Origin of the sequence: Candidatus Nitrospira nitrificans (assembly GCF_001458775.1) — a bacterium.
Taxonomy (GTDB): Bacteria; Nitrospirota; Nitrospiria; order Nitrospirales; family Nitrospiraceae; genus Nitrospira_D; species Nitrospira_D nitrificans.
In genome coordinates, this window is record NZ_CZPZ01000023.1 from 1 (window position 1) to 115,343 (window position 115,343).

Annotated in this window: 108 protein-coding genes, 1 tRNA gene, 3 pseudogenes and 1 riboswitch (1 of these 113 running past the window's edge); of the genes and pseudogenes, 85 read left to right on the forward strand and 27 right to left on the reverse strand. The window is 56.4% G+C overall.

Annotation, left to right across the window (positions count from 1 at the left end; translation table 11 throughout):
• Nucleotides 1-71 precede the first annotated feature (71 nt).
• From COMA2_RS12465 to COMA2_RS12480, 4 genes and pseudogenes are all read left to right on the forward strand, one after another.
• Nucleotides 72-1,028 (forward strand): annotated as a pseudogene (locus tag COMA2_RS12465) (IS5 family transposase).
• Nucleotides 1,029-1,197: 169 nt separating this feature from the next.
• Nucleotides 1,198-1,608, forward strand: a complete 411-nt coding sequence (locus tag COMA2_RS12470) for a response regulator (RefSeq protein WP_281176441.1) — start codon at nt 1,198-1,200, stop codon at nt 1,606-1,608.
• A gap of 311 nt (nt 1,609-1,919) precedes the next feature.
• Nucleotides 1,920-2,801, forward strand: a complete 882-nt coding sequence (locus tag COMA2_RS12475) for an SDR family oxidoreductase (protein WP_090898603.1) — start codon at nt 1,920-1,922, stop codon at nt 2,799-2,801.
• A 9-nt stretch (nt 2,802-2,810) separates the two neighbouring features.
• On the forward strand, nt 2,811-3,647 hold the full coding sequence (locus tag COMA2_RS12480; protein WP_245631005.1) for a DUF1295 domain-containing protein: 837 nt from the start codon (nt 2,811-2,813) through the stop codon (nt 3,645-3,647).
• A gap of 241 nt (nt 3,648-3,888) precedes the next feature.
• Here the strand turns inward: COMA2_RS12480 and COMA2_RS12485 are convergent, their stop codons facing one another.
• Nucleotides 3,889-4,110, reverse strand: coding sequence for an outer membrane protein assembly factor BamD (locus COMA2_RS12485; RefSeq protein WP_090898606.1), 222 nt, complete (start codon nt 4,108-4,110; stop codon nt 3,889-3,891).
• A 2-nt stretch (nt 4,111-4,112) separates the two neighbouring features.
• Entirely contained in the window at nt 4,113-4,475 is a 363-nt protein-coding gene (locus tag COMA2_RS21460) for a transcriptional regulator (protein WP_456236592.1), read from the reverse strand.
• A 227-nt stretch (nt 4,476-4,702) separates the two neighbouring features.
• Between COMA2_RS21460 and hpnR the strand changes: the two genes are divergently transcribed.
• A complete protein-coding gene (hpnR, locus tag COMA2_RS12495; protein ID WP_090898609.1) occupies nt 4,703-6,247 on the forward strand; it encodes a hopanoid C-3 methylase HpnR in 1,545 nt (514 codons plus the stop codon).
• A 187-nt stretch (nt 6,248-6,434) separates the two neighbouring features.
• On the opposite strand, the gene COMA2_RS12500 is transcribed toward hpnR, so the two are convergent.
• Nucleotides 6,435-8,567, reverse strand: a complete 2,133-nt coding sequence (locus COMA2_RS12500; protein ID WP_090898612.1) for a hypothetical protein — start codon at nt 8,565-8,567, stop codon at nt 6,435-6,437.
• Nucleotides 8,568-8,741: 174 nt separating this feature from the next.
• Here COMA2_RS12500 and traT (COMA2_RS12505) point away from each other — a divergent pair, with 174 nt between their 5' ends.
• The 15 genes and pseudogenes from traT (COMA2_RS12505) to msrA all read left to right on the forward strand — a co-directional run bounded on the left by traT (COMA2_RS12505) (nt 8,742) and on the right by msrA (nt 21,106).
• A complete protein-coding gene (traT, locus tag COMA2_RS12505; protein WP_217490731.1) occupies nt 8,742-9,440 on the forward strand; it encodes a complement resistance protein TraT in 699 nt (232 codons plus the stop codon).
• Entirely contained in the window at nt 9,440-10,195 is a 756-nt protein-coding gene (gene traT, locus COMA2_RS12510; RefSeq protein ID WP_090898618.1) for a complement resistance protein TraT, read from the forward strand. The genes traT (COMA2_RS12505) and traT (COMA2_RS12510) overlap by 1 nt, the downstream gene beginning before the upstream one ends.
• Nucleotides 10,196-11,349: 1,154 nt before the next feature.
• A pseudogene (locus tag COMA2_RS21125) lies at nt 11,350-11,502 on the forward strand (cupin domain-containing protein); the annotation flags it as partial.
• A 162-nt stretch (nt 11,503-11,664) separates the two neighbouring features.
• Complete coding sequence (locus COMA2_RS12525; protein ID WP_090898625.1) at nt 11,665-11,982, forward strand: nucleotidyltransferase family protein; 318 nt, start codon at nt 11,665-11,667, stop codon at nt 11,980-11,982.
• On the forward strand, nt 11,963-12,307 hold the full coding sequence (locus COMA2_RS12530; RefSeq protein WP_090898628.1) for a HepT-like ribonuclease domain-containing protein: 345 nt from the start codon (nt 11,963-11,965) through the stop codon (nt 12,305-12,307). Before COMA2_RS12525 ends, COMA2_RS12530 begins: the two co-directional genes overlap by 20 nt.
• A 103-nt stretch (nt 12,308-12,410) precedes the next feature.
• Entirely contained in the window at nt 12,411-12,587 is a 177-nt protein-coding gene (locus tag COMA2_RS12535) for a hypothetical protein (protein ID WP_175304579.1), read from the forward strand.
• 38 nt (nt 12,588-12,625) lie between these two features.
• On the forward strand, nt 12,626-12,904 hold the full coding sequence (locus tag COMA2_RS12540; protein ID WP_090899359.1) for a type II toxin-antitoxin system RelE/ParE family toxin: 279 nt from the start codon (nt 12,626-12,628) through the stop codon (nt 12,902-12,904).
• Nucleotides 12,904-13,197: a HigA family addiction module antitoxin gene (locus COMA2_RS12545; RefSeq protein ID WP_090898631.1), complete on the forward strand. Its 294-nt coding sequence runs from the start codon at nt 12,904-12,906 to the stop codon at nt 13,195-13,197. The genes COMA2_RS12540 and COMA2_RS12545 overlap by 1 nt, the downstream gene beginning before the upstream one ends.
• 190 nt (nt 13,198-13,387) lie before the next feature.
• Complete coding sequence (locus tag COMA2_RS12550) at nt 13,388-14,134, forward strand: hypothetical protein (protein WP_090898634.1); 747 nt, start codon at nt 13,388-13,390, stop codon at nt 14,132-14,134.
• 269 nt (nt 14,135-14,403) lie between these two features.
• Nucleotides 14,404-15,861, forward strand: a complete 1,458-nt coding sequence (locus COMA2_RS12555) for a TldD/PmbA family protein (RefSeq protein ID WP_090898637.1) — start codon at nt 14,404-14,406, stop codon at nt 15,859-15,861.
• Nucleotides 15,858-17,198 (forward strand): TldD/PmbA family protein, encoded by a 1,341-nt coding sequence (locus COMA2_RS12560; RefSeq protein WP_090898640.1) that lies wholly within the window; start codon nt 15,858-15,860, stop codon nt 17,196-17,198. Before COMA2_RS12555 ends, COMA2_RS12560 begins: the two co-directional genes overlap by 4 nt.
• A 127-nt stretch (nt 17,199-17,325) precedes the next feature.
• On the forward strand, nt 17,326-17,994 hold the full coding sequence (locus COMA2_RS12565) for a hypothetical protein (protein WP_090898644.1): 669 nt from the start codon (nt 17,326-17,328) through the stop codon (nt 17,992-17,994).
• Between the two features lie 327 nt (nt 17,995-18,321).
• The gene (locus COMA2_RS12570) at nt 18,322-19,782 is read left to right on the forward strand and encodes a tetratricopeptide repeat protein (protein ID WP_217490732.1); all 1,461 of its coding nucleotides are present in this window, start codon (nt 18,322-18,324) and stop codon (nt 19,780-19,782) included.
• Between the two features lie 29 nt (nt 19,783-19,811).
• Nucleotides 19,812-20,354, forward strand: coding sequence for an SLOG cluster 4 domain-containing protein (locus COMA2_RS12575; RefSeq protein WP_217490733.1), 543 nt, complete (start codon nt 19,812-19,814; stop codon nt 20,352-20,354).
• A gap of 131 nt (nt 20,355-20,485) precedes the next feature.
• Nucleotides 20,486-21,106: a peptide-methionine (S)-S-oxide reductase MsrA gene (gene msrA / locus COMA2_RS12580; RefSeq protein ID WP_090898650.1), complete on the forward strand. Its 621-nt coding sequence runs from the start codon at nt 20,486-20,488 to the stop codon at nt 21,104-21,106.
• Between the two features lie 85 nt (nt 21,107-21,191).
• On the opposite strand, the gene COMA2_RS20480 is transcribed toward msrA, so the two are convergent.
• Nucleotides 21,192-21,518 (reverse strand): helix-turn-helix domain-containing protein, encoded by a 327-nt coding sequence (locus tag COMA2_RS20480; protein ID WP_281176442.1) that lies wholly within the window; start codon nt 21,516-21,518, stop codon nt 21,192-21,194.
• A 42-nt stretch (nt 21,519-21,560) separates the two neighbouring features.
• On the reverse strand, nt 21,561-22,208 hold the full coding sequence (locus COMA2_RS20485; RefSeq protein ID WP_217490735.1) for a GlxA family transcriptional regulator: 648 nt from the start codon (nt 22,206-22,208) through the stop codon (nt 21,561-21,563).
• 53 nt (nt 22,209-22,261) lie between these two features.
• Between COMA2_RS20485 and COMA2_RS12590 the strand changes: the two genes are divergently transcribed.
• The 3 genes from COMA2_RS12590 to COMA2_RS12600 all read left to right on the forward strand — a co-directional run bounded on the left by COMA2_RS12590 (nt 22,262) and on the right by COMA2_RS12600 (nt 24,609).
• Nucleotides 22,262-22,675 carry a DUF6010 family protein gene (locus COMA2_RS12590; RefSeq protein ID WP_217490736.1) on the forward strand — a complete coding sequence of 138 codons (414 nt, stop codon included), beginning with the start codon at nt 22,262-22,264 and terminating at the stop codon, nt 22,673-22,675.
• Between the two features lie 263 nt (nt 22,676-22,938).
• On the forward strand, nt 22,939-24,096 hold the full coding sequence (locus COMA2_RS12595; protein WP_090898656.1) for a pyridoxal phosphate-dependent aminotransferase: 1,158 nt from the start codon (nt 22,939-22,941) through the stop codon (nt 24,094-24,096).
• 63 nt (nt 24,097-24,159) lie between these two features.
• The gene (locus COMA2_RS12600) at nt 24,160-24,609 is read left to right on the forward strand and encodes a hypothetical protein (RefSeq protein WP_090898659.1); all 450 of its coding nucleotides are present in this window, start codon (nt 24,160-24,162) and stop codon (nt 24,607-24,609) included.
• 18 nt (nt 24,610-24,627) lie between these two features.
• Here the strand turns inward: COMA2_RS12600 and COMA2_RS12605 are convergent, their stop codons facing one another.
• Nucleotides 24,628-25,434, reverse strand: a complete 807-nt coding sequence (locus COMA2_RS12605) for an inositol monophosphatase family protein (RefSeq protein WP_090898661.1) — start codon at nt 25,432-25,434, stop codon at nt 24,628-24,630.
• 47 nt (nt 25,435-25,481) lie between these two features.
• Here COMA2_RS12605 and corA point away from each other — a divergent pair, with 47 nt between their 5' ends.
• Complete coding sequence (corA, locus tag COMA2_RS12610; RefSeq protein ID WP_175304581.1) at nt 25,482-26,582, forward strand: magnesium/cobalt transporter CorA; 1,101 nt, start codon at nt 25,482-25,484, stop codon at nt 26,580-26,582.
• Nucleotides 26,583-26,701: 119 nt separating this feature from the next.
• Here corA and COMA2_RS12615 read toward each other — a convergent pair whose 3' ends face one another.
• The 3 genes from COMA2_RS12615 to leuC are packed head-to-tail and all read right to left on the reverse strand — an operon-like array spanning nt 26,702 to nt 29,092.
• Complete coding sequence (locus tag COMA2_RS12615) at nt 26,702-27,043, reverse strand: hypothetical protein (RefSeq protein WP_217490737.1); 342 nt, start codon at nt 27,041-27,043, stop codon at nt 26,702-26,704.
• A 14-nt stretch (nt 27,044-27,057) separates the two neighbouring features.
• Nucleotides 27,058-27,681, reverse strand: coding sequence for a 3-isopropylmalate dehydratase small subunit (leuD, locus tag COMA2_RS12620; RefSeq protein WP_090898666.1), 624 nt, complete (start codon nt 27,679-27,681; stop codon nt 27,058-27,060).
• A 7-nt stretch (nt 27,682-27,688) separates the two neighbouring features.
• Nucleotides 27,689-29,092, reverse strand: coding sequence for a 3-isopropylmalate dehydratase large subunit (gene leuC / locus COMA2_RS12625; protein WP_090898668.1), 1,404 nt, complete (start codon nt 29,090-29,092; stop codon nt 27,689-27,691).
• Between the two features lie 90 nt (nt 29,093-29,182).
• Between leuC and COMA2_RS12630 the strand changes: the two genes are divergently transcribed.
• A complete protein-coding gene (locus tag COMA2_RS12630) occupies nt 29,183-29,674 on the forward strand; it encodes an MEKHLA domain-containing protein (protein WP_217490738.1) in 492 nt (163 codons plus the stop codon).
• Nucleotides 29,675-29,787: 113 nt separating this feature from the next.
• Here the strand turns inward: COMA2_RS12630 and COMA2_RS12635 are convergent, their stop codons facing one another.
• A complete protein-coding gene (locus COMA2_RS12635; protein WP_090898673.1) occupies nt 29,788-30,402 on the reverse strand; it encodes a CBS domain-containing protein in 615 nt (204 codons plus the stop codon).
• A gap of 389 nt (nt 30,403-30,791) precedes the next feature.
• Between COMA2_RS12635 and COMA2_RS12640 the strand changes: the two genes are divergently transcribed.
• Entirely contained in the window at nt 30,792-31,268 is a 477-nt protein-coding gene (locus tag COMA2_RS12640; protein WP_090898676.1) for a cupredoxin domain-containing protein, read from the forward strand.
• Between the two features lie 151 nt (nt 31,269-31,419).
• Here the strand turns inward: COMA2_RS12640 and COMA2_RS12645 are convergent, their stop codons facing one another.
• Nucleotides 31,420-31,767, reverse strand: a complete 348-nt coding sequence (locus COMA2_RS12645) for a YfhL family 4Fe-4S dicluster ferredoxin (protein WP_090898680.1) — start codon at nt 31,765-31,767, stop codon at nt 31,420-31,422.
• Between the two features lie 242 nt (nt 31,768-32,009).
• Here COMA2_RS12645 and COMA2_RS12650 point away from each other — a divergent pair, with 242 nt between their 5' ends.
• From COMA2_RS12650 to COMA2_RS12720, 15 genes are all read left to right on the forward strand, one after another.
• Nucleotides 32,010-32,510 carry a DUF192 domain-containing protein gene (locus COMA2_RS12650; RefSeq protein WP_090898682.1) on the forward strand — a complete coding sequence of 167 codons (501 nt, stop codon included), beginning with the start codon at nt 32,010-32,012 and terminating at the stop codon, nt 32,508-32,510.
• 24 nt (nt 32,511-32,534) lie between these two features.
• Nucleotides 32,535-32,855 carry a Rieske (2Fe-2S) protein gene (locus COMA2_RS12655; RefSeq protein ID WP_217490739.1) on the forward strand — a complete coding sequence of 107 codons (321 nt, stop codon included), beginning with the start codon at nt 32,535-32,537 and terminating at the stop codon, nt 32,853-32,855.
• A 54-nt stretch (nt 32,856-32,909) separates the two neighbouring features.
• Nucleotides 32,910-33,248: a protease inhibitor I42 family protein gene (locus COMA2_RS12660; protein ID WP_175304582.1), complete on the forward strand. Its 339-nt coding sequence runs from the start codon at nt 32,910-32,912 to the stop codon at nt 33,246-33,248.
• A 3-nt stretch (nt 33,249-33,251) separates the two neighbouring features.
• Complete coding sequence (dat, locus tag COMA2_RS12665) at nt 33,252-34,091, forward strand: D-amino-acid transaminase (protein WP_090898688.1); 840 nt, start codon at nt 33,252-33,254, stop codon at nt 34,089-34,091.
• A gap of 79 nt (nt 34,092-34,170) precedes the next feature.
• The gene (locus tag COMA2_RS12670) at nt 34,171-34,677 is read left to right on the forward strand and encodes a ribosome maturation factor RimP (protein WP_175304583.1); all 507 of its coding nucleotides are present in this window, start codon (nt 34,171-34,173) and stop codon (nt 34,675-34,677) included.
• A gap of 56 nt (nt 34,678-34,733) precedes the next feature.
• On the forward strand, nt 34,734-35,885 hold the full coding sequence (gene nusA, locus COMA2_RS12675; RefSeq protein ID WP_090898694.1) for a transcription termination factor NusA: 1,152 nt from the start codon (nt 34,734-34,736) through the stop codon (nt 35,883-35,885).
• Nucleotides 35,886-35,908: 23 nt separating this feature from the next.
• Nucleotides 35,909-38,470, forward strand: a complete 2,562-nt coding sequence (infB, locus tag COMA2_RS12680; protein ID WP_090898697.1) for a translation initiation factor IF-2 — start codon at nt 35,909-35,911, stop codon at nt 38,468-38,470.
• A gap of 106 nt (nt 38,471-38,576) precedes the next feature.
• Entirely contained in the window at nt 38,577-38,858 is a 282-nt protein-coding gene (locus COMA2_RS12685; protein WP_090898701.1) for a DUF503 domain-containing protein, read from the forward strand.
• 42 nt (nt 38,859-38,900) lie between these two features.
• Nucleotides 38,901-39,317 carry a 30S ribosome-binding factor RbfA gene (rbfA, locus tag COMA2_RS12690; RefSeq protein WP_090898704.1) on the forward strand — a complete coding sequence of 139 codons (417 nt, stop codon included), beginning with the start codon at nt 38,901-38,903 and terminating at the stop codon, nt 39,315-39,317.
• 4 nt (nt 39,318-39,321) lie between these two features.
• Complete coding sequence (gene truB / locus COMA2_RS12695) at nt 39,322-40,272, forward strand: tRNA pseudouridine(55) synthase TruB (protein ID WP_175304584.1); 951 nt, start codon at nt 39,322-39,324, stop codon at nt 40,270-40,272.
• Nucleotides 40,273-40,288: 16 nt separating this feature from the next.
• Entirely contained in the window at nt 40,289-40,558 is a 270-nt protein-coding gene (gene rpsO / locus COMA2_RS12700; RefSeq protein ID WP_090898710.1) for a 30S ribosomal protein S15, read from the forward strand.
• A gap of 396 nt (nt 40,559-40,954) precedes the next feature.
• Nucleotides 40,955-43,072 carry a polyribonucleotide nucleotidyltransferase gene (gene pnp, locus COMA2_RS12705; RefSeq protein WP_090898715.1) on the forward strand — a complete coding sequence of 706 codons (2,118 nt, stop codon included), beginning with the start codon at nt 40,955-40,957 and terminating at the stop codon, nt 43,070-43,072.
• 3 nt (nt 43,073-43,075) lie between these two features.
• The gene (locus COMA2_RS12710; protein WP_090898718.1) at nt 43,076-44,353 is read left to right on the forward strand and encodes a M16 family metallopeptidase; all 1,278 of its coding nucleotides are present in this window, start codon (nt 43,076-43,078) and stop codon (nt 44,351-44,353) included.
• 292 nt (nt 44,354-44,645) lie between these two features.
• The gene (locus COMA2_RS12715; RefSeq protein ID WP_090898721.1) at nt 44,646-45,158 is read left to right on the forward strand and encodes a hypothetical protein; all 513 of its coding nucleotides are present in this window, start codon (nt 44,646-44,648) and stop codon (nt 45,156-45,158) included.
• A 43-nt stretch (nt 45,159-45,201) separates the two neighbouring features.
• A complete protein-coding gene (locus COMA2_RS12720; protein WP_139077331.1) occupies nt 45,202-45,864 on the forward strand; it encodes a hypothetical protein in 663 nt (220 codons plus the stop codon).
• 79 nt (nt 45,865-45,943) lie between these two features.
• On the opposite strand, the gene mutS is transcribed toward COMA2_RS12720, so the two are convergent.
• From mutS to COMA2_RS12745, 5 genes are read right to left on the reverse strand one after another with little or no spacing between them, the layout of a single operon-like run.
• On the reverse strand, nt 45,944-48,598 hold the full coding sequence (gene mutS / locus COMA2_RS12725) for a DNA mismatch repair protein MutS (RefSeq protein WP_090898727.1): 2,655 nt from the start codon (nt 48,596-48,598) through the stop codon (nt 45,944-45,946).
• Nucleotides 48,591-48,935 (reverse strand): lipopolysaccharide assembly protein LapA domain-containing protein, encoded by a 345-nt coding sequence (locus COMA2_RS12730; RefSeq protein WP_090898730.1) that lies wholly within the window; start codon nt 48,933-48,935, stop codon nt 48,591-48,593. The genes mutS and COMA2_RS12730 overlap by 8 nt, the downstream gene beginning before the upstream one ends.
• Nucleotides 48,932-49,477, reverse strand: coding sequence for a tRNA (adenosine(37)-N6)-threonylcarbamoyltransferase complex ATPase subunit type 1 TsaE (tsaE, locus tag COMA2_RS12735; protein ID WP_090898733.1), 546 nt, complete (start codon nt 49,475-49,477; stop codon nt 48,932-48,934). Before tsaE ends, COMA2_RS12730 begins: the two co-directional genes overlap by 4 nt.
• An 11-nt stretch (nt 49,478-49,488) precedes the next feature.
• On the reverse strand, nt 49,489-51,087 hold the full coding sequence (locus COMA2_RS12740) for an NAD(P)H-hydrate dehydratase (protein WP_090898736.1): 1,599 nt from the start codon (nt 51,085-51,087) through the stop codon (nt 49,489-49,491).
• Nucleotides 51,088-51,139: 52 nt separating this feature from the next.
• Nucleotides 51,140-51,853 carry a pyridoxine 5'-phosphate synthase gene (locus COMA2_RS12745; RefSeq protein ID WP_090898739.1) on the reverse strand — a complete coding sequence of 238 codons (714 nt, stop codon included), beginning with the start codon at nt 51,851-51,853 and terminating at the stop codon, nt 51,140-51,142.
• 296 nt (nt 51,854-52,149) lie between these two features.
• On the opposite strand from COMA2_RS12745, the gene alaC reads away from it, so the two are divergent.
• From alaC to COMA2_RS12805, 13 genes and pseudogenes are all read left to right on the forward strand, one after another.
• Entirely contained in the window at nt 52,150-53,346 is a 1,197-nt protein-coding gene (alaC, locus tag COMA2_RS12750; RefSeq protein WP_090898742.1) for an alanine transaminase, read from the forward strand.
• The gene (locus tag COMA2_RS12755; RefSeq protein ID WP_090898744.1) at nt 53,343-54,656 is read left to right on the forward strand and encodes a homoserine dehydrogenase; all 1,314 of its coding nucleotides are present in this window, start codon (nt 53,343-53,345) and stop codon (nt 54,654-54,656) included. The genes alaC and COMA2_RS12755 overlap by 4 nt, the downstream gene beginning before the upstream one ends.
• Before the next feature lie 3 nt (nt 54,657-54,659).
• Nucleotides 54,660-55,718: a threonine synthase gene (gene thrC, locus COMA2_RS12760; protein ID WP_090898747.1), complete on the forward strand. Its 1,059-nt coding sequence runs from the start codon at nt 54,660-54,662 to the stop codon at nt 55,716-55,718.
• Between the two features lie 16 nt (nt 55,719-55,734).
• Nucleotides 55,735-56,943, forward strand: coding sequence for a 2,3-bisphosphoglycerate-independent phosphoglycerate mutase (gene apgM, locus COMA2_RS12765; protein ID WP_090898750.1), 1,209 nt, complete (start codon nt 55,735-55,737; stop codon nt 56,941-56,943).
• Between the two features lie 5 nt (nt 56,944-56,948).
• Nucleotides 56,949-58,172 (forward strand): aspartate kinase, encoded by a 1,224-nt coding sequence (locus COMA2_RS12770; RefSeq protein WP_090898752.1) that lies wholly within the window; start codon nt 56,949-56,951, stop codon nt 58,170-58,172.
• Between the two features lie 200 nt (nt 58,173-58,372).
• The gene (locus COMA2_RS21335; protein ID WP_217490740.1) at nt 58,373-58,555 is read left to right on the forward strand and encodes a type I restriction-modification system subunit M N-terminal domain-containing protein; all 183 of its coding nucleotides are present in this window, start codon (nt 58,373-58,375) and stop codon (nt 58,553-58,555) included.
• Nucleotides 58,552-60,516: an HsdM family class I SAM-dependent methyltransferase gene (locus COMA2_RS12775; RefSeq protein WP_217490741.1), complete on the forward strand. Its 1,965-nt coding sequence runs from the start codon at nt 58,552-58,554 to the stop codon at nt 60,514-60,516. Before COMA2_RS21335 ends, COMA2_RS12775 begins: the two co-directional genes overlap by 4 nt.
• Complete coding sequence (locus COMA2_RS12780) at nt 60,513-61,964, forward strand: restriction endonuclease subunit S (protein ID WP_090898755.1); 1,452 nt, start codon at nt 60,513-60,515, stop codon at nt 61,962-61,964. The genes COMA2_RS12775 and COMA2_RS12780 overlap by 4 nt, the downstream gene beginning before the upstream one ends.
• Nucleotides 61,961-63,457, forward strand: coding sequence for an ATP-binding protein (locus COMA2_RS12785; protein WP_090898758.1), 1,497 nt, complete (start codon nt 61,961-61,963; stop codon nt 63,455-63,457). Before COMA2_RS12780 ends, COMA2_RS12785 begins: the two co-directional genes overlap by 4 nt.
• A gap of 199 nt (nt 63,458-63,656) precedes the next feature.
• Nucleotides 63,657-66,680, forward strand: coding sequence for a type I restriction endonuclease subunit R (locus COMA2_RS12790; RefSeq protein WP_090898762.1), 3,024 nt, complete (start codon nt 63,657-63,659; stop codon nt 66,678-66,680).
• Nucleotides 66,681-66,715: 35 nt separating this feature from the next.
• Entirely contained in the window at nt 66,716-67,540 is an 825-nt protein-coding gene (locus COMA2_RS12795; RefSeq protein WP_217490742.1) for an ATP-binding protein, read from the forward strand.
• Nucleotides 67,537-70,593 (forward strand): annotated as a pseudogene (locus COMA2_RS21130) (type I restriction endonuclease subunit R). Before COMA2_RS12795 ends, COMA2_RS21130 begins: the two are co-directional and overlap by 4 nt.
• Nucleotides 70,590-71,321 (forward strand): M48 family metallopeptidase, encoded by a 732-nt coding sequence (locus COMA2_RS12805; RefSeq protein WP_090898767.1) that lies wholly within the window; start codon nt 70,590-70,592, stop codon nt 71,319-71,321. Before COMA2_RS21130 ends, COMA2_RS12805 begins: the two are co-directional and overlap by 4 nt.
• A 132-nt stretch (nt 71,322-71,453) precedes the next feature.
• Here the strand turns inward: COMA2_RS12805 and COMA2_RS12810 are convergent, their stop codons facing one another.
• Entirely contained in the window at nt 71,454-71,894 is a 441-nt protein-coding gene (locus COMA2_RS12810; protein WP_175304585.1) for a DUF3015 family protein, read from the reverse strand.
• Between the two features lie 235 nt (nt 71,895-72,129).
• Between COMA2_RS12810 and cimA the strand changes: the two genes are divergently transcribed.
• From cimA to rlmB, 8 genes are all read left to right on the forward strand, one after another.
• Nucleotides 72,130-73,692, forward strand: coding sequence for a citramalate synthase (cimA, locus tag COMA2_RS12815; protein ID WP_175304617.1), 1,563 nt, complete (start codon nt 72,130-72,132; stop codon nt 73,690-73,692).
• 154 nt (nt 73,693-73,846) lie between these two features.
• Entirely contained in the window at nt 73,847-74,122 is a 276-nt protein-coding gene (locus tag COMA2_RS12820) for an integration host factor subunit alpha (protein ID WP_090898775.1), read from the forward strand.
• A gap of 202 nt (nt 74,123-74,324) precedes the next feature.
• Nucleotides 74,325-74,675: a MerR family transcriptional regulator gene (locus COMA2_RS12825; RefSeq protein ID WP_090898777.1), complete on the forward strand. Its 351-nt coding sequence runs from the start codon at nt 74,325-74,327 to the stop codon at nt 74,673-74,675.
• Nucleotides 74,676-74,749: 74 nt separating this feature from the next.
• Nucleotides 74,750-74,826, forward strand: a tRNA-Pro gene (locus COMA2_RS12830).
• 120 nt (nt 74,827-74,946) lie between these two features.
• Nucleotides 74,947-75,759, forward strand: a complete 813-nt coding sequence (gene surE / locus COMA2_RS12835; protein ID WP_090898780.1) for a 5'/3'-nucleotidase SurE — start codon at nt 74,947-74,949, stop codon at nt 75,757-75,759.
• Between the two features lie 8 nt (nt 75,760-75,767).
• Nucleotides 75,768-76,394, forward strand: coding sequence for a DedA family protein (locus COMA2_RS12840; protein WP_407919015.1), 627 nt, complete (start codon nt 75,768-75,770; stop codon nt 76,392-76,394).
• Nucleotides 76,395-76,405: 11 nt separating this feature from the next.
• Nucleotides 76,406-77,884, forward strand: coding sequence for a cysteine--tRNA ligase (gene cysS, locus COMA2_RS12845; protein ID WP_090898783.1), 1,479 nt, complete (start codon nt 76,406-76,408; stop codon nt 77,882-77,884).
• Nucleotides 77,859-78,647, forward strand: a complete 789-nt coding sequence (gene rlmB, locus COMA2_RS12850; RefSeq protein ID WP_245631010.1) for a 23S rRNA (guanosine(2251)-2'-O)-methyltransferase RlmB — start codon at nt 77,859-77,861, stop codon at nt 78,645-78,647. Before cysS ends, rlmB begins: the two co-directional genes overlap by 26 nt.
• On the opposite strand, the gene COMA2_RS12855 is transcribed toward rlmB, so the two are convergent.
• Nucleotides 78,634-78,912, reverse strand: coding sequence for a response regulator transcription factor (locus COMA2_RS12855; protein WP_090898786.1), 279 nt, complete (start codon nt 78,910-78,912; stop codon nt 78,634-78,636). The genes rlmB and COMA2_RS12855 overlap by 14 nt on opposite strands.
• A 169-nt stretch (nt 78,913-79,081) precedes the next feature.
• Between COMA2_RS12855 and COMA2_RS12860 the strand changes: the two genes are divergently transcribed.
• The 6 genes from COMA2_RS12860 (at nt 79,082) to COMA2_RS12885 (ending at nt 85,219) form a co-directional block, all read left to right on the forward strand.
• The gene (locus COMA2_RS12860; RefSeq protein ID WP_090898789.1) at nt 79,082-79,867 is read left to right on the forward strand and encodes a prepilin peptidase; all 786 of its coding nucleotides are present in this window, start codon (nt 79,082-79,084) and stop codon (nt 79,865-79,867) included.
• Between the two features lie 286 nt (nt 79,868-80,153).
• Nucleotides 80,154-80,585: a GspH/FimT family pseudopilin gene (locus tag COMA2_RS12865; RefSeq protein ID WP_090898793.1), complete on the forward strand. Its 432-nt coding sequence runs from the start codon at nt 80,154-80,156 to the stop codon at nt 80,583-80,585.
• A 5-nt stretch (nt 80,586-80,590) separates the two neighbouring features.
• Nucleotides 80,591-81,067, forward strand: coding sequence for a type IV pilus modification PilV family protein (locus COMA2_RS12870; RefSeq protein ID WP_175304587.1), 477 nt, complete (start codon nt 80,591-80,593; stop codon nt 81,065-81,067).
• A complete protein-coding gene (locus tag COMA2_RS12875; protein WP_090898799.1) occupies nt 81,064-81,822 on the forward strand; it encodes a PulJ/GspJ family protein in 759 nt (252 codons plus the stop codon). The genes COMA2_RS12870 and COMA2_RS12875 overlap by 4 nt, the downstream gene beginning before the upstream one ends.
• Nucleotides 81,823-81,832: 10 nt before the next feature.
• Complete coding sequence (locus COMA2_RS12880; protein WP_090898802.1) at nt 81,833-83,302, forward strand: hypothetical protein; 1,470 nt, start codon at nt 81,833-81,835, stop codon at nt 83,300-83,302.
• A gap of 90 nt (nt 83,303-83,392) precedes the next feature.
• A complete protein-coding gene (locus COMA2_RS12885) occupies nt 83,393-85,219 on the forward strand; it encodes a GspE/PulE family protein (protein WP_245631012.1) in 1,827 nt (608 codons plus the stop codon).
• A gap of 33 nt (nt 85,220-85,252) precedes the next feature.
• On the opposite strand, the gene COMA2_RS12890 is transcribed toward COMA2_RS12885, so the two are convergent.
• Nucleotides 85,253-85,573 carry a PilZ domain-containing protein gene (locus COMA2_RS12890; RefSeq protein WP_090898804.1) on the reverse strand — a complete coding sequence of 107 codons (321 nt, stop codon included), beginning with the start codon at nt 85,571-85,573 and terminating at the stop codon, nt 85,253-85,255.
• 148 nt (nt 85,574-85,721) lie between these two features.
• Between COMA2_RS12890 and COMA2_RS12895 the strand changes: the two genes are divergently transcribed.
• The 14 genes from COMA2_RS12895 to COMA2_RS12960 all read left to right on the forward strand — a co-directional run bounded on the left by COMA2_RS12895 (nt 85,722) and on the right by COMA2_RS12960 (nt 102,413).
• Complete coding sequence (locus COMA2_RS12895; RefSeq protein WP_090898807.1) at nt 85,722-86,408, forward strand: prepilin-type N-terminal cleavage/methylation domain-containing protein; 687 nt, start codon at nt 85,722-85,724, stop codon at nt 86,406-86,408.
• A gap of 12 nt (nt 86,409-86,420) precedes the next feature.
• Nucleotides 86,421-86,939, forward strand: a complete 519-nt coding sequence (pilV, locus tag COMA2_RS12900) for a type IV pilus modification protein PilV (RefSeq protein WP_090898810.1) — start codon at nt 86,421-86,423, stop codon at nt 86,937-86,939.
• Between the two features lie 18 nt (nt 86,940-86,957).
• A complete protein-coding gene (locus tag COMA2_RS12905; protein ID WP_090898813.1) occupies nt 86,958-88,094 on the forward strand; it encodes a PilW family protein in 1,137 nt (378 codons plus the stop codon).
• 20 nt (nt 88,095-88,114) lie between these two features.
• Nucleotides 88,115-88,756, forward strand: coding sequence for a hypothetical protein (locus COMA2_RS12910; RefSeq protein ID WP_090898816.1), 642 nt, complete (start codon nt 88,115-88,117; stop codon nt 88,754-88,756).
• Nucleotides 88,757-88,767: 11 nt separating this feature from the next.
• Entirely contained in the window at nt 88,768-89,130 is a 363-nt protein-coding gene (locus COMA2_RS12915; RefSeq protein ID WP_139077333.1) for a hypothetical protein, read from the forward strand.
• 47 nt (nt 89,131-89,177) lie between these two features.
• Nucleotides 89,178-93,404 carry a pilus assembly protein gene (locus COMA2_RS12920; RefSeq protein ID WP_090898821.1) on the forward strand — a complete coding sequence of 1,409 codons (4,227 nt, stop codon included), beginning with the start codon at nt 89,178-89,180 and terminating at the stop codon, nt 93,402-93,404.
• A 415-nt stretch (nt 93,405-93,819) separates the two neighbouring features.
• Nucleotides 93,820-94,449, forward strand: a complete 630-nt coding sequence (locus tag COMA2_RS12925; protein WP_245631022.1) for an Ig domain-containing protein — start codon at nt 93,820-93,822, stop codon at nt 94,447-94,449.
• Between the two features lie 96 nt (nt 94,450-94,545).
• Nucleotides 94,546-95,613, forward strand: coding sequence for a PhoH family protein (locus COMA2_RS12930; protein ID WP_090898827.1), 1,068 nt, complete (start codon nt 94,546-94,548; stop codon nt 95,611-95,613).
• Entirely contained in the window at nt 95,613-96,107 is a 495-nt protein-coding gene (gene ybeY / locus COMA2_RS12935; protein WP_090898830.1) for an rRNA maturation RNase YbeY, read from the forward strand. The genes COMA2_RS12930 and ybeY overlap by 1 nt, the downstream gene beginning before the upstream one ends.
• Before the next feature lie 2 nt (nt 96,108-96,109).
• Nucleotides 96,110-97,045: a signal recognition particle-docking protein FtsY gene (gene ftsY, locus COMA2_RS12940; protein WP_217490746.1), complete on the forward strand. Its 936-nt coding sequence runs from the start codon at nt 96,110-96,112 to the stop codon at nt 97,043-97,045.
• A gap of 85 nt (nt 97,046-97,130) precedes the next feature.
• Nucleotides 97,131-97,916: a response regulator gene (locus COMA2_RS12945; RefSeq protein WP_090898836.1), complete on the forward strand. Its 786-nt coding sequence runs from the start codon at nt 97,131-97,133 to the stop codon at nt 97,914-97,916.
• Nucleotides 97,917-97,927: 11 nt separating this feature from the next.
• Nucleotides 97,928-100,138 (forward strand): M1 family metallopeptidase, encoded by a 2,211-nt coding sequence (locus COMA2_RS12950; RefSeq protein ID WP_090898839.1) that lies wholly within the window; start codon nt 97,928-97,930, stop codon nt 100,136-100,138.
• Nucleotides 100,125-101,249: a TolB family protein gene (locus COMA2_RS12955; RefSeq protein WP_090898842.1), complete on the forward strand. Its 1,125-nt coding sequence runs from the start codon at nt 100,125-100,127 to the stop codon at nt 101,247-101,249. The genes COMA2_RS12950 and COMA2_RS12955 overlap by 14 nt, the downstream gene beginning before the upstream one ends.
• Before the next feature lie 75 nt (nt 101,250-101,324).
• The gene (locus tag COMA2_RS12960) at nt 101,325-102,413 is read left to right on the forward strand and encodes a phosphatase PAP2 family protein (protein ID WP_090898845.1); all 1,089 of its coding nucleotides are present in this window, start codon (nt 101,325-101,327) and stop codon (nt 102,411-102,413) included.
• A 117-nt stretch (nt 102,414-102,530) separates the two neighbouring features.
• On the opposite strand, the gene COMA2_RS12965 is transcribed toward COMA2_RS12960, so the two are convergent.
• The 6 genes from COMA2_RS12965 to COMA2_RS12990 form a co-directional block, all read right to left on the reverse strand.
• Nucleotides 102,531-104,444, reverse strand: coding sequence for an ATP-binding response regulator (locus COMA2_RS12965; RefSeq protein ID WP_090898848.1), 1,914 nt, complete (start codon nt 104,442-104,444; stop codon nt 102,531-102,533).
• Nucleotides 104,441-106,252, reverse strand: coding sequence for a PAS domain S-box protein (locus tag COMA2_RS20920; RefSeq protein WP_090898851.1), 1,812 nt, complete (start codon nt 106,250-106,252; stop codon nt 104,441-104,443). Before COMA2_RS20920 ends, COMA2_RS12965 begins: the two co-directional genes overlap by 4 nt.
• 191 nt (nt 106,253-106,443) lie before the next feature.
• Nucleotides 106,444-108,114, reverse strand: a complete 1,671-nt coding sequence (locus tag COMA2_RS12975; RefSeq protein WP_175304588.1) for an ArnT family glycosyltransferase — start codon at nt 108,112-108,114, stop codon at nt 106,444-106,446.
• Between the two features lie 146 nt (nt 108,115-108,260).
• Entirely contained in the window at nt 108,261-108,551 is a 291-nt protein-coding gene (locus COMA2_RS12980) for a lipid-A-disaccharide synthase N-terminal domain-containing protein (RefSeq protein WP_090898858.1), read from the reverse strand.
• Between the two features lie 74 nt (nt 108,552-108,625).
• Complete coding sequence (locus COMA2_RS12985) at nt 108,626-109,372, reverse strand: glycosyltransferase family 2 protein (RefSeq protein WP_090898861.1); 747 nt, start codon at nt 109,370-109,372, stop codon at nt 108,626-108,628.
• 108 nt (nt 109,373-109,480) lie between these two features.
• Complete coding sequence (locus tag COMA2_RS12990; RefSeq protein WP_090898865.1) at nt 109,481-110,053, reverse strand: hypothetical protein; 573 nt, start codon at nt 110,051-110,053, stop codon at nt 109,481-109,483.
• A 140-nt stretch (nt 110,054-110,193) separates the two neighbouring features.
• Between COMA2_RS12990 and COMA2_RS12995 the strand changes: the two genes are divergently transcribed.
• Both COMA2_RS12995 and COMA2_RS13000 read left to right on the forward strand, forming a co-directional pair.
• Nucleotides 110,194-111,633, forward strand: coding sequence for a class I SAM-dependent methyltransferase (locus COMA2_RS12995; RefSeq protein WP_090899380.1), 1,440 nt, complete (start codon nt 110,194-110,196; stop codon nt 111,631-111,633).
• Between the two features lie 298 nt (nt 111,634-111,931).
• Nucleotides 111,932-112,132, forward strand: a complete 201-nt coding sequence (locus COMA2_RS13000) for a hypothetical protein (RefSeq protein ID WP_090898868.1) — start codon at nt 111,932-111,934, stop codon at nt 112,130-112,132.
• Nucleotides 112,133-112,270: 138 nt separating this feature from the next.
• Here the strand turns inward: COMA2_RS13000 and COMA2_RS13005 are convergent, their stop codons facing one another.
• Nucleotides 112,271-113,299, reverse strand: coding sequence for a hypothetical protein (locus COMA2_RS13005; RefSeq protein WP_139077337.1), 1,029 nt, complete (start codon nt 113,297-113,299; stop codon nt 112,271-112,273).
• Nucleotides 113,300-113,580: 281 nt separating this feature from the next.
• Nucleotides 113,581-113,895 (reverse strand): HPF/RaiA family ribosome-associated protein, encoded by a 315-nt coding sequence (locus COMA2_RS13010; RefSeq protein ID WP_090898874.1) that lies wholly within the window; start codon nt 113,893-113,895, stop codon nt 113,581-113,583.
• 161 nt (nt 113,896-114,056) lie between these two features.
• Nucleotides 114,057-114,161: riboswitch (guanidine-I (ykkC/yxkD leader) on the forward strand.
• A gap of 136 nt (nt 114,162-114,297) precedes the next feature.
• Here COMA2_RS13010 and COMA2_RS13015 point away from each other — a divergent pair.
• Nucleotides 114,298-115,343: the 5' portion of an APC family permease gene (locus COMA2_RS13015; protein ID WP_217490747.1), read on the forward strand. The gene runs 430 nt beyond the window's last position; 1,046 of the gene's 1,476 nt are visible here — the first part of the coding sequence; the start codon lies at nt 114,298-114,300; the stop codon falls past the right edge of the window.

Here is a 115,343-nt window from a genome sequence, read left to right on the forward strand (position 1 = left end):
AGGGAAGGTCTGATTTATTCTTCCCGCGGGATGTGCTAAAGGACACGCAGTCCTGATGAGGAGGCGCATCTATGCAGCAATCGACGTTTGCCGAGGTCACGTTTGAGCAATATCGCAAGCCCACCCGCCGTGAGCAGTTCCTCGACGAGATGAATCGCGTGGTGCCATGGGCGGAATTAGTGGCCGTGATCGAGCCGGTTTATCCCAAGGCCGATGGGCCGGGGCGTCCACCGGTCGGGATCGAACGCATGCTGCGCCTCCATTGCCTGCAACAGTGGTTTAACCTGTCGGACCCAGCTGTGGAAGAAGCGCTGTATGACTCACGGGCCATGCGACAGTTCGTCGGGATTGATCTGGGCCGTGAGCCCGTACCCGATGAGACGACGATCTGCAAGTTTCGCCACCTCCTGGAAGCCCACCAGTTGGGTGAGCAGCTCTTTGCACAGATCGGTGCGTATCTGACGAAGCAAGGGCTCCAGGTGAGCCGCGGCACCATCGTCGATGCGACCATCATCAGTGCGCCCAGTTCGACGAAGAACCGGACAAAGGAGCGGGATCCCGAGATGCATCAGACCAAGAAGGGCAATCAGTGGTATTTCGGTATGAAGGCCCATATCGGCGTGGACAGCCAGACGAAACTGATTCATTCGGTCGCGGCGACCGCTGCCAATGTGCATGACAGTCAGATGTTACCGGAGTTGCTGCATGGCCAGGAGACTCGGGTGTGGGGCGATGCCGCCTACAGTGGGCAACGCGAGGTGATCCGGCAGCATGCGCCTAAGGCCAAGAGTTTCATCCAGGCGAAAGCATACCGCTATCGACCGCTGAGTGAGGAGGAGCGGGCCAGGAACCGGACGAAATAGAAAGTGCGGGCCAAAGTGGAGCATACGTTCTTGGTGATCAAGCGCATCTTCGGCTGGGCCAAAGTCCGCTATCGCGGGTTGGCGAAGAATACCCATTGGCTGCATATCAGCTGCGGGTTGGCGAATCTGTACGTAGCGCGACGGCGGCTCATGGCGGGGACGTAGAAGACGTGTGTCCGGAGGCGGACAGCGGGCCATCGGACGGTGGGTGCGCCCGATAAAAAGGCTTCCGAGCCAGCGGATGCCCACCGAATTCACCCTGGTGATCACCCCAGAAACAGATTGCCGAGTGGAAACGTGAATTAATCAGATCTTCCCTAGGCCGATTGTCCTCGTGGTTGAGGACAACCCGGTGAATCAAAAGGTCGCGGCCAATATGATTGAAAAACTCGGATATCGTGTCAACGTGGCGGCCAACGGACGAGAAGCGGTCGAGTCGCTCGCGCGGATTCCGTATGCCCTGGTGTTCATGGATTGCCAGATGCCGGAAATGGATGGGTTTGAAGCGACAAAAATGATCAGGAATCAGGAGGCGAGCCTCCAGCAGGCCGGTGGGGAGCTGCCGCACCTGCCGATCATTGCGATGACCGCCAATGCGATGAAGGAAGATCGCGATCGATGTCTAGAGGTCGGGATGGATGGCTTTCTCAGCAAGCCGGTGGCGAGCAAATCTCTCGAAGCGGTCCTGAGCTACTGGCTGCCCCTCGATCAAGTTCCCACCAAGACAGAAACAAAAGCCGCGTAATCGAGGGAATAGCGGTGACGGTCCCTCTCCCGTTCTCGACCTATATGCCCGTCTCCATGCGAATCTGCGATGGTGGGCTCGTTCCTCGGATCTTCGATGTTTGCACGAATACGCCTCAGGCCCTTTAGGCTCCGCGCGCCGTCTCCCATCTTCCAAACTAACAGCCTGAAGTCGTACAATTCGCTGTCTTCAATTAAGTTGATGCGCATTGATGGCGCATCGTAATAGACAGGCACCGCTGAATAGCGGCCGGGGGCTCTGAGTGGCTTGCCGGATGCGGTTGCTCCGCGCGCTTTCCCCATTGACGCACTATGAAGCCACGTGTCATCGTCACCGGGGCGGCAGGGCTGATCGGGCAGTACTTCGTGAAGTCCGCTGCTCGATGGGTGCCGGGATGGGAGGTCTGTGGCCTCAGCCGCACCGACCTTGATCTCACGGATCATGCCGCCGCCGAACAGGTTTGGCGGCGTCTCAAGCCGAACGCGGTGATCCACTGCGCGGCGTTGAGTCGAACGGCAGAGTGCGAGCGCAATCCTCAGATAGCCCGTCGTATCAATGTGGACACCACGGCTTATCTGGCTCGACTCTCCCGGGACATTCCCTTTATTTTCTTGTCGAGCGGGGAAGTCTTCGACGGCAAGGCCGGTTGGTATCAAGAGACCGATGAACCCACTCCGATCAATATCTACGGCAAGACCAAGCTTGAAGCGGAACAGCGCGTGTTGGAGAATCCGGCTCACACGGCCGTCCGGATCGTCCTCACGGCGGGCGCCTCACAGCGCGGCGATCGAAGTTTCGTTGAAGAGATGTGTCGATCGGTGAGGGGTGGCAAGCAAGTGACACTCTATCGTGATGAATTCCGCTGCCCATTGCCGGCCGGGGTCATTGCCCGCTCGGTATGGGAGTTACTCGATCAAGAGGCTCCCGGTCTCTACCATCTGGGTGGACGAGAACGGCTGTCACGCTGGGAGATCGGACAGGCGCTGCTCCGTTGGTATCCGGAGCTTCAAGGCCATCTGGTAGAAGGATCCGCCGGAGAACATGCCGGTGCCCCCAGGCCCGCGGATCTTTCATTGAGCTGTGAGAAGATCCAGGCGCGCTTGTCGTTTCCCATTCCGGGGTTTCGCAGTTGGTTGAAGGATCGGAAGCACCAAGGCGTCGACATATGGGACTATGAACGCAGTCTGTTATAAAGGGTAGGGATGATGGAACCAGAAGACGGAATACTTGTATCGGATCCGTTGCAGCTTGTGGTGGTCACCTATGTCGTCATGGCGGTCGTCATGGGTTTCCTGTGGGCGGTGCAGCGAAAGACAAAAAATGCCGCGATCGCCGACGTCGCGTGGTGCGCGGGGCTGATCGCCTCGGTGTTCTCCTATATGACTCAGGCTCCCGCCGGGGTCGAGCGCATCCTCCTCACAGCGATGCTGGTCTTGCTCTATGCCGGCCGGCTGGGACTCCATATCTATTTCCAACGGGTGGATGGACAATCAGAGGACGCTCGCTATCGCCGCCTACGGAAAAAATGGGGTGATGCGGAGTCGGTGAATATGTTCGTGTATTTTCAATGGAAGGCGCTGTCCGTGGCGGCTTTTTCCCTTCCGTTTCTCGTGGTGCTCTGGAATCCACGGATTCCGTCTTCAGTGGTCGAGATGGTCGGATTGTTGATCTGGAGCGTCGCCGTGGCCGGTGAAGCCAAGGCAGACCGGCAACTTGCTCAGTTCCGCGCCGATCCGATGAATGAGGGACGCGTCCTCCGGGAGGGCCTGTGGCGGTACTCCCGCCACCCGAACTACTTCTTCGATTGGCTGCACTGGTGCTCTTACGTCGTGATGACCTTGGGCGCATCGGGCTGGGTGTTCACCTGGATTGGTCCGATCGGGATGGGCTGGTTGCTGTACAAGGTGACTGGTATTCCGCGGGCGGAAGAGCAAGCCCTTGTAAGCCGTGGAGAAGAGTATCGAGCCTATCAGGCGACGACCAATGCGTTTTTCCCATGGCATCCTCGACAAGGGCCGGAGACGTCCGTTCAGTCATGACGCCGTCAGACTGACCGTTGCCTGACAGGCTGCGGAAAAACTCATTCTGTCCTCTGTCGCCGCCATGGATATTGAAGTTTGAGGCGACGTTGAACAGCCAGGCAGGATACGCAAAAAATCTGCTGCTCTCACCAGCCCGACCCCGGCGCGCCCGCTTCGCGCCTGCGTCGACGCTCGGCGCGGCGAAGCCGAGGCGCCAAGACGCGCCTCTCCCCAGGCAGGACCGCTGAGCCTCATCGCATTATTTTCTGCTGTCGAGATCGGCAAGCCGCGCCCGAGCGATTTCAGCCACTTTGGTAGATGGATAGAGATTCACCAGCTCCTGGTAGAGCTGCTTGGCATGGGGGACATTCCCCTGGTTTTCTTCGAAAGCGGCCGTTTCAAACAGCTCGTTCGCCTTCTGATCGGAACAGCCGAGCAGCAGGAAACAGAGGGCACAGAGCACCAGTCGTGCGGATATCATGGTCATCCTTTCCAGGCGTCTCTCCGCCGTGACACCTTCGTGTTCGCGTGAGTCGATCCTGATCTGAGACAATCGATTCCGTAGCGTGGGGCGGAGATCCCTTCGCTTCGGCATTGTGGACAGCGGCTTGGTCGTGTCAATCTCGTGCGGTCGCGGAACATAAATCCACAATCCATACAGCCGGACGGTTCAAGAACAAACTGACGTGCGCGGTCCCGAGACACCGTTTTTACCACATGAACCAAGTGCTCCTCCACCTGTCGTTCCGGAATCCCGAGTATGCGAGCCAGTTGCTCCGCGGTCGTCCGAGTATCCGTTAAGAGATCGGTGAGGCGCTGACGCAGGGTCTGTTCGAGCGGTAACATGTTCGTATGGTAAGGACTGGGGCACGGAAAATCCAGATGGCCGGAGCAGGCCTTCCGTGAATCATCTTAAGTCTTGCGCACTTAACGGTTGCGCCGATGCCTCCATTCTGTCAAAATCCGTCCCCGCATCCATTACCGCATCACGATCATTCATTGGCCGGGCCTCTCCTTCGTCTTAGGACAATCGGTATCCGGCCAGTGTGTTATAGACCAGGAGGTTTGGGACAATGAAGTTCCTCGCAGTCCATCCAGGTCCGCTCATGTATACCAAGATCTATTTGCGTCTGGAGCCGCTCGGTCTGGAGATGGTGGCCCAGGCAGTCCGCCAAGCCGGGCATGAGGTTCGTCTCATCGACCTGCAGGCTGACACGTGGAAGGATTACCTCGCGCTCATCACCGCTTGGAAACCAGACGCGGTGGCATTCGGCTGCAACTATTTGGCGAACGTGCCGGAGATCGTTGACTTGGCCAAACTCACGAAGAAAGAGTTGCCGGATTGCTTCGTCTTCGTCGGGGGCCATAGCGCCTCATTTGTAGCCAAGGACTTTTTAGAGCACGGCAACGGCGCCATCGATTGCGTCCTCAAGGGCGAAGGGGAGGTGGCGGCTCCAAAGCTGCTCATGGCGGTCGAGGAGGATCGCAAGGCGATCACCAAAGTCCCAGGGGTGGTGACGCTTGACGGCGAAGGACCGCCGCCGCAATTCATCGAGAATCTGGACGACGTGCGTCCTGCCCGCGATCTCCTCCGTAACCGGCACAAGTACTTCATCGGAGTGCTGGATCCTTGCGCGTCGGTCGAGTTTGCGCGGGGCTGTCCCTGGGATTGTTCCTTCTGCAGCGCCTGGACCTTTTATGGGCGCAGCTATCGAATGGTCAGTCCGGAGAAAGCCGTCGAGGAGTTGGAGCAGGTTCAAGAGCCAGGCATCTTTCTGGTCGACGATGTCGCTTTCATCCAGGGCAAGCAGGGCATGGAGATCGGCGAAGCGGTGGCGCGTCGGGGGATCAAGAAACAGTATTATATGGAGACGCGCGGCGATGTCTTGCTGCGTAACAAGGAAGTGTTCCAATTTTGGAAGACGCTCGGACTGCAGTACATGTTCTTGGGCGTGGAGGCCATCGACGCGGAAGGCCTCAAGATGCATCGCAAACGCATCTCGTTGGGCCGAAACTTCGAGGCGCTCGAATTCGCTCGGTCCCTCGGGATCACCGTCGCCATCAATCTCATCGCCGATCCTGATTGGGACCGGCATCGATTTGAGGTCATCCGGCAGTGGTGCCTGGAGATTCCCGAGATCGTGAATATCAGCGTCAATACTCCGTATCCAGGCACCGAAAGCTGGCTCACGGAATCTCGTAAACTTCACACGCGAGACTACCGCCTCTTCGATATTCAGCATGCCGTGATGCCGACCAAGATGCCGCTGCATGAGTTTTACGCGGAACTGGTCAAGACTCAACAAGTCTTAAACAAGAAGCATCTGGGCTGGGCTGCGCTCAAGGGCACGGCCAAAATTGCGGCGGGACACTTGATGCGGGGACAGACCAACTTCATCAAGATGTTGTGGAAGTTCAACAGCGTCTACAATCCCGAGCTACAAATGGCGGATCACCGCCGTTCGGTGACGTATGAGATGACGATGCCGCCGGAGAAGAAAGACAAGATCGATCCAAAACAGTTGTTTATCTTGCCTCCGAAAGGCCGCCATAGTCGGGCGATCGACGATGCAACCGAGACGTTCGTCGATGAGACACGCATGGGCACGGTAGTCTGACACCCGTAGACGGAGCAGCGCGGGCGGATGGTGAACGGGTACCTTGAGACTGTAGGGTGTCAAGTCCACTCGGTCTGGTGCGAATACGAGATTGTCATCTCCAGTGAGGGCGCTCGATTACCCGCCCCCATCCGCTTTGGTCTCCGTCCGACGCCCAGAACCAGTGCTGGGCAATCCGCGATGAGTTTCATTGCGGCGGGGATCTACCTGACGTTGGCTCATCCGCCAGTCGCAAGGTCAACGTCGTCTCTTCCCGGCAGGTGCTCAGTCCTATCCCGCAGTTGACCGTCATGGTCTTTTTGGCAATCACGTCGGAGTCGCGTACTGGTGTCCAACCTCCGATCTCGTAGCCTTGCCGACCCGGAGTCCATTTGAATGTTCTGAAACGGGTGAGGTTGAAGGCTGAACTCCATCCCCCGCCTTCTGTCACGCCGTGGGCCTCACCGCCTTGGACACCTTGTGAGGCAAACAGCTCCTTTAATTTTTCAGGCGTATGGCCGCTCGAACAGTGGGTCTCCGCCACTTCGCCTGATCGCCCCGGAAGAATGGTCAAGTTCACGGCAAACGGCTCAGGGTCCAGTTTGATCGAGCCTCCGTTCACATGAAAGGTGGTCGTGCCGGTGCCCTGAATGCGGATTTCGCACTGAGCCGGCTGAGTCACTGTGCGAGTGGTGTACTGCATCACGCCCTCCCCCACCCAGCCACGATCCTCTGTCTGTTGGAGCGGGACGGTTGCCTGAACGTGGGCATCGAATCCATTTGAACTCATTTGCATGCCGTATTGCGGATTCACAAGATTCAACGGGCTTTGAACGATGTGCGACTTGAATTCCAGGACATAAGCAGCGGGGGTCAACTCCCATTCGCCGTCTTTCGTTTCAGCGGCGCCCGCGCGGGAGACCGCGCTCACTCGGAATCCACTGTGCTGAACCTTGGTCGCAGGCGCCTGGTAGCTGAAGGTCGCCGGCCTGTTGAGCTGGAACAAGTCCTCCCTCGGCGACACACGGCCGTTGCCTTCCCTGGGCCGTTCTTTTGCATCTTTGAACTTTGCGGGAACGGGCGCCTGTTCTTTTTTCGTCCGCAGCTCGGTCTTGACGGGCGTCGACGCGTTCGGCTCGAACTTCTTGGTCTTCGTGGGGGGATTGAAGACGATCTCCACGCAGGTGTTGGGCTTGTTCCATTCGATTTCAGCAGCCAGGTAGTTTTGACCTCCCCAAAGCATGACCGCCGCGATAGCATCGCTCACGAAACTGTTTTCTTGTGGAGCGGCACCGTCACTATCCCACCCGGCCGCTGAGACTGTAACATCGGTGGGGAACCCGGACCACAATTCCTCACGACTCGGAACGAATCGAAATTGACTACGCTGTCTTCTCAGTGAAGCCGGCACATCCGTGCCATTCCGCTCGGCGACCGTAGAAAGATCCCCTTCGATATATTGCACCTTGGCATCGTCACCCACCTGTCCCTTCAGCGTGGCTGACGCATGGAGGCCGATGTGAATCATTCGCGTGACGCCTGCCTCCACGACTGTTTGATCAAGCACCACGGCAAACTCGAAATCTCCTGGGACCACTCCATCGGGTGTCGGACACTTGAGCACCTTGCCGCCGAGGATGGTGACGATGCTTCTTCTATTCCCCGCCGTCTCCGGCCAGATCGATCGAGCCGTGGTTTTCCATCCAACCCAGCCCGGAGGCGCCTGTTGTCTCGATTCGCTCCTTGTCGGGGAGACTGCCGGCGCCTGCGCGAGTTGAAACGATCCCCGAGCCGGTCCCGTGGCCAACAGGAGGCGAGATGGGTGCATGGGCTCGCCGAGGCGGCTCTGGCGCACGGGCGTGGGCGCGGGACAATCGGCGACAGTCGGGCCGAGTTGTGCCTTGAAGCTCTCGAACAGCTGCTGATCCAAGGATTCCGCGCTCGACTCGGCTTGTGTACCGAGTGATTGCTTGAGCGACGGTCCTTCTTTCCCGGCAAACAGCTGTGCGCTGCCGAGGCCCTGGACAATTTTCGCCAAAGCTTCACAGGGGCTTTGGACGCTTTTGAATAATTGCAGCGACTCCGGGCTAACCGGCGCCTTCTTCCATTCGCCCTTTTCATTTGGTCCCGGTTCCAGCGGAGGGAACTGTATCGGCGGGAAGGTCTGTCCTGCCGGCTTCGCAACCGGCGCGGTTGGGGCGCTCGGGAGCGCAGGTGGTGTGGAATAGACTTTTTTCGGATCGTACTCAGGCGGGTTCGCCGAAGGCAGGTGTTTGTCTCCACCGCCACAACTGAGGGTCAACAGCGCGGCACTGAGAAGGACAATTGCGCGAGCTGACATTCGGAGTCTTCCTCGCAGAGACGGCCAATGGCGGGAATAACCGCCATGCTAGCCCAGGCGACTGGGTTCTTCAAGCAGGCCGAAGGGAAAACCTTCTATTTACTGACATGCAGGGTCGTTGCTATTGAAACCGACTCTTGCGTACAATCCGATCGGTTTTGTCGTGAGGTGTCGATGCGATATCTGGCACTGTCCCTTCTCTTCCTATTGCCGCTCACCGCGCACGCCGGCAACATCAAAGACACGGATCTCATTACCAGCAACAACTTCTTTCTCCCGCCGAGCACCCAGAAAACCATCTTCATTCAAGCTCGGAACTCATCCGATAACCAAGAAGTTTCGCTTCACGATTTGGGCGCCAGGCTGAGCGCCAAGGGGTATCAGATCGTGAATGATCCGGACGGCGCGCAATATGTCCTGCTGGCCAACATCGTCTATTGCAACATTACCAAGCCGGACATGCCGGTTGAAGCGATGGTGGCAAGCGGCTATGGATCCGCGTTCAACTCGGCGATCGGCGCCATGCAAGGCCTGACCAGCATGGCGAGCATGGCTGGACCCTACGGGGCGATGGGCGGCGCGGCGGCATCCATGGGGTTGAGCGCGATTCAAGGCATCGGCGATCTGTTTAGCTCGTCCCAGTCGGCTCCCACAATGCCGGACGACGTGAACTATGCCTGCGTCGCGGATGTCCAGATCACCGAGCAGAGGACCGGACGGCTGCCAAGCGGGATGAAGACAGGCACCGCGGAGGAGCCCGGTGTGTACCAGACCAGGTTGGCCGCCGATGTCCATCAAAAGAAATTGGATGAGGCTGAAGCGACGCCGTTGCTCCAACAGAAACTGAGCGCCGCCGTCGCTGGAAATTTTTGATGGCACACGTATCTGCTCGCTTCACGCTTCACGCTTCACATTTCACGAGGCCGCTCGCTCTATTTCTATTACTAGGCGGCCTCTTGAGCGGCTGTTCCAACGTCATCCGTTCCGGCCTCATGAACAGCAACACGATCTTCCTCGACCCCAATACCAACCGGAATGTTTATACGCAACTCAGGAACGCGTCTGAAAATCAACACGTCACGTTGAACGATGTCAATGCGAAGCTGAGCGCCAAGGGATATCAGCTGGTTCAAGATCCGGAGCAAGCCAACTACTGGATACAGGTCAAGGTGATCTATTGCCACAAGGCGGCCGATGGAGTGGCGCCGGAAGCCGTGGCCAAAGCCGGCCCTGGCGCGGGGATCAGCAGCGGCGGAACCGTGATGGCCTCGGCCGCTGATCCGATGAGCGGTGGGATGGCGGGAATGGCCGGCATGCCGGACATGAGCGCCATGATGCGGCAGGCCATGGCCATGAGCGGCGGGCGAGGGGGAATGGCCGGCTTTTCTGGCATGCAGCCACCGCCCAAGGAAGACGGCGTGACCTACCTGTGCGTGGCGGATGTTCAAATCACCGACAGGAAGATCGGCAAATCGATCGGTCGGCCGATCGGCGGTCAGTCGTCGGGCAATGAAAAGGTGCAACTGATGCGCATGGTCGGCCACGTGCGGCAAAAAAGTTTAGACATCCCCGAAGCCACGCCCATCGTGCAAGAGAAGATCGCCACCGGGATTGCAGGGCTGTTCTAGCTCCGTTCCGGATAAAGACCCGATAGATGATTTCGCAGCTACAAATCATTGATCGGCAATGGTTATGGCCTATTGTTCCTGAACCGTAATGGAGTGTTTTACAGACAGCAATGAGCAGATCCGGCTCTTATGCTAATCGGCCTAAACATAGTTGTGCGTCATAAATGACAAGCGTCGTTGTGTGGCCGAACTATGAAGTGCCAGGACACCCAGCTGTGTGGGTCACTAGCGATTCGCGTATCAGTCGCGCCGAGGGCGAGCCCCTGATTGAAGACGGCGCAAAACTTTTTGGATTGCCAGTTGTATGCCGCGGAGTCGGTGAGGACAAGTTCTTTTCGGATATCTACTTTGCACATTCCTTCGGGTACTGCTTCGCGGGCAGCACCTTAATGGGACAGAACGCCTATCTGGCGATCGCCCCGCTACTGACGACGCTAATATCTACCGAGCGGTACATTCCGTCGATGGACGATGTGGCGACCTTTGTCTTCAAATTCCTATGTAGAACGTTCGATGCATTCAAAGTTCGCGTCGCAGCCGGAGCACTCTTTGAAGCTTCTCTATTCGGCTGGTGTCACGTGAGACGATCTCTGCAGATTTGGCACTTTCATCCAAACGATTCGAGCGGCACCTGGGAGATGACCCGAAGCAATGTAAGGCAGCTACAAAGATCGCGTCGTGCCCTTGCTTTGCGATGCTATGGCCGAGGACAACGGCTTACAAAGGGCACCGCGCCGTGTTGTCCAGCAGCTAATCGCCGACAGTTCCTTTCCCTCGATAGGCGGCGACGAGCAGCTAGCAATAGCAAATGAGTATGGATTTCAAGCCTATACCCTTCTTCGGCCTGTCGAGCGTGGCAAACCGCAGGCATATCTCAGTTACTTGGGAATCGAGCTAACCGATGAAAACGCTTTAGTTGGACGAGCGAGGGTCGGCGGCCTCGGTATGACATGACGCACAACAACGCGCTCCACGGATGGTCCTCTGCCGGCTGGCCCGCGAAGCGCGGATCAACCAACGGCTGCATCGGCTCACGGGTGCGCAAACGTCGTTTGCTCCGCGGACGCCGCTGATCCGAGGGGTCATTGAGCGGCACAGTACACAATCTCCATGTTTGCAGGAGGCAGCGAGATCATGAGCGGTCAACCTTTGTTTTGAGACCCGATCAGCGTGAGCCCGCATTGAATGTGGCCGGAACGCAGGTGACGGTGTTGGCGTCGAACGCGGCAACGCAGAGCTCCGGGATCACCTTGCAGCAGGGGGAGGAAGGAGCAGGCCCACCGCCGCATAGTCACGACTGGGGGGAGATCGGGTTTAGTTCTTGACCTCGCACTTCCTCCGGCCAAGCGAGCAGGAGAGTGTGCAAGTTTAAGAACTGCCCCACCAGCTTCGCTACTCCACGCCCCGGTCAACGCAGTCGTCAGCCTTTCCGCCTCGCATCAGTCTGATATTTCGTATATATTCTCCATATGAGCACAAGTGCTATCACCCGTGACGAGGCGATCCGACGACTTCACACCGTTGAGTCCAAGATTCGGGGCCTTGGTGTACGTCGGCTGGCGCTCTTCGGGTCCGTGCTTCGTAACGAGGCTCGACCCGACAGTGATGTTGATGTGCTTGTCGAGTTCGCTCCGAATGAGAAGACCTTCGATCGCTTCATGGCGCTGGCGGATCTGCTTGAAGACACATTGCAGCAACGGGTTGAAGTGATCACCACGGAGTCACTCTCACCGTTTATCGGGCCACACATCTTGGCCGAGGCAACGGATGTCCTTCGAGCCGCATGACTATCTGCGGCATATTCTCGCGGAAGTCGAGTACCTCCTCGATCAGAGTCGGACGCTCACCTATGAGCGATTTGTAGCCGATCAGACGCTGCGCCGTGCGTTCGTACGCAGCTTGGAAATTATCGGCGAAGCCGTGAAGAACCTGCCTGCTGAGTTCCGGGTATCGCATCCCGAGGTTGCGTGGCGTCCGATGGCTCAGATGCGCGATCGCCTGATCCATAGTTACTTTGGAGTGGATTATCAGCTGGTATGGGATGTGGTGTCCGAGAAACTTCCGGAACTGAAACGTAGCATCCAGCGGATTATTGATTCGCAACAAGCTTAGCCATCAGGTTGAAAGAAAAGTGGAATGGCGAGCCGCTCACTCGAACCGTTGCCCGGCAATGCACACAATCTCCACATTCACATTTGTAGGAGGCACCGAGATCATGAACGCTCAACCCTTAATCTTGAGCCCGGATCAGCATGAGCCCGCCTTGAATGTGGTCGGAATACAGGTGACGGTGTTGGCGTCGAACGCGGCGACGCAAAGCTACGGGATCACCCTGCAGCAGGGCGAAGAGGGAACAGACCCTCCGCCGCATCGCCAGGATTGGAACCATTAGACCTTGTTGCGTGCTGCGCAACATGCTATATCTGGCTTGTGATTCAATCATTCCGACACAAGGGGCTGAGGAAGTTCTTTGAGTCGGGGAGTGCGGCGGGTATCCAACCGCACCACTCCAAGCGCCTGCGCATGCTGTTAGCAGCCTTGGACACGGCGCTGTCCATCGAGGACATGAACGTTCCAGGATTCCGACTACATCCCTTGAAGGGATCGGAGCGCGGTCGATGGTCTGTGTGGATAAATGGAAACTGCCGTTTAACCTTCACGTTCAAAGACGGACATGCCTACGTCTTGGATTATGAGGACTACCACTAATGGCTATGCACAATCCTCCCCATCCCGGCGAGTTCATTATCCAGGTCTATCTGGAGCCGAACAATCTGAGCGGCCGCGAACTGGCTGGGAAGCTCGGTGTAGCTGCTTCCACGCTGAATCGCATTCTGACAGGTACGAGCCGTATCAGTCCTGAAATGGCGCTGCGCCTGTCCAAGGCGCTTGGCCGTTCTCCGGAGAGTTGGTTGGCCATGCAGTACAACCACGATCTCTGGCACGCCAAGCAGCATGTGAAACTTGGCAAGGTCGGGAAAGTCCGGCTGACAGCGGCCTAAGCGGCGCTTCGAGGCGGACGCAGTGAAACGTCGGCTCTGGGCACGCTTTTCCGCCGCTTGGCTGATCGCACTACAGGCGAGGTCATAGAACGCTGCGTCAAGTTCTGATTGCGGTCTAACAATTCATCCAAGCCGATGCCGCTTCATGGTGCCGCTAATCAAGCGTTAGCCATATGAGGAGCAGTCGCGAATGAGCACAAGCACCGGGAAGGTAATTGCAAAAGCGAGCGAGCTACTGGCAAGCGCGTCAAAAGGCATTCGCTATGCCCAATTGCATCAGGAAATCGAGGCTGCTTTCTCAGACATTCCGCCCAACACTATTCACGGAGCCTTGCACAAGTTCAGAACAGAACTTCCGTCCGAAATTTATCAGCCTGCAAAAGGGCTCTATCGTCATATCTCTTTCCGCGAGGAAGTCACAGCGACCGAAGTGCCGTTACCGCCAAAACCTGCCGCGCCTAAGATCAAAGAAGAAGCTTTCTATGAACCTTTCGCCGAGTGGCTCATAAACGAGTTAGAGGAATGCACAAGCGCTATTGCTGTTGGCGGAAACGTGTTCCGCGACAAATGGGGCACACCCGACGTCATCGGAATTCGAGAAGCAAAAAGAAGTGACATTATCAAGCCTCCCACCGAGATCGTGACCGCAGAGATCAAGATTGACCTCAACGGCCTTATTACGGCTTTTGGTCAATGCTGCTCTTACAAACTGTTCTCTCATCGTGCATACATCGTCGTTCCGCAGAACTCGTCCGAGGAAGACATTTCACGGCTAGACGCTCTCGCCCGCATATTCGGTATCGGGTTCATCCTGTTTGACGCTTCCAACCCCAAGGAACCCGGCTTCTCTATTCGGGTTCGTGCGTCGCGGCATGAACCTGATGTCTTCTACGTCAACAAATATCTCAAGCTCATTGAGGGTGACCTGTTCGGGTAGTGCCGCATATGGCTAACAAATGGTTCGACGGCAAGGCACATCATCACCATCTTTGTAGGAGGCAGCAACATCATGAGCGTTCAACCCTTTGTCTTGAGACCCGATCAGCATGAGCCGGCTTAGAATGTGGTGGGAACAGAGGTGAAAGTGTCGGCGTCAAAAGCGGCGATGCAAAGCTGATCTCGTTCGTTCGCTCCCCATACTTTCACCATTTGACTCCTCACCTGTTATACTGACCCATCCATTCATTCAATTCGAGAGTGATCGTCATGAGCTCTCCAACCTGGGATGAATTCACCGAGCTTGCGCTGAAACGCATTGCCGCATCCGGTGCCGAGTACGGCGATATCCGCATTCAGGACAGCAGCACGGAACACATTGAGGGCGAGGATCGCCGAATCGCCTCGATTCGAGATGCCAAGGACATCGGCTTCGGCGTGCGGGTGCTCTATCACGGAGCCTGGGGTTTTGCCGCGAGTTCGATTTTGTCGCTGGAAGAAGTACCGCGTGTCGCGGACCTGGCCGTCGAAATCGCCAGGGGGTCTGCATCAGTGGCCCTGGAAAAAGTGCGATTGGCGCCGGAACCGGTTCATCGTGACCGCGTCGTCACGCCGTATCGCGTCGATCCCTTCACCATATCGCTTGAGAAGAAAACCGACTTACTGCTGAATACGATGGAAACACTCCATCGACAATCCGGCATCGCACGGAGCAGCGCAAGCCTTTGGGCGCGCCGAGACCGCAAGTTGTTCGTCTCGACGGAAGGGTCGCGTGTGGAGTTCGATCTGTTGGCCGGGCAGGGCGAGTGTACGGCGACGGCGCTCTACAAAGGCCGGTTTGCGTCGCGCAGTTTCAATATGCCGCATCTCCGGAGAGGGTATGAATTGATCGAAGAGGCCGATCTTCTACGAGAAGCGACACGGGTTGCTGCCCAGGCGATTGAAAAGGTGAAGGCTCCGGCGGTCGATGCGGGTCAGTATGATCTGGTACTCGACCCCGAGCATCTGTCGTTGACGATCCATGAGTCCTGCGGCCATCCGAGCGAACTGGACCGTGCGCTTGGGTACGAAGCCAATTATGCGGGGACCAGCTTCTTGACGCCCGATAAACTGGGCAACTTTCGCTATGGCTCGCGGCATGTGAATTTGGTGGCCGATAACACCGAACCGGAAACATTGGCAGCGACCGGTTATGATGATGACGGGGTTCAGTGTCAGCGATGGGACGTCGTCCGAAACGGGGTGTTCGTCGGATATTGCACGAACCGTGAAGTCGCGTCGAAGATCGGCGAAGCTCGCTCACGGGGCGCCAATCGCGCTGATGGATGGAACCACGTCCCGATGGTGCGCATCGCGAATATCGGACTTGAGTCAGGCGCCGCGACCGTTGAGCAACTGATTGCCGACGTGAAGCATGGCATCTACATCGAAGGTCATGGGTCTTACAGCATCGATCAGCGTCGCTACAATTTCCAGTTCGGCGGGGATGCGTTCTGGTTGATTGAACAGGGTCGGCGCACCCATATGCTGCGGGATGTAATCTACCATGGAATCACGCCGGAATTTTGGAACAGCTGCGACGGAGTGGCTGACCGAACGGCTCGTCGCCGGTACGGGTTCATTACCTGTGGAAAAGGACAGCCGGGCCAGTCCGGCTGGATGACCCATGCCGCCTCACCTGCGAGGTTTCGCCGGATCCAGGTCATCCGAGGAGAAGGAAGCTCATGACCGTGCTGAGCGGGGCCTGGCCGAAGATGACCGGCAGCGAGGAGTTTCGTTTTCTGAGCGATCTGGTCCTGACCCGCTCGACCGCCGATCACACCGTCGTCCGCCTTCGCGATCACCATTCGGGGACGACCAGATTTGCCAATAATCAAGTCATTCAGAATGTTGATGCGAGACGAGGCTCACTGGCAGTGACGGTCGCCTTTGGGGGACAGCAGGGGACCGCCAGCACGACGGACTTTACCGCCGGCGCGATTCAGGATGCGCTGGCGCGCGCCGAACGGATCGCGCAGGTCTCGCCGGTTGATCCCGAGTATCTTCCGCCTCCCGATCCGTGCCGGTTCCCTGTTCGAGCGACGGCGAAACCGGAAACGCTGGCGGCAGGACCGGTCAAACGTCTGGAGTATGCGAATGAAGCGATCGGACACTGCCGGATGGAAAACCTCATGGCGGCGGGGGTCGTTTCATCATCCGGAACCGCAGTCGGGATTGCGGCGAGCAATGGGTTATTCGGCTATGAGTTACGAGGAGAGGCGAGGTTCAGCCTCACGGTCCAAACCGGCGATGCGACAGGCTGGAGCGCGGCGGCGCATCGATCGATCGATCATTTGAAAATTCAAGAGCGGACCTTGGCGGCCATTGCCAAAGCCAAGCGAGGCCGGGATGCATGCGAGATGCCGGCGGGGCAGTATCCCGTGATCCTTGAGCCGGCGGCCGTGGCGGGCTTGTGGAGCTGGCTGATCTGGTCTTTGGATGCCAAGTCATACGTGAAAGGGACAAGCCCCTTTGCCGACAAGTTGGGACAGGTGATTGTCGATGAACGACTGATGTTCCAGAACCTGCCAGATCATGCCGAGCTGTTTGGAGAGGGATTTACCGATGGAGGGTTGCCCAGTACCTCTTCTGTGTGGATCGACCACGGCACCCTCAAACAACTGGCGTACGACCGATTTACGGCGAAGGCCGAGGGCGTGGAGACCATCCCGACGCTGGAGGCCCCGGCCTTGTCGATCGACGGCCTTCCGGCACAGTCGATTCAAGAGCTCGTGAAGAACGCGGAGCGCGCGATTCTGGTGACCAACTTTTGGTATATCCGCCCCGTGAATCCTCGTGATCTGATGTTGACCGGGATGACGCGAGATGGAACGTTTCTGGTCGAGAAGGGGGAGATTGTCTCAGCCGTGAGAAATTTCCGGTTTCATGAAAGCCCGCTCCAAGCCTTTCGACACATTACGGCTTGCACCACGCCGATGGAGGCGGTGACCTCAGAGACGGGGAAGATGCTGGTGCCGGCCCTCGCCCTCCCGAATTTTCATTTCTCAAGCGTCACCCGGTTCTAGCTTTCTCATGAGGAGTCCAAACATATTGAAGCGCCCGCCGAAATAAAAGGGGTTGACTCTTCTCTTTGCGAGGAGTAGGTACATCCAAGGTATCCCAATAGGTCCGAATGAAGGGGGGATCTGCCAGATGGCCCCGCGATTCAACAAAGAACCCATCAACCTCATTCATCGAATTCCCTCACAGAAGCAGATCGATGAAGCTCGGCCGGTCGCCACGCCCTATGGTCAGATCCTGCTCAATGCCGGATCCCTATGTTGGCGCAAGGTGGTTGACCTCTTTGCCTACGTGACGCGCTATGAGGACGAGACCCATCCACGCATTCGTAAACCCCTTGCGCTCCCGGATCGAACGATGGAACACACCACGGTTCAAGGCCAGGGTTCCGTCCAGTCGAACGGAATGGAGAAGTCGATTCAGGAAGTAGAGAGTCCGGTGACCGCCAAGGTGACGATCCTCCCACAACCGTCTCCGGCGCCGACTGGACAGTCGGAAGAAGTCGCCGAACTCCGGGCCTGCATGATCGGGCAGCAGGACGAGATTGCCCGGCTGACATCGCACATTCAAGAACTCGCCTCCTTGGTGACCTCCCAGCAGGAGGTCCTCGTTCATCTCGGGAAAGAGCTGGAAGCCGGTACATTTTCCCCGGTGTCCACCAGCACGGCGGCCGCCGCTCTTAAGCGAAGTCGTATCGGCCGAAAGAAACCGACCGTCGGTGAGACGCCCAATTCACCTCAGGAACATGAGCATCCGTTTCCTCCTCAGGAAAATGGTGAAAGTCAGTCGATCCATCTGTAAGGTCGGCCCGGTTGGCCGTTGACGCTGGATACTGTTCGATCTCTTCGGACCTAGAAAAGAGCGAATCCTACTGATCCGACCACGGTCCCGTCACCCATACAGATCTACTCCTCTAGCCAGCCGCGGGTCACGTCTGCTACAAAGCCGTCAATGAACCTTGTTCGCGTCCTTTTGTGGGCTGTGCCGTGGCTTGGCCTATTGACAATTGATCTGAGCGCGGGTACCGAGCGTCCTAGCGCTGAGGTGCCCCTCTTTGAGAATCTCGGCACTCTCCACCACCCCATCACCACGAGTTCACACAGGGCTCAACAATACTTTGATCAAGGCTTGCGGCTCGTATACGCCTTCAATCATGAAGAGGCGATTCTGGCTTTCGAAGAAGCCGCGCGCCTCGACCCTTCTGCGGCGATGGCCTATTGGGGCGTGGCGCTCGCATCCGGTCCGAACATCAACGCGGCGATGGATACGGCGGCCGAACGACGGGCGTGGGAGGCCGCACAAAAGGCTCAGGCTCATCGTGCCCGGGCGAGCGCAGCCGAGCAGGCCTATATCGATGCGATCGGCAAGCGATACGAACTCAAGGCGCATGCGCGACCGGCCCTTGATCATGCGTACGCAAACGCGATGCGTTCTGTCTGGCGGCAGTATCCGAACGATCCGGATGCCGGCGTGTTGTTCGCCGAAGCTCTGCTGGACCTGCGGCCGTGGGACTTGTGGACGGCAGACGGACGGCCCAGACCTGGCACCCAAGAAATCGTGTCAACCCTGGAATCGATTTTGGCGCGCTTCCCGGATCATCCGGGAGCATGCCATTACTATATCCACAGCGTGGAAGCCTCTTCGAACCCGGATCGAGCCGTGGCCTGTGCGGAACGATTGCCCGGGCTGATGCCGGGAGCCGGTCACCTGGTCCATATGCCCGCGCACATCTATATGCGACTCGGTCGATACCATGAGGCGACTGAACGGAATGTGCATGCGGCGGCGGTCGATCGCCGCTATCTGGCCGAGCGAAAGATAAGCGGCGACTATGCCGACGGTTACTATACTCACAATCTGCATTTTCTCTGGGCGTCCTTGGCGATGGAGGGGCGCAAAACCGAGGCCCTCAAAGTGGCTCGCCAACTGACGGGGACGATCACTGAAGAGGAAGCACGGAGGGAGACCTGGAAGGAACTGTATCTCCCGGCTCCCCTGTGGTCGATGATCCGGTTCGGACAATGGGACGATCTGCTGCGCGAACCGCCTCCTCCCAAACCGCTGCATCTGCAGCAGGGAATATGGCGACTGGGAAGGGGAATGGGGCTCGCGGCGTCCGGTCGGTTGCCCGGAGCGGAGGGCGAGCACGTGGTATTGGCCGGCATGGTCAAACGTCTCGGACGCGATCGGACACGGGAACAGAAAACAGAACGGACCCTGCTGAAGATTGCAGAACGGCTGCTGGCCGGTGAGCTCGCGATGCACCGCCGCCAACACGATGAGGCCGGCAAATTCCTCGCTGATGCCGTCAAGCTGGAGGAGGAGCTGCCCTACAGTGAGCCGCCGTTCTGGCCGATTCCCATTCGTCACTACCTCGGCGCAGTCTTGCTGAAGGCCGGTCAGCCCGATAAGGCTGAAGCCGTCTACCGAGCGGATCTGGCGAAGAATCAGCAGAACGGCTGGGCCCAATTCGGACTCATGCAGAGCCTTCGCGCTCAGCGGAAAGGGCGTGAAGCGGACGCGATGGAAAAGCAATGGAAACAGGTCTGGGAGCATGCGGATGTGACCCTCACGGCCTCTCGGTTTTGAGGGAGTGGAAGAGATGAGAGGAGAACGTGATGCGATTTGTGGTGGGGGTGATGGGGCCGGCCAAGGCCGCGAAGAAGGATCTCGACAACGCCAGGATCCTTGGAGAGTTCATTGCCCGGCGAGGGTGGGTCGTATTGACCGGCGGTCGAGACGTGGGCGTCATGGACGCGGCGTGCGAAGGAGCCAAGCGGGTCGGCGGGAGTTTAACTATCGGGGTCTTGCCGACGGCCAAGGACAAAGTGTCCCGCCATGTGGACGTGCCGATCATCACGGAAATGGGCAGCGGCCGAAATAACATCAATGTGCTGACTAGCCATGTCGTGGTGGTATGTGGCTTGAGCGGATCCGGCACCGTGTCGGAGGTTGCGCTGGCCGTGAAGGCCGGGAAGCCGGTCATTCTCGTCGAGGCCTCTACCGCCGATGTCGCTTTTTTCAGAAAACTCGACAAGCGATTGGTCCAAGCCGCTGCCTCACCGGAAGAGGCCATTGAGCTGATCATGAAACTCATGGATGGGCGGCAACGACGAGTGCGTCGTGCAGAACAGGATCTCGACAGGTACATTCCAGCCTAACGCGCGAAAGATTCGCCACTGCCTCCTGCCTGTCTCCATGCGAGTTTGCCCACATCCACCTCTACGCAAGCGCCGTAGTAAGATATACGAACGGAGCCACTGCGACGACCATAACGAAGGAGGAAATCTATATGACCAGTCTTCACCGTGTGACGATCCTGACAGTCGGCCTTGTGATCGGCATGGTTCTCGCGGGCTGGCCCTCGGGCGGACTTCAGGGCGCACCGACCACCGCCAAGGCCTACTTTGCGGGCGGTTGCTTTTGGTGCATGGAAGAGGCGTTTGAAAAAGTTGACGGCGTGATCACCGTCGTGTCTGGCTACATGGGCGGCACGCTCGCCAATCCCACGTATGAGCAGGTCTCCGATGGGCGCACGGGCCATGCGGAGTCGGTCGAAGTCTCCTATGATCCTTCCAAAGTCACGTACCAGAAATTATTGGATGCCTTTTGGCGCAACGTCGATCCCGTCACGCCGAACGCGCAGTTCTGCGACCATGGGACTCAGTACCGCGCGGCGGTCTTCTATTCAACCGATGAAGAAAAACGACTGGCGGAAGAATCAAAACGCTCGCTCGAAGAGTCCAAACGCTTTCCCCAGCCCATCGTGACCCAGCTGGTCCAAGCCTCGGTCTTCTACCAGGCAGAGGAGTATCACCAGAACTACTACAAGAAAAACCCGCTCCGGTATAAGTATTACAAGTTCAGCTGCGGCCGAGCCCAGCGATTGGAAGCCTTGTGGGGAAAGCCATAGCACAGAATAGGCGCGGGGTGGGGTGACGAACAGACTAAGTTCAGACTCCATAGGTGTTGGTACGGTTGCTGACGTTGTGTGTGTTCTATCGGGGAGAGTCGCCGGCGTTGAACGCGCAGCGATAGGCCAATGGGTTCGTTCCAACAATCCGCTTAAAACACTCGCGCATCACCGTTGAAGAGCCAAATCCAGAATTCCGAGCGATTTCCTCAACGGACAGACGCGTCGTTTCAAGAAGGAGCTGCGCATGCCGTACGCGGGCTTGTGAAATCCACTGGGCCGGGGATGCGCCCATCTGTTGCCGAAATCGCCTGCTCAGGGTCCTTGTGCTCATGGCGGCTTGCCTAGCGAGTATGGGGAGGGACAGTTCCTCGTGGAGATGTTCTTCAATCCACGGCAGTAAAGCGGCCATCGAGTCGTGATCATCGGGAGCGGGGGGATGATGGAGAATGAACTACGTCTGACCTCCGGCTCGCTCAAGCGGCATCACCGCAGCGCGAGCGGCTCGAATCGCAATCTCAGCACCGAAGTCACAGCGCACCAGGTGAAGACACAGGTCCAACCCAGCCGCTGCTCCTGCTGAAGTCAGCACGCTGCCATTGTCTACGTATAGCACGTCGGGGTTCACGTGGACCCGCGGGTACCGACGGGCCAGATCTGCTGTCGCAAGCCAATGCGTTGTTGCCTTGAGACCATCAAGAGCACCGGTTTGGGCAAGCACGAACGCTCCGGTGCAGATCGAGGCAACTCGCGTCCCACGATTAACAGCGGCGCGCAGCGCTCCGATGAGCTTCTTGGGGAGCGGTCGGTCAGGATTGTCGACGCCAGGGACGATCAGGGTGTTGGCTTGTTTCAACGATGAGAGCCGCCATGGGATTCTGAGTATCACGTGTTCGGATACGACCTCCGGTTCAATGCTGCAAACTCGTAATTCATACAATGGTCTTCCGGCAATGTCTCGGATACGTCCGAACACCTCGGATGGTATAGCTAGATCCCCGAGCACAACACCGTCGAATGCCACCACGACCACGAGATGCCGTTTCCCCATCTCAAGCGAGGAGCGTGGCTTGAATCCTGCTGAAGTTGTCTTTTTAGCCACTGGCCGCAGTGTCTTTGATCTCGTACGATCGTGTCAAAGGGAAAAGAAATACGGTGAACACTCCGCCACTGCAAACAATGAATTACTTGGGGCCCGTTATCGGAGCACTGGTGTTCGTGCTGGCCATGTCTTTGGTGGAAGAGCCGCGCCGGAGGAACCTGAATGCCGTTCTCGTCGCTGGCACCTGTGGCGTGTACCTAAGCGGGGGATTCGGCCTGTGGGAACTGCTCTATCCAATAGTTGCGACGCCGCTGATTTATCGCGGACTTCAATCTTACCGCTTCATTGGACTGGCGTGGCTGATGCATGCTGCGTGGGATCTGCCCCATTACTTGTGGGGCAATCCTATATGGCCCTTTATGCCGACCTCCTCCTTTGGATGTCTGATCTTCGACACCCTCATCGCAAGTTGGTTCTGGGTCGGAGCGCCCTCAGTCATGCCGCGCGGTTGCGGACTGAGACAGTAGCGCAGAATGTACAGTTCCGCTATCCTGCAACCCTCTGCCACAAGGACACCGATCAGGATGTTGAAAAAGTCCTCCAGCTTCGTTCTCGCGTCATTTTGAAACACGTGAAGCCGGCGCCCCGGGGTCGAGAGGGTGAGATCAGAGGTCTTTTTGAACATCCTGCGGGTTATTCTAATTCGGTCCGTGATCTCCTGGCGTTCGAGAGTTTGCGAGTGCAAAATGGTTCTTCAACAGCCTGCGGTAAGTTAAGAAGGAGTTTGGTGATGCGAACAGTCAGTCGACGGATGGGAGATCTCGCCCAATCGGAAATTCGGGCCATGACACAGGCCTGCGCGAGTGTGAAGGGTCTCAACATGGCCCAGGGTGTCTGTGATACGCCGGTGCCACCGATCGTTCTGGAAGGGGCGGAACGGGCAATCAGGGATGGGCACAATGTCTATACCCGCTTCGATGGCTTGTCCGAATTGCGCCAGGCCATCGCCGAAAAATTAGCCCACTATAACGGGATTCATGCCGATCCAGAAACGGAAATCACGGTCAGCGCCGGAGCAACCGGCGCCTTTCACTGTGCCTGTGCCGCGCTGCTCAATCCAGGCGACGAGGTCATTCTGTTTGAGCCGTACTATCAATACCATGTCAGCGCGCTCGTGGCGGTCGAAGCGGTCCCTGTGGTGGTCCACATGCAGCCACCGGCCTGGACCTATTCGTCGGCTCAGCTTGAGCAGATCGTGACCACGAGAACCAAAGCCATCATCGTCAATTCGCCCGGCAATCCCTCGGGCAAGGTCTTCAGCCGGACAGACCTTGAGGCGCTGGCGGAGTTTGCGTGCCGGCACGATCTGTTCGTTCTGACAGATGAAATCTATGAATATTTTCTCTATGACGGGCGACGGCATGTGAGCATGGCCTCCTTGCCGAATATGGCTGAACGCACCGTGACCATCGGAGGGTACTCCAAGACGTTCAGCGTGACAGGATGGCGGATCGGCTACAGTGTGGCTGCGCAGACGTGGACGCGAGCGATCGGCGCGATGAACGATCTCCTGTATGTTTGCGCTCCGGCGCCGCTTCAAATGGGCGTGGCTCGGGGCATCAGAGAGTTGCCCGACGATTTCTATAGGGGTCTGGCACGAGAGTATCAGCACAAGCGCGACAGGTTTTGCGGCGCTCTCGCCAATGCGGGACTCACTCCGTCGATCCCAGAGGGGGCGTATTACGTGTTGGCGGATGTGTCCCGGCTTCCAGGCGACAGTGGGAAAGCTCGTGCCATGTATCTGTTGGAACAAACCGGTGTGGCCGGTGTGCCAGGAGAGTCCTTTGTCTCCGGTGTGGCAGGAGCCGACTTCGTTCGTTTCAGTTATGCGAAGACAGACACCGATCTCAATGAAGCCTGTAGGCGGTTGACTCAAGCCGGCTTATAGTCGCCCATGCGAGTAAGCGGCCGTTTCTTGCCTGAAGCGCAAGCCCGTGCTATGAACTCGACCATGAGCCTGCGCCTTGCTTCCGTGGTCGCTGCCGTTGCTGCGCTGATGTTGACGGGATGCGGTCATCGGGCGACGGGTCCTCTCTCTGTTTTCACTGACCATTCGGCTGGTGATCGTTCCGTCCTGGCGGGGGAATGGGAATACGAAGACGGCGGGGCCGTCGTCCTCCGACTCGATAATCAGGGCAACGGCACGTATGCATTCAAGGATGGCCGATTCGAAACCATTCGGCTCAGCGGCCGGACGTGGGTCGGGAAGTGGTCCCAAAAGGAAAATGATCGGGACGGCGGCTTCCGTGTGACCCTCACTGCGGATTCCGTGGAAGGCGAGGGGACCTGGTGGTATGAGCGAATCGGTGCCGATACGTCACCATCAGAGAAGGGCGGCACGTTCCATCTGACCAAGAAAACATCCGTGACACGTCTCGGAGACACTCCTCCTGCGCCCTGATCCTCCACTTCCCGGCCGTTAGGCAAGGCCGTTGTCGTTTCCACAGGTCAGGAGTCGGAGCCGTTGCGCGAGCGCCTCGGGACAGTGTGGGCCGGTGGCGATGATGCCGCGATAGCGAGGCTCGCGTCGGTTAAAGATGAGTTCCTGTCCGAAGCCATCGGAGATGATTCCCCCTGCTTCCGCGATGAGAAGTGTCCCTGCGGCAACATCCCATTCATTTTCAGGTTCCCAGGTGACGGCCCCCCCAATGCGGCCGGTTGCGGTCAGGGCGAGCATCCAAGCGATGGAGCGGATAGGCCGCTTCGTGATCGATGGTTCCAGGGCGGTGAAGCGGCCCATCTGTTGCTCCCATTGATTCAGGGCGATGACCGGGTCTCGACCGTTCCACGAAGCTGGTGGAGCAACCGGTTCATTATTGAGGCGCAGCCCTCCGCCCAGGGTTGCGGTGAATAACTCGTCCGTGGAAGGGTTGAAGATGCCTGCCACGACAGGTCGGCCCTGTTCAATGAGGCCGACGGAAATGCAATACTCCGGTTCACCACTGATGAACGCCTTTGTCCCGTCTATCGGATCAACCACCCAGACCCGTCGTTTCTGAAGTCGGTCCGGACGATCAGGCGATTCTTCAGAGAGCCATCCATCCTCAGGAAACGCCGACGTCAGGTGGGAGAGGAGGATCTCATTCACGGCCAGGTCCGCTGAGGTTACGGGGGATTGGTCCGGCTTTTGAATCGTGTCAAAGCCGTCGAGGGCAAATCGCAAGGCTTCTGCTCCGGCCTTTCGAATCGCCTTGCTGAGAACATCCAGCTCGTCGTTCCATGTCATGACATGGAGAGTAACAGTCTTGGAGACGGATGGAAAGAACCGAGCATATGCGGCTTGACCTGGTCCCTAAATCTGCGTACAAGCACGTGACGATGAAACTGGTCCAGAAACGATCGAAGAAGACGGGGCTCTCGCCGGGGACGCTCGTTCATATCGGCGAACAGCGGGCCGAGGCCGTGAGCATGACCCTGTTCAATTATGCCGGTGCGCGGTGTGAGGAGCATGTGGTCACCGACCTGAACGCGCTTCAACTGCCTGCCGACGAAACCGTCACCTGGGTGAATGTCGGCGGGGTCCACAAGGTTGACGTGTTGGAAGGATTCGGGAAACATTTCGGCCTTCATCCCCTTCTGCTGGAAGACATCGCCAACACGGATCAGCGTCCGAAGCTCGACGACTATGAGACCTATTTTTTTCTTGTGATGAAGATGCTGACGGCCTCCGAGCGAGGGGACATTGTCGTCGAGCAGGTGAGCTTCGTCCTTGGACGAAATTACGTGCTCTCATTCCAGGAAAACGGCACCGATGTTTTTCACACGGTGCGGGACCGTCTGAAAGGCGGGAAAGGGCGGCTTCGGCAAAACGGTTCAGATTATCTGCTCTATGCGCTGATCGATGCCATCGTCGACCAATACTTTGAGATCCTGGAGCTGCTCGGCGAGCGGATCGAGTCGTTGCAGGAACGGGTGATGGCCGATCCCAAGCCGGACATCCTCAAAGACATTCATGGGCTGAAACAGCAGTTGTTGTTCGTGCGCCGTGCCGTCTGGCCGCTCCGGGAAGCGATCAACGGTCTGTCCCGCTCGGACTGTCCGTTCCTGCATGAGTCCACAAAGATCTTTATCCGTGACGTCTATGATCATGTGGTGCAGATCGTCGACACCATCGAAACCTTGCGGGAAATGGTCTCGGCCAGCCTGGACATTTATCTGTCGAGCGTGAGCTATCGACTGAATGCCGTCATGCGGGTTTTGACGGTCATCACCACGATTTTCATGCCGCTCACCTTTATCGCGGGTATCTACGGCATGAATTTCGAGTATATGCCGGAATTGAAATGGCCCTGGGGCTACCCGATGGCGGTCGGCATCATGGGTCTTGTGGCGGCCGTCATGCTCATTGGGTTCCGTCGCAAGAAATGGCTGTAGCAGATGTTGAAAAGCCCTCCGGCTTCGTTCTCGCGTCATTTTGAAACAGGCGAAGCGGGCGCGCCGGGGTCGGGAGGGTGAGATCAGAGGACTTTTTGAACAACAGGGAGCGGATACAACTATTCTTGGACTTCGACTTTGTCCACGAAATAGGTGGTCTCGCCGAAACACGTGGTGGGGATGTAGCGATACTCTTTGTAATGCAAGATCACCCGTTTTCCCATGACCTCTGACAATTGCGCGGAAACTTTATCGTCCCAGATCGTAAATTGCCAGAGGACAGGGGCCGTTCCCGGCACGGTTGTCATGGCCAACTCTCCCTCATGCGTCTTGCAAAGCCAGCCCTTCGTCGAAAATTTTTGAATGTATCCCGCCCGGTTTCCATCCGAATAGGTCCAGTTGAACACGACCGTGAGATAGGCAGCGCCTAGAAAGAAGAGAAGCGTCAGAAATAATTTCACCGGCATCTCCTCGGTTACGAATGAATGTCGCTGAACAACCAAGGAGCGTCGGTCTTTCGACGAGATTCATAGGCTGTGATCTCAGGCTCATGTCGGAGCGTGAGGCCGATCGAATCAAGTCCTCGATAGAGGCAATCCTTGCGGAATGGGTCGATTTCGAACCGGTACGTCGTCTTCTCCGGCGTGACGACTGTTTGGCTGCCGAGATCGACGGTGAGCCGGTATCCCTCGGTGCCGACGGCCTGTTTCATGAGAGCCAGCACTTCATCGGCCTTCAGCACCACGGGGAGAATGCCGTTTTGAAAACAGTTGTTATAAAAAATGTCGGCAAAGCTCGGGGCGATAATGCAGCGGAACCCCTGATCCAACAGAGCCCAGGGGGCATGTTCGCGAGAGGAGCCGCAACCGAAATTATCGCGCGTCAATAAGATCGAGGCCGATTGATAGCGCGGTTGATTCAAGAAAAAGTCCGGATCGGGCGATCCGTCTTTTTCCTTCCTCCAGTCGAAAAAGAGGCCCTCGCGGAGTCCGGTCCGTTTGATCGTCTTTAAAAACTGCTTCGGAATGATCTGGTCCGTGTCGACATTGATGTGATCCAATGGGGCAACGAGACCAGTGAGTAGAGTAAACGGTTCCATAGCGTCATCAGCTCCAATGTCGAATATCGACGAAGTGACCTTCGATGGCCGCGGCGACCGCCATCGCAGGCGACACCAGATGGGTTCTCCCGCCCGCTCCTTGACGGCCTTCAAAATTGCGATTGCTGGTGGAGGCGCAACGTTCACCCGGTTGCAGGACGTCGGCATTCATGGCCAGACACATGCTGCATCCGGCCTCTCGCCATTCGAATCCTGCTTCACGAAATACGCGATCAAGGCCTTCCGCTTCCGCCTGTTGTTTGACGAGTCCGGACCCCGGGACCACCATGGCATGCACGGACTTGGCCACTCTTTTCCCCTTGGCAAGGCTGGCTGCCAGACGGAGGTCTTCGATCCGTGAATTCGTGCAGGAGCCGATGAAGACGCGGTCGATTGCAATATCCGTAATAGGTGTGTTGGGCGAGAGCCCCATATAGGTCAAGGCACGTTCCGTCGCGCTCTTCGTCTTCGCATCGGACATCGTTCGTGGATCCGGGATCTTTTGATCGACACCGAGCACCATGCCCGGACTCGTTCCCCAACTGACCTGAGGCGCGATGCCTTCAGCCTGTAACGAGACGGTTGCGTCGTACTTGGCATCCGGATCGGTGGTGAGCCGCTGCCACGCCCGCACGGCTTGTTCGAACATATCCCCTTTCGGAACAAGCGGCCGTTCCTTCAAGTAGGCGATCGTCTTCTCATCGGGGGCCACTAGCCCGGCGCGGGCTCCCCCCTCGATCGACATATTGCAGAGGGTCATGCGCCCTTCCATGCTCAGCGCGCGAATAGCCGACCCTGTGTACTCAATCACGTAACCGGTTCCACCGGCCGTGCCGATTGTTCCGATAATCGCGAGAATAATGTCCTTTGCCGAACAGCGATCGGAAAGGGTCCCCTCCACTCGGATCTCCATCGTCTTCGGTCGTTTTTGGACGAGGCATTGCGTCGCCAGCACATGCTCGACTTCACTGGTTCCAATACCGAATGCCAATGCGCCGAACGCCCCATGGGTTGAGGTGTGGGAATCCCCGCACACGATCGTCGTCCCCGGCAGGGTGAATCCTTGCTCGGGGCCAATGACGTGCACAACGCCTTGCCGGATGTCATCCATGCCGAAGAAGGTAATGCCGAAGTCGCGACAGTTTTCCTCGAGGGTTTGAATCTGCTTCGCGCTGATGAGGTCGGCGATCGGTAGCTTCCGGTCGGTCGTCGGAACATTGTGATCCGGGACAGCCAGGGTTGCGGCCGGTCGTCGAGGCGTTCGCCCGGCCAGCTTCAACCCTTCAAACGCTTGAGGAGAGGTGACTTCATGAACCAGTTGTCGATCAATGTAGAGGAGCGTGGTCCCATCCGGTTCCGCCCGCACGACATGCGCATCCCAAATTTTATCGAATAGTGTTTTGCCTGCCATGGCTACTCCCGTCTTTATGAATTCGAATCGTCATTATACAGAGAAGTCCTATGGTCTTGACAAGTGCGCGCCGAGAGCTTGCCCTGCTCCATGAGACGTGGTACCACCGCACCGATGGAATCCAGGCTCTGGAACGAACCGCGTATTGTTGAGTGGAGTCACCGGTTGCTGGAGAGCTATTTCCATTGGACCAGCCAAGACCTCATCGATCGGGCGGATGACCGAACGGCACAGGCCCTTCGGTTATTCGAGGCATCCGTTGTCGTTGTGTCGCACGGTGTGGAGCCGGACCCGATCTTAAATTATGGCAATCAAGCCGCCTTGGATCTGTGGGAGCTGTCCTGGGAACCATTCATCCAAACGCCGTCGCGACTCACGGCTGAGGCAGACGATCGTATTGAGCGGGCAAAAATGTTGGAGCGAGCAAAGCTCACCGGCTACTTCGACGGATATCGGGGGGTGCGAATTTCCTCGACGGGAAGACGATTTCTTGTCGAGCAAGCCGTGATTTGGAATGTGATCGATCCTGCCGGACACCCTATCGGTCAAGCGGCGACGTTTTCTCGATGGTCATACTTGTGATGAGCAAGGCGAGGGGGTAGTCCGAGAATCGTCCCGCTCAGTCACGACGACGATCATTGCATCGCATCGAGCAAGACCGGTGGTGGTCTGTGCATGAAGTCACAGCGGGGAAGTTAGGTCCAGAGTTCGAGTGGGCCGTGGTTCGCGATACCCTGCAGGAGATCTCGGGTGGCAAGGATGCCGACCAGACGGCGATTGTGATCCAAAATCGGAACCGCATGAATCTGTTCATCCAGCATGACACGGGCAATCTCCCGGACTTCCGTCACGGGGGTTGCCGAAATAACTCGCGGCGTCATGATTTCCGCCAATCGCCGCCTGGAGGCCTGCCGCGTATCGGCTGCCGTGATCAGTTCAGGCGTATGGTGGAGCAGGTCACGATACGATACCATCCCGACGAGGGTGTCGTGCATCGACGTGACGGGGATATGGTGGAATCCTTTGTCTGACATGCTCGTCCAGGCGTTCAGCAAGATGCTGTCGGATGGAAGAGAGAAAACCGGAGCGCTCATCAGATCACGCGCGAGGATCGCCGGTTTCGGGTGTGATTGGTCGACGCTTTGCTGTTGATAGGCCATTTGTGCGGCCAAGGCTGAATGATCCAGCGAAGCGCCGTGGTGACCATGATGCTCCCGCTCCCTCGAGTATTCAGGTCGGGCATTCCGCGGACCAGCCGGTTTGATCGGATAGGCCTCCACGATTCCGTTGACCGCCAGAATGATGGGCATGCTGCAGCTCCTCAACTTCCCTATCGGAGTTTTCGGCAAATACTTAAGCGGGGCGCTCCCTCACCGGTGGCGTCGATCGTCCGGCACCGAGACGATTGGTATATGAGGTAGCGATTCACAGCCGCTTCATCAGGGACCGTCGCGGCAGTCGCCAGTGGGGCTGGATTCCATGGCATGAGTGACGGTTCCTGCAACTTCGGCGATTCCAAAGCGATTGCTTCCGTTTTAACCCGTATGTTATAAAAGCAGCCTTGTGGCGTCCAGAATGTCGGGAGACACCGTAGCCAACGGGTGTACCGTGTAGAAGCGGTGGTACCCTCCGCATACTTGGCGACGTATATTCACAAGCCTCTTTTTGTTTCTTCTTAATATTTGCAAGGGGGGTAGTCATGGGCAAGACGATGTTGGCGGTCTTCTTTGGCCTTGGAATGGTATTGGCCGGGGTTTCGGGTTCGTATGCGCTTCAAGCAGGAGGTGTAGAGACCGGAGATCTGGAAACGGGTTCTGTCGTCGGCCAGCCGTTTAAGGAACTGAGCGTGGATGTTTCGTTCTTTGCTGTTGAAATTGGAAACATGAAGGTTTGGTATCCTCCCATGACGGTTATCGATTTTAAGGCACGTCCAGGCTCGCCGGTTCTATTGAAGGTCACAAATAATTCAACGGCTGAACATGGATTCCATCTCGGCGCCGCAGGGAATCAATCGGCGCCGACAGTTCTGGATACCAAGCTGGTGCTTAAACCAGGCGAGACACGGTACATCGGTGTTCCGACCAGCGATCTGTTCTATGCCGGGGGAAATGTTCTTGAATATCGTTGCCACTTGCATCCGGGCCATGTCGGCGGCAAGTTGCTCATGCTGAAGTAGGCTGCCTGGATTTCAGTCGGCAAGAAAGGCCTCGGTGAAGCTCACCGAGGCCTTTCTCATTTCATTTTCATTGTTCGGTCATAACAGTCCAAAAGAAAGGGCCCTCGTTCCATCCGGAACGAGGGCCCGACAGACAGTCACTTGAACAGGCTCAGTTTCTTACGCCGCTCCACACTTTAGCAGGATCGATGGCCTTATCGGGATTCAAAGTCTTCGCTCTCTCCAGAAGCACATCCGTCGTTTCAGGATAGAGAGGGTCTGAAATGCAGCAGTTGTCGACGGGACAAACCGCAGCACATTGGGGTTCATCAAAGTGACCAACGCATTCGGTGCAACGGTCATGTGCGATGACGTAAATGTTGTCGCCGACACCTTGTCCGTCGCCGACGTGATTGCCCTTGGTCTCCGCGTCACTTCGAGTTTCAAAGATCGCTTCATTAGGACATTCCGGCAGACATGCTCCACAAGAGATGCATTCGTCCGTAATCAATAATGCCATGACCCAAGCCTCCTTCTCACTCCAAAAGCCTGACTACTAGAACGTTGACAAGTTCACGCGGCCCACACCATATTGCGACACTCATCCATGGTGAGCAGATACGCGGAGAAGCATTTTATTACTCGATTCTTTTCCAAGTCAACTGAACGGAATCCGCTCAGAAGACCTAGGGTGCTATTCCGTATGGGGCATTGGCCCCAGCAGAGATAGAGACCGTCGACCACCATCTATGGCATCTGACTATGGCATCTGATCAGGCCCAGGCGAGCGATCGAGAGCAGCGGAAGAAGCGGAACATCATGATGGTTCTGCTCGCTCTTCTCCTGATGAGCGCATCGGTGTTCCTCGTTGAGCGCAAGGAATCGAGCATCATCGTCGTCACGTTCCCGAGCGGTGTTGAACTCGAAGCCGAAGTGGCGGACACGCCGGAGAAGTTGCTCTTTGGACTTGCTTTTCGTGAGGGCTTGCCCCTACACGGAGGCATGCTTTATATCTTTGAGGAAAATGGGTTGCATCGTGTGACGACCCGGGAATATCGATTCCCCATCGATATTTTGTGGGTGGACGAGGGGCATCATGTGGTGCATATGTTGGAACATGCGGAACCGTGCGCCAAAGATCCGTGCCCGTTTTTCGGGCCGCCGCCGGAAGCGGCGCGGTATGTGATCCAGGTAGAATCAGGGTTCATTAAGACAACAGGAGTCGCAAAAGGCGACGAGCTCAAGTATGCCCTTCGCATGTAGCGGCTACGAGACGGGGATCCACATATGATGGATGGGTTTCAAAAAGTCGCACAGCTCGATGAGTTGCCTCCTGGAAAATCCAAGATGGTCACGGTCAATGACCGTCCGATCGCCTTGTTCAACGTCGAGGGGAAATTGTACGCCATTCATAATAGCTGCCCGCACGAGGGAGGGCCCCTTATTGAAGGGAGGCTCAAAGGGTATGTCATTGCCTGTCCCTGGCATGATCTGGCGTTCGACATCAGAAATGGGCAAGGCACCGACGGTGGTGGGTATTGTGTCGGGAGTTATGAAATCCGGGTGGACGGGAATGATGTTCTGATTGGCTCTCGGCGGAAAATGTAAAAAGGAAAGTCAGGCGGATATGGGTGTCTTCGCGACAGGGATGAGGATATCGACGTGAGTGTTCCCGGTGCCGGTCACAATCCTGTGTTGGACGGCGGTGATCGCCGTGTCGTCACGGTCGACCAGGCATTCGCCATCCATCTATGGGAAGATCGCACCAGGGGTGAACAGTGGGTGCCGTCGTATGATGCCAAAGGGCTTGCCCTTCTCAGTGATGAGTTTCTTTGTGTCGCGAGCAATAATGCGGTGGAAAACGGGCAGCGCATCTTCGAGTTTAAAGCCGTACAATCAGGGGTCTATCAGTTGCTTTTCGAAAAGCGCATGGGGTGGAAATTTACCGCGGAAGATCAGCGCGTGTTCAGAATCGAAGCGGGACCGGCCTCCCGAAATTGAACTATGCCCGACATCGCGTTCATCAACGGTCGTTTTTTGCCTTGGGAAGAGGCGACGGTTTCCATCGATGATCGGGGGTTCCAATTCGGGGATGCCGTCTACGAAGTCATTCGCACCTATCGTGGGGGACCGTTCGAGTTCGGTGCCCATCTTGCCAGGCTGAATCGGAGCGCGGGAGAACTTTCGATTCGCCAGCCCTATACCAGGGAGCAATGGCTCGGGTGGGTTCAGCAAGGCCTCAGTCTGGCCGGATATCAAGAGGCCAAGATCTATATCCAGGTCACCAGAGGGGTGGCTCCCCGTGAGCATGGCTTCCCTTCCGATATCCTCCCCACGGTCGTCATGACCATCAGGAAATTTCATCCTCTGGCAGCGGACGTGCGTAGCGCCGGCGTCAGCGCCGGCACCAGGGAAGATCTCCGATGGGGGCGCTGTGACATCAAAAGCGTCAATCTGCTGGCCAATGTCCTTGCTCGCGAAGAAGCGAAAAAGGCCGGCGTCTTCGAAACGATTTTGGTCAGAGATGGCTTCGTCATGGAAGGCGCATTGAGCAATGTCATGGCTGTTCGGGGCGGGATGATTATGACGGCTCCCGAAGGCCCTCGAATTCTATCCGGCGTCACACGAACCGTGGTCTTAGAGTTGGCGAAAAAAGATGATATCGTGATCGAAGAACGGTTCATTCCGGTCGATGTGCTGTATCAGTCAGATGAAGTATTTCTGACGGGAACCACGCTCGAAGTACTCGGTGTTGTCCAGATCGACGGAAGAACCATTGGCTCCGGCCGGCCTGGTCCGATCACGAAAACGCTGGCTGCTCGATGGGCCATGTTGACCGGCTAGTGCCCTTGCTTTGCACTGGGGTGCATGATATGGTGCTGCCTCTGTAAGTGGGCTTATGCCCACTTTTTTGTTTGGATACATGTCAAAGGGAAATGGGCTGAGCATACCGGGCAGGAGTCCGCAACCGGTTGCCGATCGGTTGCACGAAATCATTTCGCCGATCTTATGGACGCTTGGGCTTGAATTGGTTGATGTGGTGTGCGTGGGGAAAGGTCCTCGCTCGGTCGTTCGCGTTCTGATCGCTAAACCGGATGGAGTCAGCATCACAGACTGCGAGCAGGCACATAAGGCTCTAGGACCGGCGCTGGATGTGGCCGATCCATTTCCCCATGCCTATACCCTTGAAGTCTCTTCTCCGGGTCTTGATCGACCCTTCAAGAGATCCCAGGATTATCAACGGGCGATTGGAAAAGAGGTGAGTCTCAAGCTTCGGCAGCCTCTCGAAGGCCAGTGGAAGATCGCCGGTCGGCTGATGCAGGTGGATGAAGAGGCGGTCGTGCTGACGGTGGTTGCCGCGCGGACATCCCACACGGTGAAACTGAGTCGAGACATGATTGCCGAAGCAAAGCTCGTCGTGAAGATCTAGAGGGGGAGCGAAACGTGGGAGATTGTCAGTGGTAACCGGATGCAGGAGCGTGACGTATGAATCGTGAACTGATTTCCGTGATCGACGAAATCGGGCGTCAGAAAGGGATCGACAAGGCCCGAGTCATCGGGGCCATCGAATCCGCCCTGCAGACCGCCGCGAAGAAACGTTTCGGTCAAGCCGAAAACATCCAAGTGGAGATCGATCCCAAAACGGGGGAAATTTCCGTCGTCTCCAAGAAGATCATCGTAGAAACGGTCAGCAACCCCAAGGCGGAGATCTCCCTCCAGGAAGCTCGCCAATACGATAGCGAGGCGGAGGTCGGCGACGAAATCGGATCGCTGATCGAAATGAATGAATTGGGAAGGATTGCCGCGCAAACGGCGAAGCAAGTGATCTTCCAGAAGGTGCGCGAGGCGGAATGGGAAGCGGTTCAAAAAGAATATTCGACGCGGCAGGGCGATCTTGTCACGGGAATCATTTTGGGCATGGAACGTCGGAATTATCTTGTGGACCTGGGAAAGACGGAGGCCATCCTGCCCATCCAGGAGCAGATTCCGCGCGAAACGTATCGACGCGGCGATCGTGTGAAAGCGATGTTGTTGGAGGTGCGCCGCACGCCGAAGGATGTTCAAGTCATTCTGTCTCGCAGTCATCCGCAGTTCGTGGCAAAACTTTTCGAGCTCGAAGTGCCGGAAGTCATGGAAAAGATCATTGAAATCAGATCCGTCGTTCGGGAGCCGGGCGATCGAACGAAGATTGCGGTCACGTCCCGTGAAAAGGCCGTGGATCCGGTGGGGGCCTGTGTCGGCATTAAAGGCTCGCGCGTGCAGGCGGTCGTTCGCGAGCTGCGGGGCGAGAAGATCGATATCATTACGTGGACCCAGGATCCGCGAGTTTTTATCGCCGAAGCCTTAAATCCCGCCACGATCGAAAAGGTCGGGATCGACGAAGAGAAGAAGTCGGCGCTTGTGGTCGCAGCCGATTCGCAATTATCGTTGGCGATCGGAAAAAACGGTCAGAATGTCAGGCTTGCGGCGCGTTTGACGGGGTGGAAGATCGACATCATCAGCGCCACCGAATACGAAAAGGAAAAGGTGGAACGCGATAAGGAAATCAAGGCCGCGCTCGCGGAGGAAACCGAAGCGCAGCGACTGCAAGAAGAAGCTCGGCAGGCCGCCAGAGCTGAGGAAGCAACGAGCGGATAGAATACGGAACCGTCCCAATGGCTATGCGTGTATACGAACTTGCGAAGAAGTTAGGCATGGAAAATCGGGTGCTCATCCCCGAGCTCAAGAAGATGGGGGTGTCGGTTACATCTCACAGCAGTACACTCGACGAGGAGATCGTTCAGAAAGTGTTGGATAAGTTGGCCGCAAAATCGAAGAGCCGAGGGACGGGAATCGAGGGAGAGGTCGGTGCAAAGTTGGCGGAGCCTGCGAGTCAAAGTAAAACCGCGGCGGCAAGAAGCCATGTCGTCGAGGAGCCGCTCAAGCCTGACAAGCGCCGCATTCTTATCAAGCGAAAGAAGGAAGAAGAGCCGATTGAGGCCGTTGCGTCAGCCTCGATTATCGAAGCTGAGCGTTCGCCGCAGCCGGCGACCCCAAGCGCCGAGGCGACACCGTTCCCATCCGTTGAGCATCCTCCGAGCGGTGGCCCGGACGACCGTAGTCTGCCGGCGGAAGACGGTTCGAGCAAAGGTTCTCCCCCCATACCGATGCCACTCGTTGCGAAGCAGGAAGCGCCGCCGGCCAAGCCGACCATCGCGCCGCCGATGCCAGGGGCGGCGACTCTGGAGTCTGTGACGGGCAAAAAGAAAAGCATGGCGTTTGAAGCCATCGAAGCAGAGGCGCTCAAGGAAAAGCTCAAGAAAGCGAAAAAAACAGGCCGTCCTAAGGACGAGCAGCAAGACGTCAAATTACGCGAGGACGCCGCCCGCTGGCAAGACCTTCGCGCGATTCCGGTGCAGCGCCGCGATGACCGATCCAAGCATGTTCACCATAGCACCCCGGCAGAAATCACTAAACCGCGCCGGAAGAGCGTGAAAGTGACTCCTCGGACAACGGTCAAAGAATTCGCTGAGTTGATCGGTCAACGGCCGGCGGACATCGTTCGAAAACTGATGGATATGGGGCAAATGCTGACGTTTCACCAACCTATGAGCCTTGAGGCCGCATCGATTTTTGCCGAGGAAAGCGGAGTCAAAGTTGAAATCTCCGTCGAGAAAGTTGGGGACGAGTTGCTGCAAGATGTCGTTGAGACGGGCGATGATGAGCGGCCGGAACCTCGACCGCCTGTGGTGACCATTATGGGGCACGTCGATCATGGGAAGACGTCGCTCCTCGATGCGATTCGCCAAACAAAAGTGGCGGAAGGAGAAGCGGGGGGCATTACTCAGCATATCGGCGCCTACACGGTCTCCGTGCGCGGCAAGCAAGTGACGTTTCTGGATACTCCAGGCCATGAGGCCTTTACGGCCATGCGATCTCGCGGCGCGAAGGTCACGGATATCGTCATTTTGGTCGTTGCGGCAGACGATGGCGTGATGCCGCAAACTATCGAAGCGATCAACCATGCCAAGGCGGCGGGCGTGCCGCTGATCGTGGCGATGAATAAGATCGACAAGCCGACCGCCAATCCTGATCGGGTAAAAAATGCTCTCTCGGAATATGGACTCATTTCCGAAGCCTGGGGTGGCGATACCATTATGGTCGAGGTGTCCGCCAAGCAGAAGACGGGCCTCGATACTCTCCTCGAGATGATCTTGCTTCAAGCGGAAGTGCTTGAACTCAAGGCGGATCCGCACAGGCAGGCTAAAGGCACCGTCATCGAGGCCAAGATCGAACGAGGGAGAGGTCCGGTTGCGACGGTGTTGGTCCAGAGCGGAACTCTGCGGGTGGGCGACGCGTATGTCGTCGGAACGTTCAGCGGCCGTGTCCGAGCTCTCATTAGCGACCGTGGTGAAAAAGCGCAGCAGGCAGGGCCGTCCATTCCTGTGGAAGTCATCGGCTTGCCGGGCGTTCCATCGGCGGGGGATGTCTTTCATGTCGTCTCCAACGAGCGAGTCGCCCGAGAGATAGCGGAGGAACGAGCCCAAAAGCGTCGGGCGGCGGAACTCACCGGCCCCGCGAAAGTGTCCTTGGATGATCTCTTTGCGAAGATTCAAGAAGGGTCGGTGAAGGAGTTGGCCATTGTCATCAAGGCCGACGTGCAAGGTTCGTCGGAAGCCTTGGCGGGCGCCGTCGAAAAGCTCTCGACGGATGCCGTCAAGCTGCGCGTGATTCATAACGGAGTCGGTGGGGTCATGGAATCCGATGTGCTGCTCGCTTCCGCGTCACGAGCCATCATTATCGGTTTCAATATCAGGCCGGAGCCAAAGGCAACCGCATTGGCGGAACAGCAAGGTGTCGACATCCGGCTTTACACGATCATTTATGACGCCATCGCCGATATCAAGGCTGCGATGGAAGGCTTGCTCGAGCCGACTCTGAAAGAGCGGGTGTTGGGACGAGCGGAAGTACGGCAGGTCTTTACGATTCCAAAGATCGGAGCCGTAGCAGGGACCTATGTGATCGACGGGACGATCTCTCGGTCCAGCGTCGGAGTCCGAGTGATTCGTGACAATGTGGTGGTCTATCAGGGTAAACTTGGTTCGTTACGGCGCTTCAAGGATGATGTGCGTGACGTGCAGCAGGGGTATGAATGCGGGTTGAGCGTCGAAAACTTCAACGATGTCAAATCCGGCGATATCATCGAGGCCTATGCAGTCGATAAGATCGCGACAAAGCTCTAGGAAAGCCGAAGAATTTTGTGTGCAGCCCCTTGCTTGAGGGACTGACAGGCTCATGAAACTGATCGCGGACTCTTCATGGTGAGCCGACGCGAATCGAATCCCGGCCATGGTTGTAGGGCTATGCACCGTTGAGTTATTCATCTCAGGAAGCCAATCGCTTAAAGACAAGCGGCAGGTTATCCATGGGATCAAGGACAGGCTTCGAGGCAAGTTTAACCTCTCAGTCGCCGAAGTGGACGGTCAAGACCTCTGGCAGAAGGCTATCCTTGGAATGGCTTGTGTCTCGAATGAGCGTAGCCACGCGAACCAGATGCTTGAACAAGCGTTGAATCTGATCAAAAGCATGCCAACCGTCGAAGTGGTACGAGCCCAGTTGGAATTACTCTAAGCTCCCTGTCATACTTGCGATCGATGAGGCCGGGACACCAAGATGTCGAAGACGACCTATAAAAGGGCAGATCGGGTGGCTGACCAGATTCGCATGGAAGTAGCGGATATTCTTATGCGAAAAATCAAGGATCCTCGAGTCCATGACGTAACGGTGACCGATGTCGAGCTGACAGGGGATTTGCGCATCGCGCATATTTTTGTCACGACCATGGAAACAGGGGAAGCCGAGCGCGATATCTTTGCCGGCTTATCAAAGGCCAGTGGATTTGTGCGGTCGGAATTAGGACGGCGGCTCTCGCTCCGCTACCTGCCGGATGTGATTTTCAAGAAGGATGTCAGTGGCCCACGCGGCGACCGTATCATGCGGCTCCTGGAAGGACTGCACGGGGAGTCCGACCAGCATGAAGCCCAGGATTCACCGAACAGTGATCGGAAGATCACAGCCTCTTCCTCTTAAACGTATGGATCGAACAGATACCACGACAGGCCTGCGGGATGCTCTTGACGGAGTCCTCATCGTCCACAAGGAAGCCGGCTGGACGTCGCACGATGTTGTCGCCAAGGTCCGGAGGCTGTTGGGGGGAAGTAAAGTCGGCCATGCCGGCACGCTGGATCCTAGCGCTACGGGTGTCTTGCCTATCCTTGTCGGGCGGGCCACAAGAGTTGCTGAGTACCTGATCAATTGGGACAAGGAGTACCATGCCGTCTTGCGCTTGGGAGAAACGACCGATACGCAAGATGCAACCGGGCAGGTCTTGAGCAGGGTCGATCCATGCGAAGTGACGGAAGACATGCTTCAGGCCGTGATCGCTCGATTCCGAGGCGAACAACGCCAATTGCCGCCGATGTATTCAGCCGTGAAAGTCGGCGGACAGCCGCTTTACAAAGCGGCCAGAGCGGGCAGAACAGTCGATCGGGCGGAGCGATCGATCATGATTCATCAGCTTGAGATCACGGCCCTTCATGGCCGTGACGTGGCCCTGCGCATTGTGTGTTCGAAAGGCACGTATGTCCGCACGTTATGTGCCGACATCGGACAGGCATTAGGGGTCGGCGGGCATCTCTCTGCTCTCGAGCGTCGCCGTGTCGGGCCATTGTCGATCGAACAGGCGCTGACGATCGATCAAGTCGCCGATCACCTTACGATGAGAACGCTCTCTCGGCAGTTCATTTCGGTGGATCAACTCCTCGTTCAATTCCCGGCAGTGGTCGTGAACGCGGAGCAGGCGCAGCGTGTCTTGAATGGCTCGCCAATTTTCCCGGCGCGAGTCGGGCAACTCCCGCCTGCCCCCTCCACGCTGTCGGTACGACTCAAGGATGAAGCCGGTCAGTTGTTGGCCATCGGAACTCACGATGCCGGCCGCATGGGGTCGATTAGAATTTGCAAAGTACTGAGTCTCTTGAATCATTAATACGGAAGGAGTAGGTATGGCATTGTTGAAAGAAGCGAAGAGTGAACTCATCAAGCAATATCAGCAGCATGACAAGGATTCCGGATCGCCGGAAGTTCAGATAGCCGTATTGACCAATCGGATTACGTATCTCACCGAGCATTTCAAGACTCATAAAAAGGATCACCATTCGCGGCGTGGACTATTGCAGCTGGTCGGGCGCCGGCGGCGGCTTCTGGACTATCTCCGTGGTGTGAATGATGCGCGTTACCGAACCGTGATCGACCGACTCAGTATTCGCAAGTAACCGGTCGTGCGAGTAGTGGCGTTGACCGGCGCCCTAGGAGCCTGTCCGACATTGACCTTTCTGCTGCGGCGAACGATGTACCGGCATCTGCGTAGTTCTCGGCCCAGAACATCCTCAACGTATTCCGGCGAATGCGCCTCCGGATTTTCGTGGACTGTGGCCTCGCATCTGCCGGCCCTTCCTTTGTCTCGTCGCGAAGGGCAATGTCGAACAGGCTCCTAGCATCGTTCGAATGTCCCACAGATGAACACCGACATGCGCTCACACGAAGTGCGCGGTGTAAACGTGAAAAGTCGTAAAGTCGGCGAGAAGTCGCTGACCTTAACCGTTTACCACGCACTCGTCGTTGAGCGTATCTCAGTGGGCATCTGTGGATCTAACCAGAGGAGACCATAGATGATACACGTCGTAGAAATCGACATCGCAGGTCGAACCCTTCGCCTTGAAACCGGCCGAATCGCAAAGCAAGCTGACGGATCCATATGGGCCTCGTATGGCGACACGGTCGTCCTCGCGACAGCCGTGGCCGCGCAAACGGCCAAACCTGGGATCGATTTCCTTCCCTTGACCGTCGACTACCAGGAAAAGGCCTACGCGGCTGGGAAAATACCCGGAGGCTACTTCAAGCGAGAAGGTCGACCGGCTGAAAAGGAAGTCCTCACCAGCCGCTTGATCGACCGGCCGCTTCGCCCGTTATTTCCCGAAGGCTACTATTTCGAGACGCAAGTCATTGCCTCGGTCCTCTCGGCGGATAAGACGGGCTCGTCCGACGTCATCGGAATCACTGCGGCATCCGCCGCTCTCGCGGTATCGAACATTCCGTTCAACGGCCCCGTGGCCGGTGTCAAGATCGGTCGGGTCAACGGCAAGCTCGTCGTCAATCCCGACCTGGAAACGATGGAACAGAGCGAGCTCCATCTGGTGGTTGCGGGCACAGCGGATGCGGTGATGATGGTGGAGGCAGGCGCCAATGAATTATCCGAGCAGACGATGCTCGAGGCGCTGGAATTGGCTCACTCCGAGATTAAGAAAATCGTTGCGAAGATTAATGAATTGGCCCAGAAGGTCGGCAGAGTGAAGCGGGCGGTTGTTGAGGAGTCGATCGATCCCGTCTTGCAGGCCGAGATCAAGGCGTTGGTTGCGCAACCCATTCGTGACGCGATCATGATCGCCAACAAGACTGCCCGACAGGAGCGATTGGACCAGGTTCTGGCCGACACCATCGCAAGGCTGAAAAAGCCGGACGATCCCTCAAGCGAACGGCATATCAAGATCGTGTTCCATCAATTGGAATACACAGAAGTCCGGAAGATGATTTTGGAGAAGCGCTCTCGCGCCGACGGACGCGGCCCTTCGGATATTCGTCCGATTACTTGTGAAGTCGGCGCGTTGCCGCGAACCCATGGTTCGGCCATCTTTACCCGAGGCGAAACCCAGAGCTTGGCGGTGGTGACCCTGGGGACGACCGACGATGAACAGCGCATCGATGCGTTGGAAGGCGAGTACACGCGGACCTTTATGCTGCACTATAACTTCCCGCCGTTCAGCGTCGGTGAGGCGAGGCCCCTTCGCACGCCAGGACGGCGTGAGGTCGGGCACGGCGCATTGGCTGAACGGGCATTGAAGCCCGTCATACCGGGCAAGGACGTCTTCCCCTATACCTTACGCATCGTGTCTGAGATTTTGGAATCCAACGGGTCTTCCTCGATGGCAACCGTGTGCGGTGGGACGTTGGCCATGATGGACGCAGGCGTTCCGATCAAGGAGCCGGTGGCCGGCATCGCCATGGGATTGATCAAGGAAGGGGACGACGTCATCATTTTGTCGGACATTCTTGGCCTTGAAGATCATCTGGGCGATATGGACTTCAAAGTGTGCGGGACCAAGAACGGCGTGACGGCACTGCAAATGGATATAAAAATCGGCGGCATTACCACAGCCTTGATGCAGCAAGCCCTGGAGCAGGCGCGGCTGGGTCGCCTCCACATTCTCGGCCATATGGCGAAGGCCCTCACCGGTCCCCGCGCCGACTTGTCGACGTTTGCCCCTCGCATCTACACGATGAAGGTCAAGCAAGACAAGATTCGAGATATTATCGGACAGGGCGGCAAAACCATTCGCGGCATTCAGTCCGATTGCGGCGTCAAGATCAGCGTCGAAGATACCGGCATTGTGACCATTGCGTCTGCGGACGGCACGTCCTTGCAAAAAGCCAAAGAGATCATCAACCGCCTGACCGAGGAAGTTGAAGTCGGGAAAATCTATACGGGAACGGTGAGAAAGATCATGGATTTTGGCGCCTTTGTGGAGGTGCTGCCGGGCACCGATGGGTTGGTCCATATCTCACAGCTGGCGCATCACCGAGTGAAAGCCGTATCGGACGAGGTAGCCGAAGGCGATCAAATTCTTGTGAAAGTGCTGGAAATCGACAAGCAAGGCAAGATCAGACTCAGCCGAAAAGAAACCCTCCCCGCGCCGACGGGCGGCGGTGCAAACGAGTCAGCGGGCGGGTAACACTTGTACCGTAAGCTCATTCTCGAGAACGGGATTCGCTTGGTTTCCGAGCGAATCCCGACTCTCAAATCCGTCACCATAGGCATCTGGGTCAATACGGGCTCTCGCGACGAAAGCCCCGCCCAAGCCGGGTACGCCCATTTCATCGAGCATATGTTCTTCAAGGGGACGACCTCTCGATCGGCCACGGAGATTTCTTGTGAAATCGATGCGCTGGGGGGCGAGATGAACGCCTTCACGACGCGTGAAACCACGACATACTACGTCAAGGTATTGGACCAACATCTCCCTAAGGCCCTCGACCTTTTGGCGGATTTGTTTCTCCGCTCTCGACTCGGAAAGAAAGAAATTGAAAAGGAAAAGCAGGTCGTCCTTGAAGAAATTCGGATGGTTCAAGACGATCCCGAAGATCTCGTTCAAGAGCTGCATACCAAGTTGGCGATGGGCCGACACCCCTTGAGTCGTCCCATTCTTGGCCGCGAATCAACGATCGTCCGGATCAGCCGAGAAGATCTCCTCGAGTACATCGATACACACTATCGTCCGGAAGAGATCGTGCTCGCCGTCGCTGGAAATTTCGACCAACAACAACTCGAAAAAACGATGGCTCGCGCCTTTGGGAAGTATCGTCCTTCTTCGGGCGTCCTTCCTCGAAAACGTTGGCCTCCGGAGCTCTGTGGTGGCGCGATCGTGAAACAAAAGCCATTAGAGCAGGTGCACCTCTGTTTGGGATTCAAGGGCGTGGCGGCCGGTCATAAGGACCGATATGCGGTCTATGCGTTGAACAGTGTCCTCGGCGGTGGTGTCAGTTCGAGACTGTTCCAGGAGATCCGTGAAAAAAGGGGCTTATCGTATTCGATCTACTCATTTTTGTCGGGTTATTCCGATGGTGGCACGATCACCGTTTATGCAGGCACTCAAGCGCGGGAGGTTGAGCGGGTTCTGGAGCTCGTCAGTCTGGAGATCCGGCGCTTCAGCAGAGATGGAATCGATCGGCATGAGCTGAAACGGACAAAAGAACAGATGAAAGGCGGCCTCATGTTAAGCTTGGAAAGTTCGCATAGCCGGATGAACAAGCTTGCAAAAGATGAATTAATCTCCCGTGCCCACACCACCCTCGAAGAAATGATTCTGGAAATAAACGCGGTGACGCCACAACAAATAAGTCAAGTTGCCCAGGATCTCTTCACCCCTGAAAAAATAGCTCTGACAGGCCTGGGGCCACTTTCTTCACGGCAAGTGAAGGCGTTAAGCGGGCAATTCCAAAAATACTCAGCCTGACCACAGCATGTTGTACAGCCGGATAAAACTCGTAACTCATTGTTTTTTTTACGCTGGAAGAGGTCTCTATCTTCCCGTGACAAGTCCGGCAAACATTTTCTTGACAGCGCCTCGGAGTTTCAGTACCGTTCCGGTACCAACCGGACGGCTTTCCGTTTGTTTTTGGGCCGCCGGTTGCTGAAGGATACGGAATTTACTAGGGACTTTGAGTGGCCATCTCGATATAGAGTATGAAAAAGAACAGACATCTCATCGCACTATGTGGCTCAATTTGACGAAGGAGGGATTAGCTATGAAAAAGGCTGTCATTCTAGCTGCCGGGGCACTGGTTTTAGGTTTCGGCTTGCTGGCGGCCGAGGTTTCCCTGGCAGCCGGTGGTATTGAAAAATTAGGACTTGCTGATGCGGTTGTTGGAGGGAAACCTCTGAAGGCCGAAGCGGCCAAGACACTACAGGGCCGTGTGTGGTCGCAATGGGCGGATAACCCGGACGGAGAACTTTTGTTCGGCATTCAATATTGGAATACGGGCGAGCCGGGGTCCGGTGACAGTGGAGGCCGATCATCAACGATGCTTGACGTGAAGCCGCCTGATCCATTGTTCAGTTGTTGTGCCTGGGGATTCTCCGGAGGCAGTGAGAAAAATTCAACCTATTCCGGCTGGTACCATGCGGCCGCGACGGTCCGTCTGGCGGTCAAAGATAAAGCCCTCATGGACCAAATCATCAAAGCCTCTCAAGAATTGGTTGCGATGGAAGTCACCCTGGACGGCAGAACCATCACCGGCTTCAAAGTCATCAAAGACTAGCCACTTTCAAAGCGTACGGATGTTGTTGAAGGAGGACGCGATTATGATGTTACGGAAGCAAGGTGCCGCCGCGTTGGCCGCCGTTGCACTGGTGGTCGGGATGGCTTCGACCGCCTCGGCCATTGAGTCATTTCAAGAGCGGTTCGAGTGGGGTGATATGAGCAAACCGACCACTCTTCAGGGTCGGGTAATCGTGCTGGACCCCTATGACGAAGCAGTGTGGATCCACATCGCCGTATTCGGCGGCAATGCCGAGAGCGGCTTGTACTGGCAAAAAATTCATCCAGGTAAAAATGTGAAGTTCTATGCCGATAAGTCCGCCTGGCAAGAGCTGAAGAAAATGGGTCGGCCCCATGCCGGACCGGCAGCGGCGAAGGAAGTTCCCCCAGGCAGCACGACGGACTTGATCGAATTCGTGGTAACAGAAACCGAACAGAATCATCGGGTGATTTCATCAGTGAAGAAGATTCCTGAAGTATCCGGCTCTGTGGGCAAGCCGTTGAGCATGTCCGCGCTTCGCCTCAAAGAGTGTGCAGGGAAGAGTGAAATTGAGGCAGGTTGCGCAAAAGCCAAGCAAGGCCTTAACTCTTCGCCGGTCAGTCCGGATGGAAGTAATGTGGGCATGCAATACGATGTCATGCTGCCCGGTGGAAAAGTCGTCGGCGGCTTGATTCCATGGACTGCCCAATATAACCTGGCGCACTGAAAACTGTTCCAGAGCGAAACGGGCGGCATTTCCATCGGAAATGCCGCCCGTTTCATTTTCATCATATGGTCGATGCGAGTTATCGATCGGATGGATCGCTGCTCTTTGACCTCGCCATACGCTGCAACTCGGCAAGACGATTCAGCGCATCGAGCGGGGTCATCGAGAACAGGTCGATCTGCTTGACTTCTTCTATGATCGGATGCGGATGCGGAAGGAGTTCCGCTGTCCTCGTACCTTCTTCCTGATTCAACACCGAACCGGCAGGCTCAGGTTGTTCCAGCTGTGACAACACCGTTTGCGCACGGCTGATGATGTCGGCAGGAAGGCCCGCCAGTTTGGCGACGTGAATGCCGTAACTTCGATCAGCTTTGCCCGCCACGATTTTCCTGAGAAACACCACATCGCCATCGCATTCCTGAACGGCCACGCGATAGTTCTTGATTCCGATCCGTTGTGGCTCCAGTTGCGTCATCTCATGATAGTGAGTTGCGAACAATGTGCGCGCACCAAGCCTGGCGCAGTCGTGAATGTATTCCGCAATTGCCCAGGCGATGCTCAGGCCGTCATAGGTACTTGTGCCGCGGCCGATTTCATCCAACAGAATCAGACTGCGGGGAGTCGCATTTTGGAGAATGTTCGCTGTCTCCACCATTTCGACCATAAAGGTGCTCTGGCCCCCGGCCAGATTATCCGAGGCTCCCACTCTGGTGAAGATGCGATCGGTTAATCCGATCGTGGCTTCTGCGGCGGGTACGAAGCTGCCGATCTGAGCCATCAACATAATCAGCGCGACTTGACGGAGATAGGTGCTCTTTCCGGCCATGTTTGGCCCAGTAATGATCAGGAGCCGGTTCAGTTCGAGATCCAACAGTGTGTCATTCGGGACAAATACCGAATCGGTACAGAGTCGCTCGACTACCGGGTGACGACCTTCCTTGATGATGATGGCGCCCCCGTCAGTCACCGTCGGCTTGGTATAGCGGTACAGGGCGGCCACCTCGGCCAATCCGGCCACGACATCCAGGAGCGCAAGGGCAGTCGCCATGGCGTCCAATCGATGGGCCTCTTGAGCCAATCGTGACCGAAGCTGGAGAAAAACCTCCTGCTCGCGAGCCAGGAGATTGGCCTCGGCTCCGGTCACACGTTCTTCCAATTGCTGTAGCTCGGCCGTCATAAATCGTTCGGCATTCACGAGCGTTTGCTTGCGGATGTAGTCAGCGGGCACACGGGCAAGATTGGCTTTAGTGATCTCGATGTAATAGCCAAACACTTGATTGTAACGGACCTTCAACGATTCAATGCCTGTCCGGTCGCGTTCCTGTCTTTCGATCGCCGCGATCCAAGTTTTCCCCTCCTTGCTGGTTTTGCGCAACTCGTCCACGACGGGGTCATAGCCATCGGTGAAGATGTTCCCGTCCCGAATGAAAGGCGGAGCATCAGGTCGGATGGCGCGCTCAATCACGTCGTAGAGATCCTGGCCGCTATCCCATGAGGTTCGTACCTGACAGAGCAGCGGACTCCGCAGCGGTGTCAGCTGGACACCAATTTCTGGTAAAGCCGAGAGCGATTGTTTGAGGGCCAGAAGTTCTCGTGGGCCGGCCAAGCCGAGTACGATGCGACTGCCGAGTCGCGCGATATCCTGGACCTCTCGCAAGGCGGTCCGTATTGCAGTTCTGACCTGCATATGGTCCTTCAGTTCTTCAACCGCATCGAGCCGCTGACGTATCTGGTCGTCGTGGAGTAACGGCCGTACCAGCCACTGGCGAAGGAGTCGGCTTCCCATGGCCGTGGCGGTCCGATCCAACACGCTCAGGAGCGTGGTAGGTTTCGGGCTTGATACGTGCTCGTTCGCCAGCAATGGCTTGAGAATCTCCAGGTTACGGATGGTGGTGCCGTCCAAATGCATGTACTCGTCATTGCGTCTGAGCGTGAATCGGCGAATATGATCGAGAGGAACCGTCGGTTGAGTTTCACGCAAGTACGATAAAACGGCGCCTGCCGCGCTACTGGCAGCGGGGCAGGCGGCACAGCCTAAGGCGTCAACGTCCTGTACGTGGAAATGCTCCGTTAAGGCATGAGTAGCCGATTGTTGGCTGAACGATGTCGGCGGTCGTTCACACAGGCGTGTTCCGACGAGTTCCTTGATCCAGGCGGAACATTCGGGGACGAGGTTTGCCGGAAAAAGCACTTCTCGAGGATCCAGTCGAGCGAGTTCGTTCAATAGTTGCGTGGCCGCGTGGGGACCATAAAACTCCATCCCCCAAAATTCACCCGTTGAAACCTCAAGGACGGACAAGCCGATCGACCTGCCGCGAATCTTGTCTGATCGAACCGCGAAGGCGGCGAGATAATTGAGTTCGCCCGGGGCGAGAAATTCTGTCTCGACAAGCGTGCCCGGCGTATAGAGCCTGACGACTTCACGGCGCACCAGACCTTTGGCGGCCTTGGGATCCTCAACTTGCTCGCACAACGCGACAATACGGCCGGCTTTCAATAACTTTGCGATATAGCCGGTTGCGGCATGAAAGGGGACGCCGCACAGTGGAACAGGATGGGCGCTGTTCTTGTCGCGAGACGTGAGCGCGATCGATAAGAGTCGCGAGGCTTCCCGGGCGTCCTCGTAGAACATCTCATAAAAATCTCCCACCCGAAAAAACAGTATGGCTTCAGGGTATCCCTGTTTCATGTCCCGATACTGCCGCATGAGCGGGCTCAGAGCTGCGTCACTCATCGGCAAGGTCTCTCGAAGACTCCGTCGTGGCGGGAGTCTGGCTGCGTCCGGAAAGTTTCTCGAGGGATTGCCGAAGCCGCTCTAAATTCGCTTCGGCTTCCTGGAGGGCCTTCGTCTTTCGTCGAAGATCGATGCGCCCGCGTATCCAGGGAGGGAACAACAAGATGGCCGAGACCAAAAGGCCGACAAGACATCCGGCCATGATAGGTTTGTAAATGGGAGTTGAGGCTTCGAGCAATCCAAAGAAATAGCGGAGGGTGACTTCCTGTTCCTGGTTTTGAAGAATGAAGGCCAACGAAAGGAGCAAAAGAGTACCGACTAAAATCAGTCGAGTCATCGTGGGGAAGTCTTTCTGCCTCGTTGGAGGCGTAGCTTGAATGATCGCGAGGGGCGAGGCCAGGCCTTCTTGAGGAGCGCGAGCAATGAGCGAGAGCGTGAGCCTCGCGCCTCAACCAGAGCGCGTCTGGTCGTCCTGGTTCGATGGATAAGCGTGACTTCAAGTCGATCTCCCGGAAGCAGGTGGGGAAATCGGTCGGCCCACTCAATGGCGACGGCCGCGTCATCCCTCATCAAGCAATCCGATAGTCCGATCGATTCGGTTTCCTCAGGCCTCTGCAATCGATACAGGTCGACGTGAATGATCGGAAGTCGTCCCTGGTATTCATGGATAAGCAGGAACGTCGGGCTCGTGACGGAAGCGGCCGGCGCTCCGAGCCCGGCCACGATGCCCCTGACCAGTGCTGTCTTACCCGCTCCCAATTCGCCGATCAAAGCGAGCACCTCGCCTCCTCGAAGCAACCGGCCGATGGCGTTTCCGAACGACTCTGTCTCGCGCGGAGATGAGAGGTGAAGGTCCAGAGAACCGACGGATGTCACCATAGGAACGTCCTTTACACGAGATCGTTCCCGATGTTTTGCTTGGAGGTGCTTGAGGGATCCTGACTCATGAGTTTGAAGGCATGGGGAATCATCTCAAGCACATCGCGCGAGATCAATCCGGGTTGCCCCTTTCCGGTCGCAGCCAAATCCCCGGCGACGCCATGCAGGTAGGTGGCGGCACAGGCGGCTTCCCAGGAAGGAACGCCTTGGGCCAAGAGTCCTACTATCATGCCGGTCAATACATCGCCCGTTCCGGCCGTCGCCATGCCAGGATTACCCGTGGGGCAAATCGCGACGACTCCATCCGGTCTGGCGATGACGGTTCGAGCCCCTTTCAGAACGACGAACAGTCCCCGTTGCACCGCGAAGCGGGTGGCGGTGCCGATCCGATCGCGGTTGACGATCTGAGGCGTTGCGTCGGCCTCCAGTCGTGCCATTTCTCCGGGGTGGGGCGTGATGATCGGCGGTGTTTTGCAAGTCGCCAAAAGGGCAGTGCGCCCGGTCAACGCATTCAAGGCGTCCGCATCCAAAACAGCCGGGCGGTCCAGCTGTTTCGTTAAGGCCCGGACCAGTTCAACGGTTTCGGGATGAGTTGATAGACCTGGACCGATGGCGATGGCCGTTCTCGCTTCCATGAAAGCGACGAGTCGATCCAATGCGGTTCGCGACAAGGTGCGTGCTTTGGTTTCAGGCATGGGAACCGTCATCGCTTCCAATAGCTTTGCTTCCAAGACGTCATTCACACTTGTAGGGATTGCAACCGTCACGAGGCCCGCGCCCGCACGCAGGGCCGCTTGAGCGGCCATGGCGGCCGCGCCGGTTTTGCCTACGGATCCCGCTATGATACCGGCATGGCCGAACGTGCCTTTGTGACTCGATGCCCGTCGTTTCGGCAGGTATGCGCGCACCATGTGCGGTGTCATCAAGCTCGTTCGGCTCTGGACCGCGTCGACGTAGGCCGGCGGAATTCCAATGTCGACGAGCGCCACCTCTCCGGCCAGATCGATCCCATCATTTTGATAGAGGCCTAACTTCGGTAGACCAAAGGTCACGGTAAGGGAGGCATGAATGCCTCGGCCTAGGACCGTTCCTGTATCGGCATGGAGGCCAGACGGAAGATCAACAGCCACCACGGGGCGACCGGTTTCATTGATGCTGTCGATGGCCTCCGCGTAGCGGCCGGTTACAGTGGCGGACAGTCCTGTTCCGAGGAGGGCATCGACGAGGATGTCACTGTCTTGTAGAAGTGCCCGCGCCTGAGTCTTGGACCCATAGAGGTAGACGGAGGACCTCCCTGCGGCGCGAACGAATTGCTTATACATGGTGGCGGCATCACGGCTCAGTTCTGACGTGGGCATCACGGTGAGGACGCGCACGTTTGCATGGCGCCGACGGAGGAGTCGAGCGGCGACGAATCCATCCCCGCCGTTGTTGCCCTTGCCGCAAACCACGGTGATTGTTTTGCCCCTCATGGGTCCCCACCGCTGCTCAAGGCAGGAGACGACACCGGTCCCGGCGCGTTCCATCAACGTGGTCGCCGGGATATGGGCCTCTGAGATCGTTCGGAGGTCGAGTGCCTGCATCTGTGCAGCGGTGATGATCTTGGTCATGGCAAACCAGATGTCGTAAACGGGCGGGCCGAGCGGGCCTACGAACCTCAGGTCAAACGAGCAAGGCTTTCATTTCTTTCACGGCTTGGACGAGACCGACGAGAACCGCCCGGGCAACGATACTATGCCCGATGTTGTATTCGACAATTTCGGGAATATGCGTCAGGCGTTTGATGTTGCGGTAATTCAGTCCATGCCCGGCATTGACGCCGATCCCAAGTTTGTACGCCAGCCTGGCGGCGTGGGTAATGGCCTCGAATTCCGCATCGGCTTCTTTGGAGCGGGTGGCATTCGCGTAGCGACCGGTATGCAACTCCACGAAATCAGCGGCAACCTTGTGCGCAGCCCTGATCTGATTCAGATCGGGTTCAACAAAGACGCTGACGGGAATCCCTCCGTTATGTAACAACGTCACGATGTTCTGAATTCGCTCGCGATGCCCGGCGATATCCAGGCCCCCTTCAGTGGTGAGTTCCTGTCGCTTTTCCGGTACCAAGGTGACAAGGTCGGGCTTGATGGTCAGGGCGATCTTCGCGATTTCTTCGTCGGCCGCCATTTCGAGGTCGAGCTTTGTTCGGGTTATTTCGCGAAGGAGTTGAAGATCTCGATCTTGGATATGGCGCCGGTCTTCCCGTAGGTGAACGACCAGGCCGTCTGCTCCCGCCAGCTCGACAAGCACCGCAGCCGCCAAAGGATCTGGATCGGTTCCTCCGCGGGCCTGCCGCAACGTCGCCACATGGTCGATATTCACACCAAGCCGGGCCATCACCCCTCCTTATATCCGGTCAGCCTGATAACACGCGCGCGAGACAGGCCAGATCCATCAATCCAGCGCTAGTAGTAGCAGAAAGGATGGAGAGGGGGCAAGAACGGGTTCGCGGATCGGTGAAGAACCGATTGAAGAGCAGGCGCGTCCGACAAATTCAGAACCCCGTAAGAAAATTAGGCAAATTGACTCGACCAAAGCCCTCCATTAGAATAGGACTCTTTCAAAATCCCTCCACTCATTTTGTCGGGACGAGTGAGTGTGTGGGGATATTCAAAAGTAGTCAAAGGAAGTTCATGGGGTTGGGCGAAGGTTTTTATCGAATCAAGCGACTCCCGCCGTACGTGTTTGCGCAGGTTCAATCGCTCAAGCTTGAGGCTCGCCAGCGTGGGGAAGACATCATTGATTTCGGGATGGGAAATCCCGATCAACCGACCCCGCCTCATATCGTCGAGAAAATGATCGAGGCCGCCCGCAAGGCAAAGAATCATCGGTACTCGGCTTCGCGCGGCATCACGAAACTGCGGCATGGGATTTGTGGGTGGTACAAACGCAACTACGGTGTTGAACTGGATCCGGAGACTGAAGCGATCGTCACCATCGGATCCAAAGAAGGTCTCGCTCACTTGGCCTTGGCCATGATCGGTCCAGGCGATGTGGTTCTGACCCCGACGCCGACCTATCCCATCCACATGTACAGCTTCATCATTGCGGGCGGTGAGGTTCGCGGCATCGAACTCCGTCAGGATAGCGATTTTTTCGAAGATCTGACGCGCGTCTATCGGCAGACGTTTCCGAGACCGAAGATTCTCGTGATCAACTTTCCCCACAATCCCACGACGGCCGTCGTGGATTTGGAGTTCTTCAAGAAGATCGTGGCGTTTGCCAAGGAGCACAACGTCATCGTCATCCATGACCTCGCCTATGCCGACCTGGTGTTCGACGGATACAAGGCGCCGAGCTTTCTTCAGGTCCCGGGCGCCAAAGACTGCGGGGTAGAATTCTATACCCTGTCCAAGGCCTACAACATGCCGGGTTGGCGCGTGGGTTTTTGCGTGGGCAATCGAGAGGTCGTCGGTGCGTTGGCAAAGATTAAAAGCTATCTGGACTATGGTATTTTCCAACCCATTCAGATCGCCAGTGTGATTGCCTTGAATGGCCCTCAGGACTGTGTCAAGGAGACGGTGTTGCGGTACCAGAAACGCAGGGATGCGCTTGTGGGCGGGCTGAATCGGATCGGCTGGCAAGTCGCAAAGCCCCTGGCCACGATGTTTGTATGGGCGCGCATCCCCTTGCCCTATCGCCACATGGGATCCTTGGAGTTTTCAAAGCTCTTGCTCAAAGAGGCAAAAGTGGCCGTTTCTCCGGGAATCGGATTCGGGGAAGGCGGTGATGACTACGTGCGGTTTGGGCTGGTAGAAAACGAACATCGCACCAGGCAGGCCGTCAGAGGAATCCGGAAAGCCCTCAAGCTCGATGGGGATGAGGAATGAGATCGCGCATCGGAATCGGGATCGTAGGGTTCGGGACGGTCGGCACCGGAGTCGCCAAAATCCTTCTCGATAATGCCGCCCTCATTACGCGGCGCGTCGGCGTCCCGGTCGAACTTGTTCGCGTGGCGGATCTGGATGTCGTCAGGGAGCGTGGCGTCGCCTTGGCCGCCGGGGTGTTGACGACCGACAGCAGGGACGTTCTGACTGCGCCGGACATCGATATCGTCGTTGAGCTCATCGGCGGATACGATGCGGCCAAACGCGTCATCCTGGATGCGATCGCGGCCGGGAAGCATGTGGTGACGGCAAATAAAGCGCTCCTGGCGCTTCACGGAGAGGAAATCTTTGACGCCGCCGTGCGTAACGGAGTGGATGTAGGATTTGAAGCCAGCGTCGGCGGCGGCATTCCCGTTATTCGTGCGTTGACGGAAGGTTTAGCCGGAAATACGATCGAATCCATCTATGGCATTATCAACGGGACGTCCAACTATATTTTGTCGAGAATGACCCGTGAGGGGCATAGTTTCGAGGAAGTGCTCACCGACGCGCAACGAGCCGGGTACGCCGAAGCCGATCCGACCTTTGACGTGGCCGGGATCGATTCGGCCCACAAGCTGGCCATCCTCGTCAACCTTGCCTATGGAACCCCGGTCAACTTCAAGGACATCTATACTGAAGGGATTACCAACGTCACGCCGATCGATATCGCGTACGCGAAGCAGTTTGGGTTCACGATCAAGCTGCTCGGCATCGCAAAACTGGTGGACGGAGAGATTGAGGCGCGGGTTCATCCTACGATGCTCCCCTCGACGTCTCCGATTGCCCAAGTTGAGGATGTGTACAATGCCATCCAGCTCGTCGGTGATGCGGTCGGTGACGTCGTTCTCTATGGTCGGGGGGCCGGATCCATGCCGACCGGAAGCGCCGTGGTCAGCGACCTCATTGCAATCGGACGGAATCTTTTAAAAGGCAGCGCCGGTCGCGTGCCGGTGGCGTCGTTCCAGCCGGATCAGCGACGGCCGCTCCGGCTGCGGTCGATGGAAGAGATCAGCTCGCTCTATTATCTCCGGTTTACCGTCGTCGACCGACCCGGCGTGTTGGCGCAGATCGCCGGCGAGTTGGGTCGGTGCGGGATCAGCATCTCGTCGATGGTGCAGCAGGGGCGCCGTGAAGGACAGACCGTGCCGATCGTCATCAAGACACATGTGGCGAAGGAGCGGGATGTCCAAACCGCGTTGCGGGAAATCAATCGAAAGGCGTTCGTCTCCGAGCCGACGACGCTGATTCGTGTCGAAGGCAAGGATGAGTGATCGATGAATCCTTGGCGCGGAGTGATCGAGGAGTACCGTAAATTCCTTCCCGTGACGGAAAAGACACCAGTGGTCAGCCTGGGAGAGGGCAATACCCCTCTGATTCGGGCCACGAGATTGGCTCAAGCCATCGCCCCAGGAGTTGAGCTCTATCTGAAGTTCGAGGGGGCCAATCCGACCGGTTCCTTCAAGGACCGCGGCATGACATTAGCCATCTCGAAGGCGGTGGAAAACGGCGCGCGGGCCGTGATGTGCGCGTCGACCGGCAACACCTCCGCCTCGGCCGCCGCTTACGGCGCGCGCGCGGGGTTATCCGTTTTCGTGTTGATACCAGCCGGCAAGATCGCGATGGGGAAGCTGTCCCAGGCGATGATGCATCAGGCCACGGTGATCCAGATTGAAGGCAACTTTGATCAGGCCCTCGCGCTCGTCAAGGAGTTTTCGGCGACACTGGCCATTGAATTGGTGAACTCGGTGAATCCCTTCCGGATCGACGGGCAGAAGACGGCGGCCTTTGAGGTGTGCGATCAACTTGGCGGGGCCCCGGCGCTTCATGTGTTGCCGGTCGGGAACGCGGGAAATATCACAGCGTATTGGAAAGGGTACCAAGAATATCGTGCGGCCAATCAGATTGCGAAGGTGCCCCGCATGATGGGATTCCAAGCCGCCGGCGCGGCTCCGATCGTGTTGGGCCGGGTCGTCGATCAACCACAGACCATCGCCACGGCCATTCGAATCGGCAATCCCGCCAGCTGGTCTTCGGCAGTCAAGGCGGTTGAGGAATCGGCGGGCGCGATCGATCTGGTGACCGATGAGGAAATTCTCCAGGCCTATACCATGGTGGCGGCAACCGAAGGGGTTTTTTGTGAGCCGGCTTCCGCCGCGTCTGTCGCCGGCGTCGCCAAATTGCATCGAGCCAGGGTTCTACAAGAAGGAGAGACGGTCGTATGTACGTTGACGGGGCATGGTTTGAAAGACGCCGATACGGCAATCGGTGTGTCCAAACAACCGCAGACGGTCAAGGCGACGCGCGAGGACGTGGCCCGGCTGTTGAAAGTCTGAGAGACGTGTGGATCCTATGAAATATGTGATTGTGCATGCCGGTGGAATGGCTGATCACCCGCAAGAGGAACTGGGCGGTAGGACGCCGCTCCAAGCGGCTGCGACTCCCCATCTCGATCGTCTGGCGCAGAGCGGAGAGCTGGGTCAGCTGCTGATTCCAGCCGACGGGATGCGCCATGGCGGTGGATTGATCGGAACGGCGATTCTGGGATATGACCCTAAAAAGTTTTATCCAGGCCCTGGACCGCTTGAGGCCGCGAGTTTGGGCGTGTCCGGGACGGAGCAGGACGTCGTGTACCGATGCACGATGGTCACCGTGGCGCCGGAGAGCGGGAAGGGCGGTGAGATCAAAAAATTAGGTCCACACGTCATCATGGATGATGGGACGGCCGGGCTGATCGAAACCGAAGAAGCCCGTGAATTGATCGAGGCGATCAATGAGCAGCTCGGTTCGGAGACCATCCAATTCTATCCCGGGGCGGGTCATCGCCATCTGATGGTATGGGTGAAGGGGAAGCCGCGAGCGATCTGCACCGATCCGCAGACGATACTTGGTCAATCCATCGCGGATGCCTTACCGAAAGGCGATGGAGCCGATATTCTGCGCAAGTTGATGGATGCGGCCTATTTCATCTTGCGCGATCATCCTCTCAACGAGGAACGGATAGCCGCGGGGAAGAAACCGGCCAATTGCATCTGGCTCTGGGGCGAGGGGCGAGCGGTCATGTGGCCGAGTTTGGTTGAGAAATACGAGGTCACGGGGGCGGTCGTGGCCACCAACGACGTCCATCGCGGGGTCGGGATCTGCGCAGGTCTGGATGCTGTGGATCCTGAGCGGCTAGAAGGTGGTGATCTCCATACCAAGGCGACCGTGGCGTTGGCGGAATTTGCCAAGAGAGATTTTGTGTATGTGCATGCCAAATTGGCCGATGAGGTGATACACGGCACTGACATCAAAGCCAAAGTTCAGGGGATCGAAGAGTTCGATCGTCATCTCGTCGGCCCGTTATTCGAAGGCTTGTCTAAACAAGGCCCCTATCGTTTTCTGGTGATCTGCGATCATACCGCAGGAATCGAAGGCCCGGCGTTCTACGCGTTTGGTGAAGGAGGCGGAAAGGGATCAGAGGCCGTCGGCCGCCGATTCACCGAGGCGGATGCTTTCGCAGCAAACATGCCTGCCCGCGACGCCACCAAGTTTGTCATCAAGTTTTTCTCTAAAAGCTGACGGCTGTGGCGCTGATCGTTCAAAAATACGGCGGAACCTCGGTCGGCACGATCGAGCGAATCCATCGCGTCGCCGACCGTGTGGCTCACGCGCAGCGGGAGGGAAATCGGATCGTCGTCGTCCTCTCGGCCATGAGCGGCGAAACAGATCGGCTGATCAAGCTGGCGCATGAGGTGACGTCTTCTCCCGATGAACGAGAAATGGATATGCTGCTCTCGACGGGTGAACGAGTCACTATCGCCCTGCTCGCGATGGAGTTGCGAGGGCGAGGGGTGAATGCCCGATCCTTTACCGGCCGGCAGGTCGGCATCATCACGGACAGCGCCCATACCAAAGCGAGAATCGCGCGTGTGACGGCGGATCGTATCCGCGAGGCCCTGGACCAAGGAGTCGTTCCCGTTGTGGCCGGGTTCCAGGGGATCAATGAGCGGTCGGACGTGACCACGCTCGGACGAGGAGGGTCGGATCTCTCGGCTGTGGCACTGGCGGCGGCCTTGAAGGCCGATCGCTGTGTCATCTTCACGGACGTCGACGGAGTGTATACGGCGGATCCCAACATCGTGCCGGCGGCGAGGCGGATCGAGAAGATCGCGTATGAAGAAATGCTCGAAATGGCCAGTCTCGGCGCGAAAGTGCTTCAGACCAGATCGGTGGAATTCGCGGCCAAGTTCAATGTCCCCGTCGAAGTGAATTCCAGCTTCAAAGAAGGAAAGGGAACGCTCGTGACGAAAGAAGATACGGACATGGAAGCGGCGGCCATCGCCGGTGTGACCGGGGACCGCAATCAAGCCAAGATTACGGTCATCGGAGTGCCGGACAAGCCGGGGATCGCCGCCAGGATTTTCGGACCCGTCGCAGATGCGCACATCAATGTCGACATGATCATTCAGAATATCAGCCAAGCGGCCTTGACGGACCTCTCCTTTACCGTGCCTCGCGCCGATCTCAAGAAGGCCGTGCCGCTCATTCAAGCGGTGGCAAAGGACATCGACGCCAGGTCTATCTCAGTGACTGAAGCCATCGCCAAAGTCTCGCTCATCGGCGTGGGCATGCGGTCGCACTCGGGCGTGGCGGCCAAGATGTTCGAGGTGCTGTCCCGCGAAGGCATCAATATCATGATGATCAGCACATCCGAGATAAAAATCTCTTGCGTCATCGATGAGAAATATCTTGAACTGGCCATGCGCTCTCTCCACTCGGCGTTCGATCTGGACCAAGCGCAGTCCTGAAACGGTACGGCCAAGATCTCTCTCCAATTCATCCTGCTTCCTATCATTGATTGAGGGTTGACGACCGTTCTTCACGCACTGAACTCTGCCCGGTGCATTTCGACCCTATTGTCCCCTTCTCCTATAGCCTGTATTCTTACGCGCGCTGAGTGCGTAATTCTCAAAAATATCTGTCATCTGCATGAAACTGGATTGTGACCATGAGCAATGGCGATCTGAACTGGATTGCGAACTTCATATGGGGGATCGCTGACGATGTGCTGCGCGATCTCTATGTGCGTGGTAAATATCGCGACGTTATCCTGCCGATGACGGTCCTTCGTCGGTTAGACGCCGTATTGGAGCCGACCAAGCAGGCAGTACTCGATATGAAGTCCTCGTGAATAAGGCCAAGATCGTTCATCAAGATCCGGCGTTGCGGCAGGCAGCCGGTCAGGATTTTTATAACACGTCCAAGTTTACTCTTCGTGATCTCAAGGCCCGTGCAAGTCAGCAACAGCTCAAAGCTGATTTCGGGGCCTACCTGGATGGTTTTTCTCCCAACGTCCAAGACATCCTGGAAAAATTTGAATTTCGAAACCAAATTCCACGCCTCTCAAAGTCCGATGCCCTCGGCACGCTGATCAACAAGTTCCTCTCGCCGGACATCAACCTCAGTCCCAATCCCGTCAAGAACCCTGATGGATCGGTGAAACATCCGGGCCTTGATAATCATGCGATGGGGACGATCTTCGAAGAGCTAGTCCGGCGATTTAATGAAGAGAACAATGAAGAAGCCGGCGAACACTGGACCCCGCGCGACGCCGTGAAACTGATGGCAAAGCTCATCTTTCTGCCGATTGCTGATCAAATTAAGTCTGGGACGTATCTGCTCTACGACGGCGCTTGCGGAACAGGCGGCATGCTTACGGTGGCGGAAGAAACGCTTCAACAACTGGCCGCTGAACATAACAAGAAGGTCGCAGCGCACCTGTATGGGCAAGAGATTAACGCCGAGACGTATGCTATCGCAAAAGCTGACTTTCTGTTGAAGGGTGAAGGCGAGGCGGCAGACAACATCGTCGGTGGACCGGAATACTCTACGCTGGCGAATGACGCTTTTCCTTCACGTGAATTCGACTTCATGCTGTCGAATCCACCGTATGGGAAGAGCTGGAAAAGCGATCTCGAACGTCTGGGAGGGAAGGAAGGGATTAAAGACTCGCGTTTCGTGATCCAGCATGCAGGAGAAGCCGAGTATTCGCTAATCACCAGATCCAGCGACGGCCAAATGCTTTTCCTCGCCAACATGCTGTCGAAGATGAAGCACAAGACCAAGCTCGGGAGCCGAATCGCCGAGGTGCACAATGGCTCATCGCTCTTCACCGGAGACGCCGGCCAGGGGGAGAGCAACATTCGCCGCTGGATCATCGAGAACGATTGGCTCGAAGGCATCGTTGCCCTGCCCCTCAACATGTTCTACAACACAGGCATTGCCACCTATATTTGGGTGCTCGCCAATCGAAAGTCGGCTCATCGCAAAGGCAAGGTTCAGCTGATCGATGCCACACAGTGGTTTAAGCCGCTTCGCAAGAACCTTGGTAAAAAGAATTGTGAGCTGTCGGAAGACGATATTACGCGCATCTGCGACACCTTCATCGACTTCAAGGAAACCGAGCAGTCCAAAATCTTCCCCAACGAAACCTTCGGCTATTGGAAGGTCACGATCGAACGGCCGCTCCGCTTGCGCGTCGATTTGGACGCACAGAGCCTCTCTGCATTCCGAACGATATGCGAGGAGGAAGAAGAAGCGCCTCTGTCTAACCTTGCGGAGAGAGTTGCCGGTCAACTCGGTCCAGGCCCCCACCTCAATTTCAACGAGTTCGTGAAGACAGTCGAGGCCGATGCTGAGAAGCACAACATCAAGCTGACTGGTGCTCGTAAGAAACTGTTAAAGGACCAATTGGCTAAGCGAGATGAGACCGCAGCCGAGGTCATCCGCAAGATCCACAAGCCAGGCAAAAACAAACCAGACCCACTTCGCGGCCTGTTCGAGACCACTATCGATGGCAAATTGTGTGTGACCGAATACGAGCCCGATACCGATCTTCGTGATACGGAGCAAATCCCGCTCTTAGAGGACGGCGGCATCGAAGCTTTTATCCGACGAGAAGTCCTCCCCCATGTGCCGGACGCCTGGTACGACGCGGAGAGCGTCAAGACCGGCTATGAGATCAGCTTCACGCGGTACTTTTACAAACCACAGCCGCTGCGGTTACTCGAAGAAATTCGAGCCGACATCATGGCATTGGAGAAGGAGATGGAGGGGCTGCTCGGTGAGATCATCGGGGATACCAGGCGATGATCGCCGACCTCAAACCCTATCCAGCGTACCAAGATTCCGGCGTGTCATGGCTGGGTAATGTGCCGGAGCGCTGGGAGGTACGGCGGCTCAAGTACTTGCTACGGGAGCAAGACAGTCGTTCTGCAGATGGCAGCGAACAGCTACTAAGAGTGTCTCAATATACCGGAGTGACGAAACGAACTCGCGCGGATGGCAATGCTGAGCCGGATACTCGGGCCGAATCACTTGTGGGCTATAAGTGTGTGGAGCCAGAGGATCTCGTTGTCAATATCATGCTGGCATGGAATGGCAGCATGGGTGTCTCACAATTTCAAGGCATTGCTAGCCCTGCTTACTGTGTTTATCGCTTTAAATCGGAGGCACATCCTTGGTACTTCCATCATCTGCTTCGTTCTCCAGTGTACAAAGGACGAATCAAAGCTGCTTCCACAGGTGTTGTTGAGAGTCGTCTCCGTCTTTACACGGACGATCTTTATCGCCTTGAAGCTCTTCTTCCGCCTTCTCCAGAGCAAGCCGCGATCGTCCAATTCCTCAATCATGCTGACCGGCGGATCAGGCGCTATATCCAGGCCAGGCAAAGACTGATCAAGCTGCTGGAGGAACAGAAGCAAGCCATTATCCACCGCGCCGTCACCCGTGGCCTTGATCCTAACGTCCGCCTCAAGCCCTCCGGCGTCGAATGGCTCGGTGATGTGCCGGAGCATTGGAGGATTGCGAGACTCAAGGATGCTGCTGCAGTGCAAACGGGGCTCACATTGGGGAAAAACTATAAGGGCGTGAAAACAGAGACGCGACCGTATCTCCGTGTAGCCAACGTACAAGTTGGCCGTGTGGACCTAAGGCATATGAAGTGCGTTGATGTTCCTATCGTTGAGGCCAATAGTGCGACCTTACGGGGTGGCGATGTATTGATGACCGAGGGAGGTGACATCGATAAGCTCGGTCGCGGCTGCGTATGGCAAGATGAGATTCCAGGATGCCTGCATCAGAACCATATCTTTGCGGTTCGATGCCGAAAGGATGTTCTGATTCCAGAATTCTTGGTCGGTCTCATAGCTTCAATGCACGGGCGCGCATATTTCCAGCTCACGGCAAAGCAGACTACCAATCTGGCGTCTACAAACAGCGGTACATTGCGAGCATTCCCAATTTTTATTCCTCCTCTTCCTGAACAGCAAGCCATCCTCGCGGAAATCGCCAGCCAAACTGCTGGAATAGCTGCCGCCATAGATCGGGCCGAACGGGAGATTGCCCTCCTCCTCGAATACCGCACCCGCCTGATCGCCGATGTGGTCACAGGCAAGCTCGATGTCCGCGAGGCAGCGGCCAAGTTGCCGAATGAGACAGAAGAACCTAAAGCGCTTGATGCCGACGAAGCACTGGTTGACGCTGAAGAGGATATGGATAACGAAGACGTCGACGCTGTGTCTGAAGAGGCCGAGGCGTGAGCACTGATCGCCCTGCAGACTATCTGGTGAGTCTTGTGCGTGAGCTATGTAAGCTGCCTCACGAGACCGAGTGGATGGAGATCAAGGTCAACAACTCGAACCCCTCTGAGATTGGTGAGTACATCTCGGCTCTAGCAAACTCGGCAGTGCTTTGCGACAAGCATTGTGCCTATGTCTTATGGGGCATCGAGGATGGCACGAGGAGACTTGTCGGCACTAGATTCGAACCATCGACGGTGAAGCAGGGCAACGAAGACGTGGAAAACTGGCTCACTCGTCTGCTGCAGCCACAGGTTCCCTTCCGGTTCTACACGTGTGAGATCGAGGGTGCACGGGTCATACTCCTGGAAATCGACAGACCTCTCCATCAGCCTGTTCGATTCAACGGTGAAGAGTACATACGGGTGGGCTCGTATACAAAGAAGCTCAAGGACCATCCTGAGAAGGAACGCGCCCTCTGGCAGCGCTTTATGACAACCGCCTTTGAGGATGGAATGGCCGCGCAGCGATTGAGCGGTGAGGAAATTCTTCAGCTGCTGGCGTTCCCGTCGTATTTCGACCTTCTTCAGATTCCGCTCCCGCCCAATCAACCTGGTATCCTCGCAGCATTAGAAGCTGATGGTCTCGTTGAGCGGTCCCAGGGTGGCATGTGGAACATCACAAACCTCGGAGCCATCCTCTTTGCCAAGGATCTTTCGAGGTTCGGCGGTCTTCGGCGGAAGATTGTGCGTGTTGTCCAGTATGCCGGGAAGGGGCGTATCCTCACGACGAAGGAGCAATCGTTTTCACCAGGCTATGCCGTGGGCTTTGAGGCGTTCATCCAAAGTGTGATTGCGGTGCTTCCGACGAATGAGGTGATCGAGCAGGCGCTGCGCAAGACAGTGCCGATGTTTCCCCCGCTTGTCATACGAGAAGTGGTCGCAAATGCGCTTATCCATCAAGACTTCTCCATCACAGGTGCCGGACCTATGGTCGAGGTGTTTGACGATCGCGTGGAAATCACGAATCCCGGTCAGCCATTAGTTCCGACCGATCGCTTGCTCGATCAGCCGCCGCGCTCACGCAACGAGAAACTTGCCTCGCTCATGCGACGGTTCGGTATCTGTGAAGAGCGCGGCAGCGGCATCGATAAGGTCGTATTCCAAATTGAGCTATTCCAACTCCCTGCACCCCTGTTCGAGGTTCCAGGCAATTCTATGCGCGTCGTGCTTTTTGGTCATCGTACCTTGAAGGACATGGAGAAGGCGGATCGTATACGGGCGTGCTATCTGCATGCGTGCCTGCGTTATGTGACCCATGAGCCCATGACCAACACCTCGCTCCGGAAGCGTTTTGGGATCGGCGAGAAGAACGCGGCACTGGCCTCCCGTCTGCTTACTGAGGCAGTCGAAGCTGGGGTGATTCTGATACGCGATCCCGAGGCTGGAACCAGGAATAGGACTTATTTGCCATTCTGGATAGCAGCGAGCACGGCGAAGGAAGGAATTGCTTGATGCTTTACCCATCTCTAGCTGGATTCAGAGACGTCGTGCTTCATAACATATTGATATAACGAGGTGATACTTCTCTGCATTGCTTGACGGTTGCTTGATTAGAGCGGGCTTGATAGACGGATCTTGAGGGGCGGGTCATTTAAGCTCGACAAGTTAGAGAGTGCTTGTTACTTGATGGGTACTTGATTAGAGACTTCCCGTGAACACCGACACCAGCGAAAAGGGTCTTGAAAACCTCATCGTCACGGCAATGGCTGGCCAAGCCTCTGGCGAAGGGCCGCCACCTGGCGAGGGCATTAGCCTCATTCGGGAACGATATGGCGGTACCGGATGGATTTCCGGCCAAGCCGAGGACTACGACCGCGAGTTCTGCGTGGACCTTCCGCAGCTCAGCGCATTCTTACACGCCACACAGCCGAAAGTTGCCGAAGCATTAGACCTCAATAACGATAGCCCAACCCGGCGTAAGTTTCTGGCCCGACTCCAAGGGGAGATCTCGAAGCATGGCGTGATCGATGTCCTGCGCCATGGAATCAAGGACGGGCCACACCATGTCGATTTATTTTATGGCACACCTTCGCCAGGCAATGAGAAGGCCGCTACACTGAATGCGTCAAACCGATTCACTGTCACTCGGCAGCTTCGCTACAGTCGTGACGGAACACAGCGTGCGCTCGACCTCGCCCTGTTCATCAACGGTTTACCCATTGCCACGTTTGAACTCAAGAACAGCCTTACCAAACAGACAGTTGAAGACGCCGTCGAGCAATACAAGCGCGATCGCGATCCACGCGAGAAACTCTTCGAGTTCGGACGCTGCGTCGTGCATTTTGCCGTGGACGATCACGAAGTGCGGTTCAGTACGCACTTGAAAGGGAAAGGCTCCTGGTTTCTTCCGTTCAATCAAGGCTGGAATGATGGGGCGGGCAATCCGCCCAACCCTTACGGCATAAAGACCGATTTTCTATGGCGTCGGGTGCTCACTCGCGAGGGGTTGGCCGAGGTCCTGGAAAACTATGCGCAGATCGTTGAGGAGAAGAATGAGAAGACCGGCAAAAAGAAGGCAATACAGATCTGGCCGCGGTTCCACCAGCTCGACGTGGTACGCAAGCTTCTATCCGATGCACGACAGCATGGTATAGGTCGGCGGTATCTAATCCAACATTCAGCCGGCAGCGGCAAATCTAATTCCATCGCCTGGCTCGCCCATCAACTCATTGGTTTACAGAAAGATGATGCACTGGTCTTCGACTCGATCATTGTCGTGACGGATCGGCGCATCCTCGACAAGCAAATCCGCGATACCATCAAACAGTTTGCTCAAGTCGGGGCCACTGTCGGGCATGCAGAACACTCTGGTGACTTGCGTAAGTTCATCGCCGAAGGGAAGAAGATCATTATCTCTACCGTCCAAAAGTTCCCCTTCATCTTAGAAGAGATCGGCAACGCGCAACGTGGGAAGAAATTCGCAATCGTCATCGATGAAGCGCATTCCAGTCAGGGCGGGCGGACATCGGCGGCGCTCAGCATGGCGCTTTCTACCGCCGGAGCAGAGGACGAGGAAGAAACCACAGAGGACAAGATCAACCGGATTATAGAAGCCAAGAAGCTCCTGCCCAATGCCAGCTACTTCGCCTTCACCGCCACACCCAAAAATAAGACGCTGGAGATCTTCGGCGAGGCTCAGCCTCCAGATGCCGAAGGGAAGGTGCAGCACCGTCCTTTCCACAGCTACACGATGAAGCAGGCGATTCAGGAGGGATTCATCCTTGACGTCCTCAAGCACTACACGCCGGTTGAGAGCTACTACAAGCTTGTAAAGAAGATCGAGGCCGATCCGGAGTTCGATACCAAGCGTGCGAAGAAGAAGTTGCGTCGGTACGTCGAAAGCCACGACCACGCCATTCGACTCAAAGCTGAAATTATGGTGGATCATTTTCATGAGCAGGTGCTGGCGCTGAACAAGATCGGCGGACAGGCTAGGGCGATGGTGGTGACGAGTGGAGTCGAGCGGGCCATCCAGTACTACCACGCCTTCCGCGACTATCTGAGAGAGCGCAAGAGTCCCTATCAGGCTATCGTTGCATTTTCGGGCGAGCATGAATACGGTGACACGAAGGTGACCGAGGCTTCTTTGAACGGGTTCCCATCGAGTCAGATTGCGGACAAGATTCAGGAGGATCCATACCGCTTCCTGATTTGCGCCGACAAGTTCCAAACGGGGTACGACGAGCCGCTGCTCCACACGATGTACGTGGACAAGATTCTCTCAGGAATCAAGGCAGTGCAAACGCTCTCTCGGCTGAATCGTGCCCATCCACAGAAGCATGACGTATTCGTGCTCGATTTCATGAACGACAGCGACACCATCCAAGAGGCTTTCGCCGACTACTACCGCACGACGATCCTTTCTGAAGAGACCGATCCCAACAAGCTTCACGACTTGAAGGCCGCGCTTGATGGCTATCAAGTCTATGCGCAAATACAAGTCGACCAGCTTGTTGGGTTGTACCTGAGTGGTGCCGACCGAGATAAACTCGATCCGATCCTTGATGTCTCTGTCGCCGTCTATAAGAATCAGCTCGACGAGGACGGGCAGGTGGATTTCAAAGGCAAGGCCAAGGCTTTTTTGCGAGCCTATGGTTTCCTCTCTTCGATACTGCCCTATACCAACGCGGAGTGGGAAAAGCTGTCGATCTTCCTCAACTTTCTTGTGTCTAAGTTGCCGGCTCCGAAGGAAGAAGATCTCGCCAAAGGGATCTTGGAAGCCATTGATGTGGACAGCTATCGCGTTGAGAAGAAGGCCGCGATGAAGATTCAGTTACCGGACGAGAATGCCGAAATCGAGCCGGCACCAATAACCGGTGGAGGAAGCAAGCCTGAGCCAGAGCTCGAGCGGCTTTCTAAGATTCTGAAGTCCTTCAATGCTCAATTTGGCAACATCCCGTGGGCCGATGCCGACCGTGTACACAAGCTGATTACGGAAGACATCCCGAACCGCGTGGCAGCGGATACGGCCTATCAAAATGCGAAGCAGAACTCTGACAGACAAAATGCAAAGATTGAGCATGACAAGGCGCTGGCAAGAGTAATGACCGCTGTTCTGAAGGACGACACGGAGCTCTTTAAGCAATTCATGGATAACGAGTCCTTCAAGCGCTGGCTAACGGATACCGTGTTCCGGATCACCTATGACAATCGCCCTGGCGCCTCGCCAGGGTGAGTCGGTCTGATACTCGGGAGTCGCCTATTAGAGTAGTGCGATGCTGGTTGCGGCGCGCGGCCGGTTTGCTCTTCACGGATCAGCCCGAAAAGCACGTGACCGGCGCGTGGGTCAAAATCGGCTTCTTCGTGACCGATGACGATCTGCGTTATCAGGACGAAGTGCATGGCAATCTCTTCGGGCAAGTCGAACAGGTGCTCGAATTCCTGCGGACCAAGTACCTCAAGGCGTACATCACCTACCACGGCATTCAGCGCCGTGAGACGTTCCTGTTTCCCGAGTCGGCGTTGCGCGAGACGGTGCTCAACGCTATCGTTCACAAGGATTACAGCCGTGGCATTCCCATGCAGATCAGCGTCTATGACGACCGGATTGCCGTCTGGAATCCGGGGGCTCTGCCGGAACATTGGACACTCAAGAAATTGTTCGGCAAACATGCTTCGGAGCCGTCCAACCCGCTGATTGCCAATGCCTTCTTCCGTGCCGGTTACATCGAGGCTTGGGGCCGCGGCATCGAGAAGATCAACCGCGATTGCCGGGAGCACGGCATTGAGCCACCGGCATACGACGTTGACCTGTCGGGCGTGATGGTGACGTTTCGCGCTAATCCGGCGCACATCCGATCGGCCGGCAAGAGCTTTCCACGCAGCCCAGTCGGGTTGGGTGAAAAGTTGGGTGAAACTCGTGTGGCGATTTTGGCCGCCATGCGTCGGGACGCAACAATCACCACCAAGGTCTTGGCGGAAACGCTGGGGCTGAGCACGACGGCCGTGGATAAGAACCTCCAATACCTAAAGACTCACGGCTACATTCGCCGAGTCGGTCCGGCTAAGGGTGGACGCTGGGAGGTCGCGGAATGAGTCCATTCGCTGAACAACCCCGCTCCGAACGCAAGACGCAGAACCGTGTCATCGCTCTGTTCACGGACAAGGCCCGGCCCGATTGTCTCGGCTACCGCCACCTCGGCGAGTGGACCAAGCGGGAGAACAACCGCTGTATCGAGGCGGATCTGCTCCGCGCAAATTTAATGGAACGCGGCTATTCCGAGCCACACATTTCCGCCGCCCTGCAAAGGCTGATGGCCGCAGCGGACGCCACCGGCATTACGCTCTATCAGGCCAATCTACGCACTTACCAACTGCTGCGCTACGGCGTGTCGGTGCAAATCGCAGCCGGGAAACCACACGATACAGTGCATCTGGTGGACTGGGAGCACCCAGAGAAGAATGACTTCGCCCTCGCCGAGGAAGTGACCTTGCGCGGCGGCTACGAGCGTCGGCCAGACCTCGTCCTGTACCTGAACGGCATTGCCGTCGGCGTCATCGAGCTGAAGCGAAGTTCCGTCGAGATCGCGGATGGGGTGCGCCAGCTCATCACCAACCAAGAGGAAATCTTCAACAAGGGCTTCTTCCCGACGGTGCAACTGGTGCTCGCGGGGAGCGATTCGCAGGGGCTGCGCTACGGCACGGTGACCACGCGGGAGGAATTCTTCGTAGAGTGGAAGTCGGCCAGCGCCGCCAAGCTAGCGCCGGGCACTCTCCTGGACCGGCCACTGGCCGAGATGTGCGAGAAGTCCCGCCTGCTCGATTTGATCCGTAACTTCATCATCTTCGATGGAGGCATCAAGAAAGTGCCACGCCCGCATCAATTCGCCGGTGTGAAGGCGGCGCAGGAACGCATCCGCACACGAGAAGGGGGCGTGATCTGGCATACGCAGGGGAGCGGTAAGAGCATCCTCATGGTGCTGCTCGCCAAGTGGTTGCTGGAACACGATCCCGAGGCCCGCATCCTCGTCGTCACCGACCGCGACGAACTGGACAAGCAGATCGAGGGCGTGATGAAGAACGCCGGGGTCATCGGCGAAGACTCGCTATCACCTCGCATCCTGAACCGGGCAGAGTTTGTGGCCAAGCTGGGCGCCCCCTCGCCCAGACTGCTGTGCGCACTGATCCACAAGTTCGATCCCGCCGACCTCGAAGGCCCGCCGCCGCACGTTCATGGCCGGTTCTACGTCTTCGTGGATGAATGCCACCGCACCCAGGGCGGCGACATGAACCGCCAGATGAAACGTTGGCTGGAGCATGCCATCTTTATCGGCTTCACCGGCACGCCGCTTTTGAAGAAGGATGCTGCCAAACTAAGAACTCGCGACATCTTCGGCACCTACATTCACACCTACAAGTTCCACGAAGGTGTGGCGGATGGAGTCATCCTCGACTTGAAATATGAGGCCGCGACGTGCCGCAACGCATCACCTCGCCCAAGGCCATTGAGGCGTATTTCGAACAAAAGACAAAGACACTGAACAATTTCCAGAAAGCCATCATCCGCAAGCGCTGGGCGACGATGGAGGAGCTGATGAGCGCCGAGGAGCGCAAGGCCCGTATCGCCGCCAGCATCATCCACGATTTCGACACGAAGCCGCGCCTGAACAACGACCGGGGCACGGCCATTCTCGTAGCCGCGAGCATCTACGACGCCTGCCACTACTACCGCATCTTCCACAGCAAACCGTTTGGCCAATATTGCGGCATCATCACGTCCTTCGAGCCGAACGCGACGGCGATCTCGAAGAGCCTGCGAACAGCGACGAACGCTACAAGTTCGACACCTACACGAAGCATGTCCTCAAGAGCGCGCAGACGACGAAAGCCTAGAGGACGAAGCCAAGCGCCGCTTCATCGAGGAGCCTGCGAACATGAAGCTCCTGATCGTCGTGAGCAAACTCCTGACCGGCTTTGACGCGCCGAGCTGCACCTGCATCTACCTCGACAACGAACTGCACGACCACAACCTCTTCCAAGCCATCTGCCGCACGAATCGCTTGGACGGAGACGATAAGGATTACGGCTACATCGTGGACTTCAAAGAGCTATTCAAAGACGTACAGGAGGCCATCGCGGTCTATAGCTCCGACGAGCTGGACATTGATCAGGGCAACGGCGGCACCAACAACGTCGAGCTGAAGGACTGGCTGAAAGAAGGAAAGAAACAGCTTGATGCCGCCCGCGAGGCGCTTCGCTACCTGTGCGACCCGGTGCCGCTCCCGCGTGAAGTGGAGCAGTTTCTCCGTTACTTCTGCGGTGACGCGGCTAATCCTCAGGCACTGGCGAACACGGAGCCGTTGCGCATTTCCTTCTACAAATCCGTCGCCACCTTCGTGTGTGCCTACGCCGACATCGCTCAGAACCTCAGCGCCATCAAAAGGCACTCAGGCGAGGAGTTGGATATCAAGCCCTATGAGGCTGACATGCGGCACTTGCTCAACACCTACGTGCAAGCCGACCCGGCGGCGGACATGGGCAACCTCAATTCGCTGTCACTCACGGAATTGATCGTCGAAACCGGCATCAATGACGCCATCGCCCGCAAGCTGAACGAGAAGGGCAAGCTCTCCAAAAACGCCATCGCGGAAGGCATCATCAACAACGTTCGCAAGACTATCATCCGTGAGCAGCTCACCGACCCGAAGTTTTACGCCGAAATGTCGAAGCTGCTGAGTGATCTGATCAAGCAGAGCCGCGCGGATGCGGCGTCTTACGAGGAGTTCCTTCGGAAAGCGGAAGCCCTAGCCAAGCGGTTGGTGGCGAAAGAACCGGAAGAGGAGGTTCCTGCGGTGCTTCACGGCAACCGGGAGGCCGTCGTGATCTTTCGGAACCTCCCGCAGATCCTCGCGGCTGGCCACGACGCTGCCGATGTCGCCGCTGAATCCCAAGTAGAATACGGGAGCCGACTAGCAAGGCTGGCGCTGGAGATTGATCGTGTCATGCGGGAGCAGGCGCCGGCGGGTTGGAAGGGCGACCATGCGCGTGAGGCGCAGGTGCTCAATGCGCTGTTCCCGTTGCTCGACCGCGATCGTGAGGCAACGCGGGCACTCTTTGAACTGGTCAAGAACCAGCCGGGGTACGGATGAGCGAGACCTTGCAGCTTGGCGACATCTCTATCCAACTGACTCGCAAGGCGGTCAAGCATGTGCATTTGTCTGTGCATCCGCCGGAAGGCCGCGTAAGCTTGGTTGCTCCTACCAGCACACGGGCGGAAGTCGCCCGTGCCTATGCGATCTCGAAACTGGCGTGGATTCGAACACAGAAGGAGAAATTTTCTAAACAAGCTCGCGAAAGCCCCCGCCGGTTCATCACACGGGAGACTCACTACCTGTGGGGGCGGTGCTATCTGTTATCGGTGGAGTACCGGAATGCAAAGCCTAGCGTCACGCTGGGTCATCGGCGTATCACCCTCGTTGTGCGACCAGGCAGCACAACGGCGGTCCGTGCGAGGGTGATGCATGAGTGGCACAAGTCCCTGCTGCACAAGATTGTTCCTCGCCTGATCGCCAAGTGGGAGTCACGTCTCGGACTGCCGGTGGCTGGCTATTTCCTGCAACGCATGAAGACCAAATGGGGGGGCTGCGATCCGCGACGGAAACACATTAGATTGAACACGGAACTTGTGAAGAAGCCGAAGGACCTGTTGGAATATGTCATTGTCCATGAAATGATTCATTTGATCGAGCCTAGGCACAGTGACCATTTCATCGCCATCCTCCAGGAACATTATCCAACCTGGCGCGAAGCGCGTCTCGAACTCAACGAACTACCTTTGGCTGCAGAGGTCTGGGCTGCGGAAAAGACAGGTTATTAATCAAATAGTCGACAACCCAGGACGACGAAGTGCGGAAGGTGTTCGAGATATGAGGTCGCGTGGCCCGCGTGAAGGGGAAGGTCAGGGTTCAGGCTCGCAATGGATCACCTCTGCGACGCCGTTAAAGCCTGCTCACGAACCACTCGACTCGAGAGGATTGCGCCTGTCCCCGGTTCTTCCGTAGCCGGCTGACCAGGCGCGGTTCACAACCCGCGTCCAGACCTCTTTGCGCGATAAACCGGGATCGTATAGCACGGCGTAGTGGCTCTGCATTTCCGCCAGAAATGCTGCCTGCGAGGCGGTCGGAACCCCTGCCAGGACCGCCAGCGAGGTCAGATATTCGCCATTGCCCTGCGCAATATCGCCGCTGACCCCATCATAAGCATAGGCTACGAACCGTTCCAGACGCTGACGGGCCTTGGCAGGACCGGTGAGTGTGCTGTTGCCGGGCAACGTGCTCGACGTAAAGTCGCTGGTCAGTTCGAATGGGGCTACAACGGTATCGGTGGTCGGACCGCAGGCGACTGCACCAACTAAGAGCATTGGAGTCATGAGGGTTGTGCCAGCTTTCATACTGTCCTCCTGGGTGATCCAGAACAAAGGACGCCTATAATCTTCCTGTAGCATGGTGGCCGGTACGGCGGGACTAGCCAATGCCCTGGCTTTGGGTGCCCCTCGGGCTGTCGACAGAGAACCCTTGAACCTGGTACCCTTTTCCTCCATGGCTCGAAAGACCTCTCAATCCGGCTCGTCCCGCGCTTCGCGTGAGCAACAGCCGCTTCTTAAGCCAACACCATCTGCGGATCAGATAGCGTTGTTGGAAATCTATGACACGACGTTGCGCGACGGGGCTCAGGCGGAGGATGTCAGTTTCTCTGCTGAAGACAAAGTGCGAATCGCGCAAAAGTTGGATAGCCTGGGGGTTCATTTTATCGAAGGCGGTTGGCCCGGGGCGAACCCCAAAGACATTGAATTCTTCCGGATGATCAAGACGATTCCACTGAAACATGCCGATGTGATCGCGTTTGGGTCGACCAGAAAAGCCAGTAATATTGTCCGCAAAGACCCCAATCTCCAGGCCTTACTCGCCGCCGAGACCAAAACCATCACCCTCTTTGGGAAGACCTGGTCGCTCCACGTGACCGATGCCCTCGGCATCTCGCTGAGCAAGAACTTAGAGTTGATCGCCGATTCCATCGCCTATCTCCACGGAAAAGGACGCCGGGTGTTCTACGATGCGGAGCATTTCTTCGACGGATACAAGACCAATCCCGAGTATGCGCTAGCCACCATCAGAAAAGCGGTGGAGGCCGGAGCCGAACGGGTCATCCTTTGCGATACGAACGGCGGCACGATGCCGTGGGAAGTTCGCGAGATCTGCGGCGTGGTTCAACGCGAGTGTCCGGTGCCGCTCGGGATTCATGCGCATAACGACTGTGAAATGGCCGTGGCGAACTCGCTTGTGGCGATCGAATTGGGCATCCGGCAGGTCCAGGGGACGATCAATGGGATCGGAGAGCGGTGTGGGAATGCCAACCTCTGTTCGATCATTCCGAATTTAGAATTGAAGATGAAGCGTCCGGCCTTGACCGATCGCTTGAGCCATCTCAAGGATGTGTCGGGGTTTGTCACGGAAATCGCGAATCTGATGCCCAACAAACATCAGCCCTATGTCGGCGATTCCGCGTTTGCGCACAAAGGGGGCGTGCATATTCACGCCGTGCTGAAGAATCCGGCGACTTATGAACATGTCGATCCGGCCCGAGTCGGGAATCGGCAACGGATGCTGATTTCCGACTACGGAGGACGGAGCGGGCTTCTCGATAAAATCGAAGCGTATGGGATCACGCTTGCAAAGGACCATTCCAAGGTCGACGAGCTGATCCATACGCTGAAGGATCGAGAGAGCCAGGGCTATCAATTCGAAGGCGCCGAAGGATCGTTCGAATTGCTCATGCGAAAGGCCATGGGGAGCCATCGGCCCTCGTTTCAATTACTCGGGTTTCGTGTGATTGTCGAGAAGAAGCAGGAGGATGGAACGACTCTTTCCGAAGCCACGGTGATGGTCAAAGTCGGCGATGTGGTCGAACATACGGCGGCGGTCGGGGCCGGACCCGTCAATGCGCTCGACCATGCGTTGCGAAAGTCATTGGAGAAGTTTTACCCTCAGCTTCAGGAAGTGAAACTTCTTGACTATAAGGTGCGTGTTTTGGCGGCTAATCGAGGGACCGAGTCAAAGGTGCGTGTCTTGATCGAATCGGGAGACCATAAGGATAAGTGGGGGACGGTCGGGGTCTCGGAAAACATCATCGAGGCGACGTGGCAGGCGCTCGTGGACAGTATCGAATACAAACTTCTCGCGAAGGGCTAGAGTATTTTCGTAAGCGTTAGCCAAATTTATTCTTGACAGGTTTCGTAACCTCACGTAACTTAAGCAAAACTCACCGCATTGAGAGAAGTAGAACAGGCAGGCAGGCAGGCAGGCAGGCAGGCGGCGAGTTGCGGTGGTCACGTAGGGGGGTGGTATGAGAAAGGCGGATATCGCTGACGAGATTTTCAAGCAAGTCGGCATTTCAAAAAATGAAGCCGCTGATATCGTTGAGTTTGTCCTGAATATGTTGAAGTCGGTCTTGCAGAAGGGAGAATCGGTCAAAATCGCGGGGTTTGGAAATTTTGTCGTCCGCAGCAAGGGAGCCCGGAAGGGACGAAATCCTCGAACCGGAGAAGAGATTGGGATTACCCCCCGTCGAGTCGTGACATTTCGGCCAAGCCAGGTATTCAAGAAGTACGTCAATTCATAGCAGGATGCTGAAAACTACCACCCGCGTCGTTCTCGCATCGCTTCAAGCCTCACCGTACGACGCATTGTACGACTCGGCTTCTCGCTCGCTGCGGCCTTGCGGGCGGTCTTTTTGATCATCCTGCGTAGACAACACAGACAGGTCAACACAACAACCAGCTCGGCTCCGTCAATATATTATAAGGCGCACCGTGAGGCCGGTCATGGGAACTGAACCCAGGCTGGGGAGCAAGGTTTTCTATAAGATCGGAGAAGTGAGTCAGTTGACGAAGCTTCCCGCGTATGTGCTCCGTTTCTGGGAATCTCAATTTACGTTTCTGAAACCAAAAAAGAGTCGAGGGAATCAACGCCTCTATGTACAACGAGATGTCGAAACCGTGCTGGAAATCAAGCGAATGCTCTATGAAGAGGGCCATACCCTCGATGGGGTCAAGCGATATTGGGTACGGCGCGGCCGAGCCGCTTCGCGGAGGCTGCGTCCCAGAGAGGTCGCTAAAAAATTGAGAGGGGATCTTCAAGTTATTCTCAAAATTATCGACTCGCATTCGTCCTGAGAAAAGGGTAGGTTTCACTGAAGACCATCCCTGATGATCGGTCAAGATGCGGACGTCAGGAGTGATAAACATGTCGGGGCGTAGCGCAGCCCGGTAGCGCACTCGCTTGGGGTGCGAGTGGTCGTGGGTTCAAATCCCGCCGCCCCGACCAAATGACGTGAAAGGTGAAGCGTTAGGCGCCTCAAGGAAAACGGGCTCTTCATCCTCACGCCATACCCCTTACTGAATCGCTAGAGCTGCCTCGGGCAGCTCTTTTTGTTGAAAGTCGACCATGCGCATCCTCGTCACCAATGATGATGGTATCCAGTCGCCAGGGATTGCAGCCTTGGCGAAGGCGCTTGCCGCCATCGGTGAAGTCTGGATTGTCGCGCCGGATCGGGAGCGCACGGCCGTCGCCCACGCCGTGACATTGCATAAGCCGTTGCGTCTTCATCAACTGAGCCCACGCACGTATGCCGTGAATGGAACTCCCGTGGATTGCGTGAACCTTGCGCTGCTGAAAGTCATGCCGAAACCGCCCGCCATTGTCGTCTCCGGTATTAACAAAGGGGTGAACCTCGGCGATGATGTCATGTATTCAGGCACGGTGTCGGCGGCGATGGAAGGGGCCATCCTTGGCATCCCGTCCGTAGCCGTATCGCAAGAGGGGCAGGAGAAATTTCGATTTGAAATCGGCGCGATCTATGCCGCGCGTGTCGCGCGTCTGGTCCTTGCTCATGGACTGCCCGAGGAGACCCTTTTGAATGTCAATATCCCGGATCGCCCGCAACGGGGAATTAGAGGCGCGCGGGTCACCTGTCTCAGCCGAAGGCGGTTTGATAATCCCATTATCGAAAAACTGGATCCGCACGGCCGCAAGTACTACTGGATTGCAGGAAAGCGGGTCTCGTGGAGTCGCAGTAAGGACGCCGATCATGAAGCGATTGAAGAGGGCTTTGTTTCCATCACTCCGATCCGCCTGGATAGCACGAACCATGGCGTGCTGGATCAGTTTCGCGCATGGGAGCCGATCATGACCCATGGAGTCAAGAAACCTCAACCGCTCGCTCGTCGATCCCTCCATCCAGGACAACGAGAGGCGTGATGGGAGGGCTGATCGAAGCCATCATCGGCGAGTTGAGCCGATTCGTCATTGCGTGTATCTCACGATTTGGCTATGGCGGGATCCTCTTCACGATGGCCGTCGAAAGCGCCTGTATTCCGCTTCCCAGTGAAATTATCATGCCGTTTTCAGGCTATTTGATCACGACAGGACAGTTTACGATGCTCGGGGTCACGCTGGCCGGGGCAGTCGGCAATGTGCTCGGTTCGATCGTGGCATACTATGCGGGGGTCTGGGGCGGACGACCGTTTGCAGAGCGCTATGGGCCGTATGTCCTGGTCTCGCGCCACGATCTGGATGTGGCCGATCGCTGGTTCGCCAAATATGGAGAAGCTGCGGTCTTTTTCAGCAGAATGCTTCCGGTCGTGCGGACGTTTATTTCGCTCCCGGCCGGCATTGCGAAGATGAATTTCCCGCGGTTCGTCGTCTTCACCTTTGTCGGAGCGTTGCCCTGGTGCTGGCTGTTGGCCTATATCGGCCTTCGCATGGGCGAACAGTGGGAACATCTGCGGGATTACTTTCATCAATTTGACATCGTCATCGGGTTTTTTCTGGCGCTTGCCCTCGGGTACTTTCTCTGGTCCCATTGGCCGAAGCGTAGCCCTACGACTCCATGACGGGTCTTCACATGCTCAAGATCTACAATACGCTGACCGGAAAGAAGGAGCTGTTTGAGCCGATCGCGCCGAAAACGGCGAGGATGTATGTGTGTGGCGTGACGGTCTATGACTATTGCCATATCGGCCATGCACGGAGTGCCTTGGTGTTCGACATGCTCCGGCGGTACTTGGAATACAGCGGCTATGCCGTGACCTTCGTGAAGAATTTCACCGATGTCGACGACAAGATCATCAAACGAGCAAACGAACAAGGCATCTCCTGCGGCGCGATTACCGCCAAGTACATTCACGCCTACCATGAGGATATGGGTAAACTGGGCATCCGAGCCGCGACGGAGGAGCCGAAGGCCACGGAGCATATAGCCGACATCATTCACCTCACGGAGCAATTGACTGCGAAGGGGTTGGCTTACGTGGTGGATGGAGATGTGTATTTTGAAGTCTCCAAATATCCGGAATATGGACGGCTGTCAAAACGACGACTCGAGGATTTGCAAGCCGGTGCACGTGTGGATGTGGATGAACGGAAACGCCACGCCATGGACTTCGCCCTATGGAAAAGCAGTAAGCCAGGTGAGCCGGCATGGGAAAGCCCCTGGGGACTCGGTAGGCCCGGCTGGCATATCGAGTGCTCCGCTATGTCGATCCGGCACCTCGGTGAAACCTTCGACATCCATGGCGGGGGGATGGATCTCATTTTCCCGCACCATGAGAACGAGATTGCGCAATCATGCGGAGCGACGGGAAAAGAATTCGCGCGTTATTGGGTCCACAACGGATTCGTGCAGATCAATAAAGAAAAGATGTCGAAATCGTTGGGGAACTTCTTCACGATCCGCGAGATTTTTGAAAAGTCGGAATGGCCGGAAGAAATCATGGGAGAAATTCTCCGATACTTCCTCCTTTCGACGCATTACCATGGGCCGCTCGACTTCTCCGATCAGGCCTTGAAAGAGTCAAAGAACGCGTTGAATGGCTTCTACGATCTCTTTCAACGGTTGGACGAGCCGGAAGAGAAAGCCACAGCCGATCAGGAACTCCGTGAAGTGATCGAACGGTGTCGAGTGACGTTTCAATCGACCATGGATGACGACCTGAATACACCCGAAGCGATCGCCTCCTTACAAGGCCTGAAAGCCAACGTCAATAAGCTGCTCAATCAAGGTTTATCCATACCCGCACGCAAAAGGGTCAGGGAAGAGTTTCGGAGTCTTGGAGAAAATTTTGGACTCTTTCAGTTGGACAAGTGGCAGTTTGGGCCGTTTGTTGTGCCAATTGGCCAAGCCAAGGAAGCCGACGAGGCCATGCCGATCGGGGTGAAGACATCCGGACTCGCTGATACCGAGATCGAAGATCTGTTGCGTGAACGAAATGAATCCCGCCGTAGAAAGGACTTTCAGCGAGCGGATGAAATAAGGAAGTCGCTTGCTTCGCAGGGCATCATCATTGAGGACAAGCCCGATGGCACCACCCGGTGGAAGCGCTGAGGCGCAGGACATTCTCTATGGTCTCCATGCCGTACGCGAAGCGCTGAAGGCCGGAAACAGACCATTGCAACGCATGTTGGTGCTTCGGACCGACAAACAGTTCACCGACCTGGTGCAACTGGCTCGATCACGCCGTGTTCCGATTCATATTCAACCTCTGACCTCTTTCGACCGCCTGGTTCCCAACGGCAAGCATCAAGGCGTCGTGGCCTTTACCTCGGCAAAGGCTTATCAGACGGAGGAATCGATCCTCGCTCGAGCCGTCCAACGGCATGAGGCGCCCCTGTTGGTCATCTTGGACGGAGTTGAAGATCCACACAATCTCGGCGCCGTGCTTCGGACGGCTGAGGGCGCCGGCGCCCACGGGGTATTGATCCCTGAACGACGGGCCGCCGGACTGACGTCAGTCGTGGCCAAAGCTTCGGCCGGAGCCATCGATCACATTCCCGTTGCGCGTGTGACAAACATGAGCAGGTCGATCGAGTCGTTAAAGACGGCTGGAGTGTGGATCTACGGAGTGACGCCCGCCGCGAAGAAGCTATTTACGGATGTCGACCTCCGAGAACCGGTCGGTCTCGTCCTGGGAGGAGAGGGAACGGGGATCAGACCCGGCGTCTTGCAACATTGTGATGAATGCATCCGCATTCCTCTGAGAGGCCAGATCGAATCGTTGAATGTATCCGCGGCGGCGGCCATCGTCCTATTTGAGGCGGTTCGTCAACGCCGCGCAGCCCAGAGCGGGCCTGACGCTACCGGATCTTGAGTACGCCACCCTGGATGGCCGTCTTCAGCAGTTGAGCGGTATTCGACACGCGCATTTTCTTCATCATATTGGCGCGGTGGGCTTCCACGGTTTTGACGCTGATCCTCAACCGTTGCCCGATTTCCTTGTTCTTAAATCCCGCCCAAATCAATTCCAAAATTTCCTGTTCGCGTGACGTGAGAGACTCCGGCCGTTTTGAACGCGCCGGAGGTTCGAGATTGGCAAGAGATTTTCGAGGCCGTGGTTTTCCAGTTGTCTTTGCCATAATAACCGGTTCTCCATATTACGTAGGTCTATGCTTCAGGTATACTCATATACGCAAAATCAAATCTCGTCTATAAATCATAGTCATTATGGAGTGATCATTCCAAAATGTAAAGAAAGGCACTCGGCCCTAGTAGGGTTACTGGGTAGGGAAAGAACTCTGGGCAATTATGCATGATGGATCAATTCTGTTTCCGCTCCTGATCGCCGGCCTTTTCGGTGCCTTCATCGGCAGTTTTCTCAACGTCTGTATCCACCGATTGCCACGGCAGGAATCGATCGCATGGCCCGGCTCTCATTGTCCCCAATGCTCTCATCCCATTGCCTGGTACGATAACATTCCTCTCGTCAGTTATTTGGTTTTGGCTGGACAGTGCAGGCATTGTGGCGCGCGCATTCCTTTCCGCTATCCCCTAGTCGAAATCTTGAATGCGTTAGGCTACGCCGGGATTTTCTGGTTCTTCGGCCCAGGCTGGGTTGCAGCGGCCTACGGGTTGCTCTATTCAGCCCTCCTTGTGGTAGCCGGGACGGACCTGTCTCATAAGATTATCCCCAATGCCGTAACGTTTCCAGGGATCATTGTAGGTCTCGTCTGTGCCACCACCATCCTACCCCTCGGCTTCCTGGATAGCATGCTGGGGCTTCTCGTCGGTGGAGGAATTCTGTGGCTTTTGGCATGGGCCAGTCCCTATCTCTTCGGGAAAGAGGGAATGGGGGGAGGGGACATCAAGCTTTTGGCGATGATAGGCGCGTTTTTGGGCTGGAAGCCTGCCCTGATGACGATCATGCTAGGATCGTTGCTGGGATCACTCGTGGGAATTGCCCTTATCGCCACACAGGTGATCAAGCGCGAAGACTATATTCCCTTCGGACCTTTTCTGGTATGCGGTGCCCTGGTGGCACTATTCTTTGGGCAGTCTCTCCTTGACTGGTATCAAGGACTCCTGGCCGGATAACGGCTCTCCTGGCCGATTCCCCCCATTTCGTACTGTATCTCTTCCGTCAAGAACTGTATCTCTTGAGGTACTGCTCTTCTCCACGATTATCTCCTCCCAGATGGAAGTTGCACCTTCCAGGTTATTTCAGACCCGTCTCATATTGGTTCCATCGATTCAATAGCTTAGGAGCTTTCAATCAGCCCTTGCTTGGTAAGAGTTGATTCATGAGGTCTTCAATTATAAGTGGCATGAGGCTTGATATAGGGTCGGGCTATCGAGTCACTGCGGACACAGTGAGGAAGCTATGAAGCAAGAAGGCAAGACATTGACAGAGCTCATGGTGGTTGTCGCGATCATGGGGATGGTTGCCACGATGGCCCTCCCCAACTACTCGGTCCTCGACTCGCGCACGCAGGTCCGTTGTACGACCGAGGAAATCGCGTCGGAACTGCGCCTTGCACGCCAGCTTGCAATGACCTATCGAGATCGCGTTCGAATCATCGTCGATCCAGAGCAGAAGGCTCTTACCACTCAGTTCGTCAACACGGTAACCACGCATCATGCGTATCACTATGGAGGAAAGGGGATTGTGATCGAAGAACCCAGCGCGGGGCCCGAGATCCTCTTCCATCCTAGCGGACGCTCGGCCAGTGCCACGACGATTCGACTACACAGCCTGGAAGGACAGACCCAGCAGCTCACCGTGAGCATCACGGGTCGGGTATCGATCCTATGAGACCAATGATGATGAATGGTGGGTTCAGTCTGATCGAAGTAATGGTGGCCATGGTGATTGCCGGGATTGCCCTGATGGGTGTTCTGGGAGCAGTGGAAGTGTCATCCAGGCATCTTCAACAGGGCGGCTTGAATAGTAAGGCGATCGAGTTGGCCCAGGCACGGTTGGAAGCGAAACGGTCCGTTCGTTGGCAATCCCTTCTTGAAGATGATCTCGATCGCGATGGGACTTTCGAAACGCTCATGATGGATGACGGCCAAGGCCCTGATAGGACTGCGGGTGATGGGGTCTATACAGCCGGCTATGAGCGTGACGGGATGACGGTCGTGTGGACGATTGAAGCCGAACGCACAGGGCCACTGCGTTCCGCCCCCATGGTGAGGATTCGAGCGGTCGCGTCTTATTCTGGTCTTAACGGGCATAGAAGACACGTGCAGGTGGCGACCATTCGAGCTAATCCAAATTTTGTGGGGCAACGATGAACCAAGGAGATGTCACCAGATCGGACAAGCGGCGCCGGCGCTCCATCGACATTGGACTCGACACGCGCGGTATGTGTCTGACCGAATTGATAGTTAGTTTGACGGCCGGAGTGATCGTATTGGCTGCCGCATTGAATGCCTTCACTGTCGCGCAGGCCCATGTCAGCAAACAGCAAAAGGACCTGAGACACCAGCAGGACCTCAGACTGGGGTTAGAGATATTCGAACAAGAAGTCCGATTGGCGGTTGCCGAGTCGATCGTGTCAGCGACGGCGAATGACTTTCACTTTCACGCCAATATCGGTGCCTATCACACGATGACCACTAGTTCGGTGGTGCCGGGTCAATCAGTTGTGACAGTGCAGAATGGCAGTGGATGGAGTGAGGGAAAGACCGTCATCATTTGCGGTCAGCAGGCCTGCGAAGAGCATCGACTTTCCCGTTCAGGGCAGCGTTATCAGCTGACCTTGACCGAGCCGGTGGCCACGGCTTTTCCCGCCGGTGCCTCCGTGGAAGTGAAGAATCGGGTGATCTATTACCCCAAGCGAGATGAAAACGGAAGGGTGAGTCTGATGCGGATGGTCGACGGAGGAGCGAATACGCTTATCGGAGATTTGGACGATCTACATTTTACATACTGGGACGAGTATGGGCACGTCACGCAGCAGCCATCGCTCGTGAAGCGAGTCGTGCTTGAAATCGAGTCTCAACGCTCCCTGCATAGAATGCTGCGGGAAGTAAGTCTTCGATCATAGGAGTAAAGACATGTCGCATATCACTGTCAAAGACGGTCAGCAGGGGATTGCACTTCTGGGAGCGATGGTCGTTGCGCTCATGCTATCGCTGTTGGGTGTGACCTTGCTTAATCTCGCCGGGCAAGAGGCCGTCAGTGCTGGATTAGCAAACGAGGCGTCGGTTGCTCAGCAACTTGCTGATGGAGCCGTAGAATTGGTGACGACTTGGTTTCACAGTCCCCAGACAAGTGCGGACCTCCCTCAGCTATCGTCTCTTCGTGAACGAAGAAATCGCGATAAGGAAGGAGCGCCATCCTTCTTTGATGTATCCGGTCGATCACAATTCGTCGGCACTACGGATCAGCCGGATGTACGGTTGCACACGGGCAATCCCTCGGATGATCGACTATTGAACGATCCTGAGACAGGGATGTTTCGCACCATGACCCATCTTGGACAGGTGGAAGAACTCAAAGTCTACGCGCCGACCAAGCCGGGCCTCCTGTGCACCATTGACGCCACGGTCGTAACAAACACCAATCCCCCAGCCAGGCAATCGATACGCATGCAGTTAAGCGCGTTGGACGTACCGCCGCTCAGAGCCGCTGTGCAGGTGGGCCGGCAGCTGGGCCGGTTTGTACCAGGAAGTGAATCACCGGTCTCTGTACATTGGGGTGAGTTAAAGGTGGGAGGTGATCTGATTCTCGCACAGATTGATGAGATCCCACTGAAGAGTACGCTCGCTCGAGTCACCGGACAGACCTATGACGAAATGACGCCACGAGAAGATCGATGGATGGAAGCGTGGGTAGGCGGGGCGGTTCAGCTGACACAGGTATCATCCGAACAGGTTCCTCATTTTCCGCATAACCTTCACGTCGGGCAGAATCCGATCCCGGGCGTTCGCCTTGATCAGTGGACCTATGAACACCTCAAGCGAGTGGCTCAACGATTCGGGCGCTATTTCGCCATTGATCGCGAAGGCCTTCTGTATCCACAAGGCATTGTAGAGCCAGGTCGTGGCATCTCACCAGACGAGGTATTTCGATCACAGGGAAACGGCGATCAGCAGGGTCTGATATTCGTTGACACGCTCGATCAGACGGCCCCCCGTCCGGACAATCTCGGAGTGGTCAAATTGCAGGTTCCGTACTTTGAAGGTATTGCGGTCGTACAAGGCCATATTGTCCTGGCTCCTGGTGGGCCAGGACAGTCCATCGGGGCACTGAGTCCTCCACAATCGGATCAGACCACAGCTGTTGCTCGGCCGTCCGTTCAACTCTCCGGCATGCATGTCAACGGGGTGCTCCACGCAAGCGGAGATATTACGATAGCCGGAAGAGTCCGAATGTACGGCGCAGTGACAGCAGGTGGGACAATTGCCTCAGCTGGTTCGGGCAGCACGTTGGAGGTGTGGTATGACCACGATCTCAGTCGAGGGTTCTATCGGGGATTGCCGGTGGTCTATCGTGCGCCAGGTACATGGATGACACGATATTGAGTTGTAGACCAAAGGTTGAACGATATCGGTACGAAAGAGAGCGAGACGCAAAAGTAACTTCTTATTGTCGCTGTGAAAGGATGAGATAGAATGATCACGCAAAGCGCTGAGACTCATCAGAAACGGCAGGTCCTCTCGGCTGCCAGTCTGAAAAAGCTGTCGATGGCCAAACAACCTCGCAAGATGACGATGGGGCGCAGTCTCTTAGACTGTATCGCCTATCGTGGGCTCATCAAACAGGCGGATCTCGATGCTGCGATAGAAGAATCCCTATCACGGGAAATCGATCTCGAGACTCTCTTGCTCGATAAGTACCGCGTCCCGAAGCCTGCACTGGGATCGGCGCTCAGCGAATTCTACCAATGCTCATACGTCTCCTATGATGAGCGCACCGTCATCGACCCAGAGCTCTTGAAAAACCTCAGTTGCGATTATCTCAGACGCAATTCGTGGATTCCCTTGAAACGACAAGGGGCTGTTCTCGATATTCTCATCAATGATCCGCACGATCTGGAGCAAGGACTCGATATCCGACGCGCGTTCCCCGGCACGACGGTACGCTTCTCAGTCGGGCTTCGGCGGGATATCGAACAATATCTCCTTGTCGCAACAGGGCAGGCCAACGGGGGATCGATTACCGAGATTCTCGGAGAACTCGTCGATGAAGCGGGCATCGAACGGAACGGCGAGGCCGAATCAGGAGAGATCGACGAAAACGACTCAGCCATCGTGCGCCTCGCGAATCAGGTGATCGCCGAAGCGTATCGATTGGGCGCCTCTGATGTCCACATCGAACCTTATTCGGATCGCAAAGAAACGGCCGTACGGTTTCGTGTCGATGGGACCTGTTTTACCTATATGCGTATTCCCGCCGTGTATCGGCGTGCCATTGTGTCGCGGTTGAAGATCATGGCCAACCTCGATATAGCTGAACGACGGAAACCTCAGGATGGAAAAATCCGCTACAAATTGGCGAAAGATCGTGAAATCGAGTTGCGGGTAGCGACGTTACCTACCGCAGGAAATAACGAAGATGTGGTCCTGCGTCTTCTCACGGCAAAAGACACCATGCCCTTAGAGGCCATGGACTTTTCTCAGAACATTCTGCAGGTCGTCAAAGAACTGTCCGAGCGTCCGCATGGAATTTTTCTTTGTGTGGGACCGACCGGCTCCGGAAAAACCACCACGCTGCACGCCGTTCTGAAACATATCAACACCGATGAGCGAAAGATCTGGACCGCAGAGGATCCCATCGAGATCTCACAGGAAGGTTTGAGACAGGTTCAGGTGCACCCTAAAATTGGGTTTACCTTTGCTGCGGCGATGCGCGCATTCCTTCGAGCCGACCCGGACGTGATCATGATCGGGGAGATGCGCGACAAGGAAACAGCCGATGTCGCGATCGAAGCGTCGCTCACCGGTCATCTGGTGATGAGCACACTCCATACCAACAGTGCAGTGGAAACAGTCACTCGACTGCTGGACATGGGTTGCGACTCGTTCAACTTTGCCGACGCGATGCTGGGGGTACTGGCTATGCGCCTCTGCAAGCGTATTTGTGCTCACTGCAAAGAGGGCTACCACCCCACTCAGCAAGAGTATGACGAACTCGTGCAGGGATATGGCCCGTGCTATTGGGAGAAACTCGGCGTTACGTATACCGACGATCTGACGCTCTATCGCGGAAAGGGTTGTGACGTCTGCAATCAAAATGGGTTTAAGGGGCGTGTGGCGTTGCATGAACTTCTGGTGGGAACAGAAGAGATCAAGAACCTGATTCAGGGGAGGGCGCGAACAACCGAAATTCTTAGTGTGGCGATGCGGGATGGAATGGTCACCTTGCTGCAGAATGGGATCCAGAAAGTGCTGGCGGGTCTGACGACTTATCGGCAAGTCCGAGCCGTTGCGATAAAGTAGCTGTGGGTGGAGAGAGGCAACCAGTTGAATCTGCTAGGATGTCTGCTCCAACAACAGGGTGAACGCTTTTAGTTTCATGAGCATATTAGGTCTAACGCGGATGAATTCAAGCCCGCATCGGTGCCCGGAAACCCAGCGCACTCCAGCCAATTCGATCGTCGCTGGGTCCTCACTGCTGAAAAGATCGATATCGAGTGAAATATAAGTTGAGACCGACGGAAGACGCTCCGTCGTTATGGCGCACCCCTGCGCCGAAAGGTTTAGGACTGTTCCGTTCGACTTCTCCTCATTGCTCCACACTCTGCAGGGAAGTTGGACTGCAAATCGCTGGATCTTGCGAAACTCTCGGTTCATACGACGCCTTCTCCTCTGCAGATTAAATACTACACGATCGTACACATCTTGTCCTAACCCCCTATCGTCTAGAGAAAGTAATCACTCAATCAACATAGCCACCCTGCTGTACTAACCAGTACAGGGCTTTAGCCGAAAATTGTCGTGCATGAGTGCGAAAAATGACCGCATTTCATCGGTCTTGCGCAAGAAGCGAACTCGTCAAATCAAGAGGTTACAAGGGCTTACAGCCTCTATTTTGAGCGGCATGCCCCTTGCTCGATCAGGGGACGCCATGGTGCAACCCACAATAGAATTAAATCCAGGACGGTTTGGGCAGAACGGCTATACACTCCTGGAATTGATGATCGTTGTCGCGATCATTGGGGTGATCGCAGGCATTGGAGGAGTCAATTTTGGAGTTTGGAAATCTCGCGCGGATTTGAAAGAAGCGATTCAGCTTGTCAGGAACGAATTGGCTGTCGCGCGCATGACATCGATGAGCCGAAATGTATCTGTCACCACGAATATCACAGTCGTTCCTACGATGGTCACCGTGACAACCATCAATGCGAACACACTCGCTGTACTTTCCACAGTATCGAGCAAGATCACACACATGAATGGCATAACCAACCAAACCGGAGGTGTGCCTGCTGCACCTGTCTTTGCGGCAGCTCCAGTTGCCACCGTTCAGTTCAATTCGATGGGATATCGAGTCGGAGGGGCTGTGCCTGGCTCACAAAACCAGGTCATTGGTCTTGTCAATGACCTGGGGACCACATATGCCATTCGCATCAATTCGCGTGGCGTGGTGGACTGGTGTCCAAGCCAATTCTGTATGGGGACTCGTTAGCAGAAAGAGATCATGAAGATAGCACGAGCAGAATCGGGATTTACGCTACTGGAAGGCATGATTGCTACCGTGATTTTGTCTGTTGGCGTGATCGCCATGACCGCGATGCAAGGGATCGCCATTACGCGCAACGTCGATTCGACGGAACTCACGCTCGCAACCAATCTGGCTTCTGAAATGCTGGAACGGATCCAGTTCAATCGTCGGAACGTCACGGCCTATGCCGGCCTGGACATCAACACCGCCAATCCTCCTCCCAATCCATGTGTTTTTCCTGCAAATCAAACGATGGCTCAGGGAGATTGTGTGCAGTGGCAAGCGATGATGACCAACCAAGGAGCCTCAGGGATCAGCCAGGCTTCCCAGCTGAACGGAGTACGAGGGGTGGTGACGGTAACTCCTGTCGTGACCATTCCGCCGCTGAATCAGAGCAGGGTGAACGTCGTCATCACGTGGACTGGGCGAAATATGGGGACAACTGCAGCCGCCCCGCGGAGAGTCATGTTGGATACCACCATAGCACCGGAGTGAAGGGATAGTTGGCAGAACATGGGAAAGCCTAAGTTCCAGACGAGTAATCAAGGCGGGATGACGTTGGTCGAGCTGATGTTCGCGGCGACCATTGCGGTGGGTATCGTGGCCGCCGGACTTGCCGTGGTGACGTCGTTCGAACGGTCCAATGCCACCACAGGGCAAACGGGAGAAACACAGCAGAACGTGCGGAACGCCATGGAAATGATTTCCCGAGATATCAGACAGGCAGGATTCGGATCGATAGGGGCAGTCGGCAATTGTCCAACAGCCATTGTCCCTCAGGATAATGCCGTCGCCGGGCCTGACACAGGTCCGGATCGTATCAGCCTGGTCGTGCCGCTTGGAAATCCAGTGGGAACGGCGACCAGACCGCCCTGGGTACTCCAAGGGGCAATCGGCCCCGGCTTCAATGCATTTACACTTGCTTCAGCTCAGGCCGTAACAGATATGACCGCCGAGTGGGGCGGAGCCAGTTTGGTAGGAGCTACGGTTAGTGTGGCAGGGAGCTCGACCGCCACGGTCACCGCAGTCGGCGGATCGACAATCACCATCACGGCGGTTCCAGCTCCAGTGGCATTTGGCGCGAACGCACCGGTATATCTCCTCCAGTGCGTCACCTATCAAATCATTCCGCCGCCAGATGCGAATGGGCTCTGTGATGGTCGCTTCCCATGTTTGGTACGGGGCGTGGGCACAGGGGGCCTGGATTGCAATACGCCAAACAGTCGCTGCCTGTCCATTGCCGATGAAATCGAAGACATGCAATTTACCTACGCCTGCGACGGGTGCTTTCTGGCGCTGAATGGAGGCATTCCCGACGGCATCATTGACAATCAGGTCGGGAGCGCCGCTGGGTTCGATCAATTGGATTTCATAAGCAATAACGCATGGAATCTTGCGCCTATGACGCCGGACAAGATCAGTTTAGTGCAAATCAGCATCGTCGGGCGTGAACGCTTCGTAGATCAAGGATTGGGAGAAGGGATCGTGGCCGGCCGTGTCGTCCAAGCACAAGCCATGCAAGTTTCAGATCACAACCATGGAGCCGGGCTCTTTGCGGCGGGTGATTTCGCAGGGCTCAATCCACCCTATACGTCGACCCGACGGCGTATGTTCACTCGAACGATAGAGGTGCGCAATCCAGGGCGCTAGTGATGCGAAGGAGATGTAGCGTGGACACAATAGGCTCGAAACCAAGACGGTATGGAGTGCTGAACAATGAGCGAGGCTTTGCTCTCTTTGGTGTGTTTCTGACCATCCTCATGATGACGGCGCTCGGGATTGCCGCGATGACGATGACGGGGCTGGAGAATCGTATGGCTGGATTCGCCAACTCCACGGACGCAGCTGCAGCTGCAGCGGAGTCCTGTATAGGGACCGGCGTCAACGTGATTATGCAAACCTTGCAGGAGCGGCAAGTCCCTCTCGGCTATGTCGGGCCCGCCGCGGTGATTCCCGCGAACGCCGAAGGCGCGATAGCACCTACCCTCACCCAAGAAATCATGGGGCAAGCAAACAATAACGCAGACGTCTCCGTTGGAGCTGGTGCGTCTCCCGATATTCAGATGACTGCCGGACCCTTTGCAGTAGCTGGCGACATCGATCGCCTCTACTACAAGAACAAGGTCGGTGGATCGTTGCAATTTGCGGCTGGATATGAGGGAGCCGCCCAAGGTGCAGCAGGCGGCGGCGGCGAAGCCATTTATCAAATCGATTGCACGGCCACACTGACGTCGACCGGCGCAATGAGTCGGATTCAGGCGGTTTTTGCCTGTGTCAGCGCGGGGGGCGAAAGCTGTCAGCGGAAGATCTAAGGGAGGCGTCGATGGTATACGAATGGGCACAGAGGAACAGACAGGCATTGAGACCATATGTGTTCGCAAGTTATTTGCCGATCCTGTGCTTCGTCGGTGGTGCGGGAGTTGTCCCTTTTGTGACCGTCTCTCAGGTGTTGGCTCATGAGGATAAGAATCCCTATGCGAATTTCAAGACCGGCGAGGTGACGGGCATTCAAGGGGGTGGGATACAAATCGACAACGCGAACTATACAATCCTCTCAGCGGTCACGATCACAGATCAATATGAAAATCTCGTGAGCTTGAAGGACATCTCTCAAGGGGAGAGGGTGCTCTTCCATCTCGATCACAAGGGACGCATTGATCGGCTCGTATTGTGGGTTCCAAGCTAACGGGAGAGCCAAGCTAGACCGAAGACGCTGGTAAGGAGAAAATCATCATGAATGGTCGTACCATCGCCACCTCTATGCACGTCGTTCTTGTTGCAGGGAGTCTCTGGTGGAACGCATCCTCGGTCTCCGCTCAGACCTTGTCACAATATACAAGTGAACCACCCTTCCTGACGGAGGCCGTCGCGCCGAACATCCTCCTCCTGATGGATAACTCAGGAAGCATGGATAACTCCGCCTACCACCATGCCAATGAAGCCTACAATCCTGCCAAGTCCTATTACGGATATTTTGACGCGACTCGCTGTTATAGCTATGGATCCAATCGTTTCCAAATCGGAACTGCAAGAGCAGCAACGGCGCCGACCTGTAGTGGCGCTTATCCCTGGGACGGCAACTTCCTCAACTACATGACGATGTCCCGCATGGAGGTTGCGAAGTGGGTGATGATGGGCGGTAAGTGTTCCCCACGAGCAGTCAATGGAACCTGTTACCCTGGGGGAAAGCTTAACCATGAAACAACCGACCGGTTTACGGCGTTCACGGCCGATGCAACGGGAGTCACGTCCTATTCGGGCACGAGGTGTTTCGATCGAGGCGGTAATAGCCTCATCGTGTATGGTGGAGCGGCTTGTGGCGGAGGCAGTACGTCCCACTCGCTTGTTGTCGACATCGCTTCTGAACCGATGGGTGTGATCCAGCAAGTAGGAGACAAGGCGCGATTCGGACTGATGGAGTTCAAAGGAGCGGGTGATGGAGGGAAGGTTTTAGCGGATATCGGTTCCGGCATGACACCTATGGTGAATGCCATCCAAAACACCCCCGCCTCTACGTGGACGCCCTTGGGAGAATCTCTGTATGAAGCCACGCGATACTTCGCTCAGGTCCCCCCGGCATATAACAATTCAGACTATTCCCATAATGTTCTAAACAAAGACCCGTACTACTACACTTCTCCATGGTCAGACGTTCCTCAGTATGTGAAATGCTGTAAGAGCTTCGTCATGATTTTTACGGACGGGCAACCGACCCAGGACTTAAATGTCCCATCGACCATCATGGATAAGGCGCATGTGGCAAATGCTCATGCGCCAGTCGGGTTCATTGGCCATTGCCCAGGCGCCGCTGGTTGTACCGTGGATCATAACTCACTTCCACACAGCGGTCATGGTGGGGGGATGGTCAACCATGATGCGAACGGACAAGTAGATCACCACGATAATTGTTCAGCGTACTATGGAGGTATTGCCACATCCAATGATGTCTGTTGGAGCAATGGGTCTCATTATCTTGATGACGTGGCGTATTATGCCCACACGACGGATCTTCGGCAGGCGACCATTCCAGGCCTGAATCTCAATGGATCGGACGCAACGGGAAAAGACATTCCAGGTATCCAAAACCTCGTTGTCTATACATTTTATGCGTTCGGCAATGGCTCGAGGCTTCTTCAGGACGCTGCCAAGATGGGAGGCTTTGAAGATCGGAACAACAACTTGGTGTTTGATGCGGGCGATGTGTGGGATCAATACAACAACTATACCGGTGGGTTGGGTGCCGATGGCGTTCCCGATACATATTTTGAATCTTCAAACGCCGATGATATGCGCGACCGCTTCATTGCAGCAATCAATAGTATCCTCCGTCGGAGTCAATCCGGCACCTCTATTTCGGTTTTGGCGACATCCGGGACGGGAGAAGGCGCGCTCTATCAATCGTTTTTTTACCCCAGCACGGCGGAACCAACAACCAACGCGGATGTCCGATGGACTGGATTTACTCAGGGACTCTGGGTGGATAAGTTCGGAAATATCCGCGAAGATACGCTGGAGGATAACAAGCTCACATTGGCGGACGATTATATCGTGAAGACGATTATCGATCCGACGACCGGAGATGTCGGCGTTCAACGGTTTGTGGACGGCGACGCTGACGGGAAAGCCGACAATCCGACAGCGCCTCTTCCGACCATTCCCTTGAAAGAGGTGAAGGGGATTTGGGAGGCCGGCAAGCAACTCGCCAAGATAGACCACGCGAGTCGTCGAATCTTGACCTGGGTCGATGTCAACAATGATGGAGTGGTTGACTCGGGGAAAGATACGAAAGGCCAAACGGACGGGACTCATACAGCGTCGGGAGAAGTGATTCCATTCACGACGGCAAGTGCGGCCTTGTTGAAGGAATATCTCAGGGCCGATGCCGATTCACCGACCACCAATCCGTTTAAATCAACCGATATCATCCAGTTCATTCGAGGTTGTTATGACACCAACGCTGGTGGGCCTTGCCCAAAGTCGGCTCAACTCCGTGATCGTCGTTTAACGGTGCCTGGAGTGGGGCTGTCCGTATGGAAATTCGGCGACCCAGTGCATTCCACACCGACGATCGTCTCCCAGCCGAGGGAATCGTACGACTTTATCTACGGCGATCCAGGCTACTTGAATTTCTTCAAGCGATGGAAGAACCGAAGGCATGTCGCCTATGTGGGAGCGAATGATGGGATGCTCCATGCATTTAATGGGGGATTTTATAACCGAGGCGACGATGCCAGCACGTCCGGGGTAGTGGAACATGGATGGTTCTCCAATACTCCGACGAGTGATGGACGGGGACAAGAGCTCGGCGATGAGCTCTGGGGCTTTATCCCCTATCAACTCTTGCCGCATCTCCGCTGGTTGGCACAAGCCGACTATACGCATGTGTACTATGTGGATCTCAAGCCGAAAGTGACGGACGTTCGTATCTTCACTCCCGAGCCGGCCTGCAGTAATCCAGTGGCCGCGGGCTGTAAACACCCGAATGGATGGGGCACCATTCTCATCGGGGGATTTCGCATGGGTGGGAGCTGTGGGGCTTGTGGCGCAGGTGGCGCTGCTCCCATGACAGTGAGCATCGGAGGAACCAACCGAACGTTCTACACTGCTTATTTTGCACTCGATGTTACCGATCCTGACGAAGAACCCAAGCTGCTTTGGTCGTTCAGCGATGCAGGCATGGGATTATCAACCAGCTATCCCGCAATCATGCGAATGAATCCGCCTGGTTCGAATACCTGTCCGCTTACCGGTCCCTGTGATGATGTGTGGCTTGCCGTTTTTGGATCAGGTGCAACCGGATATGAGGGCCAAATTGGGCAGACAGGGAAATTCTATGCGGTTGATATCAAGGTCGGCCCCAGGACGGGCACAGGGGGCAGTGCATCCAATGTTTTCACAACGTTTCCCATAAAGAGTGCCTCGGGAGGAGATCTCAATACCTTCGTTGGTGATTTGGTCAGCGTGGATCGTGACTTGGATTTTCGTGCCGACGCCATTTATGGCGGGTCAGTGATCAATGACAATAGTCTTCCCTGGCGGGGACGGATGTATCGGTTAACCGCCGGTGGATGCCTCATTGCCCCCTGTTCGCCTTCGACGTGGGGATACAATTTATCAGGAGAACGCGTGCCCACCGAGGTGTTGGATGACTTTTCACCCTATCCCTCCGGGACTGCGATACAAGCCGGGCCAATGGTAGCCGCTCCAGGCCTTGCGGTCGACGATGCAAACAAGTTGTGGCTGTTTTTCGGAACCGGGCGGTTCTTTGGCAATTCCGACAAGACCAATTCCGAATCACAGCGGTTGTACGGCGTTAAGGATTCGGTATTGAGTTATAGTTGCATAGAGGGAAGCATAGGCGGTTGTAAGACGACAAGCCTCGTGAATGTCTCCGACGTTGCGGTATGTGTCGTCTGCGAGACAGGGAAAAATCAAGTGACCTCGACAGCACTTTCAGGAGTCGAAAAGGTTGAAGGAAAAGATCCAACGACGACCTTGCAAGGCCTGGTGCAAACTAAGGACGGTTGGTTTACCAATCTCACGGCCACACGCGAGAGGTCGATCACCTCGCCGACCGTACTCGGCGGAATCGTGTTTTATCCCACCTATGTGCCGCAGGCCGATCTCTGCATCTCAGCTGGTGATGGGTATCTTTACGGTCTGTTTTATCAAACCGGGAGTGCCATGAGCACCCCTGTCCTTGGGACCTCCGCATCAGGGAGCAGTACGATGGCGAATGCAAGGGTCGACATTGGTCAAGGCACGGGAATGCTTTCGGTGATGGCCGTTCACATCGGTGCTCAAGGATGGGGCACTGGTGGTGCCGGCACCGGTGGAGGTGGGTGTCAGTCAGGCATTACAGGGATGATGCAATCGAGTGCGGGATTGACCAATACGATTTGCACGAACCCTGGATCTGTCACTAGTCGGTTCATCGCTTGGATCAATCTGCGCGAGTGAACGAGTGCAAACCAAAGGGACGCCCACATCCTGCAATCTGTACGGCTGTTTTTCTCAAGCATACTTGAGGAAAACGATCGTATGGTCGTATTCGTGGAAACGATTGCGGAGAGGGGTAGGGGCAGTATGTGTTCTGTTAACGATCATATCTCTGCCCGTCTCTGGCTGCACCTCACGATCCAGCGAGCCTTCCAAAGCTAATCAGCCGCCCGTCATTCACTCCATTGTTTTGGGGCCGACACCGTTCGATCGGCAAACAGATCTCATCGCGCAGGTCAACACGCAAGACCTCGACAGTGATATCGTCCAAGTTCGATATCACTGGTATCTGAACGATCAGGTAATCGAGGGTGAAAAGAGTCCAACTCTTTCGGCCTCTCTTCTAAAGCGAGGAGATCGAGTTCATTTGGAAGCGGTGCCGTTCGATGGCAAGGTTTCCGGGTCTAGCCGAACATCTGAAGTCATTACGGTGGGCAATACTCCCCCGTTAATTGCTCAGGTGGGTATTGGTGTGAACTCTGACGAACGAGGAGACCGTCTTCAAGCACTGGTAGACGCCTCGGATCATGATCAGGACACCCCACAGTTTCTGTATCGATGGATTAAGAACGGACGTGTCGTTAAAGAGGGTGAGGAAGATTTTCTCGAATTAACTGAGGTCAGACCGCACGATCTCGTTGTGGTCGAAGTCAGGCCGCGCGACACTCAGGCTGCCGGGAAGATGTCGCGCTCGGATCCCTACACGGTGGGGAACAGCGCACCCAAAATCGTCTCATCTCCACCAATGTCCATAAATCACAATCGATACGAATATGTGGTGAAAGCTGTAGATCCAGACTCCGATTCGGTGCACTTTCAGCTCGAGGTGGCTCCTCCCGGTATGGCGATCGATCAAACGACGGGTAACATTCTTTGGGATACCGGATATGTGAAACCGGGAGTGCACCGAGTAAAGATCGTAGCGACGGATGAACAAGGAGGGTTTTCCTTTCAAGAGTTCGAACTGACCATCGCAACCGCTGAAACACCCAAGCCGGAGTCTTAGCCTGCGATGGGCTTTCAGTATTCCGTGTGCTTGTCTCGACTTTTCTGAGTCTGTTACAATCCCTTCACCATGTAGGAGGGAGACCACTCCGGACTCGTGCGCAAACTCAAACTACGAGAAGGCACCAATACCGCCGTCCTGTTCGGTCACCATGACCGACATCTCAAGCTGATCGAAGACGAATTGGGTGTCCGACTCTCTGCTCGCGGGGAAGAACTCACGCTCGACGGTCTTCCCGAGGCTGTTCGTCAAGCGGAACGCATTCTCGTTGAACTTGCCTCTCTGACCAACCAAGGGATATCACTCCAAGCCGAAGATGTCACCCATGCGCTCAGCGCATTGCGCCGAAGTCCCGAGGCATCGCTCAAGGACGTGCTCGGCGAGTCGGCCATGATCGTGACGAAAAAACGGTTTGTCGGTCCCAAGTCGCCTACGCAGAAGGTCTATATCGAAGCGATCGAGCAGCACGATATCGTCATCGCCATTGGACCGGCGGGAACGGGAAAGACCTATCTCGCTATGGCCATGGCTGTCAGTGCGTTGATGAATAAAGAGGTGAGCCGGATTATTCTTGCGCGGCCGGCGGTTGAGGCGGGGGAAAAGCTCGGGTTCCTGCCCGGCGATATCTATGAGAAAGTGAATCCCTATCTGCGGCCGCTCTATGACGCGTTATTCGACATGATGGATATGGAGCGAGCGAATCGCTTGATCGAGCGGGGCGATATTGAAATTGCCCCCCTGGCGTTCATGCGCGGAAGAACGCTCAATGATTCGTTTGTCATCTTGGACGAAGCACAAAATGCCACGGCAGAGCAGATGAAGATGTTTCTCACGAGGCTGGGCTTCCATTCCAAAGTTGTTGTAACCGGTGACATCACGCAAGTCGACTTACCGAGTGATCGGGTGTCCGGCCTCATTCAAGTAAAAGACATTCTCCACGACATTGAAGGAATTGGGTTCGTGTACTTCGGTGAGAAGGATGTGGTCAGACATCGACTGGTTCAAGAAATCATCAAGGCCTATGACCGGCACCAGCCGGTACACCGTGGTGATGCTCGACATGCTCGAGGACAGGTCTCGTCTCACAAGCGTCCATCGTCCAATCCTCGCAAGTCGTCTGCGTCCGGCTCGTCGCCGGGCGATCCCGCCAGTAGTTCACATTGATGGCGGTCTATCTGCGCGTACGTCTCAGGCGGTTTGTCGTTCGACAAACCGCGCTGGTGCATTTAGCCGAACGTGTCTTATCGGCAGTTGGCGAATCTCGGTCCGAATTGAGCCTGGAATTGACCGGAGACAGACGTATGCAACGGCTGAACCGTGAGTATCGCAAGAAGAATCGACCTACTGATGTCCTGGCTTTCCCCATCCGTGAAGCCGTGATGCCTCAAAAACTGTATCCTGTCACCCACATGCTTGGGGATGTCGTGATTTCCTTACCCACTGTCGTTCGCCAAGCAAAGGAAGCCGGGCGATCGATCGACGATGAGCTGGCGATGTTGCTGGTTCATGGGGTGCTCCATCTCTGCGGGTACGACCATGAACGTAATCCACAAGAAGCAGCGCGAATGGCGCGTCGTGAGCGAGCCTTGCTTCATCGGATTTCACCTGTGCCTGGCATGGTAACGGTTCGCATTGCACGGCGAACAAGGAGTCGTTGACGATGGGATGGTTTCAACGGCTGAATGAAGGACTCGGCAGAACACGCCATGTCGTGCAGCAATCGCTTGACCGATTCCTCGGACGTGCACCGGACGAAGAACTGCTTGAAGATCTAGAGGCAGCGCTGCTCGCCGCCGACCTTGGCGCCCGTGCCGTCGATCGTTTGATACGGCAGGTCCGGGAAGAGACACGTGGAGCGGACGCAAAAACATCGGAAGGGGTGCAGAATGTCTTAAGTCGGTCACTTTATAATATTCTGAAAACCGTATCAGGCCCTACGATCGATCAACTGGTCACCGAAGGCCCTAAGCCGTTTGTCACCCTTGTCGTTGGCGTCAATGGCGTGGGGAAAACAACCACCATCGCAAAAATTGCGCAGCGGATGACGCAGGGCGGGCGGCGGCCGCTCCTTGTCGCAGGAGATACCTTTCGTGCAGCCGCGATTGATCAACTTCAAGTGTGGGGAGATCGGGTCGGAGTGGAGGTCATTCGCCAGCGACATGGCGCCGATCCGGCTGCCGTGGCCTTCGACGGCATCGTTGCCGCCAAAGCCAGAACGGTGGACATGGTCCTCGTTGATACGGCCGGCCGGTTGCATACCAAGTCCAATCTGATGGACGAGCTGCGGAAGGTCAAACGGGTGATCGGCCAAGAATTGCCTGGGGCACCGCATGAGGTGCTGTTGGTCCTGGACGCTACGGTTGGGCAGAACGCGCTGGCACAGGCCCGCCAATTTCACGAGGCCGTCGGTGTTACGGGACTTGCTCTGACGAAGCTTGATGGGACCGCACGAGGGGGGATTGTGGTAGCGATTGCCGAAGAACTGAAGCGTCCCCTGCGCCTCATCGGTGTAGGAGAAGGAGCCGATGACCTCCAGGACTTCAATGCCGAGGCCTTTGTCGCGGCTCTGTTCGGACAGCCGACGTCTCCTCCATAAACCACGCATTGTCTTCTCATTATTTACGGTCCCGTGCTATTCTCTTTTCACAGGAATAGTTTCAGGTTGAGGAGGAATAGCGGCGATGGTCAAAGTCTTGATCGTAGACGACGATCAGATGAATTGCGATCTGTTGCAGAGCGTCTTCACCCGTCACGGGTGTCACGTCATTTCAACGACCAATGGACAGGAAGGTCTTGATCTCTTCCGCGCGCACAATCCACGAGTCACTCTGGTGGACCTCCGCATGCCGGAGATGGACGGATTGACCGTCTTAAAGGAAATCCGGGCCATCGATCCTCATGCGTCGGTGATTATCCTGGGTGGTGGAGCCACCGAAACTCAGGAAAATCAAGCACGAGCTCTACGAGCCACGGATTTTATCAGAAAGGGATTGTCGCTGGACGTCCTTGTCGAAGCCGTCACTCGACTCTCACAGTTGCCTGAACCGTCGACGATCACGCAGCCCCCTCGTGACAATGGGAATGTCATCGAACAGATCGATGAAACGGTCTTGGTGGTCGACGATGAGCCGCTCCTGTGCGATCTCTTGGTCCGGTTTCTCACTCTGCGCGGTTATCGGGCGTTTGGCGTCACAAATGGCGACGAGGCTCTGCGGATCGTCGAAGAGATGCCGCCCGATGTGATCGTGCTCGACCTGGTCATGCCTGGCGTGCCGGGGGTGGAAGTGCTTCGCACCTTGCGCGATAAAGGCTATGCCGGTGGTCTCATCATCATGACCGGAAGTCACAATGAGGAGTTGCTTCAAGAAGCTTGGAGCCTGGGCCCTCAGGAGATCCTGATCAAGCCGGTCGATCTGGAGCGCCTCTTAACCGCGATCCAGCTTGTACTCGTCTGCCGCGAGTGCTAAAACGCTTTGTGATGCCCATCAGGAAGCGTCTTCTTCGCTCTTGCCTCATCGTCCTGCTGTCGCTCTCCATCGTTCACACGTGGGGCACGTCGGCCCTGTCCGCTCAGAAGAATGTCACCCACATTCATCACGCCCTCTCGGTCGAGTTGATTCCCGCCACACATGAGCTTGTGGCGAGCGATCTGATCGAATTGGAGGTTGATCCACAGGTCACGTCGGTCACGTTCAGCCTTGCCCATACGCTGCATGTCGAGGCCATCGCCATGCGTATGCATGCAATCTCGGGTGGACAGAGCAGCCAGGACGAAGTCGTTCCCTTCACGACAGTGCGTCTTCCTGAGACCAGGGTCCAGCGCATTGTCGTCTCTCTTCCCAAAGACCATGGTCGGAGAGTGGCATTGGTCATGAGCTATCGTGGGCAGATCAATGACCCTCCCAGAGAGCCGCGGCACTTGAGATTCGTGACACCCAGTGAGACAGCCGGCCATATCGGTATGGAAGGTGTGTACTTGAGCGGTGAAAGTCGGTGGTATCCCGATGTCAGCGGCTCCTTCGGCACCTATCGGGTGACGGCTCAGGTTCCACTGGGTTGGACGGTGGTGGCATCCGGACGTAAGGAAGGCGAGACGGCGAACTCGGGAAAGACCTCGTCAATCTGGATCGTTCAGGACCAGTCCGAGGCATTCACACTCGTGGCCAACAAGTTTGTGACGACATCGCGAGAATGGAAAAGCCCGACCGGGCAGCGCGTCGAACTCCAAACCCATTTCTTCCCGGACAATGCCGGCTTGGCGGATGAGTACCTCGATGCGACCGCACGGTATCTCGAGGCATATGTCGGGATCCTCGGGAGCTATCCATTCGACAAATTCGCAGTGGTCGAGAATTTTTTTGCAAGCGGCCTTGGCCTGCCGTCGTTCACCCTCCTCGGCAGCGGGAGCATCAAGCGCCACTATATTCAACCCTATGCCTTGGGTCACGAGATCGTCCATTCATGGATCGGCAATTCCGTGTTCAATCGCGATGACCACGGCAACTGGGTCGAGGGCATGACCACCTACTTGGCTAATTATTACTGGCACGAGGCGACGCAGGATGTTCCGCAAGCCTTCGAGCAAAGACGAATGATGCTTGACGGGTACAATCTCTATGTGACGCCCGAAACCGACTATGCGGTTTCTCAGTTTCTGAGGAAGCATGACGAGAAAGATAACGCCATCGGGTACCAAAAAGCGGCCTTTGTGTTTCACCTCCTTCGACAAGCAATCGGAGATGAGCCGTTCTGGCGAGGCGTGAAGACCTTCGTGAGCAGCTATCGCAATCGTCCGGCGGACTGGAAATCGATCGAGGAAGTCTTTGCGCGGGAAAGCGGGCAGGACTTGCGGTGGTTTTTCGAGCAATGGGTCGAACAGCCCGGTGCGCCACGAGTGTCCTTGCGCAATGCCCACGCCCGTCTGATGAAGGGAGAGGGAGACGAAGAAGCTTGGCGGCTGACGGTCCAAATCGAGCAGGCCGAGAAGTCGTTTCGGATGACGATCCCCCTCCGCATCGTGATGAAGGAATCGACGGACATCAAGTCGATCACGTTGAGCCAGTCTCGAACGAACGTTGCCGAATTGGTGCTGCCCAGCCAGCCGCTGCGGGTAGAGCTCGATCCACAGCTCATGACGTTTCGCCGTTTGACGAGACATCAGCTGCCGCCGATGCTGAACGTCTACGTGACGGATCCACGCAAGACGGTGGTGCGGGCGTTTTCCGACCCCGCGTCGCCGCTGCAGCAGGTTGTGTCTCGCATTGCCGATCATGAACTCACGGGATCGCTTCGAACGACCGTGGTCTCGTTCCAAGAACATGCCCTCCCCCATGAGGGATCGCTTCTGGTACTGGCGGGAGTCGACCAGCGACAGGCGGTCCAATCCGTCGTGCAGGAGTCTTGTGGTGATCGCGTCGCTCTTGGAGAGAGGGGTTTCCGGATCGATGGTCAGACTTATGATGGGCCGACGATGGCGGTGCTGTTTTCCTGCCATCGGGCCAATGTGCCCGGCAGTGTCATCACCGTGCTGTATGGCGTGACCTCGGGCGCAGTCGAGAAACTGTCGCGCTTCCTGTTTTATTATGGGTGGCATAGTTACATAATTTTTCAAGATGGAGCCGTGACGAGACGCGAAGTATGGCACGGTTCGCCGGATGTCAAGGAGGTCATGATCGATGCAACGTCGTAAGGCCGGGGGAATTTGGCTATGGGGATTCTGTGCCTTGATGGGGCTTCCCCCATGTGCGTCGGCCGCTGATCAACACAAAGAGTCTGTGGCGCCGGCGCGTTCGACGGAACGGCACCTGGCCAATATCCGCCAGCTGACCGTTGGCCGTCAGAACGCCGAGGCCTATTTTTCGTTCAACGGGGGGAAGCTGATTTTTCAATCCACGAACAACTGGATCAAGGATTCGTCCGCCTCTCCGCGAAAACCCGCCGAGTCGGGCCTGGGGTGTTATCAAATGTATGTGATGGATGTGGAAAGCGAGACCGTCCGCTTGGTGAGTACCGGGACGGGCGCCACAACATGCGGCTACTTTTTCCCCGGCGACAGCCGGGTGCTGTACTCATCCACACATGCCGTCGGGCCCGATTGCCCGCCGAAACCCAAACGTGACGGCGCCTATCGATGGGCGCTCGATGATTATGACATTTACTCGGTCCAACTCGATGGGCAGCACCTGCGGAGGTTGACGTCATCACCAGGCTATGACGCGGAAGCCACGATCTCGCCTGACGGGAAGACCATCGTCTGGACTTCGGTGAAGGATGGAGATCTTGATTTGTATACGATGAATCTGGACGGCGCGAACGTTCGTCGCCTGACGGACGATATCGGATATGACGGCGGCGCCTTCTTTTCACCGGACAGTAAGCGAATCGTCTATCGGGCAGCTCATCCGACTGATCCGTCCGAGGCGGCCAAATACAAGGAGCTGCTGGCACAACGGCTGATTGAGCCTGGTCAGCTTGAAATTTTCGTCATGAATGCCGATGGGTCCGGGAAGAAACAGGTCACCACGACCGGCGCGTCGAATTTTTCTCCGTATTTTCATCCTGACGGCAAACGCATCATCTTTTCCTCCAATGTCGAAACGAGAGGGGAAGGGGGACGTCCCAGTTTCCACCTGTATCTGGTGAGTGACGACGGAGCCGGGTTGGAACGTCTCACCACGGAAGGACACTTTAATAGTTTTCCCATGTTTTCCCCGGACGGCAAACGTCTCGTCTGGGTTTCGGATCGCTATGCCAAGGAGCCCGGCGAATTCAACGTGTTCCTGGCCGATTGGGTGCCGTAAAAGCACGGTGATCAGTGATGAGCGATTGGTGATCAGGTCCGACATCCAGAGAGCCTCGCTACCGATGGTGGCTTGATGGGAGCCCCTTCTCAGTCATCCAAGAACATGGCGGCATCGCTCGCCGTAGTCGGTTGTTCCTCCGCCGCGCTGGCGATCAGCTTTCTTGGCATGGCCCAGTTTGATTTGCCGATCACCAAATACGTGCGATCGGTGACGATCCATCTCCCCTGGGACCAACTTATTGTTCCATGGATGGCATTTACCAGCGATATGGGAGACTGGGTCGGCCAGGGATGGCGGCTGGCAACCTTGAGCATTCTCCTGCTCGTCGTCGGCTGGGTCTTCGAAAAGCCGCCCATCAAGATGGTGGCGATCCAGTCGCTGATCGCTCACGGGCTCGCCGCATTGCTCGCCAACGGGCTGAAACACCTCATCGGCAGACCTCGGCCGAAGTTTGTCCATTCGGGAGATTGGCAGATGACCCTTTCCTGGGCGTCGGGGCTGGACTCCTTTCCCTCGGGTCATAGCACGGCGAGTTTTGCCGTCGCGACGGTGCTGTCGAAACGGTTTCCCCTCTTCGCGCCGCTCTGTATTCCGATCGCGCTATTCGTGGCACTCAGTCGTGTTCTCCGAGGATCGCATTTCCCGACCGATGTCCTCGGAGGGGCGGTGATCGGCATCCTCACCGGTTTCATCGCGATGAACCCATTACGACAGTGGCGCGCTTCCATGCAGGATGGACTACGATATGCGGCGATGGGCGCTTCGGCGGTATTTGCCTTGCTCTGGGTTTTATCCCGGCGAATGGAGGATGGCCTGGCTGGCATCCTCTTCTTGGCGCTCGGGGCAGGCGCGGTAGCGGGCGGCCTATGGCTCCGACGCACTCATTGGATTTGCAGGGGACAAACAGGAGGGGGCAGGCGTTCGACTACATCAGCATTGTTGATTGCGTATGGCCTGGCTGCCATGACTACCTCGCCCCTCGTGCTCGCTTCGGTCGGATTCGCCTGCATGGCATCCTGGCTCGATGCGATAAGTCGGCACGACGACCCAGCCGAAACATCACCTGGGAGGTTCCTGATGCTGGAAAGTGCCTGGCTTGGAGGCTTGGCCTTCGCCATTCTGATTCTCGTGGATGCGCGGGGAGTGTTGCCATTTCAATGACCACTGCGCCGGTTCGGCATGCTCGGCATCTGAAGGCAGCGCGGGCCACCGCTTCGAAGTGGTCTGAGCCCAGTTGATCGTGTTTCCTCTCTTCATCTATAGGCTCGTGCGTCCGATCTATTGCCGATCCAATATCCCGCGCACCGTTTGTGTCAACGTTGCGATGTTGAATGGCTTGCGTAGGAAGTCAAACCGGGACGACTCCACACCCTGCTGAATCACTGCGTCATCAGTGATCCCGGACATAAATAACACCCGTAGACCAGGCCTGATGGCTGTCAGCCGATCGGCCATCTCCCGACCGGACAACTCCGGCATGACTAAGTCGGTGATCACCAGATGGATCGTTCCCCTGTGGTTCGCTGCCGCCGCCAGCGCTTCCGATCCGTTCGATGTCTCCAGCACGTTGTAGCCCTGTATTTGGAGGACGATCGTGATCATGGTCCTGACCGTGTCACTGTCCTCGACGAGCAGGATCGTTTCTTGGCCCCTCGCCGCCGGCAGAACGCCAAGGCTGCTTGGCTTGGGTGGCAGTGTCTCGGCGACCGGAAGGTACACACGGAAGGTGGTCCCCTCCTGCACTTTACTTGAAACATCAATGTGGCCTCCATTCTGCTTGACGATTCCATATACTGTGGAGAGGCCCAGGCCGGTGCCCTTCTCGGCCTCCTTCGTGGTGAAAAACGGCTCGAAAATGTGGGATAGCACATCATCGGAGATGCCGCTTCCGGTGTCGCGCACCGACAGCAGGACGTAGAGGCCCGGTATCACGTCGGGATGCTCCGGACTCGTTTGCTCGCTCAACTCGGCGTTCCTGGTGGTAAGGATCAGCCGTCCGCCTTTCGGCATGGCGTCACGAGCGTTCATCGTCAAGTTCAAGACCACCTGCCCTATCTGCGACGGGTCGGCTTTGACGGGGGCGATGTCCGAATCCAGGTCGACCACGAGCTCGATCCTCGCCCCGATGAGGCTCTTTACGATCGGCCCCATGTCTCGCAAAATGGTGTTCAAATTCAGCGTACAAGGCATGAGGGGTTGCTTACGGCTGAAGGCCATGATCTGCCGGGTCAGCAGGGAACCCTGCCTCACGGTCCCGATGATGTCCCGGGCGAGTTCTTGTCTCTGTTCAGGAGCCAAGGATTCGGAGAGCAATAATTCCCCGAAAAACATGATGGCAGCCAGGATGTTGTTGAAGTCGTGGACGATGCCGCCTGTCAGCTGCCCGAGGGTCTCCATTTTCTGCACTTGCCGCAGGTGCTCGTCCAGTCGACGACGCTCACTGATGTCTCGGAAGACCAACACCGCCCCGTCGACTCTGCCGCTTGCGTCCCGGATTGGGGCCGCGACATCGTCGACAGGGAATTCCGTTCCCGCCTTTCGGATAAGGAAGGTGTTCGGGGAAAGATCAGCGGGAACGCCCGTCTCTAGCGCGTCATAGACCGGGTTTGGGACCGGCTCGTGGGTCTTCCCCTCGACGATCGGGAAGACCTCTCGCAGGTCTTTGCCGAGGGCGTCGGCTTCTGTCCACTCCGTCAACCGCTCCGCTACCGGGTTCATGAACCGCACCCGTCCCTTCTGGTCCGTAGCGATCACTCCGTCGCCGATGCTTGCGAGTATGCCCGCAAGCCATTGCTCGCTTTCCCGCAGCCGACGCTCCATTTTGGATTTGTACAATCCCATCTCAATGGCGGTGTGGAGATCCCGATCCTCGTAAGGTTTGAGGATGTAGCCGAAGGGCTCCGTCACTTTGGCCCGCTGAAGCGTGGCTTCGTCGGAGTGAGCGGTCAGGTACACGACGGGAATATTAAACCTGGAACGAATTACATCCGCCGCCTCGACGCCGTCTATGCCGAGGCCAAGATGAATGTCCATGAGAATCATGTCGGGCCGACCTTCTGTCGCCTGCCGGATGGCTTCTTCCCCGGTCGAAGCCAGACCAGTCACTCCATACCCCAACGCCTTGAGTTTCTTTTCAATGCCCTTCGCGATGATCCGCTCGTCCTCGACCACGAGAATACTGGTTGTCGTCATGCGACCCACTCCTTCCATCCATCAGGACTGGGGAAGGTGAGGATGACCACCGCTCCCCTCATATGTAACAGCTCGATCTTGCCCTCCAGCTGTTCGACGAGGGTATTGACCAACTGCAATCCGAAGGACGTGGCGTGGCGAACATCGAGGTCCGGTGGAAACCCGACTCCGTTGTCAGCCACGGTCAAGACGTTGTTCGAACCGTCGCCACGCCACGTCACTCTGATCCAGCCCAGCTCGGTATCCTTGAAACCGTGTTTGAGACAGTTCGACAGGAGCTCGTTCAGAATCAACCCGCAGGGGATGGCTATATCAAGAGGCAGCGGCGGTATGGTGACCTCAACGTGCAGCGCGATATCGGCATCCGATACCTTATAGGTGCGGTAAAGGTCTTGTGCGAGTTGCTCGACATACTCGGAGACATGCACACGTGCCAAGTCCTGTGACCGATAAAGCCGTTCGTGGATCAGCGCCATCGAGCGCACGCGTCCCTGACTCTCCTTGAACATCTCTTGCGCCTGTCGGTCGTCCGTGTGGTCGGATTGGAGATCGAGCAAGCTGGAGATGATCTGAAGGTTGTTCTTGACTCGGTGATGGATTTCCTTGAGCAGGATTACCTTCTCCTCAAGCGAAGCCCTCAAGCGCGCGTCGTGCTGCTTGCGTTCCGTGATGTCCCGTGTGATGCCGGTAAAGAGCCGGTGGTCGCCAAGGCGCACCTCGCTCACGGCGAGATCAAGGGGAAACGTAGAGCCATCTTTGCGACGCCCCACGACTTCGCGTCCGATGCCGATAATTTTGGCCTCTCCCGTATGTCGGTAGTGAGCCAGATAGCCGTCATGCTCGCTATGATAAGGTTCGGGCATGAGAATCTTGACGTTTTGCTTGAGGACCTCGGATGCCGCATAGCCGAAGAGTCGTTCGGCTGCCGGATTGAAACTCTCTATCATCCCTCGCTCGTCGATGGTGATGATCCCGTCCACCGCATGATCGACGATCGCGCGCAGTCGGGCTCCCTGTTCATGCACCGCCGCTTCCGCTCGTTTGCGAGCAGTGATGTCTTCGAAGGTGGCGGTATGGAATTGAGCCTTACCATGGGAACCTTTTACGGTCGTCATATGAGTCACACAAGGGAAACGCGTACCGTCGTGGCGGATGTGGATCGACTCGTACGTGTAGTCCCTGCTCTGGCGAGCGGTCTGCGTGTGCGTGGTCCACTCCAAGCGGCTCTCCGGAGCGCATACATCGGCTAGGGGCCTGCCGAGCAACTCCTCGACGGTGAAGCCGTGCATGGCGGCAAAGGCAGGGTTGACGGCCTTGAGTTTGTCGTCGATGGGATCGGTCACGGCCACCGCCCAACTCGCCTTGTTGAAGACGGACTCCCACTGACGGGCCTGGCTTTCCGCTTCCTGGCGCTCGGCAATCTCCGTTTCGAGCTGCGTCCGTCGCAGAGCGGCCTCCGCTGCGGCGACTTCGGCCGCTTGTCGCTGTCGATGCAGCGACTCGCTGAGCGAGCTGACGGTGATGCCGATCCCGGCAAACAGGGCGATTCGCACCCATTCACTTTCCATGATGTGTGCGCCGTCGTCGGTATTCATGGCAAAGGCGATGCCGACGACCAGGTTCAGCAGTGTGGCGAAGAGGCCGCACCAAAGGCCGCCGTGCCACGCTGAAACTATGACCGCGAGGATGAACGGCAGCAAGAAGTTGAATTGTGCGCCGAGGAAGTAATCAAGAAGATATCGTACGGCGACAACGACGACTGTGGCGAGGAGCGCAAGTGCGTAACTAGCCCCGCCCTTCACCAGCATCTTCCACCCACGACGAAAAGCACGCCCTTGCTTAATTTGGTAACCGGGAACCTCCTGACGAGTAAGACGATTGTGTAGTACCCCTAACTTACCGCTGGTGTCAAGAATGAAGGGTGAAGTCGAAGAGCTACAGAAACGCCACCAGTCGCGCCACTCATCTGGAAGATGAAGCGGAGGTCATTGGACGAGTGTCAAGGAGTCTTCGTTGGGTGTGGTGAAACAATCTTCGGGGCCTGAGGCAGAGTGAGCATCGGTTGATTGCCTAACAACACATAGCCGTACCGCTTAAGAATCGGCTCAAACCCAGCCGCTTCTTCAGGCAAGGCATCCTGAACGTATTCCGGGAGTAGGATCATCGTCCGGCCCTCTTTGCGCAGCGCGGCACGCAGCCGGTCGATTTCGTTGGATGGGATAAAGGTCACGGTTCGTCGCGCATAGAAGGCGATCGATGGTCTGGTCGAACCGAAGGCGATCAGTTGGTCGGTCGGATTCAGGTTCAACCCGGCCGCATAGGCCAGTTCCTGCGGCGGCGCAATCGCGTAGCGGTTGAGTCCTGGAACGACCACCAGAATGGCGACAAGGAACACGCTCGCCAGCGCGCCTCCGGCCGCTCCAAAGACGATACTCCGCCTGTTGTCGTTCAAGCCAAAATACCCGATCAGTCCCATAGCGACCAGGATGATCGCTGCGCCGATGTAAGGCCCGATGCCCAGATCGAATTGACCGGCGAGCGGGAACTCTTTGACCATCTTCCCGGAGAATTTGATGAACAGGGAAGGCGCGCTCGCAAACCCGACCGCCAAGAGATAGCCGATCCCCATCAGGAAATGGATCGACCCGCGCAGTCCCTTGGTCGAAGGATCTTTCATGGCCTGAGCCCAATACGAAGCAGCCAGGAGGGCGCAAGCGGGAAACAGCGGACCGATGTAATGAGGCAGCCGGGTGGAGGATAGACTAAAGAATATGAACACACCGACGATCCAGAGCCCTGCGAACCACTCCAGCTCATCCCCCGAGCCTAATGGCGTTTCTGATCCATCCGGTTCCTGTCTATGGTTTTGCAGTGCGCGGGATTCTCGCCAGCTCCGATAGGCGCGATAGAGTCCCGCCGGCAGGAATGCGCTCCAGGGATAAAAGCCCAGCAGCAAGACTGGAACATAGAACCACCAGCCTACGCCGTGACCCTCCATCGGAGCGAGAAATCGCCCTACCGTGTGGACTTTCGCCTGAGAAGAGTAGGCATCTCCATGGAGGATGAACATGGCAACATACCAGGGACCGGCGAGGAGCAGAAAAAGCATCGTGCCGCTGATCGGCGCGCCCCGGCGCCAAAAAGTGAGCCATCGCCTGGTGGCGGCGAGATACAAGAGACCAGTAATCAGCGGGACGGCGAATCCCACGGGCCCTTTCGTTAAGGTGGCCAAGGCCATGCCGGCATAAAAGGCCCAGATCCAATGGCGCCCTCGGCCTGGTTCGTGGAGGCCGAGCCAAAACCCGTAGAGCGACAGGGTGGTGCAGAAGATCAAGACACTATCGGTGATCGCCATGCGCCCAAGGGCCAGTACCTCGATGTTCAGGAGCAACATCAGGGCGCCATACAGACCGACGGTCGAGCCACGCAGCCGAGTGAGAAACAGATAGTGCATCACGATCAACCCAACCCCGAACAGGGCTGAAGGCGCCCGCGCCGCAAACTCACTCACGCCGAAGACGTGATACGACATCGTCATCAGCCAATACACAAAGACCGGCTTGGCGACGCGTAGCTCCTCGTTGAAGGTCGGGGTGACGAAGTCGCCGGAGGCGAACATTTCCCGACCGGCCTCGGCATTGCGGCCTTCGTCGCGATCTGTCAGGCCCATGCTGCCGAGCCCCGTGAAGAAAAGCAGCCCAGAGAGGAGCAGGAGGAGCAACAACGGTATCGGTTGAGCAGACGTGCGATCCATAGTCGGATGTGGCTATTGCCAGTGGGTTGTGAAAGGCGAGCGGCGGTGGGTGTTGCTCCGGCTCATGCCTGCGGCCGAGGCTCGCTCTTGGTTTGATCCGCGCGGTGAATGAGGACCAGATTGCGTACGTAAACGACCGCCCCGAGCGCCTGTCCTGAGATAAACACAGGGTCCATTCGGTAGATCGCGTAGGTCAGCGTAATCAGTCCTCCGATGAGACTCATATACCAAAAGGAAATGGGGACGCGGCTTTCGGCAGTCCGTTCGGATGCAATCCATTGCACCAACCAACGGCCAAAAAACAGTCCTTGGCCGAGAAAACCGATACCAAGCCAGATGGTTTCAGTGGTCATTGAAGTAGTCGGAAGGAGGCCGGCATCAGCATATCAGAATTGTGGAAGTCCCGCCTCGGGATTGGTCGCGCGAGTCAGTTGTCACGGAATTTGTAGCGCAACACTCGATGCTGCATCCATCGAACCGCGATCAGATCATAGAGCGACTTGAACAGGCGGTTCCCCATGCCGTATTTGGAGACCCCATGAATGCGCGGATAATGCCGAACCGGCACCTCGGTCACGGTAAAACCATGCATCAAGGCGAGCGCCGGAAAAAATCGGTGCATTCCCTCAAACAGGCGAATCCGCTCCAACACCGGGCGCCGAAAGACTTTGAGAGGGCAGCCTGTATCATGGACACCGTCATGAGTAAACACGTTTCGAACGCGGTTCGCGATTCGCGAGGAGAGCATCTTCACGAAGCCGTCCTGTCGTTGCTGCCTCCATCCGCAGACCAGGTCATGAGAGGCGGTATAGGGGACCAGCTTCAAGATATCTTCGCTGTCCTGTTGAAGGTCTCCGTCGATCTGGATGATGATCTCGCCTGCGGATTGCCGAAAGCCGGCCTCAAGCGCGCAAGTCTTGCCGTAATTGCGGTCGAAGTGAAATACGCGGACCTGAGCATGATCGCGAGCCAATCGGTCCAGCTCGTCGCCGCTTCCGTCGCTGCTCCCATCGTCAACGAAGAGAATCTCGTACGGGCGGGTGCGTGATAGTTCGTGCGAATCCATGACTTTCAACAGGCTTGCTATCAGAGGAGATAGGTTCTCTCGTTCATCCTTGATCGGGATGATGACGGAGGCCCAGGGATTGGAATGAGAACCGGATGGCGTCTTCATAACAGCAAAAATTCGAGCTGCGGTCTGAGGTTACGATAAAAACTGGCGCATTCTAACGGAAGGCGGGGAGAGGGTCAAACATGTGCCGGGGAGGCTCGGGACTGATCGTCAATCGGGCGAGTGGCCGGACGTAACAATGGTGAACCGCATCGTGCCCATGAGGCTCATCTCATTGATTTGCTCGCCCGTATGGATTTCGACTTTGTAGCGCCCAGGCTTCCAGCCCTTGTGTGGGGACGACAACGTGAGATACCCGCTTTCATCCTCCAGGGCAATGTGCATGGCGTCTTCGCTGACGATCGTCTCGGGTAGGACACCGGCCACCTGTTCGGGCATGCAACGGCCGAAGACCGTGAAGGCTTGATAATGTTGATGCAGCGAAAACACGATGAAAATGGCGGCCACATCCGCGCGAAAGCGCTCGGTTGGTTTGATCGGCACGATTTCATGAGTTCGGAGAGGCCCTAGACGTTCTTCAAAGTCTTCCGCCATGGCGATTGAGCGAAACATGCCCTGCGGAGGAGCATCGAAATCGTAGGTGTTGATGTCCTCCGCGCGGTTTTGAAACTCGGAGATCGGGACGTTCTCGGTGAGTGGGAGCTCTTCGGCAGACGTTGCCGAACACCACAGCAGCGCCGCCGCCGTCACACCGCCGACCAGATGAACTCCTCTGATCATCATGGCTGTCTGCTACACCGGTCGAGGGGACGCTGTCAAGAAATCGACGAGGAAGCGGACCATTGCGGCATTTTCCAGCCATCTGTTAGGATTCGTCCACTGAAGGACAATTCGTCGAACATGTTCACTGGTGACCCAACGTGATGTTGCAAGACGCCGACGCCCTTCCCCAGTTAATCGGGGAATACAAACCGCTCGATCAATGGCAGATCCATCTCAACCAGATCTTTTATGGGCTGCGAGGGGACAAACTCCGTTCGTACTATCAAACGTTCGCCTCGGCCGACTTTCGGCTCGCCCATGCGCTGGCGGCCGACTATTTCGAGCGCGTCACCAAACGGGAAAAGACGAGAAATCGTCAACCGGGTGATTCCTCGCGCGCGACTCCTCATCCCTCACCCCTTACCGTTCTAGAGCTGGGGCCCGGCAACGGCAACCTTGCGGCCTGCTTTCTCAGCCATCTTCAGGCCCTCGACAAAGAGGGCGCGGTCTACCCACATGTGCGGTATGTCATGGTCGATTGGGAAGAGTCGGTGTTGGCCGGGGCTCTGGCCCATCCGGACCTGGCAGTGCATCGGGATCATGTGGATACCCATTGTGGATCAGTGGAGCAGGTGGAGGGTATAGCTGATGGGACGGTTGACCGGATCATCTGTAACGAGCTGTGGAACGATCTGCCGACAAAGTTGTTGGCAAAACATGACGGCGAGGTCGAGGAAGAATATCTCCGTCCCAATCTGAGCGAGGCACTCCATGCCAAGATTCAAGATTGGTCGGCCTTCGTCCGGGCTTTTCAAGAGAAGGACCTCATAACGCTCAAGACGTTCCCTCCGTTTCTTGATGAACTGGTCTGGGAAAAGGAATACCGCAAAGTCGAATGGAAGGACATGCCCTATCGGAAAACGATCGTCGAATTTCTCCAGTCTATCGACCAAGAAGTCTTGGTGCCGGCCAACGTAGGCGCCTTCGCGACCCTGAAAGAGGCCAAGCGACTGCTGGCTCCGGACGCGATCGGATTCAGCGCCTTCGATGCGGGGACCGCCGATAGGGACGTCTTGAACGATCCCGAAAAGCCCTGCTACGGCCAGTTCGGCGGGCAATATAGTTTCATGATCAACTTCGCGCTAGTCGACGCTGTGGCCAAACAGCTGGGTCTCAAGCAGACGACCTTCGAACCACAGCGGGAATTTGTCGGGCGATCGTTGAATACGAACGTGATCACGCTTATGGATCTGCTGGCGACCCATCCGATCGCGGGACCGAAGCTTCGGCCATGGGAACAAGATAGGCTTGTGCTGAAGACCATCAGTGCATTGAACGAAACATTCGAAAGTCCCTACCGTCATCGGCTCGAGTTTCCCTTAAGCGCCCATATGCCGCCGGACGAGCGAGAGACCTTGGGCGCGATCTTACGCGCGCTCACAGACCACGGCATTCCCGACACCGTGGCCTACGTGACCGAAGAAGAACTCGCCCGTGCCCAAACAGATCTGGAAGCGATCGGCTACGAGAGTGATGCTATCCGCATGGCCTTGAGTGTCCCGCCGAGCCCGGTTGAATACTGCCACTTCGCATGTCGGTGATACGGCAGGTGAGCGCGATGCCGACAAGGATGGGCCCAGCACTCGTCGTTTCATGAGAGGGCTCGCGCGAGCGTTCCAGAGTTCAAGTTCACGATCAATCGCAGCGCAAAGCCTTGGCCGACTGTGACCACGCCATATGGATCGGTAGGGTTTCATCATCCTGTGAGAAGGAGTAGAATTTCCTCGGGGAACGTCCCAGCGGATTGCCACAGCAAGATGTTTGCAAGAGTTGGCGGGCGCGCTTTCCGGTGCCACAAGCATGGTCTCTGAAATTCATGAATGACAGGGGGAGAGGGCTATGAGTCCGTTTGGGACGAGTATTGCCGGGCTTGTGGGTGGAGTGGTGCTTCTGATGGGTCTGTTTGCATTGTTCCAAAGGGAATGGAAGGCAGCCTGTGCTTGGTTTCTTTCGGGCCTGGCGCTGATCGCTCTGTTGACGTTTCTCGACAAACCAGGCTCTCACCCATCAGAATCCTTTGAAACCCGCGAGACGCGCTGATCATCTCGATTGAATTCAGACGGTGCCCCGTCTTCAGCCTCAATCACGCCCTATGCGCCGTGTTTATCACGTACGGTGAAGACCAATCCGCCGGACCTTCAGCATTCTACTAGCCCGCACTATTCATGACAGCGCGGGTTAGCCCGTCGGAGTCAACGGGGCAAACAGCAGAGAGCTCAAGGGGCTGGCAAGCAGGGGGGCGAGCATGAGTCCGAACTGGGGGAAATGGTCCTGCAACGACAGGAACAGGCCATGGTCCTTCAGCCATTGTTCCGGTTCCGGCTCGGACTGATTCGAGGGACTTTCCTGCAGCAGAGTTTGGGCTCGCTTCGCCAGGAGGAGCGCGGCGGGGAGATATGTGGAGACCAGCATCAAGGTAAAGGTCACGCCCCAAAACAGAGTAATGGCTAAAGCCGTTCCCAGCACGGCTTCGTGCGCATCTTTGTCGGCGATCAATGCCGCCGGCCACCGCAGCCAGGCTCCCATGTGCAAGACTCCTGCGACAAGAATCGCTGAGGCCGCAGCCAGCACTTCTTTCAAGCGCCTCATCTGCAGCGCATAAAACTCGGGATCCGGCTGAGCCCCCGCCATCGGCGGCGCGAGCGAGCTGCATGCTGCAAGCAGAGCCACCACCGGCACCACCATGGCTTGCACATTGACGATGGACACAACCACCATCGCGTACCGTAAGAGATGTTCTCCGATCCGCTGAGGTCCGGCCTGGCGCAGGTTGTCATAGCTGAAGCTGAACACGGCTCGGTAGAGCGCATGGGTGTCATCCAACGACCAGATAAAGGCCAGTCCGATGGAGGCGAAAAAGATTCCTACGGCTGTGACAACCAGCAGCCGCGGTCGCGGAAGCGATTGGTAAATGATGATCCCGCACACGATCAAGGCGTAGAGTCCGGCCACGAGGGCCACCACCACCGTCGTCAGCCAGATATACCGGGACTTGACCTCCACGAGAAAATGGGTGGGGTCGAGGGATTCCTTCGACGATTCCGACGCGCGGTGCATCAGCCGGCTCGTGAGGTGATGGAAATTGTCCACGGTGATATTGGAACTGAATTCAAACAGGCCGACCGCGAGCGACAGAATGAACAGCGAGGGGACCATGAGGAGCAAGAAGCGATAGTCGGAAGCTGGTGAGGGAGCCCGGGGTGTCATGGCATCCACATGCACGGAATACAAATCACCGGCGCACGTACAGGAAGGCATCCTAGCACAACTACGCAAAGGGGACGAGTCAAGAATAGGCGTGACGGACACCGCATCCGGTGGCCATGACGCTATCCGCCGATCCTATTGAAACCGATCTTCCTCGTCTGAAGAAAACAGCGGTTTCGTCGGGAGATCATTGGGAGCGATAGGATCCTACACTGCGTTTCAAAAGCCACGTCCATCTCGGATGAGACTCTGAGGGAAAAGTGAAACGTTTGCAGAGGTGTCTATCGCTCCTTCAATCGGCCGAGCGTGCTTTCCATCGACCGCTCGAGCTTGTCCGCCGCTCCGCTCAACGCCAGTTCGACCGTCGAGGCCTGATGGGTCACGGCGATGGGCTGGTGACCGGCTAGTCTGGCTTCCAGGACGCAGCGGATATCGTCATCTTTTGTTTTGTGGCTGTTGGTATCGCTGAGATGCGCTTCGACCCGTGTAATCCGATCACGAAATCGGCCGACGGCTCCTTCCACACTGGTCTCGACAAGAGCGACAATCTCCTCACGTCCATGGATGTGGTTATCCGTATTGACCTGAATCTGCATCCGACTCCCTCCCTCGCAGGAATTAATTGAAGAACGGACCCTACTCGCCAGGGGCAAAAAAAGTCAATCGAAGCTACGGCTACGGAGGAAGTCTCATTTGGGGTGCCTTGAGAGACCTTGACTTTGGTATATCAAAGTAATAGGCTTTCAATAAATCGTTCCAAGAGGGAAACTAGGGTTCCGGCTGCCTTTAGCGGGAGCGTCTGGTCCAAGAGTTTCCGGCCTCGCATAACGAGGCTCCACGGAGGGATAAAAGCCCGGGAGATCATGTACTGAGGTACATGGCCTTTTGGGAGTTTAACCTTTCGCACGGGAGGTCTTCGTTATGCAATTTCATTTATATTCCACAGATCTTTCCCTCCCGGATCCATCTGGCCTGCTGCTCAGCCGGAGAGGTCTGTCATGGTCATGAATGAACCTTCGACTCCGGTTTTCCTTTCTGCCGTTGAAGATGCTCCCAAGACACTCAACCGCAGCCTCAGTCTCTGGAACAGCCTCACCATCGGCTTCGCCACCGTCTCACCGGTGGCCGGATTGTACGCCATTATCGGTGTGCAGACGGTCGTGACGGGTGGCGGGTGGTTTGCGGCGTTGGCGCTCTGTTTGGTGATGCAGCTGCTGGTGGCAACCGTGTACGCGGAGTTGTCCTCGCAGATTCCGATCGCGGGGGGCGCATACAAATGGGCGAGACAGCTCGGAGGCGCCACTACCGGCACCTATGCCGGGGCCATCTACGTCAGTTCCACGATCGCGATGCTCACCACGACCGCCTATACCGGCGGGGTCTGGCTGGCGATTTTTTTCGGATCAGGAAGCGGAACAGGCGTCACGCTCGTGATATGGGGTGCGGTGTTTATGCTGATCTGCACCCTCCTCAACCTGATCCATGTCGCCGTATTCAAGTTCCTTATTTCTCTGGGCGTCTATGCGGAAATCGTCGGCTCGTTCGGCGTCGCGCTGTTGCTGTTCTTCTTTTTTCGGCAGCATGAGTTCTCCGAACTGTTCGCCCATCTGGGGACAGGAACCGCACCCAGCCACACCGCGGCGTTTCTAGCGGCGCTTGCCATTTCCGGGTGGGCGTTCATCGGCTTCGATGCCTGCTCGACCATCGCCGAGGAAACGCATGACCCCAAACGGATGGTGCCGCGAGCGATCTTTTTCTCTCTCTGCATGGTGGGAAGCGTCGTGCTCTTCAACTCTGCCGCCCTGACCCTCAGCTTCAACCGCGAGACGTTACAGCACACGAGCGCCGCGTCCGATCCCGTCACACCGGTGATCGTCGCCAACTTTGGCGCTTGGGCCGAGACTCCCTTTCTGGCGATTGTCATGATCGCGTTCCTGGCCTGCGGGTCATCCATGGTCCAGTACACCTCTCGTATCGTGTTTTCCATGGCTCGCGAAGGCAGTATGCCGGCCGTCCTCAGTCGGGTGACTGCCGCCGGCGCTCC

Excerpts from the sequence above, each read along its gene's own strand:
- COMA2_RS12475 (WP_090898603.1), top strand. The coding sequence starts at position 1,920 with ATGAAGCCACGTGTCATCGTCACCGGGGCGGCAGGGCTGATCGGGCAG.
- COMA2_RS12480 (WP_245631005.1), top strand. The coding sequence starts at position 2,811 with ATGATGGAACCAGAAGACGGAATACTTGTATCGGATCCGTTGCAGCTT.
- COMA2_RS12485 (WP_090898606.1), bottom strand. The coding sequence starts at position 4,110 with ATGATATCCGCACGACTGGTGCTCTGTGCCCTCTGTTTCCTGCTGCTC.
- COMA2_RS21460 (WP_456236592.1), bottom strand. The coding sequence starts at position 4,475 with ATGTTACCGCTCGAACAGACCCTGCGTCAGCGCCTCACCGATCTCTTA.
- hpnR (WP_090898609.1), top strand. The coding sequence starts at position 4,703 with ATGAAGTTCCTCGCAGTCCATCCAGGTCCGCTCATGTATACCAAGATC.
- COMA2_RS12500 (WP_090898612.1), bottom strand. The coding sequence starts at position 8,567 with ATGTCAGCTCGCGCAATTGTCCTTCTCAGTGCCGCGCTGTTGACCCTC.
- traT (WP_217490731.1), top strand. The coding sequence starts at position 8,742 with ATGCGATATCTGGCACTGTCCCTTCTCTTCCTATTGCCGCTCACCGCG.
- traT (WP_090898618.1), top strand. The coding sequence starts at position 9,440 with ATGGCACACGTATCTGCTCGCTTCACGCTTCACGCTTCACATTTCACG.
- COMA2_RS12525 (WP_090898625.1), top strand. The coding sequence starts at position 11,665 with ATGAGCACAAGTGCTATCACCCGTGACGAGGCGATCCGACGACTTCAC.
- COMA2_RS12530 (WP_090898628.1), top strand. The coding sequence starts at position 11,963 with ATGTCCTTCGAGCCGCATGACTATCTGCGGCATATTCTCGCGGAAGTC.
- COMA2_RS12535 (WP_175304579.1), top strand. The coding sequence starts at position 12,411 with ATGAACGCTCAACCCTTAATCTTGAGCCCGGATCAGCATGAGCCCGCC.
- COMA2_RS12545 (WP_090898631.1), top strand. The coding sequence starts at position 12,904 with ATGGCTATGCACAATCCTCCCCATCCCGGCGAGTTCATTATCCAGGTC.
- COMA2_RS12550 (WP_090898634.1), top strand. The coding sequence starts at position 13,388 with ATGAGCACAAGCACCGGGAAGGTAATTGCAAAAGCGAGCGAGCTACTG.
- COMA2_RS12555 (WP_090898637.1), top strand. The coding sequence starts at position 14,404 with ATGAGCTCTCCAACCTGGGATGAATTCACCGAGCTTGCGCTGAAACGC.
- COMA2_RS12560 (WP_090898640.1), top strand. The coding sequence starts at position 15,858 with ATGACCGTGCTGAGCGGGGCCTGGCCGAAGATGACCGGCAGCGAGGAG.
- COMA2_RS12565 (WP_090898644.1), top strand. The coding sequence starts at position 17,326 with ATGGCCCCGCGATTCAACAAAGAACCCATCAACCTCATTCATCGAATT.
- COMA2_RS12575 (WP_217490733.1), top strand. The coding sequence starts at position 19,812 with ATGCGATTTGTGGTGGGGGTGATGGGGCCGGCCAAGGCCGCGAAGAAG.
- msrA (WP_090898650.1), top strand. The coding sequence starts at position 20,486 with ATGACCAGTCTTCACCGTGTGACGATCCTGACAGTCGGCCTTGTGATC.
- COMA2_RS20480 (WP_281176442.1), bottom strand. The coding sequence starts at position 21,518 with ATGGCCGCTTTACTGCCGTGGATTGAAGAACATCTCCACGAGGAACTG.
- COMA2_RS12595 (WP_090898656.1), top strand. The coding sequence starts at position 22,939 with ATGCGAACAGTCAGTCGACGGATGGGAGATCTCGCCCAATCGGAAATT.
- COMA2_RS12600 (WP_090898659.1), top strand. The coding sequence starts at position 24,160 with ATGAGCCTGCGCCTTGCTTCCGTGGTCGCTGCCGTTGCTGCGCTGATG.
- COMA2_RS12605 (WP_090898661.1), bottom strand. The coding sequence starts at position 25,434 with ATGACATGGAACGACGAGCTGGATGTTCTCAGCAAGGCGATTCGAAAG.
- corA (WP_175304581.1), top strand. The coding sequence starts at position 25,482 with ATGCGGCTTGACCTGGTCCCTAAATCTGCGTACAAGCACGTGACGATG.
- leuD (WP_090898666.1), bottom strand. The coding sequence starts at position 27,681 with ATGGAACCGTTTACTCTACTCACTGGTCTCGTTGCCCCATTGGATCAC.
- leuC (WP_090898668.1), bottom strand. The coding sequence starts at position 29,092 with ATGGCAGGCAAAACACTATTCGATAAAATTTGGGATGCGCATGTCGTG.
- COMA2_RS12630 (WP_217490738.1), top strand. The coding sequence starts at position 29,183 with ATGAGACGTGGTACCACCGCACCGATGGAATCCAGGCTCTGGAACGAA.
- COMA2_RS12635 (WP_090898673.1), bottom strand. The coding sequence starts at position 30,402 with ATGCCCATCATTCTGGCGGTCAACGGAATCGTGGAGGCCTATCCGATC.
- COMA2_RS12640 (WP_090898676.1), top strand. The coding sequence starts at position 30,792 with ATGGGCAAGACGATGTTGGCGGTCTTCTTTGGCCTTGGAATGGTATTG.
- COMA2_RS12645 (WP_090898680.1), bottom strand. The coding sequence starts at position 31,767 with ATGGCATTATTGATTACGGACGAATGCATCTCTTGTGGAGCATGTCTG.
- COMA2_RS12650 (WP_090898682.1), top strand. The coding sequence starts at position 32,010 with ATGGCATCTGATCAGGCCCAGGCGAGCGATCGAGAGCAGCGGAAGAAG.
- COMA2_RS12655 (WP_217490739.1), top strand. The coding sequence starts at position 32,535 with ATGATGGATGGGTTTCAAAAAGTCGCACAGCTCGATGAGTTGCCTCCT.
- dat (WP_090898688.1), top strand. The coding sequence starts at position 33,252 with ATGCCCGACATCGCGTTCATCAACGGTCGTTTTTTGCCTTGGGAAGAG.
- COMA2_RS12670 (WP_175304583.1), top strand. The coding sequence starts at position 34,171 with ATGTCAAAGGGAAATGGGCTGAGCATACCGGGCAGGAGTCCGCAACCG.
- nusA (WP_090898694.1), top strand. The coding sequence starts at position 34,734 with ATGAATCGTGAACTGATTTCCGTGATCGACGAAATCGGGCGTCAGAAA.
- infB (WP_090898697.1), top strand. The coding sequence starts at position 35,909 with ATGCGTGTATACGAACTTGCGAAGAAGTTAGGCATGGAAAATCGGGTG.
- COMA2_RS12685 (WP_090898701.1), top strand. The coding sequence starts at position 38,577 with ATGGTTGTAGGGCTATGCACCGTTGAGTTATTCATCTCAGGAAGCCAA.
- rbfA (WP_090898704.1), top strand. The coding sequence starts at position 38,901 with ATGTCGAAGACGACCTATAAAAGGGCAGATCGGGTGGCTGACCAGATT.
- truB (WP_175304584.1), top strand. The coding sequence starts at position 39,322 with ATGGATCGAACAGATACCACGACAGGCCTGCGGGATGCTCTTGACGGA.
- rpsO (WP_090898710.1), top strand. The coding sequence starts at position 40,289 with ATGGCATTGTTGAAAGAAGCGAAGAGTGAACTCATCAAGCAATATCAG.
- pnp (WP_090898715.1), top strand. The coding sequence starts at position 40,955 with ATGATACACGTCGTAGAAATCGACATCGCAGGTCGAACCCTTCGCCTT.
- COMA2_RS12715 (WP_090898721.1), top strand. The coding sequence starts at position 44,646 with ATGAAAAAGGCTGTCATTCTAGCTGCCGGGGCACTGGTTTTAGGTTTC.
- COMA2_RS12720 (WP_139077331.1), top strand. The coding sequence starts at position 45,202 with ATGATGTTACGGAAGCAAGGTGCCGCCGCGTTGGCCGCCGTTGCACTG.
- mutS (WP_090898727.1), bottom strand. The coding sequence starts at position 48,598 with ATGAGTGACGCAGCTCTGAGCCCGCTCATGCGGCAGTATCGGGACATG.
- COMA2_RS12730 (WP_090898730.1), bottom strand. The coding sequence starts at position 48,935 with ATGACTCGACTGATTTTAGTCGGTACTCTTTTGCTCCTTTCGTTGGCC.
- tsaE (WP_090898733.1), bottom strand. The coding sequence starts at position 49,477 with ATGGTGACATCCGTCGGTTCTCTGGACCTTCACCTCTCATCTCCGCGC.
- COMA2_RS12740 (WP_090898736.1), bottom strand. The coding sequence starts at position 51,087 with ATGACCAAGATCATCACCGCTGCACAGATGCAGGCACTCGACCTCCGA.
- COMA2_RS12745 (WP_090898739.1), bottom strand. The coding sequence starts at position 51,853 with ATGGCCCGGCTTGGTGTGAATATCGACCATGTGGCGACGTTGCGGCAG.
- alaC (WP_090898742.1), top strand. The coding sequence starts at position 52,150 with ATGGGGTTGGGCGAAGGTTTTTATCGAATCAAGCGACTCCCGCCGTAC.
- COMA2_RS12755 (WP_090898744.1), top strand. The coding sequence starts at position 53,343 with ATGAGATCGCGCATCGGAATCGGGATCGTAGGGTTCGGGACGGTCGGC.
- thrC (WP_090898747.1), top strand. The coding sequence starts at position 54,660 with ATGAATCCTTGGCGCGGAGTGATCGAGGAGTACCGTAAATTCCTTCCC.
- apgM (WP_090898750.1), top strand. The coding sequence starts at position 55,735 with ATGAAATATGTGATTGTGCATGCCGGTGGAATGGCTGATCACCCGCAA.
- COMA2_RS21335 (WP_217490740.1), top strand. The coding sequence starts at position 58,373 with ATGAGCAATGGCGATCTGAACTGGATTGCGAACTTCATATGGGGGATC.
- COMA2_RS12780 (WP_090898755.1), top strand. The coding sequence starts at position 60,513 with ATGATCGCCGACCTCAAACCCTATCCAGCGTACCAAGATTCCGGCGTG.
- COMA2_RS12805 (WP_090898767.1), top strand. The coding sequence starts at position 70,590 with ATGAGCGAGACCTTGCAGCTTGGCGACATCTCTATCCAACTGACTCGC.
- COMA2_RS12810 (WP_175304585.1), bottom strand. The coding sequence starts at position 71,894 with ATGAAAGCTGGCACAACCCTCATGACTCCAATGCTCTTAGTTGGTGCA.
- COMA2_RS12820 (WP_090898775.1), top strand. The coding sequence starts at position 73,847 with ATGAGAAAGGCGGATATCGCTGACGAGATTTTCAAGCAAGTCGGCATT.
- COMA2_RS12825 (WP_090898777.1), top strand. The coding sequence starts at position 74,325 with ATGGGAACTGAACCCAGGCTGGGGAGCAAGGTTTTCTATAAGATCGGA.
- surE (WP_090898780.1), top strand. The coding sequence starts at position 74,947 with ATGCGCATCCTCGTCACCAATGATGATGGTATCCAGTCGCCAGGGATT.
- cysS (WP_090898783.1), top strand. The coding sequence starts at position 76,406 with ATGCTCAAGATCTACAATACGCTGACCGGAAAGAAGGAGCTGTTTGAG.
- rlmB (WP_245631010.1), top strand. The coding sequence starts at position 77,859 with ATGGCACCACCCGGTGGAAGCGCTGAGGCGCAGGACATTCTCTATGGT.
- COMA2_RS12855 (WP_090898786.1), bottom strand. The coding sequence starts at position 78,912 with ATGGCAAAGACAACTGGAAAACCACGGCCTCGAAAATCTCTTGCCAAT.
- COMA2_RS12860 (WP_090898789.1), top strand. The coding sequence starts at position 79,082 with ATGCATGATGGATCAATTCTGTTTCCGCTCCTGATCGCCGGCCTTTTC.
- COMA2_RS12865 (WP_090898793.1), top strand. The coding sequence starts at position 80,154 with ATGAAGCAAGAAGGCAAGACATTGACAGAGCTCATGGTGGTTGTCGCG.
- COMA2_RS12870 (WP_175304587.1), top strand. The coding sequence starts at position 80,591 with ATGATGATGAATGGTGGGTTCAGTCTGATCGAAGTAATGGTGGCCATG.
- COMA2_RS12875 (WP_090898799.1), top strand. The coding sequence starts at position 81,064 with ATGAACCAAGGAGATGTCACCAGATCGGACAAGCGGCGCCGGCGCTCC.
- COMA2_RS12880 (WP_090898802.1), top strand. The coding sequence starts at position 81,833 with ATGTCGCATATCACTGTCAAAGACGGTCAGCAGGGGATTGCACTTCTG.
- COMA2_RS12885 (WP_245631012.1), top strand. The coding sequence starts at position 83,393 with ATGATCACGCAAAGCGCTGAGACTCATCAGAAACGGCAGGTCCTCTCG.
- COMA2_RS12890 (WP_090898804.1), bottom strand. The coding sequence starts at position 85,573 with ATGAACCGAGAGTTTCGCAAGATCCAGCGATTTGCAGTCCAACTTCCC.
- COMA2_RS12895 (WP_090898807.1), top strand. The coding sequence starts at position 85,722 with ATGAGTGCGAAAAATGACCGCATTTCATCGGTCTTGCGCAAGAAGCGA.
- pilV (WP_090898810.1), top strand. The coding sequence starts at position 86,421 with ATGAAGATAGCACGAGCAGAATCGGGATTTACGCTACTGGAAGGCATG.
- COMA2_RS12905 (WP_090898813.1), top strand. The coding sequence starts at position 86,958 with ATGGGAAAGCCTAAGTTCCAGACGAGTAATCAAGGCGGGATGACGTTG.
- COMA2_RS12915 (WP_139077333.1), top strand. The coding sequence starts at position 88,768 with ATGGTATACGAATGGGCACAGAGGAACAGACAGGCATTGAGACCATAT.
- COMA2_RS12920 (WP_090898821.1), top strand. The coding sequence starts at position 89,178 with ATGAATGGTCGTACCATCGCCACCTCTATGCACGTCGTTCTTGTTGCA.
- ybeY (WP_090898830.1), top strand. The coding sequence starts at position 95,613 with ATGGCGGTCTATCTGCGCGTACGTCTCAGGCGGTTTGTCGTTCGACAA.
- ftsY (WP_217490746.1), top strand. The coding sequence starts at position 96,110 with ATGGGATGGTTTCAACGGCTGAATGAAGGACTCGGCAGAACACGCCAT.
- COMA2_RS12945 (WP_090898836.1), top strand. The coding sequence starts at position 97,131 with ATGGTCAAAGTCTTGATCGTAGACGACGATCAGATGAATTGCGATCTG.
- COMA2_RS12950 (WP_090898839.1), top strand. The coding sequence starts at position 97,928 with ATGCCCATCAGGAAGCGTCTTCTTCGCTCTTGCCTCATCGTCCTGCTG.
- COMA2_RS12955 (WP_090898842.1), top strand. The coding sequence starts at position 100,125 with ATGCAACGTCGTAAGGCCGGGGGAATTTGGCTATGGGGATTCTGTGCC.
- COMA2_RS12960 (WP_090898845.1), top strand. The coding sequence starts at position 101,325 with ATGGGAGCCCCTTCTCAGTCATCCAAGAACATGGCGGCATCGCTCGCC.
- COMA2_RS12965 (WP_090898848.1), bottom strand. The coding sequence starts at position 104,444 with ATGACGACAACCAGTATTCTCGTGGTCGAGGACGAGCGGATCATCGCG.
- COMA2_RS20920 (WP_090898851.1), bottom strand. The coding sequence starts at position 106,252 with ATGCTGGTGAAGGGCGGGGCTAGTTACGCACTTGCGCTCCTCGCCACA.
- COMA2_RS12975 (WP_175304588.1), bottom strand. The coding sequence starts at position 108,114 with ATGGGCCTGACAGATCGCGACGAAGGCCGCAATGCCGAGGCCGGTCGG.
- COMA2_RS12980 (WP_090898858.1), bottom strand. The coding sequence starts at position 108,551 with ATGACCACTGAAACCATCTGGCTTGGTATCGGTTTTCTCGGCCAAGGA.
- COMA2_RS12985 (WP_090898861.1), bottom strand. The coding sequence starts at position 109,372 with ATGAAGACGCCATCCGGTTCTCATTCCAATCCCTGGGCCTCCGTCATC.
- COMA2_RS12990 (WP_090898865.1), bottom strand. The coding sequence starts at position 110,053 with ATGATGATCAGAGGAGTTCATCTGGTCGGCGGTGTGACGGCGGCGGCG.
- COMA2_RS12995 (WP_090899380.1), top strand. The coding sequence starts at position 110,194 with ATGTTGCAAGACGCCGACGCCCTTCCCCAGTTAATCGGGGAATACAAA.
- COMA2_RS13000 (WP_090898868.1), top strand. The coding sequence starts at position 111,932 with ATGAGTCCGTTTGGGACGAGTATTGCCGGGCTTGTGGGTGGAGTGGTG.
- COMA2_RS13005 (WP_139077337.1), bottom strand. The coding sequence starts at position 113,299 with ATGACACCCCGGGCTCCCTCACCAGCTTCCGACTATCGCTTCTTGCTC.
- COMA2_RS13010 (WP_090898874.1), bottom strand. The coding sequence starts at position 113,895 with ATGCAGATTCAGGTCAATACGGATAACCACATCCATGGACGTGAGGAG.